The 115343-nt window shown below is 63.2% G+C and carries 95 protein-coding genes, 2 tRNA genes and 3 pseudogenes (2 of these 100 cut by a window edge); 29 read left to right on the top strand and 71 right to left on the bottom strand.

Features of this window, described 5'->3' with window-relative positions; translation table 11 throughout:
* The 4 genes from H2O75_RS08235 to H2O75_RS08250 all read left to right on the top strand — a co-directional run.
* Positions 1-388, top strand: the 3' portion of a protein-coding gene (locus H2O75_RS08235; protein ID WP_182170707.1) for a dihydrofolate reductase. Its footprint begins 161 nt before the window's first position; only the last 388 of its 549 coding nucleotides appear in the window; its start codon lies beyond the left edge, outside the window; it ends in the stop codon at positions 386-388.
* A 92-nt stretch (positions 389-480) separates the two neighbouring features.
* Complete coding sequence (locus tag H2O75_RS08240) at positions 481-1239, top strand: ABC transporter ATP-binding protein (RefSeq protein ID WP_182170710.1); 759 nt, start codon at positions 481-483, stop codon at positions 1237-1239.
* Positions 1240-1250: 11 nt separating this feature from the next.
* The gene (locus tag H2O75_RS08245; protein ID WP_182170713.1) at positions 1251-3767 is read left to right on the top strand and encodes an ABC transporter permease; all 2517 of its coding nucleotides are present in this window, start codon (positions 1251-1253) and stop codon (positions 3765-3767) included.
* Positions 3768-3852: 85 nt separating this feature from the next.
* Entirely contained in the window at positions 3853-4515 is a 663-nt protein-coding gene (locus H2O75_RS08250; protein ID WP_182170716.1) for an HD domain-containing protein, read from the top strand.
* Between the two features lie 9 nt (positions 4516-4524).
* Here the strand turns inward: H2O75_RS08250 and pflA are convergent, their stop codons facing one another.
* The 11 genes from pflA to H2O75_RS08305 all read right to left on the bottom strand — a co-directional run bounded on the left by pflA (position 4525) and on the right by H2O75_RS08305 (position 15743).
* A complete protein-coding gene (gene pflA, locus H2O75_RS08255; protein WP_182170719.1) occupies positions 4525-5394 on the bottom strand; it encodes a pyruvate formate-lyase-activating protein in 870 nt (289 codons plus the stop codon).
* Entirely contained in the window at positions 5391-7640 is a 2250-nt protein-coding gene (pflB, locus tag H2O75_RS08260) for a formate C-acetyltransferase (RefSeq protein ID WP_182170722.1), read from the bottom strand. Before pflB ends, pflA begins: the two co-directional genes overlap by 4 nt.
* A gap of 192 nt (positions 7641-7832) precedes the next feature.
* Positions 7833-8579, bottom strand: coding sequence for a lytic transglycosylase domain-containing protein (locus H2O75_RS08265; RefSeq protein WP_182170725.1), 747 nt, complete (start codon positions 8577-8579; stop codon positions 7833-7835).
* Positions 8580-8611: 32 nt separating this feature from the next.
* A complete protein-coding gene (locus H2O75_RS08270; RefSeq protein WP_182170728.1) occupies positions 8612-8881 on the bottom strand; it encodes a metal-sensitive transcriptional regulator in 270 nt (89 codons plus the stop codon).
* Positions 8874-9116 (bottom strand): hypothetical protein, encoded by a 243-nt coding sequence (locus H2O75_RS08275; RefSeq protein ID WP_182170731.1) that lies wholly within the window; start codon positions 9114-9116, stop codon positions 8874-8876. The genes H2O75_RS08270 and H2O75_RS08275 overlap by 8 nt, the downstream gene beginning before the upstream one ends.
* Positions 9109-10791, bottom strand: coding sequence for an FAD-dependent oxidoreductase (locus H2O75_RS08280; RefSeq protein WP_182170734.1), 1683 nt, complete (start codon positions 10789-10791; stop codon positions 9109-9111). Before H2O75_RS08280 ends, H2O75_RS08275 begins: the two co-directional genes overlap by 8 nt.
* Before the next feature lie 79 nt (positions 10792-10870).
* On the bottom strand, positions 10871-11671 hold the full coding sequence (locus H2O75_RS08285; protein ID WP_182170737.1) for a siderophore-interacting protein: 801 nt from the start codon (positions 11669-11671) through the stop codon (positions 10871-10873).
* A 52-nt stretch (positions 11672-11723) separates the two neighbouring features.
* Positions 11724-12479: an iron ABC transporter ATP-binding protein gene (locus tag H2O75_RS08290; protein WP_182170741.1), complete on the bottom strand. Its 756-nt coding sequence runs from the start codon at positions 12477-12479 to the stop codon at positions 11724-11726.
* Positions 12476-13621, bottom strand: a complete 1146-nt coding sequence (locus H2O75_RS08295; RefSeq protein WP_259365232.1) for an iron chelate uptake ABC transporter family permease subunit — start codon at positions 13619-13621, stop codon at positions 12476-12478. The genes H2O75_RS08290 and H2O75_RS08295 overlap by 4 nt, the downstream gene beginning before the upstream one ends.
* The gene (locus tag H2O75_RS08300; protein WP_310650316.1) at positions 13614-14633 is read right to left on the bottom strand and encodes an ABC transporter permease; all 1020 of its coding nucleotides are present in this window, start codon (positions 14631-14633) and stop codon (positions 13614-13616) included. Before H2O75_RS08300 ends, H2O75_RS08295 begins: the two co-directional genes overlap by 8 nt.
* 63 nt (positions 14634-14696) lie before the next feature.
* A complete protein-coding gene (locus tag H2O75_RS08305; protein WP_182170745.1) occupies positions 14697-15743 on the bottom strand; it encodes a siderophore ABC transporter substrate-binding protein in 1047 nt (348 codons plus the stop codon).
* Positions 15744-16188: 445 nt separating this feature from the next.
* Between H2O75_RS08305 and gltB the strand changes: the two genes are divergently transcribed.
* The 7 genes from gltB (at position 16189) to H2O75_RS08340 (ending at position 26661) form a co-directional block, all read left to right on the top strand.
* Positions 16189-20670, top strand: a complete 4482-nt coding sequence (gene gltB, locus H2O75_RS08310; protein ID WP_182170748.1) for a glutamate synthase large subunit — start codon at positions 16189-16191, stop codon at positions 20668-20670.
* Positions 20663-22120 carry a glutamate synthase subunit beta gene (locus H2O75_RS08315; RefSeq protein ID WP_182170751.1) on the top strand — a complete coding sequence of 486 codons (1458 nt, stop codon included), beginning with the start codon at positions 20663-20665 and terminating at the stop codon, positions 22118-22120. The genes gltB and H2O75_RS08315 overlap by 8 nt, the downstream gene beginning before the upstream one ends.
* 380 nt (positions 22121-22500) lie before the next feature.
* On the top strand, positions 22501-23730 hold the full coding sequence (locus H2O75_RS08320; RefSeq protein ID WP_182170754.1) for an ammonium transporter: 1230 nt from the start codon (positions 22501-22503) through the stop codon (positions 23728-23730).
* A gap of 239 nt (positions 23731-23969) precedes the next feature.
* Complete coding sequence (locus H2O75_RS08325; protein WP_182170757.1) at positions 23970-24668, top strand: fasciclin domain-containing protein; 699 nt, start codon at positions 23970-23972, stop codon at positions 24666-24668.
* A 108-nt stretch (positions 24669-24776) separates the two neighbouring features.
* Positions 24777-25394 (top strand): sigma-70 family RNA polymerase sigma factor, encoded by a 618-nt coding sequence (locus tag H2O75_RS08330; protein ID WP_182170760.1) that lies wholly within the window; start codon positions 24777-24779, stop codon positions 25392-25394.
* On the top strand, positions 25391-26185 hold the full coding sequence (locus H2O75_RS08335) for an anti-sigma factor (protein ID WP_182170763.1): 795 nt from the start codon (positions 25391-25393) through the stop codon (positions 26183-26185). Before H2O75_RS08330 ends, H2O75_RS08335 begins: the two co-directional genes overlap by 4 nt.
* Positions 26186-26229: 44 nt before the next feature.
* Positions 26230-26661, top strand: coding sequence for a DoxX family protein (locus H2O75_RS08340; protein WP_182170766.1), 432 nt, complete (start codon positions 26230-26232; stop codon positions 26659-26661).
* A gap of 143 nt (positions 26662-26804) precedes the next feature.
* Here H2O75_RS08340 and H2O75_RS08345 read toward each other — a convergent pair whose 3' ends face one another.
* From H2O75_RS08345 to H2O75_RS08370, 7 genes and pseudogenes are all read right to left on the bottom strand, one after another.
* Positions 26805-28049, bottom strand: a complete 1245-nt coding sequence (locus tag H2O75_RS08345; RefSeq protein ID WP_204736314.1) for a serine hydrolase domain-containing protein — start codon at positions 28047-28049, stop codon at positions 26805-26807.
* 492 nt (positions 28050-28541) lie between these two features.
* Entirely contained in the window at positions 28542-31856 is a 3315-nt protein-coding gene (locus tag H2O75_RS08350) for a type I restriction endonuclease subunit R (protein ID WP_182170768.1), read from the bottom strand.
* The gene (locus tag H2O75_RS08355; protein WP_182170770.1) at positions 31856-33100 is read right to left on the bottom strand and encodes a restriction endonuclease subunit S; all 1245 of its coding nucleotides are present in this window, start codon (positions 33098-33100) and stop codon (positions 31856-31858) included. Before H2O75_RS08355 ends, H2O75_RS08350 begins: the two co-directional genes overlap by 1 nt.
* On the bottom strand, positions 33097-34647 hold the full coding sequence (locus H2O75_RS08360; protein WP_182170772.1) for a class I SAM-dependent DNA methyltransferase: 1551 nt from the start codon (positions 34645-34647) through the stop codon (positions 33097-33099). The genes H2O75_RS08355 and H2O75_RS08360 overlap by 4 nt, the downstream gene beginning before the upstream one ends.
* Positions 34648-34737: 90 nt before the next feature.
* A pseudogene (locus H2O75_RS10920) lies at positions 34738-34944 on the bottom strand (IS481-like element ISAar27 family transposase); the annotation flags it as partial.
* Between the two features lie 108 nt (positions 34945-35052).
* Positions 35053-35928 (bottom strand): hypothetical protein, encoded by an 876-nt coding sequence (locus H2O75_RS08365; protein ID WP_182170774.1) that lies wholly within the window; start codon positions 35926-35928, stop codon positions 35053-35055.
* Positions 35925-37274, bottom strand: a complete 1350-nt coding sequence (locus H2O75_RS08370) for an AAA family ATPase (protein WP_220462720.1) — start codon at positions 37272-37274, stop codon at positions 35925-35927. Before H2O75_RS08370 ends, H2O75_RS08365 begins: the two co-directional genes overlap by 4 nt.
* A 231-nt stretch (positions 37275-37505) precedes the next feature.
* Here H2O75_RS08370 and H2O75_RS08375 point away from each other — a divergent pair.
* Positions 37506-37922, top strand: a pseudogene (locus H2O75_RS08375) (recombinase family protein).
* 44 nt (positions 37923-37966) lie between these two features.
* Here the strand turns inward: H2O75_RS08375 and H2O75_RS08380 are convergent.
* From H2O75_RS08380 to H2O75_RS08390, 3 genes are all read right to left on the bottom strand, one after another.
* Complete coding sequence (locus H2O75_RS08380; protein WP_182170778.1) at positions 37967-38155, bottom strand: hypothetical protein; 189 nt, start codon at positions 38153-38155, stop codon at positions 37967-37969.
* 348 nt (positions 38156-38503) lie between these two features.
* Positions 38504-38580, bottom strand: a tRNA-Met gene (locus tag H2O75_RS08385).
* A gap of 105 nt (positions 38581-38685) precedes the next feature.
* Positions 38686-41736: a UPF0182 family membrane protein gene (locus tag H2O75_RS08390; protein WP_259365233.1), complete on the bottom strand. Its 3051-nt coding sequence runs from the start codon at positions 41734-41736 to the stop codon at positions 38686-38688.
* A gap of 101 nt (positions 41737-41837) precedes the next feature.
* Between H2O75_RS08390 and H2O75_RS08395 the strand changes: the two genes are divergently transcribed.
* The gene (locus H2O75_RS08395) at positions 41838-42380 is read left to right on the top strand and encodes a PPA1309 family protein (protein WP_240161768.1); all 543 of its coding nucleotides are present in this window, start codon (positions 41838-41840) and stop codon (positions 42378-42380) included.
* A gap of 21 nt (positions 42381-42401) precedes the next feature.
* On the opposite strand, the gene H2O75_RS08400 is transcribed toward H2O75_RS08395, so the two are convergent.
* A complete protein-coding gene (locus H2O75_RS08400) occupies positions 42402-43493 on the bottom strand; it encodes a YlbL family protein (protein ID WP_182170787.1) in 1092 nt (363 codons plus the stop codon).
* Between the two features lie 122 nt (positions 43494-43615).
* Here H2O75_RS08400 and H2O75_RS08405 point away from each other — a divergent pair, with 122 nt between their 5' ends.
* Both H2O75_RS08405 and H2O75_RS08410 read left to right on the top strand, forming a co-directional pair.
* Entirely contained in the window at positions 43616-45001 is a 1386-nt protein-coding gene (locus H2O75_RS08405) for a zinc-dependent metalloprotease (RefSeq protein ID WP_182170790.1), read from the top strand.
* 70 nt (positions 45002-45071) lie between these two features.
* The gene (locus H2O75_RS08410) at positions 45072-46016 is read left to right on the top strand and encodes a hypothetical protein (RefSeq protein WP_182170793.1); all 945 of its coding nucleotides are present in this window, start codon (positions 45072-45074) and stop codon (positions 46014-46016) included.
* Between the two features lie 7 nt (positions 46017-46023).
* On the opposite strand, the gene H2O75_RS08415 is transcribed toward H2O75_RS08410, so the two are convergent.
* The 6 genes from H2O75_RS08415 to H2O75_RS08440 form a co-directional block, all read right to left on the bottom strand.
* Positions 46024-48018: an ATP-dependent DNA helicase UvrD2 gene (locus H2O75_RS08415; RefSeq protein WP_182170796.1), complete on the bottom strand. Its 1995-nt coding sequence runs from the start codon at positions 48016-48018 to the stop codon at positions 46024-46026.
* A gap of 95 nt (positions 48019-48113) precedes the next feature.
* On the bottom strand, positions 48114-49055 hold the full coding sequence (nudC, locus tag H2O75_RS08420; protein WP_182170799.1) for an NAD(+) diphosphatase: 942 nt from the start codon (positions 49053-49055) through the stop codon (positions 48114-48116).
* Positions 49052-50143 (bottom strand): tRNA 2-thiouridine(34) synthase MnmA, encoded by a 1092-nt coding sequence (gene mnmA, locus H2O75_RS08425; protein ID WP_182170802.1) that lies wholly within the window; start codon positions 50141-50143, stop codon positions 49052-49054. The genes nudC and mnmA overlap by 4 nt, the downstream gene beginning before the upstream one ends.
* Positions 50140-51252, bottom strand: a complete 1113-nt coding sequence (locus tag H2O75_RS08430) for a cysteine desulfurase family protein (protein WP_182170805.1) — start codon at positions 51250-51252, stop codon at positions 50140-50142. The genes mnmA and H2O75_RS08430 overlap by 4 nt, the downstream gene beginning before the upstream one ends.
* Entirely contained in the window at positions 51253-52212 is a 960-nt protein-coding gene (locus H2O75_RS08435) for an electron transfer flavoprotein subunit alpha/FixB family protein (RefSeq protein WP_182170808.1), read from the bottom strand.
* Positions 52209-52988 (bottom strand): electron transfer flavoprotein subunit beta/FixA family protein, encoded by a 780-nt coding sequence (locus tag H2O75_RS08440; RefSeq protein WP_182170811.1) that lies wholly within the window; start codon positions 52986-52988, stop codon positions 52209-52211. The genes H2O75_RS08435 and H2O75_RS08440 overlap by 4 nt, the downstream gene beginning before the upstream one ends.
* A gap of 119 nt (positions 52989-53107) precedes the next feature.
* On the opposite strand from H2O75_RS08440, the gene glgX reads away from it, so the two are divergent.
* The 7 genes and pseudogenes from glgX (at position 53108) to glgB (ending at position 64817) form a co-directional block, all read left to right on the top strand.
* A complete protein-coding gene (gene glgX, locus H2O75_RS08445) occupies positions 53108-55321 on the top strand; it encodes a glycogen debranching protein GlgX (RefSeq protein ID WP_259365234.1) in 2214 nt (737 codons plus the stop codon).
* A gap of 45 nt (positions 55322-55366) precedes the next feature.
* On the top strand, positions 55367-56479 hold the full coding sequence (gene trpS, locus H2O75_RS08450) for a tryptophan--tRNA ligase (RefSeq protein WP_182170818.1): 1113 nt from the start codon (positions 55367-55369) through the stop codon (positions 56477-56479).
* 231 nt (positions 56480-56710) lie between these two features.
* Entirely contained in the window at positions 56711-57070 is a 360-nt protein-coding gene (locus H2O75_RS08455; RefSeq protein ID WP_182170822.1) for a hypothetical protein, read from the top strand.
* A 255-nt stretch (positions 57071-57325) separates the two neighbouring features.
* The gene (locus tag H2O75_RS08460; protein ID WP_182170825.1) at positions 57326-59329 is read left to right on the top strand and encodes a maltotransferase domain-containing protein; all 2004 of its coding nucleotides are present in this window, start codon (positions 57326-57328) and stop codon (positions 59327-59329) included.
* Entirely contained in the window at positions 59326-61140 is a 1815-nt protein-coding gene (gene treS, locus H2O75_RS08465) for a maltose alpha-D-glucosyltransferase (protein ID WP_259365235.1), read from the top strand. Before H2O75_RS08460 ends, treS begins: the two co-directional genes overlap by 4 nt.
* Positions 61141-61142: 2 nt before the next feature.
* Positions 61143-62183 (top strand): annotated as a pseudogene (locus H2O75_RS11045) (maltokinase N-terminal cap-like domain-containing protein); the annotation flags it as partial.
* 435 nt (positions 62184-62618) lie between these two features.
* Complete coding sequence (glgB, locus tag H2O75_RS10930) at positions 62619-64817, top strand: 1,4-alpha-glucan branching protein GlgB (protein ID WP_259365338.1); 2199 nt, start codon at positions 62619-62621, stop codon at positions 64815-64817.
* A gap of 58 nt (positions 64818-64875) precedes the next feature.
* Here glgB and H2O75_RS08475 read toward each other — a convergent pair whose 3' ends face one another.
* A complete protein-coding gene (locus tag H2O75_RS08475; RefSeq protein WP_182170831.1) occupies positions 64876-68067 on the bottom strand; it encodes a DEAD/DEAH box helicase in 3192 nt (1063 codons plus the stop codon).
* A gap of 162 nt (positions 68068-68229) precedes the next feature.
* On the opposite strand from H2O75_RS08475, the gene H2O75_RS08480 reads away from it, so the two are divergent.
* Together H2O75_RS08480 and H2O75_RS08485 are read left to right on the top strand one after the other, a co-directional pair.
* Positions 68230-69222, top strand: coding sequence for a LacI family DNA-binding transcriptional regulator (locus tag H2O75_RS08480; protein WP_182170835.1), 993 nt, complete (start codon positions 68230-68232; stop codon positions 69220-69222).
* A 16-nt stretch (positions 69223-69238) separates the two neighbouring features.
* Positions 69239-70849, top strand: a complete 1611-nt coding sequence (locus H2O75_RS08485) for a glycoside hydrolase family 13 protein (protein WP_182170838.1) — start codon at positions 69239-69241, stop codon at positions 70847-70849.
* Here the strand turns inward: H2O75_RS08485 and H2O75_RS08490 are convergent.
* The 3 genes from H2O75_RS08490 to H2O75_RS08500 are packed head-to-tail and all read right to left on the bottom strand — an operon-like array spanning position 70833 to position 73925.
* Positions 70833-71765: a co-chaperone YbbN gene (locus tag H2O75_RS08490; protein WP_182170841.1), complete on the bottom strand. Its 933-nt coding sequence runs from the start codon at positions 71763-71765 to the stop codon at positions 70833-70835. The two genes, H2O75_RS08485 and H2O75_RS08490, sit on opposite strands and share 17 nt — an antisense overlap.
* Before the next feature lie 37 nt (positions 71766-71802).
* The gene (locus H2O75_RS08495) at positions 71803-72846 is read right to left on the bottom strand and encodes a DUF8094 domain-containing protein (RefSeq protein WP_182170844.1); all 1044 of its coding nucleotides are present in this window, start codon (positions 72844-72846) and stop codon (positions 71803-71805) included.
* Positions 72843-73925: a hypothetical protein gene (locus H2O75_RS08500; RefSeq protein ID WP_182170847.1), complete on the bottom strand. Its 1083-nt coding sequence runs from the start codon at positions 73923-73925 to the stop codon at positions 72843-72845. The genes H2O75_RS08495 and H2O75_RS08500 overlap by 4 nt, the downstream gene beginning before the upstream one ends.
* 131 nt (positions 73926-74056) lie before the next feature.
* On the opposite strand from H2O75_RS08500, the gene H2O75_RS08505 reads away from it, so the two are divergent.
* The gene (locus H2O75_RS08505) at positions 74057-75277 is read left to right on the top strand and encodes a coiled-coil domain-containing protein (protein WP_182170850.1); all 1221 of its coding nucleotides are present in this window, start codon (positions 74057-74059) and stop codon (positions 75275-75277) included.
* Here the strand turns inward: H2O75_RS08505 and H2O75_RS08510 are convergent.
* Complete coding sequence (locus tag H2O75_RS08510; protein ID WP_182170853.1) at positions 75274-75747, bottom strand: alpha/beta fold hydrolase; 474 nt, start codon at positions 75745-75747, stop codon at positions 75274-75276. The two genes, H2O75_RS08505 and H2O75_RS08510, sit on opposite strands and share 4 nt — an antisense overlap.
* Here H2O75_RS08510 and H2O75_RS08515 point away from each other — a divergent pair.
* Positions 75740-76027 (top strand): hypothetical protein, encoded by a 288-nt coding sequence (locus tag H2O75_RS08515; protein ID WP_182170856.1) that lies wholly within the window; start codon positions 75740-75742, stop codon positions 76025-76027. The genes H2O75_RS08510 and H2O75_RS08515 overlap by 8 nt on opposite strands.
* Positions 76028-76048: 21 nt before the next feature.
* On the opposite strand, the gene H2O75_RS11050 is transcribed toward H2O75_RS08515, so the two are convergent.
* The 23 genes from H2O75_RS11050 to argS form a co-directional block, all read right to left on the bottom strand.
* Positions 76049-76360, bottom strand: a complete 312-nt coding sequence (locus H2O75_RS11050) for an Rv1322 family protein (protein WP_502539607.1) — start codon at positions 76358-76360, stop codon at positions 76049-76051.
* Positions 76360-77055: an endonuclease NucS gene (gene nucS / locus H2O75_RS08520; protein WP_182170859.1), complete on the bottom strand. Its 696-nt coding sequence runs from the start codon at positions 77053-77055 to the stop codon at positions 76360-76362. Before nucS ends, H2O75_RS11050 begins: the two co-directional genes overlap by 1 nt.
* A gap of 10 nt (positions 77056-77065) precedes the next feature.
* A complete protein-coding gene (locus H2O75_RS08525; RefSeq protein ID WP_182170862.1) occupies positions 77066-77482 on the bottom strand; it encodes a DUF2550 family protein in 417 nt (138 codons plus the stop codon).
* Between the two features lie 12 nt (positions 77483-77494).
* Positions 77495-77770, bottom strand: a complete 276-nt coding sequence (locus tag H2O75_RS08530) for a hypothetical protein (protein WP_182170865.1) — start codon at positions 77768-77770, stop codon at positions 77495-77497.
* Positions 77770-79224 (bottom strand): F0F1 ATP synthase subunit beta, encoded by a 1455-nt coding sequence (gene atpD / locus H2O75_RS08535; protein WP_182170868.1) that lies wholly within the window; start codon positions 79222-79224, stop codon positions 77770-77772. Before atpD ends, H2O75_RS08530 begins: the two co-directional genes overlap by 1 nt.
* 34 nt (positions 79225-79258) lie before the next feature.
* Positions 79259-80155 (bottom strand): F0F1 ATP synthase subunit gamma, encoded by an 897-nt coding sequence (locus H2O75_RS08540; protein WP_182170871.1) that lies wholly within the window; start codon positions 80153-80155, stop codon positions 79259-79261.
* 2 nt (positions 80156-80157) lie between these two features.
* Positions 80158-81783 (bottom strand): F0F1 ATP synthase subunit alpha, encoded by a 1626-nt coding sequence (atpA, locus tag H2O75_RS08545; protein ID WP_182170874.1) that lies wholly within the window; start codon positions 81781-81783, stop codon positions 80158-80160.
* Positions 81784-81821: 38 nt separating this feature from the next.
* On the bottom strand, positions 81822-82631 hold the full coding sequence (locus H2O75_RS08550; protein WP_182170877.1) for a F0F1 ATP synthase subunit delta: 810 nt from the start codon (positions 82629-82631) through the stop codon (positions 81822-81824).
* Positions 82628-83176 (bottom strand): F0F1 ATP synthase subunit B, encoded by a 549-nt coding sequence (locus H2O75_RS08555; protein ID WP_182170879.1) that lies wholly within the window; start codon positions 83174-83176, stop codon positions 82628-82630. Before H2O75_RS08555 ends, H2O75_RS08550 begins: the two co-directional genes overlap by 4 nt.
* Positions 83177-83178: 2 nt before the next feature.
* Positions 83179-83391, bottom strand: coding sequence for an ATP synthase F0 subunit C (gene atpE, locus H2O75_RS08560; protein WP_182170882.1), 213 nt, complete (start codon positions 83389-83391; stop codon positions 83179-83181).
* 41 nt (positions 83392-83432) lie between these two features.
* A complete protein-coding gene (gene atpB, locus H2O75_RS08565) occupies positions 83433-84350 on the bottom strand; it encodes a F0F1 ATP synthase subunit A (protein ID WP_259365236.1) in 918 nt (305 codons plus the stop codon).
* 59 nt (positions 84351-84409) lie between these two features.
* The gene (locus H2O75_RS08570) at positions 84410-84817 is read right to left on the bottom strand and encodes a Cg1360 family ATP-synthase-associated protein (protein WP_182170885.1); all 408 of its coding nucleotides are present in this window, start codon (positions 84815-84817) and stop codon (positions 84410-84412) included.
* Complete coding sequence (locus H2O75_RS08575; RefSeq protein ID WP_182170888.1) at positions 84814-85902, bottom strand: MraY family glycosyltransferase; 1089 nt, start codon at positions 85900-85902, stop codon at positions 84814-84816. The genes H2O75_RS08570 and H2O75_RS08575 overlap by 4 nt, the downstream gene beginning before the upstream one ends.
* Positions 85899-86615 (bottom strand): L-threonylcarbamoyladenylate synthase, encoded by a 717-nt coding sequence (locus H2O75_RS08580; RefSeq protein WP_182170891.1) that lies wholly within the window; start codon positions 86613-86615, stop codon positions 85899-85901. Before H2O75_RS08580 ends, H2O75_RS08575 begins: the two co-directional genes overlap by 4 nt.
* A 13-nt stretch (positions 86616-86628) precedes the next feature.
* Positions 86629-87438: a N5-glutamine methyltransferase family protein gene (locus H2O75_RS08585; protein ID WP_182170894.1), complete on the bottom strand. Its 810-nt coding sequence runs from the start codon at positions 87436-87438 to the stop codon at positions 86629-86631.
* Entirely contained in the window at positions 87435-88529 is a 1095-nt protein-coding gene (gene prfA / locus H2O75_RS08590) for a peptide chain release factor 1 (protein WP_182170897.1), read from the bottom strand. Before prfA ends, H2O75_RS08585 begins: the two co-directional genes overlap by 4 nt.
* Before the next feature lie 76 nt (positions 88530-88605).
* Entirely contained in the window at positions 88606-88815 is a 210-nt protein-coding gene (gene rpmE / locus H2O75_RS08595; RefSeq protein WP_182170900.1) for a 50S ribosomal protein L31, read from the bottom strand.
* 148 nt (positions 88816-88963) lie between these two features.
* Complete coding sequence (gene rho, locus H2O75_RS08600; RefSeq protein ID WP_259365237.1) at positions 88964-90817, bottom strand: transcription termination factor Rho; 1854 nt, start codon at positions 90815-90817, stop codon at positions 88964-88966.
* A gap of 192 nt (positions 90818-91009) precedes the next feature.
* Positions 91010-91900 carry a homoserine kinase gene (gene thrB, locus H2O75_RS08605; RefSeq protein ID WP_182170903.1) on the bottom strand — a complete coding sequence of 297 codons (891 nt, stop codon included), beginning with the start codon at positions 91898-91900 and terminating at the stop codon, positions 91010-91012.
* Entirely contained in the window at positions 91900-93000 is a 1101-nt protein-coding gene (gene thrC, locus H2O75_RS08610) for a threonine synthase (RefSeq protein ID WP_182170906.1), read from the bottom strand. The genes thrB and thrC overlap by 1 nt, the downstream gene beginning before the upstream one ends.
* On the bottom strand, positions 93000-94274 hold the full coding sequence (locus H2O75_RS08615; RefSeq protein ID WP_182170909.1) for a homoserine dehydrogenase: 1275 nt from the start codon (positions 94272-94274) through the stop codon (positions 93000-93002). The genes thrC and H2O75_RS08615 overlap by 1 nt, the downstream gene beginning before the upstream one ends.
* Before the next feature lie 32 nt (positions 94275-94306).
* Positions 94307-95647, bottom strand: coding sequence for a diaminopimelate decarboxylase (gene lysA, locus H2O75_RS08620; protein WP_182170912.1), 1341 nt, complete (start codon positions 95645-95647; stop codon positions 94307-94309).
* Positions 95648-97324, bottom strand: coding sequence for an arginine--tRNA ligase (gene argS, locus H2O75_RS08625; RefSeq protein ID WP_182170915.1), 1677 nt, complete (start codon positions 97322-97324; stop codon positions 95648-95650).
* 178 nt (positions 97325-97502) lie between these two features.
* Here argS and H2O75_RS08630 point away from each other — a divergent pair.
* Positions 97503-97578 (top strand) — tRNA-Arg (locus tag H2O75_RS08630).
* 45 nt (positions 97579-97623) lie between these two features.
* On the opposite strand, the gene H2O75_RS08635 is transcribed toward H2O75_RS08630, so the two are convergent.
* The 4 genes from H2O75_RS08635 to H2O75_RS08650 form a co-directional block, all read right to left on the bottom strand.
* Positions 97624-98397 (bottom strand): glycerophosphodiester phosphodiesterase family protein, encoded by a 774-nt coding sequence (locus H2O75_RS08635; RefSeq protein WP_182170916.1) that lies wholly within the window; start codon positions 98395-98397, stop codon positions 97624-97626.
* A gap of 145 nt (positions 98398-98542) precedes the next feature.
* The gene (locus tag H2O75_RS08640; protein ID WP_182170918.1) at positions 98543-99445 is read right to left on the bottom strand and encodes a M23 family metallopeptidase; all 903 of its coding nucleotides are present in this window, start codon (positions 99443-99445) and stop codon (positions 98543-98545) included.
* Between the two features lie 120 nt (positions 99446-99565).
* The gene (locus H2O75_RS08645; protein WP_182170921.1) at positions 99566-100606 is read right to left on the bottom strand and encodes a hemolysin family protein; all 1041 of its coding nucleotides are present in this window, start codon (positions 100604-100606) and stop codon (positions 99566-99568) included.
* Positions 100603-101910 (bottom strand): hemolysin family protein, encoded by a 1308-nt coding sequence (locus tag H2O75_RS08650; protein WP_182170924.1) that lies wholly within the window; start codon positions 101908-101910, stop codon positions 100603-100605. The genes H2O75_RS08645 and H2O75_RS08650 overlap by 4 nt, the downstream gene beginning before the upstream one ends.
* A gap of 227 nt (positions 101911-102137) precedes the next feature.
* Between H2O75_RS08650 and H2O75_RS08655 the strand changes: the two genes are divergently transcribed.
* Positions 102138-105866 carry a multifunctional oxoglutarate decarboxylase/oxoglutarate dehydrogenase thiamine pyrophosphate-binding subunit/dihydrolipoyllysine-residue succinyltransferase subunit gene (locus H2O75_RS08655; RefSeq protein WP_182170927.1) on the top strand — a complete coding sequence of 1243 codons (3729 nt, stop codon included), beginning with the start codon at positions 102138-102140 and terminating at the stop codon, positions 105864-105866.
* Positions 105867-105956: 90 nt separating this feature from the next.
* On the top strand, positions 105957-106523 hold the full coding sequence (locus H2O75_RS08660) for a GDSL-type esterase/lipase family protein (protein ID WP_182175113.1): 567 nt from the start codon (positions 105957-105959) through the stop codon (positions 106521-106523).
* 49 nt (positions 106524-106572) lie between these two features.
* Here the strand turns inward: H2O75_RS08660 and H2O75_RS08665 are convergent, their stop codons facing one another.
* From H2O75_RS08665 to H2O75_RS08710, 11 genes are all read right to left on the bottom strand, one after another.
* Positions 106573-107133 carry a hypothetical protein gene (locus H2O75_RS08665; RefSeq protein ID WP_182170930.1) on the bottom strand — a complete coding sequence of 187 codons (561 nt, stop codon included), beginning with the start codon at positions 107131-107133 and terminating at the stop codon, positions 106573-106575.
* 92 nt (positions 107134-107225) lie between these two features.
* Positions 107226-107300, bottom strand: a complete 75-nt coding sequence (locus H2O75_RS11015; RefSeq protein ID WP_374971583.1) for a 50S ribosomal protein bL37 — start codon at positions 107298-107300, stop codon at positions 107226-107228.
* A 70-nt stretch (positions 107301-107370) separates the two neighbouring features.
* On the bottom strand, positions 107371-107643 hold the full coding sequence (rsrA, locus tag H2O75_RS08670) for a mycothiol system anti-sigma-R factor (RefSeq protein WP_182170933.1): 273 nt from the start codon (positions 107641-107643) through the stop codon (positions 107371-107373).
* On the bottom strand, positions 107640-108248 hold the full coding sequence (locus H2O75_RS08675; RefSeq protein WP_182170936.1) for a sigma-70 family RNA polymerase sigma factor: 609 nt from the start codon (positions 108246-108248) through the stop codon (positions 107640-107642). The genes rsrA and H2O75_RS08675 overlap by 4 nt, the downstream gene beginning before the upstream one ends.
* A 51-nt stretch (positions 108249-108299) precedes the next feature.
* A complete protein-coding gene (locus tag H2O75_RS08680; RefSeq protein ID WP_182170939.1) occupies positions 108300-109442 on the bottom strand; it encodes an N-acetylglucosamine-6-phosphate deacetylase in 1143 nt (380 codons plus the stop codon).
* Positions 109443-109486: 44 nt separating this feature from the next.
* Positions 109487-110239 carry a glucosamine-6-phosphate deaminase gene (locus H2O75_RS08685; protein ID WP_182170942.1) on the bottom strand — a complete coding sequence of 251 codons (753 nt, stop codon included), beginning with the start codon at positions 110237-110239 and terminating at the stop codon, positions 109487-109489.
* Positions 110240-110241: 2 nt separating this feature from the next.
* A complete protein-coding gene (locus H2O75_RS08690) occupies positions 110242-110910 on the bottom strand; it encodes an N-acetylmannosamine-6-phosphate 2-epimerase (RefSeq protein ID WP_182170945.1) in 669 nt (222 codons plus the stop codon).
* The gene (locus H2O75_RS08695) at positions 110903-111784 is read right to left on the bottom strand and encodes an ROK family protein (RefSeq protein WP_182170948.1); all 882 of its coding nucleotides are present in this window, start codon (positions 111782-111784) and stop codon (positions 110903-110905) included. The genes H2O75_RS08690 and H2O75_RS08695 overlap by 8 nt, the downstream gene beginning before the upstream one ends.
* A complete protein-coding gene (locus H2O75_RS08700; protein ID WP_182170951.1) occupies positions 111781-112707 on the bottom strand; it encodes a dihydrodipicolinate synthase family protein in 927 nt (308 codons plus the stop codon). Before H2O75_RS08700 ends, H2O75_RS08695 begins: the two co-directional genes overlap by 4 nt.
* A gap of 10 nt (positions 112708-112717) precedes the next feature.
* Positions 112718-113518 carry an ABC transporter ATP-binding protein gene (locus tag H2O75_RS08705; RefSeq protein ID WP_182170954.1) on the bottom strand — a complete coding sequence of 267 codons (801 nt, stop codon included), beginning with the start codon at positions 113516-113518 and terminating at the stop codon, positions 112718-112720.
* On the bottom strand, positions 113515-115343 hold the 3' portion of the coding sequence (locus tag H2O75_RS08710; RefSeq protein ID WP_182170957.1) for a dipeptide/oligopeptide/nickel ABC transporter permease/ATP-binding protein. 289 nt of this gene lie beyond the right edge of the window; the window shows 1829 of its 2118 coding nt (coding positions 290-2118); the start codon falls outside the window, past its right edge; its stop codon occupies positions 113515-113517. Before H2O75_RS08710 ends, H2O75_RS08705 begins: the two co-directional genes overlap by 4 nt.

Here is a 115343-nt window from a genome sequence, read left to right on the forward strand (position 1 = left end):
GTACCGTCCGCTCCCGGGCCGACGCAACATCGTCCTCACAAGGTCGAGCCTGGAGTTTCCTGGCTGTGAAACGGCCGCATCCCTCGACGATGCTCGAGCACGTGTCGAGGGCCAGTTCGCGTGGATCATCGGCGGTGCCCAGGTCTATGAAGAAGCACTCCCCTACGTGGACGGTCTTGTCGTCACCGACATTGACGTCGACGTGCCAGGGGCGGATGCTTTCGCTCCCGTCCTGCCCGACTGGTTCTCTGCGGACGCCCCCGAGTGGGAGATCGTCGGGGCGGATCCAGAACGGGGTTGGCACACGTCATCGACCGGCATCTCCTACCGTTTCACCGCGCTTCAACGTCGCGGCACCACACCCTGGGTTGAGAACCCCCTCGGGTAGACCCACTCATCGGGGAAATATCGGGGTGTTCCCCTATTCCCACCTGACGTACGAGGCTGGTTGACTGAAGCGACAGCCCATGAGGAGACACCATGTCCACAGCATTCACACGTACTCTCGCCCCGATCTCGGACCCGGTCGTGACCGTCCGTGCCCTGACGAAGACTTTCGGGAGGGGAAGCACTCTCGTGCCGGCCCTGCGCGGCATCGATCTCGATATCGGGCGGGGGGAGCTGACGGCGATCATGGGGCCCTCCGGCTCCGGCAAGTCCACCCTCATGCACTGCATCGTCGGTCTCGAGGCGGCAACGTCCGGCACTGTCACGATCGACGGCAAGGAAGTCACCTCGATGAAGGAGTCCGAGCTGACGAAGCTCAGGCGAGACCACATCGGTTTCATCTTCCAGTCCTTCAACCTCGTCCCGACCCTCAACGCCCGGGAGAACATCACCCTGCCGGCAACGATCGCGGGACGCGAGATCGACAGGGAACGCTTCGATCAGGTCGTCGAGACGGTGGGCTTGGGCGATCGCCTCGAACATCGGCCCACAGAGCTGTCCGGCGGCCAGCAGCAGCGTGTCGCATGTGCGCGGGCGATGGTGGGATCCCCCGATGTCGTCTTCGCGGACGAACCGACAGGCAACCTGGACTCGTCGGCCACCGCCGACATCCTCCAGTTCCTGCGCACTTCGGTTGACGAGCTGGGCCAGTCCGTCGTCATGGTCACGCACGAGCCCGACGCTGCGGCATGGGCGGATCGTGTCGTCGTCCTGCGCGATGGTCAGATCCTCGGGGAGCTTCGCAATCCCACGAGGGACAGCGTCCTCGACGCGCTGAGGGACGGCAAGTAACCATGTGGCACGTGACCCTGCGCGGTATCCGCGCCAATCTTGGGCGGTTCTTCCTCACCGCCCTTTCGGTGATGCTCGGCATCGCCTTCCTGTCCGGCACCCTGGCCTTCCGTGATGTTCTCGGCCAGACATTCACGAACCTGTCGGCGGGCACCTCGACAACGGACCTCACTGTTCGCGGGGCTCCTATCACCACCGACAGCCCCTTCCAGGGATCCAACTCCCCGATCAGCGAGACCGTGGCTGAGGACGTGACCGCTGTCGATGGTGTCGAGCAGGCCTTCCCCATCTACGTGGGCAACGGCGTCCTCATCGGCACCGACGGGCAGCCCGCCAATATCGCGCAGGCCCCCGCCCTTGCTTTCGGCTGGGTCGAGGAGACTGACGCCGGCTTCCTCATGGAGGGCACTGGACCACAACTCCCAACCGATGTGGTCCTCGAAGCCGGTACGGCCGAGACGGCTGGGCTCGGTGTGGGCGATACTGCGATCCTTCTCGTCAACGCGGAACCGGTCACCGTCGACGTCGTCGGCATCGTGTCCTTCGGCTCGAGCGTTGCCGGTGCCTCCATCACCATCCTCGAACCCGAGTTCGCGAGGGAGTCGTTCAGCGCCGGCGGTCTCGTCTCCGAGATCGGTATCCTCATCGAGGATGGTGCCGATCCTGCCGCTGTGGCTGAGACCATCGAGGAGACGGTGCAGGGCGACCTCGAGGTGCTGACTGCGGCCGAGGTCCAGGCCGAGACCGAGGAGGCGGTCTCCACGATCCTCGACACGATCAACACGTTCCTGCTCGTCTTCGTGGCCCTCGCACTCGGTATCGGCATCTTCATCATCACGAACACTTTCCGCATCTCGGTGCGCCAGCGCCAGAAAGAGTTCGCGCTGCTGCGCGCCATCGGCGCGGCACCCCGCCAGATCTTCACGGTCGTTTTCGTCCAGGCCATCATCATCGGCCTCGTGGGTTCCGCCATCGGCGTCCTGACCGGGCAGGGCCTCGTTCTCGCGATCCGCGCCGCACTCGAAGCATGGGGCATGTCCCTTGATGCTGAGCTCATCATGACTCCCCGGATCATCGCCACCTCCATGATCATCGGCGTGCTCGTCACCGTGATCGCGGCTCTTCTCCCGGCACGGGCCGCCGCTCTCACACCACCGATCGAGGCGATGAGAGAGACTTCCGGTGCGACCGAGAAGCCTCTCCGGCGTCGCACGGTCGCGGGCCTCGTCACCCTCGTCATCGGCCTTGCCGCTTTCATCGCCGGGTCCTTGAGGGCTCTTGATGCTGCCGGAACAGCCCTTGGACTTGGGGCGTTCCTCATCATCGCCAGCCTGATCGTCATCTTCCCCGCCCTCGTCGGCCCTGCCGTGCGCACCTTGGGGTGGCCGATGAGGAGATGGTCTCCCGTCCAGGGCAAGGTTGCGTCCGAGTCGGCCGCGGCGAGCCCCCGAAAGACAGCATCGACGGCTGCCGCCCTCATGATCGGTGTCGCTCTCGTCGCCACCGGCGCGACTCTCGCGTCATCCGTCAAAGCCTCCCTCAATGACATCATCGACTCCTCGGTGACAGCGGATCTTGTCGTCATGACGAACACCCCCGTCTCCGATGCATCGGCGGGAGTGGAACTCATGAAGTCAGTCGATGGTGTGGAGAACGTCGACGATTCGGTGCGCGTGGGGCGGGCACTCATCCCGTCCGACACTCCCGAGGCTGTCATCATCACATCGCTGTCGGTCGCTGCGGTGCAGGATCTGGGGCTCGAGTTCGTGTCCGGTGACATCGGAGCGTTCGAGGACGGCCGCATCGCGATCCACGAGTCCTACGCGGCCGAGGAGGGCCTCGGGGTGGGTGACGAAGTCTCGCTGCTCGGGGCTGATGGTCCGGCCACGCTCGAGGTCGGTGCCGTTGTCGCCTCTGAGTTCGTCACCTCGTCGGTGTACGTCTCCCCGGAGACGTTCTCATCCCTTCAAGTCGACAATTCGTTTATCGCCGTCATCATCATCGATGTCGCGGACGGAGCAGACCTGGACGTGGTGAAGGAGCGTGTCATCTCCGCGGTCGATGACCTCTACGTCTTCCAGGTTCTCGATCGCGACGACGTCAAGGGCGTCGTCGGTCAGAGCATCGATCTCGTCCTCACCATGCTCTACGCGCTGCTCGGCCTCTCGATTGTCATCGCCGCTCTCGGCATCGTCAACACACTCTCCCTGTCGGTTTCTGACAGGACGCGCGAGATCGGACTCCTGCGTGCCATCGGGCTGTCGAAGGGAGGCGTCCGGATCTCCATCCTCATCGAGTCGATCATCATCTCGATCCTCGGTGCGATCATCGGGATCCTTGTCGGAGTGCCTCTCGCTATCGGCCTCAACGAGTACCTTGCCGATGATTCTGTCGCAATCAACGTCATCCCGTGGCCTGCCCTCGGAATCATGCTGATCCTTGCGGTCGTCGTCGGCGCTCTCGCCTCGGTGCTGCCTGCCAGGAGGGCTGCGCGTCTCAACGTGCTCGACGCAATCGCGACCGACTAGCGGGGCAGGTCTGGCCGACGAGTAGAAGAGTGTTCGAGGAGGAATGGAAGTATAGGGGCGGATGATCCGCCCCTATACTTCTGCTGTGACCTCAGTATTCTTCGAGCCTGCCCGTATTGCCCTCCGCGACCATCTCCTGAGCCGAGATGTGCCGCTTTCCGAACGCATGTACCGCTATGAGCATTGCCTGCGCGTCGCCCACATCGGCCGCCTCGTAGCCGAAGCGGAGGGTCTCGACGCTGACCGTCTCGAAGTGGCCTGCCTGCTGCACGACATCGGCAAGTACGATGCGGAGGTGGCTGTTGATCACGGCCGCGTCGGTTCGCGGCTGGCGCGGGGCATTCTCGTGGAGCTGGGGATGCCGGGGGATGCTGTCGACGACATCTGCCAGGGCATCGCCATGCATGTTGACGGAAAGTGGAACGACTCCCCCGTTGATCATCCGGGGCGCGACGTGGTCGACAGCGAGCCGAGTGTTCTCGCCCGCTCTGTGGGCGACTGCGACAATGTAGACCGCTACTCCCTCCTGCGCATCCACGGGACCATGTCGTGGGTGGGTTTCTCGGAGATGACAACTCCGCAGGCGATCGCCTGGATCGCGGACTACCGGGCCAAGCTCGTGAGGGAAGCACGGTATGAGTGTGCGACGGAGACGGCAGACGCGATGTGGCGTGCCGCTCTCGCCGATCACGACAATTATTTCTCGCGTCTGGCGGAGATGATGGCACCCGCGGACAGAGACCTATAGGGGTCTGGCTCAGTAGACGATGGGGATCCCGAGGTCGCGGAACCTCTGGCGCACGGCCTCCGTTGTCTCGTTCGAGGGCGGCTCGACGTCATCGAGTTCGTAGACGGCCCCGATCGATTCCCACTTGTCCCTCCCCATCTGATGGAAGGGGAGGACTTCGAGACGTTCCACGTTGGGCCACCGGCGCACGATCGCGGCGATAGCATCAATGTTCTCGGGAGCGTCCGTATGCCCGGGGACGAGGACGAAGCGCAGCCAGACAGCCTTGCCCAGGGCCGCGAGCCGGTCTCCGAAATCAATCGTGGGCTGCAGGTCTCGCCCCGTCAGGGCACGATAGGTATCCGGTAGGCCAGACTTGACGTCGAGGAGGACAAGGTCGAGGTTGTCGAGATCGTCATCCCCGATCGCGGCCCCAAGATAACCGGAGGTGTCGATCGCGGTGTGGATGCCGCGCTTCTTCGCCTCCGCGAGAATGTTCGCGACGAAGGCGGGCTGCATGAGCGGTTCGCCGCCCGAGATCGTCAACCCTCCCCCGCTGGCCGCGAAGATCCGCTCGTACCTGAACACGCGAGCCATCACCGCCTCCAGTGTGACCGGCTCCCCGTCCTTCATCTTCATCGTGTCGGGGTTGTGGCAGTACAGGCAGCGCAGCGGGCACCCCGCCAGGAAGAGTGTCATGCGGGAGCCGGGACCATCAACAGCCGTCACGAGCTCCCACGAGTGGATGGACCCGAGCCTGCCGGCGCGCACCATCTCGAAATGCTCGCTGCGCGACATGTCGGGTGCGGGGGTGAGCCCGTCGATGCCGGAGCCGGCCACCCGAGGCACCTCGAACTCGAGTGCCTCGGGGGCGGCCAGGCCGCTGACGCCGTCGGTCATACCCGGTCGTGGAACGTGCGGGAGATGACGTCGAGCTGCTGTTCGCGCGTGAGACGGACGAAGTTCACGGCATAGCCCGAGACGCGGATCGTCAGCTGAGGATACTTCTGCGGGTTCTCCATCGCGTCGTACAGCGTGTCGCGGTTGAGGACGTTGATGTTGACGTGGAAGCCCTGGGAGACCATGTAGGAGTCGAGCAGACCCACGAGGTTCGTGACCTGCTCGGACAGGTTGCGTCCGAGGCCCGAAGGCACGACCGTGTTCGTGAGGGAGATGCCGTCCTGCGCCTCCGAGTACGGCAGTTTCGCAACCGACAGCGCCGAGGCGAGCATGCCGTGCGTGTCCCGGCCGTTCATCGGGTTTGCACCCGGTGCGAAGGGTTCGCCCTTGCGTCGACCATCCGGCGTGTTGCCGGTGTGCTTGCCGTAGACGACATTCGACGTGATGGTGAGAACCGACTGGGTGTGAACCGAGTTGCGGTATGTGGGGAGCTTGCGGATCTTGTCCATGAAGCTCCGGACCAGCATGACAGCGATCTCGTCGACACGATCGTCGTCGTTGCCGAACGTCGGGTAGTCGCCCTCGACCTCGTAGTCGGTGATGAGGCCGTCTGCGTCGCGTACGGGACGGACGGTGGCGTACTTGATGGCGGAGAGGGAGTCGGCCGCGACCGAGAGACCGGCAATACCGCAGGCCATGGTGCGGAGAATGTTCGCATCGTGCAGCGCCATCTCGATCCGCTCATAGGCGTACTTGTCGTGCATGTAGTGAATGCAGTTGAGAGCATCGACGTACGTCTGTGCCAGCCAGTCCATCATCACATCGAGCTTCTGCGCGACATCGTCATAGTCGAGGACATCGCCCTCGACCGCCGGCATCGGCGGTGCGATCTGTTCGCCCGAGTTCTCGTCCTTGCCGCCGTTGATGGCGTAGAGAAGAGTCTTGGCAAGGTTGACGCGAGCCCCGAAGAACTGCATCTGCTTGCCGATCGCCATCGCGGACACACAGCAGGCGATACCAGCGTCGTCGCCCCAGCTGTCCTTGATGAGATCGTCGGACTCGTACTGGATCGCGGACGTCTCGATCGAGGTGCGCGCACAGAACTCCTTGAAGCCCTCGGGGAGCTTGTCCGACCAGAGCACCGTCAGGTTGGGTTCGGGTGCGGGGCCGAGGTTGTGCAGGGTCTGGAGGAAGCGGAAGGAGCTCTTCGTGACGAGCGGACGACCATCGGCACCGATGCCGCCGATCGACTCGGTCACCCACGTCGGGTCGCCCGAGAACAGCTCATCATATTCGGGGGTGCGGAGGAAGCGGACGATGCGGAGCTTGATGACGAAGTCATCGATGATCTCCTGCGCTTCCTCTTCCGAGAGCACGCCTGATTCGAGATCGCGCTGGAAGTAGACGTCGAGGAAGGTCGAGACGCGCCCGAGAGACATGGCCGCGCCGTTCTGCTCCTTGACCGCAGCGAGGTAGGCGAAGTACAGCCACTGCACGGCTTCCTTCGCGTTCGAGGCGGGCTGGGAGATATCGAAGCCGTAGAACTGTGCCATCTCCTTGAGCTGGCCGAGTGCACGGATCTGTTCCGAGAGCTCCTCGCGATCGCGGATCACATCTTCGATCGAACGCTCCTCATCAAGAGCGGCCTTTTCCGCCTTCTTGCTCTCGATGAGGTAGTCGACGCCGTAGAGTGCGACGCGGCGGTAGTCGCCGATGATGCGGCCGCGGCCGTAGGCGTCCGGCAGGCCGGTCACGATGTGGGAGGAGCGTGCCTTGCGCACGGCTGCGGGGTAGACGTCGAAGACGCCCTGGTTGTGGGTCTTCCGGTAGGTCGTGAAGACCTCCTTGAGGAACGGGTCGACCTCGTAGCCGTATGTCTTGAGCGAGTTCTCGACCATGCGCCAGCCGCCGTAGGGCATGATCGCACGCTTGAGCGGGGCGTCGGTCTGAAGGCCGACGATAACCTCGTCCTCTTCGGAGATGTATCCGGGTGCATGGGCGGTGATGGTGGAGGGCGTGGTCGCGTCAACATCGTAGACGCCCTTCTCGCGCTCCTCGGGGAACATGTCGGAGAGGATGCCCCAGATCTTCAGGGTGCGTTCGGTGGGGCCGGCAAGGAAGCTGTCGTCACCGAGGTAGGGCGTGTAGTTCTTCTGGATGAAGTCCCGAACATCGACGTGCTCGATCCAGGATCCAGTCTCAAAACCATGCCACGCTTTAAGCTCGTTTGTTACGCTCATTGCCATTTCCTTCCCAGAAGGGCGGATCGCGCCCCGTTGTCTGTTATGTCGATAAGCCTATGGATTCTCGACCCGAAGCGCCTGGGCCAGGGGTCCCGAATCGCCGTTAACTCGGGAAAAACCGTGCGTGTGTTTCGTCACGAACGGGGACTTAGGCCACTGTTGGCGACACCGATGCATTGGCTATATTACGCCGTTTCAGGCGGCATCGAGGATCGCTCGGCGATAGCGATCCGTTGCCTCCGCCACCTCGTTGTTGTACACCACACTCCGGTTATAGTTGCCGATCGCTGTGATCCAGTTCTCAGCGGCCCCCACATCATTGCCCACCCGGCACAGATATCTCGCTGCCGCGAGCGCAGCATCATCAATGTTCTGCGGGTCCTTCACGCCGTCGAGATTCCCGTCGGCTCCCATGTACTCCCATGTGGAGGGGATGAACTGGAGGGGGCCGACGGCCCGATCCCATTCCTTATCCCCATCGAGCACTCCCCCGTCGGTGTCGGGGACTTCTGCCGTCGAGACGCCGTCGAGTGCGATGCCGACGATGGTCGGGACCTGCTGCCCGCTGGGGTCGATGGAGCCGCCCTGGAGGGTGCCGTGGCGTGATTCCACGTACCCGATGCCGGCAAGGGTCGTCCAGTCAAGGCGGCACCCCGGGAGGTCTTCCCGGAAGGCGATCTCGGCGCCGGCGTAGGCGCGCAGGGCGCGGTGGGGAATCCCGGTCGCGGCTGAGGCCCCGTCCAGCCAGGCCTCGTCGACGATGCCGGGCAGGCCCTCCGTGGCGAAGTCGAGACCGTTATCGCCCGCAGGCACCGCCGCAACGGTGGGCGCCACGGAGACCGGTGCGGTCTGCGTGTCGGCAGCAAGCCAGGCGAAGAAGCCCGCCAGGGCGACGACCCCTCCGATCGCGATGATGACGGCCGACAGTCTCCGAGCAGCCATAGATCTCCCTCTGGTGTCGATCAACGGGCCGTCTATGCCAGTGCGAGGAAGACCTTCTCCAACTCGTCCGTTGTCATTCCGTCCCGTTTCTCGGCTCCCTCGGGATCGACGATGCAGTTCTCCATGGCGCTGGAGATCATGAGGAAGCCGGCCCTGTTGAGGGCGTGCGTGACGGCGGCGAGCTGTGTGACGACGTCGCGGCACGACTCCCCCCGCTCCGCGGCCGCGATGACACCATCGAGCTGGCCCCGTGCTCTCTTGAGGCGGTTCAAGATCTTCTTCTGCGCTTGCGCATCATTCATCGTCGTTCCCTTCGTGCCGCATGTGCGGCGTTTGAGCACCGGTTGTGCATGGTCCCACGTTCGTACATGTGCCAGTCCAGGCGAGCCGGCCCGCGAGCAGGGCAACGACTCCCGCGCCGATCGCGGCGACAGCATTCTCTGCCGCGATGCTCACGGCGGAGGCCGCGAGGAGGACGGCGATGATGCTCGCGAGGAGGCGTTCACCGCTCCATGCCGCTCCCACCATTCTAGACATTCTGCATCTGAGGAAGAGCGGCGGCGGCACGCTCCCCGAGAACTGCTCGGAGGGTGAGAATGCCTCCCGAGAGCGAAGCTGAATCGAATCCTGCCTGGGTGAGGACACGGTGTGCGATTGCGGATCGTACGCCGGAGGCGCACATGACTCGTACCGGTCGCCCTGCAGCCGCCTCCGTCACCTCGTCGAGCCGCTCGCGCAGCTCGGTGTGGGGAATATGGAGGGCGTGGGGCAGCATGCCGGTCGCGACTTCTGCCGCATTGCGCACGTCGAGGATGAGGGCAGTCTCGGAGACTGTCTCGAGATCCTCCGCGTACCAGAGGCGCAGCGTGCCATCGAGAACGTTCGTTCCCACCATTCCCGCCAGGTTCACCGCATCCTTCGCCTGGCCGTAGGGCGGGGAGTAGGACAGGTCGAGATCGATGAGATCGCCGACGTGGGCACCATTCCGGATTGTTGTCGCGAGAACATCGATCCTCTTGTCGACTCCGTCTGCCCCGACAGCCTGAGCGCCCAGGATTCGACCATCGTTGCCGATGTGGACCGTGAGGTGGATCTGGCTGGCTCCGGGGAAGTAGCCCGCGTGCTGGGCCGGATGAAGGTGGAGGGTGTGGAATGGAATGCCTGCCGCCCCGAGTGCACGCCTGTTCACCCCCGTCATCGCGGCCGTCAGCGCGCCGACGCGGACGATCGAGGTGCCGAGAGGCTGTGGGATGGAACGGGCCGTGTCCGGTCGCATGACGTGATCGGCGACGAGGCGACCCGCACGGTTCGCGGGGCCAGCCAAGGCCACGGGACGTCGCACTCCGGTGATCGGATCGGTGCTGATCGTCGCATCGCCCACCGCGTAGACGTCTCCGAGGGAGGTGCGTCCGTGCTCGTCGATGACGATCGCGCCGCGTTCCCGCTCGATGCCGGAGGAGTCGAGGAATGCCGTATCGGGCCGGACTCCGACGGAGAGGACGATGATGTCCGCGTCGATCTCCGTCCCATCGGTCAGAATGACGGTGTCGCTGTCGGTGCCGGGCACAATGCTCGTGGCACCCGCCCCGGATCGCACTGCGATGCCGAGCCTGGTGAGTTCGTCCGTGACGAGGGATGCCTGCTCGTCGTCGAGCGGCGGGAGGACATGGGGAGCGAGTTCGACGATCGTCGTCTCCAACCCCATCATCCGCAGCGCTTCCGCGGCCTCGATGCCGATGAATCCCGCACCGAGGACGACTGCGCGCCTCATGCCGCTCTCCACTGCACTGCGGATGCCGATCGCATCGTCGACACTGCGAAGAGTGAAGACGCGAGTCGATGCATCGAGGCCATCGATGTCGGGGCGGATCGCCGCGGCGCCCGGGGAGAGAATGAGACGGTCGTAGCTCATGGTGTGCTGCACGCCGTCGTGCTCGACCGTGATCTCGTGATCATCCGGGTTGACGCCGATGACGTTGTGTCCGGTACGGACATCGAGATTGAGCGATGCTGCGAGCGAGGCGGGGGTCTGGACGAGGAGTTTCGATCGGTCCTCGATCTCACCGCCCACATAGTAGGGCAGTCCGCAGTTCGCGAACGAGACGTAGGGTCCGCGCTCGAGGACGATGATCTCGGCCGATTCGTCCAGCCGCCGCGCCCGTGCGGCAAAACTCATACCGCCGGCCACTCCCCCAACAACAACACACCGCATTGATACTCCTTACCACTCGTGGACGCGTTGCCCACACCGTCCAATATACCCCTCGGGGTATCGAGTGGCAATGTGACGTCTAGATCTTGCCGATCTCGGTGCGCTTCTCCGCCTGGAAGACATCCTCTTCGCGTCCGTAGGCCCAGTAGCCCGAGATAGAGAGCCTCTCACGGGGGATGTCGCGGAAGAGCCGACGCAGGTGTTTCATGGCCTCGCGCTCACCGTGCGCGAAAACAGACACGTCCCCCTCGGGAAGATCGAGCCTGCCGACGCGCTCGGCCAGAACAGTCGGGTCGTACTCCGCGCCCCCGCGGACGATCCACTCGACCGTCACGCCGGCGGGTGCACTCACATCGAGTGCGTGCTCCGCCGCCTCGAGGATCACGGCGCCCACAGCGTCACCCGGGAGCCGCTCGAGGCTGGCCGCAATAGCGGGAATGGCGGACTCGTCGCCGACGAAGAGATGGAAGTCAGCATCGTCGGCCGGAGACCATGCGCCGCCGGGGCCCATGAACTGGATGAGGGAGCCCGGTTCGACCGTCGCGGCCCATGGTCCCGCAATCCCGGAATCCCCGTGGATGACGAAATCGATCGAGATCGTCCGCGCCTGCCGGTCGACCGATCGCACCGTATACGTGCGTGTCTTCGGCCATGTTTCGTTCGGCGTCGACGCGCGCAGCGCCGCCACATCGACCGGTTCATCGTACGGGCGCCCCTCGTGGTCGAACACGATCTTCACGTACGAGTCGGCGAAGCCTGCATCACGGAAGGCGTCGAAGTTGGGGCCGCCGGCGGTGAGTCGAACCATGTGGGGCGTGAGCCATTGCCGATCGAGGACGGTCAGATGAGTGGTGGGGCGGGGTGGACGCTGGGGCTTCATCGTTCTCCAGTGAGTTGGGCGGGGCGGCGTCGGGGACGCGGTTCGGGCGGGCCTAGTAGTAGGAGGCCATGAGGCCGTCCTCGGTTTCGAGTATTTTGACGTTCGTGTGGAACACGCGCGAGAGGACCTCTTCCTTCATGATGTCTTCGGCGCGTCCGAACTCGGTCACCTTCCCGTCATTCATCGTGCAGATGTAGTCGGCATATTTGCCGGCGAAGTTGATGTCATGGAGAACGATGACAATGGTTCTCCCGAGCTCGTCGGCGGCTCTGCGCAGCTGCCTCATCATCTGGACCGAGTGCTGCATGTCCAAGTTGTTGAGAGGCTCGTCGAGAAGCACGAAGTCCGTGTTCTGGGCAAGCACCATCGCCACGTAGGCGCGCTGTCTCTGACCGCCCGAAAGCTGGTCGAGGTAACGGTGCTCGAGGTCGGTGAGATTCAGGAAGTCGATCGCTTCCGTGATGTAGTACTCGTCCTCCTGGGTGAGCCTGCCCTGCGAGTAGGGGTAGCGGCCGAAGCCCACGAGCTGGCGCACCGTCAGGCGGGTGATGAAGTGGTTCTCCTGGCGCAGGATCGACAGGATCTTGGCGATCTGCTGGGACGAGCCCTTGCGAACATCGTGCCCCGCGACCTCGATGGTGCCTTCATCGAGGTCGAGGAGACGGCCGATCATGGTGAGAATCGTTGACTTGCCGGCACCGTTGGGGCCGACGAGGGCGGTGATTCCGCCCTCGGGGATGTCGAGGGACACGGGGCCGATCGTGACCGTGTCGGAGTAGACCTTCGTGACGTTCCGGAGCTTGATCACAGGCGTCCCTTTCTCATGATGACGATGAGGAAGACCAGGCCGCCGACGAGTTCGATGATGACGGTGACCGCTCCCCCGGCGTAGAAGATGTTGCGAAGAATGAAGTAGGCGCCGCTGAGGACGACGAAGCCGAGCAGGAATGCCACCGGATAGATCATGCGATGGTCGTACGTGTCGGTGAGCGAATAGGCGAGAGTTGCCACGAGGAAGCCGAGGAACGTCATGGGGCCGACGAGTGAGGTTGTCATCGCCATGAGAACCGAGACGAGGAGCAGCACCGTCATCGTCTCCCTGCGATGGTTCATCCCCAGGTTCGAGCACACATCCTTGCCGAGAGCGAGCACGTTGAGCCTGCGGGCCCTCAGCCACAGGATCGTGCAGCAGACGATCACGATCGGGATCACGATCGGGAGATAGTCCGTTTCCGCATTGGACAGGTTGCCGAACAGGCGGGCCGTGAGGACATCGAACTCGTTCGGGTCGAGCAGGCGCTGCATGAAGGTCGAGAGGGCACCGAGACCGCCGCCGAGGACGACCCCGACGAGAAGCATGACATGCATGTTCCCGAACTTGCCGGACAGGAGCCAGCCGTAGAGGACGCTGGCGAAAGCGATCATGAGGAGCACCTGGAGGATAAACTGCCCCGTGCCGATCATGAGGGTGACACCGGCGGCTCCGAAGAAGAACACGACCGATGTTTGGATCACCGTGTAGAGAGACTCGAACCCCATGATCGAGGGCGTGATGATCCGATTCGCGGTGACGGTCTGGAAGCTGACTGTCGCAAAAGCCTGGCAGGCGGCGACGATGACCATGACGACAAGAGTCTCCGCTCTCATCGATGCGATCTTCCAATACCCTTCGGACCCGAACGGCATTCCGTTGCTATAGCTCAGCACCCCGAAGGCGAAGGCCACGGCCATCACCGACAGGACGGACACGATCGCGATATAGCGAACCTTCTGCTTCGTGTTGATGACGGGGCCTGAACACCCGTTCCGCCGGCACTTGCGCGGATTGCCCGTGCACGGCTCGACCGCGGTGCGAATAGTGGCCGCGTCCTCCGCTATCACGGTCTCACCCGACGTGAGGGGGCCCTGCGCCATCCGCTCCGACATTTTTTCCTGTAATGCTTCAGCCACGACGCTGCCTAACGAGAAGGAACACGAACACGACGGCGCCGACGACGCCGAGGATGAGAGAGACGGGAACTTCGAACGGCATGATGATCGTGCGCCCGATGATGTCGCAGATCGTGACGACGCAGATGCCGACGATGCAGACCCAGGGGAGGTTGGTGCGCAGGTTGTCCCCGCGGAACATCGACACGATGTTGGGCACGATCAGACCGAGGAAGGGCAGCGCGCCGATAACAACGGTGACGACACCGGTCACGGCGGCAACGATGGCGATCCCGGTGAAGATGATCGCGTTGTAGTTGAGGCCGACGTTCGTCGCCACGTCCTTGCCGAGACCCGCCACCGTGAAGCGGTCGGCGATGAAGAAGACGATGATGAGGAGGAAGAAGACGATCCACAGGAGTTCGTACCGGCCGCGCACCACCATCGTGAACGAGCCCGCGAACCAGATCCCCAGGCTCTGCAGCATATCGGTCTGAAGGGCGATAAAGGTGGAGACAGCGCCGACGACAGCGCCGAGCATGATGCCGACGATGGGAACGATGAGGGAGGACTTGAACGTCACCCTGCGCAGGAAGAGGAAGAACACGATCGTGCCGAAGAAGGCGAAGATGATCGCGCCGATCATGCGGACGACGATCGGGGATCCCGGGAAGAGGATCATGGTCGTCAGCAGGCCCAGGCCCGCCCACTCGGTCGTGCCCGTCGTCGACGGCTCCACGAACCTGTTCTGCGTCATCAGCTGCATGACGAGCCCACAGATCGACATGGCGGCCCCGGCGAAGATCAGGGCGATGGTCCGCGGCACGCGGGTGATGAAAAACATCTCCCAGCCGTCTTCGCCGCCAGCGATGTCGTACACGCCGACAAAGAGGGACAGGATGACGAGGGAGATGGTGATGATGACGCCGACGACGAGAGGGCCCGCCGAGGAGCGGGCGCTGTCAGCCCTGCTCACAACGCGCACAGCAGTGTCATCGTTGCCGGGTCTGTCTTGGTCCGTTGCTATTGCCACATCGTGTCTTTCAGGTCGGGCGCTGCCCGGGACAGCGAATACTGTTCCGGGCAGCGTCTGGGATTACTGACCTTCGAAGGCGTCTGCCATCTGGTTGAAGAGCTCCGTGTAGTGCTGGATATCTTCGGCCGTGTAGAAGTTGGGGTTGAGGTAGATGATGTTCCCCTCCTGGATCGCGGTGACGTTGGCGAGAGCCTCCGATTCCGCGATGATCTCCTGCGCGGAGCTGGCACCCTCCGTGTTCGCGCCAGCGTCGCGGTCGAGAACAAGGATCCAGTCGGGATTCGCCTCGGCGATCGCCTCGACCGAGATGTCGTCGCCCTGGTGGTTGGACGAGCCATCCCTCTCAAGAGCGGGAGTCAGGCCCAAGACGTCGTAGAGGGGGCCGATGGAGCGGCCGGTCACGGGAGCGACATAGTTGATCGAACCGCCGGAGGTGAGGAGACCGACAACCGTCTGCTCGGAATCGTAGGCGGCTGCGGCACGCTCGATCGAGGCATCGAAATCGGCGATAAGCTGCTCGGCATCGCTCTGGCGGCCGAAGACATCGCCGAGGAGTGTCGTCAGCTCGCGAAGCTTCTCATCGATACGCGCCTCTTCGGGCTCGAAGTGGGTCGAGACGAAGGGGACGTCGCCGACGAGGGACCGGATGTCCTCCTCGTACTGGGCGAAGCGCTGGCCGTTGAGGATGAGATCCGGCTCGGCGGTGATGAAGACCTCCATCGTCGGCTCGCGATGGTTGCCGATGTTCTGGACGTCTGCATTCTCCATGTACACAGACAGGATCTCTTCACCGGACGGCATGAGGTCGATCGGCGCGGCAGAGAGCTCGATGCCCCATTCGGCCAGCGTCCCGAAGATACGGTTGTCGGTCGCGATGATCGACTGCGGGTCCGCGGGAATATCGACCGTGTTGCCCGCCATGTCCGTCACCTGGGCGGCCGGAGCGTCAGCATCATCGGCACCCGCCTCATCCTCGGCAGCCTCCTCGGAAGCCTCGGTCGTGGGCTGATCGGTTGCTTCGTCGGTCTCGGCTTCGCCACAGGCGGCAAGCGTGAGCGCGGCAACTGCCGCCATCGCCACGAGACCAGAACGGGTCGCAATCTTCATTCGTCAACTACTTTCGTTCAAAAATTCTGGGGAGCGATACCCTCTCGCTCAAGGTAAGGCTAACCTAATTTATTTACGAAACAACAAGTGTTCTTAATTAGACTTTTCGGCTAGGCGGCGCCATAGTTCCTTCGTCCTAGACGAATTCCCGCGCCACTGCGCGAAAAGTGGGGACAGGCGCCCAAAAAAGGCGCCACGGGGACATGACCTTTATCACGGAATAAAGCGCCCCTATACACCCCTCACTTTGGAATGGTTCCAGAAAGTGGCTCTGTGGCGCCGTTTCACGTCAGCGCTCAAGACATGGACGAACATCAAAAAGGAGGAGACGCGGGGCCCAGGCTTTCTTCCGCCACGGTCCCGCTCCCGTCCATTTTCTGGTCCCTCTTTTCGATGACACATGACTAGGTGTAGAACTAACCCAGGACAAAGACGGAGGTTCTCCATGATTCGGTCAACATTGCCCCAACCAGAGGGGCTTTTCGACCCTCGGTTCGATAAGGACGCCTGTGGCCTCACCATGGTCGCAACCCTGCGCGGGTACGCCGGGCATGATGTCATGGAACGCGCTCTCGATGCGCTCCGTCATCTGGAGCATCGCGGCGCGGTCGGCTCTGACGCCGGCACGGGCGATGGTGCGGGGATCTTGACGCAGATGCCGGATGAGTTCTTCCGCGGTGTCTGCACATTCGACCTGCCGGACGCCGGACAGTACGCCGCCGGCCTCGTCTTCCTCCCCCACGACACGGCAGATGAGTCTCGCTCTGCGATCGAGGAGCTTGCACGCGACGAACACCTGACGGTGCTGGGCTGGCGCAATGTTCCGACACGCCCCGAGCACCTGGGGCCCAAGGCTCGGGAGACCATGCCCCATATCTGCCAGCTGTTCGTCGCGGGCGATGGCCTCGCTGGACTCGAACTCGACCGCCGCACATATCGGCTTCGCAATAGGATCGAGAACACGGTCGGGGACTATGTGCCGTCCCTGTCGAGCAGGACCATCACCTACAAGGGAATGGTCACCACTCTGCAGCTGGAGCCCTTCTATCCAGACCTGTCGGATCCGCGTTTCGCATCGGCTCTCGCGATCGTCCATTCCCGCTACTCGACGAACACGTTCCCGTCGTGGCCGCTCGCCCAGCCTCTGCGGATGATCGCCCACAACGGCGAGATCAATACGGTGCGCGGCAACAGGCAGTGGATGAAGGCGCGCGAGTCCCAGCTGTCGTCAGAGCTGCTCGGCGATATGGCGCCTCTCCTTCCCATCCTCACTGAGGGGGCCTCCGATTCCGGTTCCTTCGATGAGGCTCTCGAGCTCCTGACGCTGAGCGGCAGATCCCTCCCCCACGCCATCATGATGATGGTTCCCCAGGCGTGGGAATCCGCAACCGATCTCCCTCAAGAGCTCCGAGACTTCTACGAATACCATTCGTTGCTCATGGAGGCATGGGATGGTCCTGCGGCACTCTGCTTCACGGACGGCAGCCTTATCGGGGCAACGCTCGACCGGAACGGCCTTCGCCCCGGTCGATGGATGAAGACGACGGACGGTTTCGTCGTCTGCGCGTCGGAAACCGGCGTCCTGCCGGATATCCCGCCCCACATGATGGAGGCGCGCGGCAGGTTGAAGCCAGGCGAGCTTTTCCTCGTCGACACGGAGAAAGGCATCATTCTCGACTCGGACACCGTCAAGCACGAGGTGGCAACGCTCGAGGACTGGGGGGCCTGGCTGGAATCATCTCGGATCGAACTATCCGATCTTCCCGACCGCGAGCATATCGTCCACACGTCGGCATCTGTCGTGCGCCGGCAGCGGACCTTCGGATATACGGAGGAGGATCTCAAGATCCTCATCGGCCCCATGGCCGAGAAGGGTGTCGAGCCGATCGGTGCGATGGGATCGGACACCCCGATCGCAGTCCTCTCCTCTCGGCCGCGATTGCTCTTCGACTACTTCTCCCAGGCATTCGCCCAGGTGACGAACCCTCCCCTCGATTCGATCAGGGAAGCGATCGTCACGTCCATGAGGTCGGGGATCGGGCCGGTCCGCAACCTGTTGACCGCGACACCGCTCCATGCCAGCCAGATCATGACAGATTTCCCCGTGCTGACGAATGAGGAGCTGGCCAAGATCAAGCGCATCGACCGCTCCCCGGGATCCCGGCGGACGGTGACGTTGGCGCTGCTCTTCACGGGTTCCCTTGCAGATCGGCTCGAGGAACTGTTCGACGAGGTCGATGAGGCGATTGCCGATGGTGCGCAGTACCTGGTGCTGTCCGATCGGGACTCGGACCGGCTTCGGGTTCCCATCCCCTCTCTCCTTGCCACGTCCGCCGTGCACCAGCACCTCATCCGGACAGGCCAGCGTATGAAGGTCGGCCTCGTCGTCGAGGCGGGTGATGCTCGGGAGGTGCACCATATCGCCCTGCTGCTCGGCTACGGCGCGAGTGCCATCAACCCCTATTTGGCCATGGAGTCCGCAGAGCAGCTCGTCGCCAGCGGAGAGATCACCTCCGACGCCGCCGTCCACAACCTCATCAAGGCTCTGGGCAAGGGCGTCACGAAGATCATGTCGAAGATGGGGATCTCGACGGTCGGCTCCTACATTGCCGCCCAAACCTTCGAGGCCGTGGGACTGGCGCCCGAGGTCATCGACCGGTACTTCACGGGCACCCCGTCCCGTCTCGGCGGGATCGGCCTCGATCAGATCGAGAAGGATGCTCGCGCACGCCACGCATCCGCCTACCAGTCGGAGTTCGCACCCCACGCTCATCGTCGTCTCGACTCGGGCGGGGAGTACCACTGGCGGCGGGATGGGGAGGTGCATCTCTTCTCCCCCGAGACCGTGTTCAAGCTCCAGCACGCAACACGGGAGGGACAGTTCGACGTCTTCCGCGACTACACGCGCCTTGTCAACGATCAGGCCCGTGAGCTGAAGACGCTGCGCGGACTCTTCGCATTCAAGGCTCGCACGCCGATCGACCTGTCGGAGGTGGAGCCGATCGAGGCGATCATGGCGCGCTTCCAGACGGGAGCGATGAGCTACGGGTCGATCTCTGCCGAGGCGCACGAGACTCTCGCCATTGCGATGAACAGGATCGGGGGCCGGTCCAATACCGGGGAGGGCGGAGAACCGCTCGATCGGCTGCTCGATCCGGAACGCCGATCCAAGATCAAGCAGGTCGCCTCGGGCAGGTTCGGGGTCACCTCGATGTATCTCACGCACGCGACCGACATCCAGATCAAGATGGCGCAGGGCGCGAAGCCGGGCGAGGGCGGCCAGCTCCCGGGAACGAAGATGTATCCCTGGATCGCCAACGCTCGCGGGTCAACCCCGGGGGTCGGACTCGTGTCCCCTCCCCCTCATCACGACATCTATTCGATCGAGGATCTCAAGCAGTTGATCTTCGACCTCAAGAGGGCGAATCGCCGCGCCCGCATCCACGTCAAGCTCGTATCCCAGTCCGGCATCGGGGCCGTCGCCTCGGGTGTTGCGAAGGCGAAGGCGGACGTCATCCTCATCTCCGGCTTCGATGGTGGGACCGGGGCGGCTCCGCTCAACTCGCTCAAACATGCTGGTATTCCGTGGGAGATCGGCCTTGCGGAGGCCCAGCAGACGCTCCGCGCCAACAATCTGCGGGGCCGAGTGAGCCTGGCCGTGGACGGTTCCCTCAAGACGGGACGCGACGTCATCATTGGCGCACTGCTCGGTGCGGAGGAGTTCGGCTTCGCGACGGCGCCGCTCGTCGTGTCCGGCTGCATCATGATGCGGAAGTGCCACCTCGACACGTGCCCCGTCGGCATCGCAACCCAGAACCCGGAGCTGCGGGCCCGCTACAGCGGCAAGCCCGAGTTCGTCGAAACATTCTTCCGATACATCGCGACCGAGGTTCGCGAGCTTCTCGCCCAGCTCGGCTTCCGCTCCATCGAGGAGGCTGTTGGCCGCGCCGATGTGCTCGAACTCGATCAGGCTATCGGGGAGGTGAAGGCCGACGGACTCGATCTCACTCCCATCTTCGCCATGGTGGGCGATGGTCCGCTCCATCGCGTCGAGGAGCAGGATCACGAACTGGACGATCAGATCGATGCTCGTCTGCTCGATGAGGTGTGGGGCTCTCTCGATGAGACGGGCGACTATCGCACTCATCTGGTCGTGCAGAATACGGATCGCGCCATCGGGACGATGCTCGGGAACGAAGTGACATTGAGGTATGGCGTCGACGGACTGGAGCCGGGCTCGATCGTCTTGGACCTCGAGGGATCGGCAGGCCAGTCGCTCGGTGCCTTCCTCCCGCGCGGCATCACGCTGCGCCTGCTCGGAGATGCGAACGACTACGTGGGCAAGGGCCTTTCGGGCGGCAGGATCTCTGTGGCCCCACATCCCGACTCCCCCCTTGTCGCCCATGAGAACGTCATCGCCGGCAATGTGGTGGGCTACGGCGCAACCGGCGGCTCCCTCTTCCTCCGCGGCATCGTCGGAGAACGGTTCCTCGTCCGCAACTCCGGAGCCGAGGCCGTGTGCGAAGGGACCGGCGATCATGCACTCGAATACATGACGGGTGGCGTGGCCCTGATCCTCGGCCCCACGGGGCGGAACCTCGGCGCCGGCATGTCGGGCGGGTACGCCTACGTCCTTGACCTCGACGATCGTCTCATCAACAGGGAATCGCGCGCAGATCTCACTCTCGACGCGCTTGACGACTGCTCGATCGCCGAGCTGACGCGCCTCCTCACGGAGCACGTCAATGCAACCGGCTCCGCTGTCGCCACGGAACTGCTCATCTCCCCCGCATGGGACCGCTTCACGAAGATCGTCCCCAAGGAGTGGGCGCTGGTGACGAAGGTTCGCGCACAGGCTCATGAGCTCGGACAGGACCCTGATGGTGCAGAGACATGGAACAAGATTTTGGAGGTGACCCGTGGCTGATCCGTACGGCTTCTTGACGACCCGGGAACGGGAGCTTCCCCCGAAGCGTCCCGTCGCGGTCCGCATCGGCGACTATCGAGAGATCCAGGAACGCCGCACCGACGGCCCCCTGCTGAAGCGACAGGCCGGCCGGTGCATGGACTGCGGAGTGCCCTTCTGCATGTCGGGATGTCCGCTGGGCAATCTCATTCCCGAGTTCAACGACTATGCACGCCAGGGCCTGACCAGGCTCGCGGCGGACCGTCTCCTCGAGACGAACAACTTTCCGGAACTCACGGGCAGGCTCTGCCCGGCACCGTGCGAGTCCTCCTGCGTTCTCGGCATCAACCAGCCGCCCGTCACCATCAAGTCGATCGAGCGCGCGATCGCGGACGATATCGTGGAGAACGGCTGGATGGAGCCGCAGATTCCCGGGCGCCTGTCCGACAAGACGGTCTGCATCGTGGGTTCCGGGCCCGCCGGCCTTGCCGCAGCCCAGCAGCTCACCCGCGCCGGTCACACGGTCGTCGTCTATGAGCGGGACGACCGTATCGGCGGTCTCCTGCGCTACGGCATTCCAGATTTCAAACTCGACAAAAAGGTGCTTGACGCCCGGCTGGCGCAGATGGAGGGGGAGGGCACCCGCTTCCGCACGGGGGTGAACGTCGGAACCGACGTCTCCTGGACCGAACTCCGCGAGCGCTTCGATGCCGTCATCGTCGCGACCGGGGCCTTGAAGCCACGCGACCTGGACATTCCCGGCCGCCAGCTGGACGGAGTGCACCAGGCGATGGAGTTCCTCACGGGAGCGAACCGGGAGGTGGCCGGGGCACGTGAGGCCAGCCAGATTCGGGCAGACGGCAAGCATGTGGTCGTTCTGGGCGGCGGCGATACCGGTTCGGACTGTATCGGCGTTTCGCACCGTCAGGGGGCGGCGTCGGTTACGAACATCGCGATCGGTGTTCGCCCGCCCGACGAGAGGGGCCCGAACGAGCCGTGGCCCATCCACCCGAAGCTCTACGAGGTGCAGTCGTCCCATGAGGAGGGCGGTGACCGCGTCTACCTGACATCGACGGTCGAGTTCATCGATGACGGTCAGGGTTCCGTGTGCGCTATCCGGATCGCCGAGACGGAGATCCTGTCGAGCGGCGACCGTGTTCCGCGGGCTGGTACGGAGCGCGAGATCCCGGCTGATCTCGTTCTCCTGGCTCTCGGTTTCACGGGGACCGATGCTGAGCTCGGCGGCTTGGGGGTGCCGTTCGGCCGAGGCCAGGTTCTCTCCCGGCACGCCGACTATGCGACGGATCAGGAGGGTGTCTTCGTCGTCGGCGATGCTGGTCGGGGCGCTTCCCTCGTCGTGTGGGCGATCGCTGAGGGCCGCGCGGCGGCACGTTCTGTCGACGCCTATGTCCAGGGCGGATCAGGCTTGCCAGCGCCAGTCGCCGCAACGGATCGGGGCCTCCGCCTCTGACACCCTGCTGTCTCGTGTGGCTGGGCCTCTCATGGAGGCTCAGCCACACCCGTATCTTTACCCTAAACAGACTTTGCCGCCCACACTCTTGAGCCAATCCTTACGCATGAATATGCGAGAGAATTCAGGGAATTGGCGAAATACCGGGACTTTCGACTCAAGACTCCTCGAGTTTCATGCCATAATCCCATTATTTGGATATGTATTTACCCAGCTTTGCGTAAGGATATACGCTCTCAGCATTCATTAAGACTTCCGTTTTTGGTCAAGGTTTCGTCTTGATGGATGGTCGGTGCGATCCGCTGCCGGCCTATGGATCGGAGAATGCGGTCCGGACCTATCCGGTGACGTTCCCTTCTCCCTCATCGACAGGAGTTCTCATGGACGCTGGAAGCATCGCGTTTGGCGTTATCGCCACAGCGCTTGTGCTCTTCATGACCCCGGGCGTCGCCTTCTTCTACGGCGGCCTCGTCCGTGTCCGCAGCGTCATCTCAATGATGATGCTGTCCTTCGCCACTCTCGGCATCGTCGGCGTGCTGTGGATCCTCTACGGCTACGCCATGTCGTCCGTCAGCACCGAATTCGGCTTTGCGGGCAACCCGCTCTCCGACTTCGCACTGTCATCGACCGTAGCCTCAGAGACCGCCAACACGGATCTCGTGGGAGTGGCCTACGGGTCCACCTTCGCGATCATCACCGTCGCCCTTATCTCAGGCGCCATTGCCGACCGTGCCCGCTTCGGGCCGTGGCTCGTCTTCGTCGTCTCGTTCGCGACACTCGGATACTTCCCCATCGCAGCCTGGGTGTGGGGCGGTGGATGGGTGGATGCTCTCGGAGGCTGGCTCGGCGCCCCCGGGATCATCGACTATGCGGGTGGTCTCGCAGTCCACACGAACGCCGGCGCTGCCGCTCTCGCCCTCGCGATCGTCCTCGGCCCCCGCCTCGGCTTCGCGAAGGGCAGCCACCGCCCCCACAATGTCCCGTTCGTCATTCTCGGCGCCGCCATTCTCTGGTTCGGCTGGTTCGGCTTCAACGTCGGTGCGGAGTGGACGAACGGTCTTGGCAACGCGGGCCTCATCACCATCAACACGATCGGATGTACGGCGGCAGCGATTTGCGGCTGGCTGCTGGCCGAGAAGCTCAAGGGCGGCAAGCCGTCCGCTGTCGGGGCGGCCTCCGGCGCGATCGCCGGCCTCGTCGCCATCACCCCGGCCTGTGCGAACCTGACTCCGGGATGGGCACTGCTGCTGGGCGCGATCACCGGTGTCATCTGCTGCTACGCGATCGAGGTCAAGTACCTTCTCCAGCTCGATGACTCTCTCGATGTTGTCGGCATCCACCTCGTCGGCGGCCTCATCGGCACCGTCTACCTCGGCTTCTTCGCCATCGATACCGGCCTGTTCACCGGTGGCGGCTTCGGCCAGCTCGCAGTCCAGGTCATCGCCTGCGTCGGCGTGTTCGCCTACTCGTTCGTCCTTTCTCTCGTTCTCGGCACGATCATTTCGAAAGCGATCGGCTTCCGCGTGGACGACGCCTCGGAGCTTGCCGGGGTCGATGAGACCCTGCACGGCGAGATCGCCTACGAGCTCTCGGATCGAGTGGATTCGTAAGACTCACCTGCGGCGCGTCAGTCGAGCCGACGTTCTGGGCGCCCTCTTCGGAGGGCGCCCACTGCATTCCCGCGTGTTTGCGGGGAGAAAAAATTGCTTCGAATTCATCCAATCCAAACTGGCGGGGGGCTCCGAACCATAGATACACAGCCGGTTCGGCATAAGGCCTCGAAGGCATACCGATCAGGATGTCTTATTGGCCGTGTTGTTCATACCAATCGACTTACAAGGAGTTCCCCATGAACCGCTCACTTCGCACCCGCAGCTCAGCAGTTCTCAGCGTGGCAGCGCTGTCCGTTCTCACGCTGGCGGCTTGCTCCGACGACACTGAAGAGACCGAGGATACGACCGCAGCCGTTGAAGAGACAACGGAAGCCATGGACGAGACCACGGATGAGATGGAGACAGAGGAGGAGATGGAGGAGGAGACCACCGATGAGATGGTCTCTGCAGATGCTCCGTTCGGCCCCGGATGTGCGGCGTATGTCGAGGCCAACCCGACCGGCCCTGCCTCCGTCGAAGGAATGGCTGAAGGCACCGTTGTCGATGCCGCCATCGCCAACCCCGAGCTCCAGACCCTCAAGGCAGCCGTTGCCGGCGAGCTCAACGCCGACGTCAACCTTGTCGAGACTCTGAACGGCGGCGAGTTCACGGTACTCGCCCCCATCAACGACGCCTTCGCGGCTCTCCCCGAGGAGGACCTCAACGCTGTTGTCGCTGACGCAGACCTCCTGACCGGCGTCCTCACCTACCATGTCATCCCCGGCAAGCTCGGACCCGACGAGATCGTCGGAGAGCACGAGACCGTCAACGGCGAGATCGTGACCGTGACCGGCATGGGCGACGACATGATGTTCAACGATGCTGGCCTCGTGTGCGGCAACGTCGCAACCTCGAACGCGACCGTCTACATGATCGACGCCGTCCTTCTCCCCTAAGGCCCGTTGATCCCCTAAAACCTCTGGTGGGCGGTGCGCACGCGCCGCCCACCATTGGCTTACCCGGAAATGATGGAGATAGCCCTGTCCGCATGGCACTCTAAAGCTATGACATGTTACGACCCGGCGGAGGGAGCCCCACCCGGCTCCCCTGACCACTATCGAGGGAATGACGCAGGGCCACTCATTACCCAGATAGCGGGCGGCGACCGAGCTGCCTTCAACGAGCTGTACAGGTCCACCGGCGCCATGCTCCTCGCCGTCATCCTCCGAGTCGTCAGAGACCGAGATCTAGCAGAGGAAGTTCTCCATGAGTGCTTCACGTACGTGTGGACGAACGCCCACACGTTCGATCATGCGCGAGGCTCCGGCCATGCCTGGCTCGTCACCCTTGCCCGGCGCCGCGCCATCGACTGCGTCCGCTCGGTCGAATCGCAGCGAAACAGGGACACCTCCCAGGGGATCCGCGAAGTCAACCTCCACGAGCCGGCCCACCGCCACAGCTACGTCGAGGCCGAGGTCGAGACCCGCATCGAATCAGCCCGCGCAGCCACCGCACTGCGCACACTGCCTGAAGAGCAGGGCCGGGTGCTTGCCTTGGTCTACTACGAAGGTCTCACACAGCAGCAAGCAGCAGAAAGAACCGGGATACCGTTGGGAACCGTGAAGACAAGGATTCGGGAAGGATTGCGGAAGCTACGCGAGGACATGGAGGGAGCGCGATGAACGACAACGATCAGCTGGCAGCCGGCCTCGTCTTCGGCGGCCTCGATCCGGCTGAAGAAGCATACGCACGCGATCTCGAAGCGACTGACGCCCAGTTCGCGGCGCTCGTCTCGGATTATGCCGACACGTCCGCATTCCTCGCGATCAGCGACCTTCCGGAAGCCCCCTCTCAAGATATCTCTGAAAGGATCCTCGCGATCCCCGACGAACTCCCCCGCCTTGACACCCGCCCCCGCTTTGACCATCCCGAACCCACTCCCTCTCATCCCACAGGTTTCGTCCCCGGCGTCGTGTCACTCGACGAGGTGCGGCGGGAGACCACGAGATGGAAGCGGACCGCTTTCGCCCTTGCCGGCGTCGGCGTCGCGGCCTCGATCGGTGTCGGAGTCGTGATCGTCGGCCTCATGAACGAACAGAGCGAGCTCCGCGAACAGGTCACAGCCGTCCAGTCAGAATCTGCCGACTTGAACCGGCTCATGCTGGCCGACGACCTGTCGATCGCCGAAGCATCCCTGCCCGGCGATGAGAACGCGAAGATCACCGTCATGGCATCCGTCAACGAGGGCCTCGTGCGCGTCCAGACCTCGAACGTCGCGATCCCGGACGGCCAGGACATGCAGATGTGGCTGCTGAGCGCTGACGGGGCAGAGCCCATGGGTCTGATCGATCCGGCCAATCCCGCCGTCGATTCCCTTCCCATCCCAGACGGGGCGGAACTCGGCTTCACCATGGAACCCGAGGGTGGCTCCGAATCCCTCGAGGGACCACCGGTCGTCTCGATCAAGTTCTAGGGTGATGCTCCAACCCGAGGAGCATCACCGATGAAAGCTTCCTCATGAACTCCCGTGAACGTTCACGCTTCTACGTCGGCACCGCACTTGGCCTCTTCGTCCTCTTCGCCGGGATCGCCCACCTCACGTTCGCGCGGGAGGAATTCAACGCACAAGTCCCGGGTTGGATGCCGATCGACGACGCGTTCGTGGTCGCTGCCTCCGGAGTGGTCGAGATCCTGCTCGGTGCGGCGATGCTCCTCTTCCCACGCCACCGGAAATGGTCGAGCATCGCTCTCGCGCTCTTCTTCATCGCGATCTTCCCCGGGAATATCGCCCAATATGTCGATGGCGTCGACGCCTTCGGGCTCGACACGGACACGAAGCGTTTCGCCCGTCTCTTCTTCCAGCCCGTCCTCGTTGCCGGGGCGCTCTGGTCGGCAGGGTTTCCCCGGACACGTGGAGACGACGCAGCATCAGACGCACCGGATCGATAGAAACGGCCCGGAGGGCTGCACTGCCCAATATCGCGGCAGGCTTGCGCTCCTCGGCGTCCCTGACCCGGCGATCATCGAACAGCAGACGTCCCTGCAATCAATACTCGATTGCAGGGACGATCGCTATTGGTCGATAACTGCTATCAGTCGATAACGGCCGCGTTCGCTGCGGCGATGATGCGCAGGTTGTGGGGCAGCGCCCCATCGAAGCCCGGCGTGGTCAGGGTCAGGATCACCGTGTCGCGTTCGGGATTGTTGACGAACTTCGTGCTGAAGAAGCCCTGCCAGCTGTAGGCTCCCTTTCCTCCGAGGTAGTGGATCGATCCCTCCGGAGCGTTGACGTCGTCTTGCAGGTCCAGCTGGTAGCCCCACTTGTTCTGCGTGAGCTGCCAGTTCGTGAGGTCCCCGATCTGGTTGCTCGTCATCTGTTCGACTGCGGCACGGCTGACGATGCGGACACCGTCCAGCTCACCCTTGTTGAGGAGCATCTGGGCGAACTTGAAATAGTCCTCTGCCGTGCCGTGTAGACCGCCGGCACCGCTGAAGTACGTCTTGTGCTCGCTGAATGTGTAGTCGGGTCCGAGGTTGCCGAGGCCCAGGGGGGACGTGCCCTGCTGCTTCTCGTCTCGTCCCGCCCAGTAGACGGCTGCGATCCGATCCCACGTCTCCTGCGGCGGGAAGAACCATGTCTCGTTCATGCCGAGCGGCTCGAAGATATTCGTACGCAGGTAGGTGTCGAAGTCCATCCCCGACACCACCTCGACGAGGCGGCACAGGGTGTCGACGCTGTTGTTCGAATAGTCGAAGGCCTCACCCGGGTGGGACATAAGGGGAAGGCCCGCCAGCTTCTCGATGTTGCTTTCGAGCGTGATCGGCGGTGCGTTGAGGTCGTCCATGAGGCCCGCCTCGGCGTAAAGCTTCGGCACGACGCGGTAGTTGGGCGGGGTGAACAGGTCGTACCACCAGGTGTTCGTCATCCCGGCTGTCATGGACAGCAGGTGATGGATCGTGATCTCGCGCTTGGGCGGGACGAGCTTGACGACGCCCCAGTTATCGAGCTCGGCCACCTTGACGTCGGCAAATGCTGGAATGTATTTGGAGATGGGATCTGCCAGCGAGATCAGGCCCCGATCCCACAGCTGCATGACGGCCACAGCGGTCGGCACTTTCGACATCGACGCGAGGCGGAAGATGCTGTCCGTCTTCATGGGAACATTCTCATCTGCCTTGCCGAACGCCTTGTGGTAACAGATCTTGCCGTGCCTTGCGACGAGGACGACCATTCCCTGGTAGGCGTTCTCGCTCATGTGGCTGTCGACGAGCCTGTCGATGTTCTCCAGGTAGGCACTGGACATTCCCACGCTCTCGGGATCTACGACGTGATTCACTTTGTCTCCGTTCGCGGCACGTCATCGTGCCGATCAGTGAGCCCGTGGCACACGGCACAAACGGGCACTTGCTGAAATTGAATCAGAGAAGAAGGGAGGGGGTCAAGGCTCGCCGAAAGCCTGATAGAAACAGGCCTCTGACGTGCACTTTCCCCCGGTATTGCAAGGATTCTACGAGACGTGACCAAAGCCGCCAAAGAACGCGAACAGCGGTCGTTGCACATCCTCCAGAACCATCGCACCCAAACCTTGTGGACGCGGTCGACTCGACATGGTTACCCAGGGAAAACTAAGGCCCCTCAACTGAGTGAGGGGCCTTACTTGGTGGCGGGGGCAGTGTCTGGTTGCAGGGCACATCAGAATCTCCACCACACCCAGGACAGTTCACTGATCCGAAGCGTCTCGCTCTGACGAGATCGACCTGCACCCAGGCAGAAACGGACTGAGGCGTGCAGGTGACTTCTCGATGTGGAGCCGGCGTAATCTCGTGGGTCAGTGGTACTTCAGTTGCGCTGCGACATGCGCCGCAAAGTCAGGATCAACGTACATGCGCGCAATCACATCATCAGCGATTCTGTCGACATCGAACGGGCCGTCGTCGAAGTCAGAGGACGGTACAGTCCACGGAATGTCGATGTTTGTGCTGTACGCACTCTCACCGTTATCCCCATATGTAGTCAGCACGTGCTCAAAGACCTGCTCCACTTTGGAAGTGAAAAGCTCTGGCGTGTAGGGATCCACCGGTAGCTCTTGGTCCAGTACTTGTCGGATGGTGCTGTCGACATCATTCATCACGTCGATCTTGCGACGCCAATCTTGAACGAGTTTCTCGTGTAGTCGTTGAAGGAGCATTTTTGCGCTTGCTTTGACTGTTTCTCTTTCCTCGTCTGTCAGGACGGGATCCGGTTGAGTCAGCAGGTCGAAAACAGCTAGCTCTTCTTCGGACAGCCCCTCACGGACTGCCCGTTCCTCTTCAGCGGACAGATTCTTGGAGAGTTCGATGAGCCGGCGCAGGTACTCGTCGATGTTCAAACTGCCTGCATTGTATGCGTCAATCAGCTTCTCGATTCGCTCCACCAACTCGTAGCGGGTTGGGTTGCGAGTAGCTGAAGCAATAGCTTGCTGGCGCAATAACTGCGCCAGTCGATCCGTTTCTGCCCGCTTACGTCCAGCGAACTTGGCAGCCAAGCCTTCGAAGTCGATCTGCGACAAGTCGATCAGCGGGTCAGGCTTGGAGCCTTCAGTAGCAGCCCGGATCACGTATTCCTCAGCGCCGACAGACCGATCTAGCAGAGCGTCCACGGCATCTGCCACCGCGCTGACGTCAATTCCCGGTGGGCGGGTAACTTCTGCGATGCGTTCTGCGAGAACCCGCACAGCGGCGACACTACGTTGCTGAGCTGCCGCTTTAGGGTCTGGTAGGAGTGCTTTGAAAAGCTTCCGCACTTGCCGTGCCCGCTGCTGGAATTCCATACGTGTTTCTGCATCGACCAGGAGCGCTTCAACAGCGGCGTCACGCTTTGCGATGTGGTCGAATCCTTCGGCATCGCGCATTGCGGCCAGGTCAACGCCTACAACGGAGCAGAAAGTGAACACCTCAACCATAGCGATGTCCAGTTCGCGAGCTAACTCATCGATGATCTCAATTGGTGATGTGCCCGCCTCGACCGCTCCGTAAATCGCCAGTGCCTTTTCCAAATTGCGGAAGACACCCACGTAGTCAACGATCAGACCATTGTCCTTCTCGGGGAACACGCGGTTGGCGCGCGCGATGGTCTGCATCAGTGTGTGGTTACGCATCGGCCGATCAAGATAGACCGTCGAGACACTCGGGGCGTCAAAGCCAGTCATCCACATCGCGCAAACAAAGACTAGACGGAGTGGGACCTTGGAGTCTTTGAATTTTTCGGCAAGGTCTTCACGGTTCATCCTCTCGCGATGCGGCCTGATGTCGAGACCCAAATCATCGAGTATTTTCAGCTCATTTTGACTTTGAGAGACGACCACTGCCATGTCGGTGGACTCCATAAGCTCAATACGGGAGGCCAACCAGGGTCGTTCGAGCTCGGGAAGGGCATCGTGTTCGGCCCTGATCTCAGCCAGGTATTCAACCCAAGTTTCTTGGACAAGGTTGTACATTCGTACCGCGGCAGCCTTGTCCAAGCCGACATACATTGCTTTGCCGCTGAAGCCACGACCTACGAAGTGAGCAACCAAGTCCTTCGCAATGGTCTTCAAACGCTCAGGACGCGTCAACAACGTGTACTGCGTACCGAAGGCGCGCGCGAGCTGCCCCTCAGCTTCCTCGTCAATTTCCGCGTCTTCGAGTAGCTGGTTGAGGTCCTCAGAGAAGTTCTCGTTTATCAGTTGTAGCTCGGGAATGCGGTTCTCGTAATAAAGCGGGACTGTCGCACCGTCATCGATCGCATCCTTGAAGTTGTAGATGCTGACGTAGTCGCCGAACTGTTCTCGGGTCGCTTGCTCTTCGCCGGTGATCAGAGGTGTTCCCGTAAAGCCCATCATCGACGCGTTCGGCAGTGCCGCGCGCATATTCAACACAAGCGTGTCATATTGACTGCGGTGCGCCTCGTCGGTGATGACGATGACGTCTGATCGTGAAGACAGGACCGGCATCTGCCGCTCCCCCAGCGCTTTAGACGGCTGAAACTTCTGGATCAACGTGAACACATACCGATGATCAGCGGCGAGCAGATCACGAAGGTGCGCACCGGTTTCGGCATGAACTCTTGCTTCTGGAGAAATCGCTCCTGCGTCGGCAAACTCACCATGCAGCTGAGTATCAAGCTCGGCACGGTCGGTCACCATGACAAAGGTCCACTTGCCAGGAATTTGACGCAAGACCTTCTGCGTAAACCACAACATCGACAGCGACTTGCCCGACCCTTGAGTGTGCCAGAAGACACCCAGGCGCTTGTCTTGCTCAGCACGCGCCCGGTGCAGGTTCTCGATCGCAGCGTTGACACCAAGGTACTGGTGCGAGCGCGCAATGACCTTGACGAGGCCGCCTGGTCGCTCCATGTACGCAACGAAGTTCTCCACAAGGTCCAGCAGTACCGCTGGCTCACACGTTCCGCGAAGCGCTGTTTCTAACGCAATCGCTCCACGGGCGCCGTGAGCGTCGATGACCTTCCAGTCATTGAAGAACTCCCACGGAGAATAAGTTGACCCCACCTTGGCTTCACTGCCATTAGATAGCAGCACAAAGCAGTTAGGTACAAACAGCTGCGGAATGGTGTCGCGATAGTCGGTCAGATTGGAGTCATATGCCGTCTTAACCGATTCGTTCGGTTCTTTGAACTCCATGAGAACCAACGGAATTCCATTGACGAATAACGCGAGATCCAATCGACGATTGTGCAAATTTCCCTTGACCCACAATTGCTGAACAGCCAAGAGTTCATTGTTCAACGGATCAGTGAAGTCAACGTAGCGGAGGGTCTCAATCTGCTTCTCACCGAGGCCGTCCATCCACTCGGCCCGGTAGCCGTCACGCAGTAAGTCGTGGAACTCACGGTTAGCGCGCACCCGGTCCATGACCGAGCGGTCCTTGGCAATAACCTCGATCGCCTCGCTGATCGAGGCGTCCGGTACATGCGCTGGGTTTAACTCGCGCATCGCCACCCGAAGCCTATGAGCCAGCACCACGTCTCTCTGGGAATCACGCCCTAAACTGCCCTTTGGGCCAAGCGTCTCTTGATACGCGTCGACAGGCGTCCAACCCAACTTGGACAACAAGTCGATGCTTGGCTTCTCAACGTAAAAGTACTCTGGTCCCGTGGGTGTCATTACGTCACCTGCTCCGCAATCAACGCATCCAAGTCGAGCGATGAGACGTCGATCTGACCGGTAACCAGCTTTGGTAAAAGGAGGTCGCGTAAGTCGGACAATTTTCGGTTCTCAAACATGAGTGTCTTCGCCAGCCCCAAATGATCGCGCATCCGTTCGCTGAATTGGATAGCCAATTCTTCCGGTGGAACAGCAACGGGCCACTGTCCGAGCACTTTCCAGTCCGCTCGGGGCATCTTAGTCCCATTGGACGTTTGCGTTGCATGTGCAATGATTTCGTCACTGGATAGAACCATCACCGATTGCCCCCAATGTTCAACTTTCGGTCTGATAACGATGGCGTCCGTTGAGCTGATTCCGTCGACGGGAGCCAAACTGACTTTGTGAAAATACGGCCGGATTTTTCCAAATAGCAAGTCTCCACTCATAAAAACTGTCTTGCGACTGCCCTGCTCTGTCGCGGTGCTCCAGTCATCGAGTGTCAACCGTCTTCTAGGTATGTGCTCAAGACCCACAGCTGGCGTAGCGGGATCAATTGTGGAAGGAATGATTGTGTCCCTTACGACGCGCACAAGGTTGTCAATCACACCCACCGTCCAGCCCTCCGGAATTGGGCCGACTTCCGAGTCGACCATCGGCACGTCCTCATAGCCGGGATAACGGAACTTCACGAACCACTCACGGTAGATGGCCCGCGCCATCTCTTCCAGAATCTCAACCCGACGACGATTGTTCTCGATGAGGTCGTCCACACTGCCGACAATGTTGAGAATCTTTCCCTGGGTGTCACGTGAAGGAAGTAAAATGGGCCAGGATGGCATGTCACCAACGGAGATACGCTCGACTGTCGCGCCTGACAAGGTCTTCTGTCGAATTACTTCTTGAAACTGAGGGCCAAGGTATGCGTAAAGCAGATAACGTGGCTCGACAACTCCGAGTTTCGGCCTCAAAAGACCCATCCGTCGACCAAGCGCAGCCGGCATGTCGTACTCCCAATAAGCGGCTTCGCCCAGGCGCGTCTCGTAGGAGAACAGCGTATCCCCCGGCCTCGGAGCCACCCTCTTGGTCCATCGCGGGAGGTCCGCGTTCGAAAGGTGGGCCGACCGCGATAGGTCAAACCGCCCGCTGTTAAGCGACGAAATACTCAAGTAGTAAGGGCCGTCCTCAGTTTTTGGCGGAGTTGCATGTGGCCCGTCGAAAACGTCCGCAACCTCATGGACAGCAACCTTTGCCCACTCGCTCATGCGCCAAGAATTCCTTGAACCGCGGCATCCACCTTCGCGCGAAGCACGTCGGCCTCGTCGCTCAGTTTGGTGAACTCCTCATGTAACCTTTCGAGGTCGCCCATGAAGTCGACGTCGCTCTCGTCGACGAGAGCGGTGCCGGTGTATCGGCCGGGATTGAGGCTCCACCCCTGTGCTTCAATCTCGGTAAGAGTGGCGACCTTGCAGAGACCGCCGACATCGACATACTGCCCGTCGGGAAAATTCTCCTTCAACAGGGTCTCGCTGCCGTCCGAGGTCTCAACCTCTTCGCCGCGGTAGAGCCGCACGATGTTGGCCAAAAACTCGATCTGGTCTGCCGTGAAGTCACGATGCGCCCGATCAATCTGGCGGAAGATGTGCCGAGCGTCTAAGAATAGTACGGTATCCTCGCGCGGCGAGCCGACCTTAGCCTTGTCCAGGAACCACAGCGTCACCGGCAGTGTGACGGTGTAGAAGAAATTGGAGCTAATCGCGACCATGACGTCGACGGCCCCGGACTCGACGAGCTGTTTGCGGATCTCCTTTTCCGAGTAGCCTGCATCGCCGGCCGAGTTAGCCATGACGAAGCCAGCACGACCTTTCGGCGAAAGGGCTGCATAGAACTGCTGGATCCAAAGGAAATTGCCGTTGTCAGTCTTTGGCAGACCGAACGGGAACCGCTTATCACCGGCGAGCTGATCCTTCTTGATCTTGTCGACATTGAATGGCGGGTTTGCCATCACGTAGTCGAAAGCACCCACAGCATTGTGGGGGTCTTCGTAGTAGCTGTTTGCCTGGCGAATGTCACCTGACAGTCCATGCAGCGCAAGGTTCATTTTGGCAAGTGGGACCGTATCTTCGGTTTTCTCCTGACCGAAGACCGAGAGCTTGCGAGTAGCGGATTCGTGATGGCGCTCGACGAACTTCGCACATTGGACAAACATGCCACCCGAGCCACATGCAGGGTCAAATACGCGGCCCTGGAACGGTTCTAAGATCTCGACGATGAGTCGAACTATAGAGTACGGCGTGAAGTACTCTCCGCCACCCTTGCCTTCTTGGGCAGCGAAGTGCGACAGGAAGTCTTCGTAGATGAACCCGAACGCATCGCCTTCGAGCTGCGTTGGCAGCGGTGCAAAGAGACGAAGTAGCTCGATCAGTGTGGATCGCTCAAGCTTCTGGTAACCGCGAGGAAGAATGTCCTTCAGTTCCGGATTGGCGACCTCGATGGCTTTAATTGCTTCGTCGGTCGCCTTACCAACGTCCTGCCCCTCAGGAAGATTGACGAGGTTCGACAAGCGCGACTCATCCGGGACGTACAACACCGATTTTGCCTTGTAGTCAGATATCGTCGCGGGGTTGCGCGGCGTAGCCTTTGCTTCAACCTCGGTTCGAATGGTCTCGAACCTGTTCTCCGCATAGGCAAGAAACACCAATCCGAGCACGGGATCGCGGTACTGGCCAGGAGTTAGTTTGGAATTTGCGCGCAGCTCATCAGCAGCCGCCCAGAGTGTATTGCGCACCTTTGCGAGATCAGTCGTTTTCACACCTTCATACTATCTGCTCTACTGAATAGGTCAGTGACTCTCATCAATGCTATGAGAAACAGGGCCTGCTGCTCAGAACGTTGATTACTCATACTTGCGCGACGGTATTTTTGAGGTCCGAGACCGTGGATGTAGCGTAGCAGCGGACTCGCGTGCTGCCCGGGCACGAATCTTGTAGAACACACTGCGTGAGGCCTTCACCGACTTGCAGAATTCTGTCACTGATAGTGCGTGTGGCTGGGTGGGATCGTAATTAATGATCACGGCCCGAGCCTGGGGAGGAAGAGCGTTTGTCATCCCCAAATTTCACAGCAATGCAGCCGATGAAAGTGTCTACGATGTCATGAGATCGCGTGTCCACGATGTGGTGAGACAGGACAGTTAGCCAAGACACGCGCGGAGCGGCTATGCCGCGAATGACTGTGGTTCGCAGGTAAACCCAGTGCGTCCGTGGCTCTCGCACCACTGTTGGATGCGTTGATACCATCCGGTCTTACTCAAAGCCAGACAGGTGACTTTCAAAATGTAACTCCGCTGTAAAATATCGTCGCTGACGTGGACGTTATACTGCTTCATTACGCGGGCGAGAGCTGAGAACAAGTCGTGATCACCCACCGGGCTGTGCTGCATCTGCACGACTTCTGAGTGCGTTGAAATCGCATCAGTCACGAATTCGGCGCGGTCATCGTTTTCGTACTGCGATCGGGTCAGCACAATTTCAGCTATCTTGCCGACATCGAACTCATCGACCAAGAGACTACCGAAGCGGAATCGTTTGAAATCAAGACACAGTTCGCGCCTCGCGTCGACGATTCTGCTTGCCGCAAGCATCGAAGCAAGACCGAAAGCCTCCTGTTCGATAATTTCGGGCTCGGGAATCGTGACGGCGAGATCATCTCGCCTCCTGGTCGAATCGCAGTGGACGTCAATGACTCTTCGCAAAAGAGATGAGTCCGTATGTATCAAGTCGAGGAAGCAGTCGTGATGGTCGCTTATGAACACGTTTTTGAGGTTCGTTAATGTTGAGCCACTGAAACGGTCATAGTCCTGGTCGACGAGGAACCGGGCACGAAATAGTCCTCTGTCACTCGCGAGCTTCGCGGTAGAGAGGACTTGACTTCGTCCGCCCGTCGCAGTCATAAGGTTGAGCTGAGGAGTGCAGAACTCCCTCAGCAGTAAGTGGTCGTCTGGACCTTCTAAGACGAGTAACAGGTCCTCGCTCTCATCCAGAAACATTGCCACAGTGTTGAAGAGAGTGTTCTCGTTAAGATACTCCTTCACTCGAAGGGCACCTCCTTGGGACCCAGGCGCTTTGCACGGTCCCAATCGTCATTGATGATCTGAGGTGAATGCGTAGCAACGATAAATCTAAAGCCGACAAGCTCCGCGATCTTCCTGACATCAGGAATGAACGCTAGCTGCCAAGCAACGTGGAGCGAGATCTCGGGTTCGTCGATGAGCACCACCGCACCCTTCGGGACGTGGAATAGCAAGTCGATCATCAGGATGATCTCGTGCTGCTCTCCAGAGGACAGGGATTCGAGGTGGATCCGTCTACCTGTCTCGGAGTGTACGACAGCTAGTCCTTCTTTATCAGTGACGGCCAGGTCCTTCTTCAGGAGACGGCCATTGATGATCTGCTCAAGAAGTTCGATCTTGTCGAGTAGTTCGTTGAAGGGCTCCAGCTTCGTGTGTGCATCCTCGAGGTAGAGGTCGAGTAGGGCAAGTGCCCATGATTCGAGTTCTCCATCTGGCGGAAGGGAAAGTTCTTCATCGAGGGAAACCGACGCGACCCTTCCGAGCCTGCTGCGGAAATCATTTTGGACGTCATATCTCTCGCGAATTGCAGACGCGTCCAGGGCTCGTTCTTGCCTGGCTGCTAGAAGGACTCTGTTCGGAAACGTCCTATCCAAACGTTGCGTTATTCGAGAATGCTCCGTTTGCGCGTCATTCAGCAAAGAACTAATCTGCTGTGCCTGCTCGGAAATCCTGGAGCGAGCTTGTCGTCTTTCGCGAGATCTCGCGAACCACTGTGGCTCATCACGGCGCTTGCGTTCATCAGTTTGCAGACGCTGCGTCTCGATTAGGAAGCTTGGTACTCGTGAGACGAAAGCTTTCAACTCGGCTGGAACCGTGTTCTGGCCGGACTTCAACGTCCTGATTCGAGGTGCATACAGAGCTCGAATCTCATCGAAGTGGAGGATCTCTCCGTTGGAAGGATCCTGCCAGAGCTCCTCTGTGAGTTGCTCGTAAGGCGAATGCTTGCGAACAAACTCAACAACATCGTCGTCGATGTAATCCCAGACGAGATCGTCATTTCCCGGCCTAGCAAGCGTGAACGTTATTGAAACTTCAGACGGCTCCTCCTCATCTGTGCGCCGCTCGACAGAGAGCTGAGACCCGTCGGAATACGTCAAACAAGCCGAATCAAAGGGCAGCTTCTCAAGGCGGAAGGCCAGCAACCTACTGAGAGCGTGAATGATCTCCAGGAACTTTGTCTTTCCCACGCCGTTGGGTCCATAAAGGATCACAAACTCATCATGCGATCCAATCGAGAAGTCGTGCTCATACTCGCCCAGGATGCCTTTTGCATTGGCGTCAACCATGACCAGTGAAGAATCTTCCATGCTTGCAATGATGACATAGGGCGCGTGGCGGCGTATAGCCATCGCGTCCATCGGGGCCTACCCGAGTGGACGCTGTGAGAAACGGACCAAGGACTGTTCAGCAGCGTGCATGTCGAATGTCATTAGACGTAAGCGTCGAAGGGCCTAAAAATGAGCGTACACAAGGGACAGATCCTCGGTTACGCGCGCGTGACTGCGTCCGAGTAGAACGAGGCGCGCCAACTCGAAGCCATCGGTGACGTCGACCGGCTCTTTTCGGAGAAGGTCTCTGGGAAGAACACCGCCGACCGTGAGCAGCTCACCGAGATGTTGACCTATGTCCGCGACGGCGACACAGTACGAGTGAAGTCGCCTGATCGCCTCGCGCGCTCGACGACGGATCTACTGTTACTGGTCGAGTAGCTCCGACGGAAAGGTGTCGCCGTCGAGTTCGTGGATAACCCGGCGCTGAACACCGACGCACCGCAGGATTAGTTCATGTTGACGATCCTCGCCGCGGTCGCGCAGCTCGAACGGGCTACAATCCGCGAGCGCCAGGCGGAGGGCATCGATATCGCCAAGCGCAACGGTGTGTACGACCGCGGACCGAAACTCACCTCTGAGCAGGTCGCGGAGGCGCGCGAGCGCGTCTCTGGCGGCGTCTCATAGGCGAAGGTGGCCCGAGAAGACCTCGGGGTGAGCCGCCAGACGCTCTAAGCGGCGCTTGACGGCACGGGGAAGTACGCGGGGCTCGTAGGGGTCGAGGCGTAGACATAGAAATCCGCACTGGCGACGGCTCGGACAACGAGGACTACTGCACCCGCGATGGCTGCGGCACAAAAAACCAGCCAGAGATATCCGATGACAGCGAGGGCATCGACATCCGGGTAATGTTCAAGCACCCTGAGCATGGTCTGCACGGCGTCACACACTCTTTCGAGGGATGAGGTAGAACACGTTGCGCGCCGCTCCGCGCTGGGCTCAGCAGACTACACCGCACAGGCCTATCCGTCGCCGCGCTTCAAACAGGCCCATGAGCTACCACATCCGCATAATGATTGCGCGTACGATCCCAAACGCCGATGTTGCGATCGCGGACTCGCGTTGAGCTGGCGTGTAAGAAACTCTCATGATGTTCTCCAAACGATACGGAAAACAGTCCGAAGCCCCTCATGTCCTGTACGCCCCTAAGTCACGATGGTCACCCAAGGAAAAAACTAAGGCCCCTCACCTGAGTGAGGGGCCTTACTTGGTGGCGGGGGCAGGATTTGAACCTACGACCTCCGGGTTATGAGCCCGGCGAGCTACCGAACTGCTCCACCCCGCGGCGACTTCTCTACCTTAGGCCAACCGTCCACCAGTTCTCAAGGTGGATCCGCGTTAGCCCCCTCACATGGAAGGCGGCACCGGAATGCCGCCTTCCATGATCGGCCTAGTTGCTGCCGTCGAGCTCCTGTTGGGCCGCGACAGCGTCCTCCAGTGCTTGGGTGAGAGCGTCCTGGGCTTCGCCATACGCCGCCCAGTCGCCGTCTGCCATCGCGGCGGAGGAATCCTCCAGCGCCTGCTGTGCGCGGCTCAGGGCGTTGTCGAGACGATCCTGCGGAGATCCGATGACAGGGGCGGAGGTCGAGTCATCCGTCGGTTCCTCAGAGGGTTCCTCTGTCGGCTCCTCGGTAGCGTTATCCTTCGCGTCCTCAGCCAGCTCCTCGCGCTCCTCAGCATCGACATCGGAGTCACCGGCTTCGACACCGGAGTCCCCATCGAAGACCTGGTCGAGTGCCTGGTCGAGAGTCGGCGCGAAGCCGACCTGATCGCCGAACGCGACAAGGACGTACTGCAGGAGCGGGTAGGACGTGCCCTGCGATGCTTGGACGTAGACGGGCTGCACGTAGAGCAGACCGCCGCCCACGGGCAGCGTCAGCAGGTTGCCGGAGAGCACCGTCGAGCCGCCCTGACGGAGCAGGTTCAGCTCTGTCGACACTTCGGCATTGGCATTGAACCTGTTCTGGACCTGGCCGGGGCCCGGTACGGTCAGGTCTCGCGGCAGTTCGAGGAGTCTGAGCTTGCCGTAGTCCTCGTTTCGCTCGCCCGCCACATTGCCGGCATCCGCGTTGACCGCAAGGAAGCCGGTCAGCACGTTGCGGTCGGTGTTGCCGCCTGGGATGAACGAGGTGGAGAGGGAGAAGGTCGCCTCATCCGTTCCCGGCATCTGCAGCGTCTGGTAGTACGGCGGCTGGGCCGTTGCGGCCCCACCGTCGCCCGCTGTCGGATCCGGCGGAATGTTCCAGAAGTCGCCGCCCGAGTAGAACGACGCAGCATCCGTCACGTGGTACCGGGTGAGCAGCTGGCGCTGAACCTTGAAGAGATCCTCCGGGTAGCGGACGTGGCTCATGAGATCGCCTGACATCTCCGACATGTCTGTCAGCTGTCCGGGGAAGATCTTGTCCCACGCACTGAGGATCGGATCGTTCTCATCCCAGCGGTAGAGGGTCACGGAGCCGTCGTAGGCGTTGACGACAGCCTTGACCGAGTTCCGGATGTAGTTCACTTCCTCGGGAATGTAGCCGACGATCTGGCCCGTCGCATTCGTCGTCGTCGTCGCCTCTTCGAGCGACTCGCGTGCCGAATAAGGGTACTGGTTCGTCGTCGTGTAGCCGTCGATGATCCAGACGAGATCCTTCGTGGTCTCCTCGTCCCCATCCATGTCGACGACAGCCGGGTAGGCCTTCGAGTCGAGAGTCAGGTAGGGGGCGACCTTCTCCACACGGGTGTGCGGGTCACGGTCGTAGAGGATCTGCGATTCGTCGTTGACGCGGTCCGAGAAGAAGATCTCCTGGTCGCGGAACTTCGTCGCGTACAGCAGCTTCACCCAGAAATTGTCGATCTTCGGGCCACCATCGCCCGTGAACGTGTTGTTGACCTGGCCGTTGGGAGCATCATCGTTCGGGTAGTCCAGCTCCCACGGGTCAACGCCCTCGGGTGCACCGACGATCGAGTACGCAGGTGAGCTCTGGCCGAAGTAGATTCGCGGCTCGTACTCGCCGAGCTCTCCCGTGGAGGGAATACCCTGCTGGAAGAATGCCGGCCTACCGTCTGCCTGGGCCGTGTTGCCGAACGCGGCCACGACGCCATAGCCGTGTGTGTACACGGTGTGGTCGTTCACCCACGTGCGCTGGTCGGCGCCGAGACCATCGAGGTTGAGTTCGCGAACGGCAATGACCGTGTCGCGATCTTCGCCATCGATCTCGTACTTGTCGACTGCGAGCTGCTGGGCGAAGCCATAGTACTGGCGGTTCTGCTGCAGCTGGTTGAATGTTGGGGACACGATGCTCGGATCGAGCAGGCGGATCTGCGCCGTGGACTGGGAGTCCTCCCGCAGCTGGCCCGCCGTCGCCTCTGTCTCGGCGTTGTACGTGATCGGGTCGATATCATCGAGTCCGTACGCCGTGAGCGTCGCATCGATGTTGCGCTGGATAAAGGGCGACTCGAGCTCGACGGCGTTCGGCTGGACCTGGAACTGCTGAACCAGGGCGGGATATGCGGTGCCGACGACGATCTGTGCGACGAGGGCGACGCCGATACCGGCGGCTGCGAGCCGCACATTGCCCTTGATCGCGACGTAGACGAAGATCGCGGCAATGATGACGAAGACGCCCGTCATGATCTCTCGGGCGGGCAGTGACGCCTGAACATCCGTGTAGGAGGCGCCGGAGAAGCGATCGTTCTCGCCGATGAGGAGCTGGTATCGAGAGAGCCAGAACCATGCGGCCGCCGTCAGGGACGAGATCGCACCGAGGACGGCGAGATGGATGCGGGCCTTCGACGAGAAGTAGAGAGGCTTCTGGGAGGGATCGATTCCGCCGTACATGTAGTGCATGACGAGGGCGACGATCCACGAGGCCACGAGCAGACGGATGACGAACGAGATGATCATCATGAGCATCGGCAGCGTGAACACGAAGAAGCCGATGTCGAGGCCGAACTCGGGGTCCGTCTGTCCGAACGGCTCCCGGTTGAGGAACATGAGGATGGTGCGCCATTGGGTGCCCACACCCGCCCCGAAGACGAGGCCGAAGACGAGCGGGAGGCCGAAGAAGGCCAGCTTGCGGTAGGTGCGGATGCCATCGCGGTAGGGATCGAGGTTGCGGTTCTGGATCGCCCCCGGCTCGGGGATACCACCGGACGGGTAGGCGATCCGCATGTTCAGCCAGATCACGGCGGCCAGCAGGAGCACGGCGCCAGCGCCGACTCCGATCTGGGCACCCCACTGGGTCCAGAACACGCGGACGGCGCCGATCTGTGAGAACCACAGCACCTCGGTCCACACATTAGCGGTCGTAACGAAGAGGAAGAGGAGGACGCCCAGGACGATGACGGTGGGAATGAATGCTCCCCCGCCACCGGCACCTCCCCCGGGCCTCGTCGTCGTTCCAGAATCCCCGCCCGTGTTCCACGGGCGGTTCGGGAAAGAAGATGTGGTCACAGGATTCTCCATGGTAAGGAAGATTTACTCCCCTACCGTATCGCACCTATCTGGGAGCCTCCCAGCCCTTTCGATAACTTTCATGTGACACCATGGTCCCCATGGATATTGACCCCAGGATGGCCGCTCTGAAAGATGCGGTGACGGAGATCGAGAAGTTCGTCGCGACTGACGGATGGGACGCTCCGATCAGAATCTTTGCAATCGTGCGGGCTCTGCCCGCCCTGGAGACCGCCCCCGAACTCGCAGACGAACTGCCCGTCGACGTCGCCGTCAACGCGATCACCGACCCGAATACGCTCTTCTCCGTCGAGCAGGAGGGTTTGCCACAGGCGAACACGCTCGAGGAGCTTCTCGCCCAACTCGCGTGGCCCGAGGGCGTCGATGGCGCCGCGATCGTCGCGGAACGGATCATCGTGCCGCCCTCCGCGGAGAAGGATCTGCCCAAGGATCCGCAGCGCGCCCTTGTCGCCCTGAGCGAACATCCGGAGCGTGAAGACGTGCGCATGGCCGTGGGGTATATGAGGGAGGGGCAGAGCTGGTGCTGTGTCCGTACCCGATCCCACGACGCGGACGACATGGTGGTCGGCAGCCCGGATGCTGTCCCCGGCCTCGTCGCAGCCCTGAAGGCGACGTTCGACTGATCAGGCCCTGCGGTCGGCCTGCTACCCGCACGTGGGCAGGTCGGCCGTGTCCCCTGCCTTGATCGCGTCCAAGGCGGCAAGCGAATCATCGAGAGTATCGACAGCAATGATCTGCAGGCCCTCGACCTCGTTGCCGATCACCTCGTCGCAGTTCTCGACCGGTGCGAGGAAGTAGTCGGCTCCCGCGTTGCGGGCACCGACGAGCTTGTGTTCGATGCCGCCGATAGGGCCGATATCGCCATCCGATGAGACGGTGCCGGTGCCTGCGATCGTGTTGTCTCCCCCGATCGAGCCCTCCGTCAGCTGGTCGTAGATCTCGAGGGCGAACATCTGACCGGCACTGGGGCCGCCAATGTTCTCGAGGGCAATCTCCGCACCTGGCGCGTCGGCCGCAGGTTCGGAGATGACGGAGATGCCGAGAAGAGAGCTCCCGTCTTCCGCCGGGATCGTTGCGAACGTCGCGTCGACGGCCGCACCATCCCTGTTCACGGTCAGCGTCAGGTCGGTGCCTGCCGGTATGCCGGCAAGGTATTCGCGGAGCTCGGGGAACGTCCGAGGCTCGAACGGATCCTCTCCCGCCTCGCGGAGAGCGACGATCTCGTCATCTGCCCGCAGCGGACCATCCGCGTCTGAGCCTTCCGCGAACCCGACCACGGTCAGGGTGACCGGGATGTCGATTCCTGCCGCGCCGTAGCCTGCCAGCACCGCATCGACCTGAGACGCCGCCATCATCGCAGCGCTGGAGGAGCGGACCTCCTCCGTCGTGACGGCAGAGTCGTAGAGGGCCCTGATGGGGATGAGATTCTTGTTGTTGTCGAGGAAGGCCTGGACGGCCGCCGCTCCCAGAACAGATTCCTCAGGATTGCCGAATGTTGACACGGTCGTCAGCAGCAGGTCCGTCTCGCTGGGGAATGTCGGAGCATCCGTGTTGGTGAGCTCGATGACGGGCGCACCGTCGAGCTCCGTGACCGAGAGCGCAGGCCCCGGCTTCTGGTAGAGGTACGTGGTGGGCATGAACGTCTGCCAGAGCATGAGCGCACCGAAAGCGATGGCGACGACACCGGCCAGCAGTACTCGGGGCGGGGTGGGCACAAGATCTTCGCGGCTTCTCACTGCACCATCATGCACCGAGTTCCTGGAAAAACCACAGGAGGAAGTTTCGCCTACAGCTGGCACACTGGCCGTCGCACATGCCGCTCCATTAGCCTGGAGGTCAGCCGACCGAGGAGTGAATCGTGAACGAACCAAATCCGCGAGACGATCAGTGGAAAGACATGTTGCGTGCCGTGCTCGGTGAGGCTGCCGACGAGGTGATCGCCTCGATGGAGGCGCAGGGCTTCGATCCGTCCGCCCTGGCCCGCATGAGCCCCTCCGGGCCCGACATGTCCGTGCTCATGAACCAGCTCCGCACCATGATGTCCGGCGGCCCCGGAGGTCCCGTCAACTGGCAGATCGCTGAGCAGGTCGCACGCCAGACACTCACCCAGGAGGGCGTCGACACGCTCACGAACGAGGACGTCGCGGGGGCGAAGTCGAATCTTGAGCTGGCCAGCCTCTGGCTGAACCTGGCCACCTCCTTCGATGCATCTCGCGGCCCTGCCCAGGCCTGGACTCGCCTCGACTGGCTCGCACACGCGCAGTCGACGTTCCGCCGCATGGTCGAACCTGTCGCGAAGAACCTCACGGCCGCGTTCACGCGCGCCATGGAGGAGCAGATGGAGCAGATGCCGGAGGAGATGAAGGCCATGGTGGGCGGGCAGGCATCCACCTTCATGGAACAGATGATGTCGACGATGACGGGGATGCAGTTCGGCGCGGCCTTCGCACAGCTCGCGAAGCAGTCCTTCGGTTCGACCGATACCGGCTTGCCGTTCGTGGAAGGCCAGACCACCGCTCTCGTCCCGGCCAACATTGCCGACTTCGCGGAGGATCTCGAAATCCCGGTGGATGAAGTCTTCCTCTATGTCGCCGTCAGGGAGCAGGCACATGCGAGGCTCTTCGCATCCTCCGCCTGGCTGCGCGCCTACCTCCTCGACACGATCGAGGCGTGGGCTCGAGACATCACGATCGACATGACAGCGGTGGAGGAACAGATCCGCGGCATCGACATGTCGCAGGGCATGCCCGAGATCGACCTGACGGACGTCTTCACTCCCGTTCCGACGGAGGCCCAGCAGGCTGTCCTCACCCAGCTCGAGACGATCCTCGCGCTGATCGAGGGCTGGGTGTGCGAGGTGACGGATCTCGCCACCGTCGGGCACCTCCCCCATGCCGCCGCGCTCCGGGAGATGTTCACCCGGCGACGCGCCACGGGCGGTCCCGCAGAGATGACGTTCGGGAACCTTGTCGGCCTCGAACTGCGACCCAGGAAGCTGCGCGAGGCGGCCTCGTTCTGGAAGGCTGCCCTCGAGAAGGGCGACCAGGATTCGCGCGATTACCTGTGGTCCCACCCCGATCTCCTGCCGGATTCCGAGGATCTCGACGATCCGGAGGCGTTCTTCTCCTCCGACGAGTCAGATCTGTCGACCGAGATCGATGACCTGCTGGCCGATATCTTCGCGGAGGAGGACGCCGGTCACGATCCATCCGGCCCCGAGGAGCCCCTCCCACCGACGAGATAACAGCGCGTCCCCACCCTCTCACCTGTGGATAACGGGCGGGAGGGTGGTTTTTTGTCTCTACTCTCGTGCCATGCAGATACCTGACGGACTGGGACTCTACTGGCGCGACAGCGACTGTGTGCAGATCGGCCTGCACCCCGATCGCCGCGCCATCATCGACGGCCTCTACCCGCGCGAAGTGCCGCTCCTCAACCTGCTTCGCAATCCCTGCACCGCCGCCGATGTCGATGTCTGGGCGAAGTCTCATCAGGTTGATCGTGATCGTGCGAGGAAGATCTGGGAGACCGTGTCAGCGACGGGTCTCGCCCGTGAGGCGACCATGCCTGGACGGATGGCACGAGACGAGTATGCGGCTGCGGCACGTGCGGGAGCCGTCGATCCCGAGGCGGCGCGGAGCACTGCCGTCACCATTGAGGGCGCGGGCCTTATCGGCAGTCTCCTTGCCATCGTGCTCGACCTGTACGGCTTCGGCGCTGTCGCCGTGAACGACCCTCATCCCGTCTCCGAGTCCGGCGCTCGATGGCTTGGCCTGGCATCGTTCGGGCAACCCGTCGAGGCGGCCGTGCGCCCACGGCTGCGGCCGGGCGATCCGATCAACCGGCGGATCGTCGTCTCGGTGAGTTCGCGGGTATACCCGCTGCACATTGCCCGCGTCTGCCTCGCGGACGACATCCCCTATCTTCCCATCGTCGTCGCGGAGTCAGACATCCAGATCGGCCCGTTCGTCACGGGCTCGCCCTGTCTTGAATGCGTCGAATCGGAACGGACCCGGCAGGATTCAGCGTGGCCGCTCCTGTCGGCTCAGGCCGGCAGACTCCCCATGCTCGAGCCCGATACCGCGAGCGCATTCCTCGCCTGCGGGTTCGCGGCTGCCGAGCTGCTCCAGTTCGTCACGGACGAAGGCTACGAGCCCCGCTTGTCCTCCGCGATCATGCACATCCCACCCCCACCATCGTGGCCCACGCTTGAGACTGTTGAGAGGGCTGCCGATTGCGGGTGCGTGTTCGGTTCGTAGCGGACAGTCAGCGGTGCCCGTCGACCACGTGCAGGATCGCGGAACCATACTGGTCGAGTTTCGTCATTCCGATACCCTTGACGCGGCCCAGCTCCTGGATCGTTGCAGGCTTCGATGACGCGATCGACATGAGAACCGTATCGACGAGGATCATGTAGGGAGGCTTGCGCTCGTCGGACGCCTGGACGGTGCGCCAGGCCTTGAGGTCGTTGAGGAGCGCAACATCGTCGGGATGGTTGAGTTCGAACTCGGTCGCCATCTCCTTCGAACGCCTCCGGTTTCGGGTGGCGCGGGAGACGTTCTCCGTCTCGGGCCATATCCCGTCCAGGAAGCGGGTCCTCTTCCGGTTGCCGCGCCCAGAGGCCGCTCGCGCGCGGGCGTAGGAGATATGCAGGTGCTCCCTCGCGCGGGTGACACCCACGTAGAGGAGCCTGCGCTCCTCGTCGACCGCCGCGGGGGTCTCTGCGAAGGAGATCGGCATGAGCCCCTCGCTCATCCCCGCCAGGAACACCGCGTCCCACTCGAGGCCCTTCGCGGCATGAAGGGTTGAGATCGTGACGCCTTCGATTGTGGGAGCGTTCTGGGTGGCCGCTCGTTCTTCCAGTTCTGCCACGAAACCGGCAAGGTCTGCGCCGCGTGCCCTATCGATATCGTCGGCAAGGGTGACGAGCGCGTTGAGCGCCTCCCAGCGTTCGCGCTGAGCCCCTGCCGCCTTCGGCGCGTCCCTCGACCAACCGAGCTTGCCGACGACTTCACGCACCGTGTCCGGCATGGTCGCGTCGACGCCGCTGCGCGCGAACGACCTCATCATCACCATGGCTTCGCGCACCTCCCGCCGGGAGAAGTAGCGTTCCCCGCCGCGAATGGTGAAACCGATACCGGCGGCTGAGAGGGCGGATTCGATGGCCTGGCTCTGTGCATTGGTGCGGACAAGGATGGCGATCTCTGACAGGAGTACGTCTCGTTCGCGCAGGGCAACGATTCGCTTGGCTATGTCTTTCGCCTCAGCATCATCGTCCTCGTAGTCCTGGTAGCTGATGCTCGGGCCGGAGGGTCGCTGGGCGACGAGCTTGACGGATCCTGCGAGCCTGCCTGGTGCAATGATCTTGTTGGCCACGTCGACCACTTGGGGAGTGGAGCGGTAATCGCGGACGAGCTCGATCTCGGCCGCGTCCTTGAACCGGGCCCGGAAGTCTCGCAGATAGGCGGGGGTTGCGCCCGTGAAGGAATAGATGGTCTGGGAGACGTCACCGACGACGCACAGGTCTCGCCTGTCCCCGAGCCAGTGGTCGAGGACTCTCTGCTGGAGGGGAGACACGTCCTGGTATTCGTCGACGACGAAGTGGCGGTACTGGTGGCGGATCTGCCGGGCGATATCGTCCCGTTCTGCCATGATGCCGATGAGGATGAGGAGGATGTCTTCGAAGTCGATGACACCGCGAGCCGATTTCGCTTCCTCATAGGCGGAGATAAGCCTCTCGATCCGTTCGTGGGTGAGACCGGCCACCGCTTCCCTGCCGGTTGCCTGCGCCTTCTCCGCATAGTGTTCGGGGCCAGCAAGGGAAACCTTCGACCATTCGATCTCAGCCGCCAGGTCCCTGATCGTCGTCCGGTCGACACTGATGCCGAGATTCCCCGCCGCCTGGGCGACTAGGCCGGCCTTGTGCTCCTGCAGCTGTGGCATGGGCCCGCCTACCGCATGGGGCCAGAAGTAGGACAGTTGGCGCAGGGCGGCTGCGTGGAAGGTTTGGGCTTGGACGCCGTGCGCCCCGAGGTCGCGCAGCCTGCTTCTCATCTCCCCCGCGGCTCTGGCCGTGAAGGTGACGGCAAGGACGCTGGTCGGCTCGTAGGCGCCGACGAGCACGCCGTGCGCGATCCGATAGGTGATGGCGCGGGTCTTGCCGGTGCCGGCACCGGCCCTGACGACGACGGGCCCCCGCAGGTGTTCGGCGACTCGCCTCTGGTCAGGGTCGAGCGCTGACAGCAGTTCTTCTACATCCATGTTTCCTCCTCGCCCAGTCTGACACGATCCTCTGGCACACCTCTGCCGTGCTCGATCGATTCGGAGCAGACGGCGGCACTCCCCGAGCCGGGTACCTAGGCCGGGGGTGTGGCGGTGGGAAGTGGCCCGCCGAACCAGTCCTCGATGAGATACCTGGCAACCGATGACGCCATGGGGACGGTCAGCCGACCATCGGCGATGTCGGCGACAAGCTCCGCACGGGTGACAAAGCGGGCGGTGGTCACCTCGACACCATCCACCTCGACCTCCTCGGAGGACGTCCACGCCCTGAAGGCCGCCATGAGGGAACGCGGGAAGGGCCACGGCTGAGAGCCGACATACTCGACTCGATCGATGACGACGCCGGCCTCTTCGAAAGATTCTCGTCTGACGGCATGTTCGAGGGATTCACCGGCCTCGACGAACCCCGCCAGGCAGGAGTAGCGCGTGGGCTCCCAGTTGACGGCGTGCCCGAGAAGCAGCCTGTCATGGGGGTCTCGGATCGCCATGATGACGCTCGGGTCCGTTCGCGGGTAGGTGACGAGGCCGCAATCCGAGCAGATCCCCTCCCATCCGCCCGCGCGCGGTGCAAGCCGTCCCCCACATTCGCCGCAATACTTACGAGAGTCCCGCCATGCTCCCAGGGCCGTCGCCGTGGTCGCGAGACCCGCCTCGAGAGCGGACAGCGTGTGGCCGATCGTCCGGAGGGAGACGAAGCTGTGCTCGTGGAGGGCGGTGATGCGGCGGTCTCCGTAGGGGATCCCCTCAGCATCGAGTGCCGCCGCGGTCGGTTCGAGGTGGAGGGCCGCCCAGTGGGCCCCCTCGACGATGCCGACGTAGGACACGTGATCCCAGGAGCGCAGGCTGTCGGGAATGGTGGACGCTGGAACGGTCACGAGCCTGTCGTCCGCTACCGCTACCTGACCATCCCGGATAAGCAGGAGGCGCCCCGCACTGACCCTGTCGAGAAGGTGTGGATCGTTGCGGGATTGGGCGTCCGTCTCGTGCTCGATGCGAGACAGCGGGAGCTCGATCATTCCGTGTCCTCGACCGTCGCCTGTCCGAGCACACGCGTCCCCAGGTAGACGACGGCAGACTGCCCGGCCGCGAGGCCTCGCAGCGGCTCGTCCAGATCCATGACCAGCTGATCATCGATCACCTGCACGGTCGCGGGAATCTCTCGGCCGTGGGCGCGCACCTGGACACCTGCACGCAGCGGCGCCGTCGGATCGATGTCGGGCGCGAGCCACACGGTGCTGCCGCCGCGGATTCGATGGACGTCGAGAGCTTCGACCGGGCCGACGTGAACCCTGTTCGTCTCGATCTCGATCTTCGTCACGAATCGCGGCTGACCATCATCGGCGGGAATGCCGAGGCCCAGGCCGCGCCTCTGGCCCACCGTGTACGCGAAGGCGCCAAGGTGTGAACCGACGATGTTCCCGCTCTCATCCACGATCTCTCCGGGGTTCTCGCCGAGCTTCGACCGGAGGAAGCCGCGCGTGTCGCCGTCGGCGATGAAGCAGATATCGTAGGAGTCTGGTTTGAGGGAGACGCCGAGACCGCGGGCGGCGGCCTCGACCCGCACAGCATCCTTGGTGGGGACGCTTCCGAGGGGGAAGAGGACGTTGCCGAGGACCTGCTTGCCCATGACGGCAAGGACATAGGACTGGTCTTTCGGATGATTCGCTGCGCGATGGAGCTCGTGCCGCACACCGGTGTCCGTTTCGACCGTCCGCAGATCCGCGTAATGCCCCGTACACACGGCATCGAATCCCATCGCCAGTCCGCGCTCGAGGAGAGCCGCGAACTTCACATGCTCATTGCATCGCACGCACGGGTTGGGCGTGCGGCCGGCCGAGTACTCCGACAGGAAGTCGGAGACGACGGTGTCCTCGAAATCGTCGGACAGGTCCCACACGTAGTAGGGGATGCCGAGCTTGTCGGCGGCACGTCGAGCATCGTGACCGTCCTCGACAGAGCAGCACCCTCGGTTGCCCGTGCGGTGTTCCGCGCGGGACTTCGAGAGCGCCATGTGCACCCCGACGACGTCGTGACCAGCATCGACCGCTCGGGCCGCCGCAACGGCGGAATCGACCCCTCCGGACATGGCTGCTAGGACTCTCATACTCGCACTGCCTTCCGTGCCATCTCGATCGCACCCGGCAGGGCATCCGTCACTGCGCGAATGTCACTCTCCGCGGTGCCCTCTCCCATGGAGAATCGCAGGGCTGTGTAGTGATCCTCTGCCACTCCCATCGCCTCTAGGACCGCGGACGGCCGGTAGACTCCCGCCGAGCAGGCGGACCCTGTCGAGCAGGCGATCCCCGCCATGTCCATTCCGACCAGCAGAGCTTCAGGGTCGGTGCCCGGGAAGATGATGTGCACGATGTGGGGGAGGCGCGGAACATCCCCGCCGCTCCGATAACCGCCCACCTCACGAGCAGCGTCGAGGATTGCGGCTCCGAAACGCTCGAGACGCTCATGGCGTTCCCTGCGGGCGGTGACGGCCTCGTTGAGGGCCGCCGCGAGTGCGGCCGCACCGGCAACGTTGAGGGTTCCCGATCGCACCTTGCGTTCCTGCCCGCCCCCGCCCTCGAGCGGGATCAGCGGGTAGTCTCGGGGTGCGATGAGTGCACCGATGCCGACGGGGGCACCGAGCTTGTGGCCGGACAGGGACAGGGCGTAGCCCTGAGGGATGTCGATGCTCCCCACCGCCTGGACAGCATCCGTGTGGAGGTGAGCACGAGGAGCGTACTCGCCCACCATGTCCCTGATCTCTTCGAGGGGCTGGATGATGCCGGTCTCGTTGTTGGCCGCCATGACCGAGACCAGTGAGACGTTCTCATCGAGCAGGCTTGCAAGCTCCGAACGATCGATGACGCCATCGCGTCCGACGGGGATGACGGTGTGGGTACCGCCGGTCCGTGCAGCGATCTGTGCCGCTTCCCGGACTGCCGGATGTTCGATCGCAGAGGTGAGCACACGGCCACGAGTCGCGGGACCCGCGATCGCCAGATTGTCGGCTTCCGTCCCGCCCGACGTGAAGATCACCTCGACGCTGTCCACGCCGAACACGGAGGCGATGGTCTCGCGGGCGTCCTCCAAGACTGATCGGGCCGTCCTGCCTGCGCTGTGGATGGCGGAGGCGTTACCCGCAACCGCTGCCGCATCCAGCCACGCCGTCCTCGCGGTCTCCGTCAGGGGTGCGGTTGCCGCGTAATCCAGATAGACCACTTACAGGCCTGCCTTGAGCGCAGCCATGGCCTGCGGAAGAACCGTCGTGACATCGCCGACGATGCCGAAATCGGCGATCTCGAAGATAGGGGCTTCGGAATCATCGCAGATCGCGACGATGTGCTCGGACGCGAGCATGCCGGAGGCGTGATGGACGGCGCCTGACACTCCGAGCCCGATGTAGAGCTTCGGGGCGATGGTCTCGCCCGTCTGTCCGATCTGGGCCGAACGGTCGATCCACCCCTCGTCACATGCGACGCGCGTCGCACCGACAGCGCCGCCGAGCAGTTCCGCGAGTTCGCGTGCGGGGCCGAAATCGCCGTCCACTCCGCGCCCGCCGACGACGACGACCTGCGATTCTGTCAGGCTCGGGCCGTCTTGTTCACGCTTCGTCCGGGACACGAGACGGGTGCGCTTCGCGCGCTCGGGAACGGAGATCTCGAGGGGGCGGACCGTCGCCTCGGTGCGGTCCGTTGCTTCCGCCTCGACCGCGGTGGGGCGCAGCGCGACGACGGCGATGCCGCGAATGATCTCGTCGTGGGTGGCCCACGTTCCGGAGAAGACTGCCTTCGTGATGGCAAGCTGACCCTCTGTCACGGACACTGCGTCAGCATCGACGACGACACCGGAATCGAACTGGACTGCGGCCTGGGCCGCGATTTCCTTCCCCAGGTAGGAGGAGGCCATGAGGACGGCCCTCGGATTCACCTGTTCTGCCGCCGCGACCGCGAGCGCCGCCCACACGGCGGGATGGTTGGGATCAGCAGGCACTGTGCCCGGGTCGACGACAAGGATCTCATCGGCACCGTAGCGGGCCAGTTCTTCGACGGGAGGGGTGCCGAATGTTGCGGACACGACGCGATCAGCGATCGAGCGGGCTGCCGTCAAGATCTCTCGCGACGAGTCGGAGAGCACAGAGCCGTCGTGGCGGGACAGGACGAGGACGGTATCGAGTTTCACTTCATCACTCCAAGAATGTAGTCGGCCAGGCGGGTACCACCATCACCGGAGTCGGTGATGATCTCACCGGCCGCTCGCGGGGGCCTTTCCACGGCGTTGGTGACGCGCGTGCCTGCACCGGCGGCGCCGACCAGGTCCCCGCCGAGGCCCAGGTCATCGAGGTCGATCTGGGTGACGGGCTTCTTCTTCGCGGCCATGATCGCCTTGAAGTTCGGGTAGGTGACAGCATTCGCCTGGTCCGTGACGGAGAGAATGGCGGGAAGATCGGCTTCGATGACTTCGTCGTTCACTCCCATCGTGCGCGTGATCCGAATGGTGGTGCCGTCGCGTTCGACCGTCTTCGCGAGCGTGAGGGCGGGAAGATCGAGGTGGGCTGCGAGAGCGGAGGGGATGGTGGCTGTCATGCCGTCCAGGGCTGCCATGCCCGTGACGACGAGATCGACGGGAGTCTCGCCATCGAGCTGCCTGATCGCTGCCGCGAGCACTCGTGCGGTTCCGAGAACATCGGATCCGGCGGCCCTGTCGTCGCAGACGTGGATGGCACGATGTGCTCCGAGCGCGAGTGCACGCCGCAGACCATCCGCAGCATCCTCGGGGCCCATGGTGAGGGCAATCACCTCACCGTCGTCACCGGCGAGATTCACGGCTTCCTGGACCGCGTTCTCATCGAGCTCGTTCAAGACGTCATCGTCGCCGCGGACGAGGAATCCTCGTTCCCCGAAGACTCGCTCCGCTTGAACGTCGGGCACGTGTTTGACACAGACAACAATCCTCATGCGTACAAGCGTGCCACCTCCCGTCCAGATATCCCAAGAGGTCTTTGCCACGGGTGGAACAGAGGGTCGGATATGGCACCTTCGAACGGAGCACCCGCCAAAGGTGAGACAATATGCGCGTGACTCGAACAACCCGACACCGTATCGCGCCATCCCGCTACGTCGCGAGAGCTCCCGAACCCACACTCCGGGGGTCGACCCACCCGAGTGATCTCGGTGTGACCGTGCGCCCGGGAGGGGTGGATGTTGCGATCATTGCGACGCATGCCTCGCTCGTCGAGTTCTGCGCCGTCGACCGTGATCCCGATGGGACGATCCACGAACGTCGGTTTGCTCTCAACGGACCCCGGCTCGGGGTGTGGACCGGTTTCGTTCCCGGTATCAAGCCCGGCCAGCACTATGGTTTCCGTGTTCATGGGCGGTGGGATCCGGACGCTGGGATGAGACACAACCCTGCCAAGCTGCTTCTCGACCCCTACGGGCGCGGTGTGGCAGGCGGCTACGATCTGGGGCCGGCCTGTTTCTCCCACGAGGTTGACGATGATCTCGCTCCTGTTCCTGGCCCGCGTGTCATCAACAATCTTGACTCCGCGCCCCACGTGCCCCATTCGGTCGTCGTCGATGAGGCCTTCGACGGTCATGTCACGCATCTCGACACCCCGTGGGATTCCACGGTCCTCTATGAGGCTCACGTGCGCGGATTGACGATGACGATGCCGGGGGTTCCGCAGCACCTGCGCGGCACCTATGCGGGGGTTGCGCACCCCGCTACGATCCGTCATCTCCAGCGCCTCGGCGTCACCGCGATCGAGCTCCTTCCCATCCAGGCCAAGCTCTCGGAACCGTTCCTCGTGGAGAAGGGCTTCGAGAACTACTGGGGCTATAACACGCTCGGCTTCTTCTCCCCCGAACCGTCCTATGCGACAGCCGCAGCCCAGGCGGAGGGCCCCTCCGCTGTCCTGCGCGAAGTCAAGGGCATGGTTTCCCTCCTCCACGAGGCAGGCATCGAGGTCATCCTCGATGTCGTCTACAACCACACGTGCGAGGCCGGTATCGATGGGCCAACCCTGTCCTGGCGAGGATTGGGCGAGTCCACCTATTATCTCCAGACGTCGACGACGCCCGTCGATTTCATCGACGTGACCGGCACGGGCAACTCTCTCGACTTCCGCCTGCGACGGGTGATCCAGATGTCGCTCGATTCCCTCCGCTACTGGGTGGAGAAGGTCGGGGTGGACGGGTTCCGTTTCGACCTGGCCGTGACTCTCGGACGCCAGGGACGGGAGTTCAACTCCCATCATCCGTTCTTCGTCGCCATGACGACCGACCCGGTTCTCCGTTCGCGCAAGCTCATCAACGAACCGTGGGATATCGGTCCGAATGGTTGGCGGACAGGCCAGTTCCCGGCTCCCACGGCGGACTGGAACGATCGGTTCCGCAACGCGGTCCGCTCCTTCTGGCTGACGGATCAGCACCATCAGGCGCAGGGCCACCGCCCCCACGACTCCCGTGAGCTCGTCACCCGCCTCTCGGGGTCAGCCGATCTCTTCTCGCGCGGCCGCATTCCAGGAGGGCGCGGCACCTTCGCCTCCATCAACTTCATTACCGCTCATGACGGTTTCACGCTGCGTGATCTCGTCACGTACAACGACAAGCACAACGAGGCGAACGATGAGGGTAACAGGGACGGGTCGAATGACAATCGTTCCTGGAATCACGGCACGGAGGGCCCGGATCCGGAGCTGCGGGCGGCGCGCCTCAAGTCAATGAGGAACCTCATGGCCACGCTCGTCCTCTCGGCGGGAACACCGATGCTGACCGCCGGGGACGAGATCGCACGCACCCAGCACGGCAACAACAATGCCTACTGCCAAGACAGCTCCCTGTCGTGGATCGACTGGCAGACAGAGGAGTGGCAGGACGACTTCTTGGCCACCGTCGCCTACCTCCTGCGCCTGCGCCGCGAACACACAGTCTTCCGGCCCACCGGTTTCTTCACGGGCACGCCCCGAGCGGAGGATTCGATCCCCGACGTCACGTGGATCGACAGGGACGGGCGGGAGATGCCGGCCTGGAAATGGTTCGAACCGACGTCACGATCCTTCCAGATGCTGCGGTCGGGAGGCGGGCACGATGTGGACGCACTCGTCGTCATCAACGGTCTGAACGAAGACACCGAGTTCACCCTCCCGATCGGTCGCGGGCGTCCCTTCGACCTCGTGTGGGATTCAGCGTCCGCACGGCCAGAGATCTTCAACGATCTGCAGGACCCGGGATCGCGTATCCTCCTCGAGGCGCAGTCGATTCGTCTTTACCTCTCCAACCCTGCCTAAACTGGACTCGTTCATCGACCGGTAGTCTGCCGGAAAGGATTTTTCATGCACAGTGACGAGATTGCGAATCTCGAGTCGACAGTCGACGAGGCCTCGCTCCGCAGGTCCGAGAGGCTCAGCGATGAGCTGAAGGCCAAGATCCAGGAAGATGCGTCGCCGTTCAGGATGCTGACCGGGGATCGCCCCACTGGGCGCCTCCATCTCGGACACTACTTCGGCTCCCTCAAGAACCGCGTCGAGCTCCAGAAGCAGGGCGTGGACAGCTGGTTCATCGTTGCCGACTACCAGGTCATCACGGACCGCGATGCTGTCGGTGAGATCAAGGACCGCGTCTTCGGGCTCGTCACCGACTATCTCGCGGTCGGCATCGATCCGGCCAAGGCCGTGATCTTCCCCCATTCGCAGATCCCCGCGCTCAACGAGCTCGTCCTGCCCTTCCTGTCGATCGTCACGGACTCCGAGCTGCGGCGCAATCCCACCGTGAAGGCAGAGCTCGACGCATCCGGCAACCGTCCCATGTCCGGCCTGCTCCTCACCTACCCCGTCCATCAGGCCGCCGACATCCTGTTCTGCAAGGCCAATGTTGTTCCGGTCGGCAAGGATCAGCTTCCCCACCTCGAGCAGGCCCGGGTGATCGCACAGCGCTTCGACAAGCGGTACGGCCGTCCCGCGGGTGCGACGCATCCGATCTTCCCGCGCCCCCAGGCGCTCCTCTCCGAGGCGCCCTCGGTGCTCGGATTGGACGGGCAGAAGATGTCCAAGTCTCGCGGCAACACGATCGAGCTGGGGATGAGCGCGGACGAGACGGCGAAGCTGCTGAAGAAGGCCGTGACCGACTCCGAGCGTCGAATCACCTACGACCCGGTCAACCGCCCCGAGGTGTCCAACCTTGTCCAGCTGACAGCTCTCGCAACCAACCGGGATCCGCACGAGGTCGCGGACGAGATCGGTGATGGTGGGGCGGGCACCCTCAAGCGCGTCACGACGGAGGCGATCAACGAGATGATGGCGCCGATCCGTGCGCGGCGTCTCGAGATCGAGAACGATCAGGCCATTGTCGAGCAGGTGCTTCGCGATGGCATCGCTCGAGCAACAGAGCAGGCGGAGGAGACTCTCCGCGAAGTGCACGAAGCGCTGCACATGATCTACCTGTCCTGAGCGGACTGTCGTCGGGCCGGTGGGGTGTTCTCCCCACCGGCCCGATCCATACCCACCACCATCAGACTTTTCCCAGGATCTGCTGACGATGAGGCGTGTCGCCCTGGAACGCTCGTGAAGGGCTGGGAGCATCCTCTTCCCCGTCCGGTACCGCATCGACCCGTGCTCGACCTGTAAAGTCGTGGACGTTCATATTTTTTTGTGTGCCCCCGCGGCACTTAGGAGCTAGACATGCGCACCACGCGTTCCCTCACTGCCATCGGCCTCGCACTTGCCCTCCCGTTCGGACTCGCGGCATGTGGCGGCGATGACAAGCCCTCCAAGTCGGAGGTCCTCGCGGGCGTCGACACGATGATGCAGAAACAGTTCGAGACACTCGGCGTCACGATCGAAGACTTCGAGAGCGTCGGCGTCACCCAGGAAGACCTCGATTCCTTCTACTCCTGCATCGTCGACGAGGTCTACGACAATGTCTCGAACGAGACGCTCAACAAGATCGTGGACGGCGATCCGGAGACCGAACTGACCGGCGACGACCTCACGACCATCGAAACCGCTTCCACCACGTGTGGAGAGGATCTCGGCCTCTAGGCTCGCGGGATCACCCTCCGAGAGACCGGCCCTGAGCACACTCGTCGTGCCCCGGGCCGGTTTCGTGCGCTCGGGGCCCTTACGGGACCGGCGGCGTCTGAGGCGAGACATTTCTTAGTCGGCTCAATAGTGGACTTTTCGGCTACCTCGCGATCGCTCTTTGGATAGTGTTGGACTGTGACTACTTCAAGCAATTCCCGGCCGAGCCGGAAGCCTGCAGCCCAGGATCGTAAGCCTGCCACCTCGACTGCATCAGTGTCGCAGCGCCCCCAGCGGGCACCCTTCGCCGCTGTCGGGCGCATCCCCATCGTCGACGTGTCCCCCGTGATCGAAGACGGCAGGTGGCCTGCCAAGGCGACCGTGGGAGAAGCGTTCCCCGTCCGGGCAACCGTGTTCCGGGAGGGGCACGATGCGTGGTCGGTCGAGGCGGTTCTCACGCGCCCCGATGGCACCGAAGCCCAGCGTGTCCGGATGGTCGATACGAGGCCGGGCCTGGACCGGTACGAGGGCTGGCTCGTTCCTGACGCGATGGGCCGGTGGTCCTTCCACATCGAATCCTGGTCCGATCCCTACCGCACGTGGGAGCACGATGCCACGATCAAGATCGCGGCGGGTGTCGACGAGCAGCTCATGATCGATGAGGGAATCACCGTCCTCGAGCGGGCCCTCGTGGGGATGCCGGAGGGATCTGCCGAAGCGACGACGATCGACGCTGCCGTTCAGGCCTTGAAGGGTGAGGGTGCACCCTCGGAGCTCCTCCCCCACGGCACATCCGATGCTGTCAGGGCAGCGCTCGAGCGCTACCCGCTGCGGGACATGCTGACACTGTCTGCCGAGTATGAGGTGAAGGTCGACCGGGAGGCGGCACTCTACGGCTCCTGGTATGAGTTCTTCCCCCGTTCCACGGGAGCCTTCCAGAACACTGACGGCACGTGGGTGTCGGGGACGCTGAAGACGGCCGCTGACGAGCTCGACCGGATCAAGGACATGGGTTTCACGGTCGCCTATCTCACGCCGATCCACCCCATCGGTTCGACGAACCGCAAGGGTCGCAACAATACTCTGACCGCATATCCCGGCGATCCGGGATCCCCGTACGGCATCGGCTCAGCCGAAGGCGGCCACGACGCGATTCACCCGGATCTCGGCACGTTCGACGATTTCGACGCATTTGTCGCAAAGGCTCGTTCCCTCGATCTTGAGGTTGCTCTCGACATCGCCCTCCAGGCCTCTCCCGATCATCCCTGGGTGAGCGAGCATCCCGAATGGTTCACGACTCGCGCGGACGGCACCATCGCCTACGCCGAGAATCCGCCGAAGAAATATCAAGACATCTACCCTCTGAACTTCGACAATGATCCCGAGGGCATCTACATCGCCATCCGCGACATGCTCGAGGTGTGGGTGGATCACGGCGTGACGATCTTCCGGATCGACAACCCCCACACGAAGCCTCTCGTCTTCTGGCATCGCCTTCTCCTCGAGTTCGAGGAGAAGCACCCGGAGGTGATCTTCCTTGCGGAGGCCTTCACGAAGCCTCCCATGCTTCAAACCCTCGGTGCGATCGGCTTCCATCAGTCCTACAACTATTTCGCGTGGCGTAACGAGCGGGAAGAGATCGAGGAGTACCTGACGGAGCTCGCGTACGAGACGGACCATCTCGTCCGGCCCGCGTTCTGGCCGACCACACACGATATTCTGACGCCGTATATGCAGCGCGGGGGTGTGCCAGCATTCGCGATCCGGGCGATCCTGGCCGCGACGGGTGCCCCCACGTGGGGAATCTACTCCGGCTACGAGTTGGCGGAGAACATTGCCCGTCCCGGGGCCGAGGAGCAGATCGACAACGAGAAGTATCAGTTCAAGGCGCGTGACTATGCCCTCGGCGAGTCGACGGGACTCACGCCCTTGTTGACGAAGCTCAATGCGATCCGTGCCGCACACCCCGCGCTCCAACGCCTGCGCAACGTGACGATCCATCCGACCACGTCGGACAAGATCATCTGCTTCTCGAAGAAGACCCGCCCCGGGGAGGGCCCGCAGGATACCGTCATCGTTGTTCTCAACATCGACCCGTTCATCACCCACGACGCTCTCATCGACCTGGACCTGTCGGCCTTGGTCGATGGCTATGATGGTGGGTCCATCACCGTTGATGACGAGCTGTCGGGCGAGACATACACGTGGGGCCATCGTCCGTTCGTTCGTCTCGATCCGCATGGTTCAGCCGCCCACATCCTGTCAGTGAGGGTTTCGTGACTTCATCTCATCTCTCAACCCATTCTCTCCCCTACGGCGACCTCGGGCGTCCGGGGCTCAGCGCCGACGACAGGTGGTATGAGACTGCCGTCTTCTATGAGGCGCTCCTGCGCGCCATGGAGGACTCGAACGGTTCCGGGATCGGCGACCTGCAGGGTCTCATCAACCGCCTCGACTACCTGCAGTGGCTCGGCGTGGACTGCATCTGGATCCCGCCGTTCTATCCGTCCCCGATGAGGGACGGCGGATATGACATCGCGGACTATACGGCCGTCAAATCCGAATACGGCACGATGGATGACTTCACGGAGCTCATGGATGAGGCGCATGCTCGCGGCATCCGCGTCATCATCGACCTCGTCATCAACCACACCTCCGACCAGCATCCGTGGTTCCAGGCCTCCCGCTCCCATCCCGACGGCCCCTACGGCGATTTCTACGTGTGGTCGGATACGGACGAGAAATACCAGGACGCTCGCATCATCTTCATTGACACGGAGTCATCGAACTGGACGTTCGATCCCGTGCGGCGGCAGTATTTCTGGCACCGTTTCTTCTCCCATCAGCCGGACCTCAACTTCGAGAACCCCGCAGTGCAGGAAGCGATCTTCGATGTTGTCCGGTACTGGTGCCGAACAGGTGTCGACGGGTTCAGGCTCGACGCGATCCCCTACCTCTTCGAAGAGGAGGGCACGAACTGCGAGAACCTTCCGAAGACGCATGAGTTCATTGCCGAACTGAGGGCGATGATGGATGCGGAGTTCCCGGGCCGCATCCTCCTCGCGGAAGCCAACCAGTGGCCCGAGGACGTGGTCGCCTACTACGGCACCGAAGACGCTCCCGAATGCCACATGTGCTTCCACTTCCCCGTCATGCCCCGCATCTACTACTCCCTGCGGGAGCAGCGCGCCACCTCCATCAAGGACATCCTGGCGGCAACTCCCGAAATTCCGGCTGGTGCGCAGTGGGGCACGTTCCTGCGGAACCACGACGAGCTCACTCTCGAAATGGTGTCGACGGAGGAACGCGCCGCCATGTACGGCTGGTATGCGGAAGATCCGCGTATGAGAGCGAATGTCGGGATCAGGCGGCGTCTCGCGCCGCTGCTCGGCAACTCTCGTCCTGAGATCGAACTCGCCAACGCCCTCCTGCTGTCGCTGCCAGGATCACCGTGCCTCTATTACGGGGACGAGATCGGGATGGGAGACAACATCTGGCTTCCGGACCGTGACAGCGTCCGCACGCCTATGCAGTGGACACCTGATCGAAATGCGGGGTTCTCGACCGCCGATCCCGGCAAGCTCTACCTTCCCCCGATCCAATCCCTCGTCCATCACTATCAGTCAGTCAACGTGGAGTCGCAGATGGTGCAGCCCTCGTCGCTCCTGCACTGGGTGAGGGGAATGCTCGATATTCGCCGACAGCATCCTGTTCTCGGATCGGGAGCCTTCGAGATCCTTCCCACCGACAACGAAGCGGTCCTTGCCTACATCCGCTACGACGATGACGAGACCATTCTGTGCGTCATGAACATGGCGAACACGCCGCGCGCGGCAACGATCACGCTTCCGGCACGATATCGCCGCTGGCACGTGACAGATGTGTTCGGCGGGGCCGGGTTCCCTGCGATCGACGAGGATGGTCAGTTCCTGTCCACGCTCGGTTCGCGTGACTTCTTCTGGTTGACTGTGTCCTCTCCCGATCGCGTCGTGCAGGCACCGGTCGACGGGATGCCAGCATCGGTCGAACCGAAACAGGACCGGCCCGCACCATCAGCCGTCAACTCTCCGACCCACACCACGAAGGATTAACAGTGCTAGAGAACGATCTCGTCGAATGGCTCCCCAAGCAGCGCTGGTTCGCGTCAGCTGACGGCTCCGACTCCGTCACGATCCGCGGGCGGTGGGTGCTGACGGATGGGGATCCGCGAGTCGAGATCCTCCTCATCGAGTCTGGATCATCAACATACGTCGTGCCTCTGGTCTTCTCCACGACCAGCTTCACCCACGACCTCGTGGGCAGGGATCGCAACCAGCTTGTCTACGACGCAACCGATCTGCGGTACGGACAGAGGGTGCTCCTCGAGACGGCGACCTCGACATGGGTGGAAGGGCACGGGGATTGCGGCTCGCTCACCGGCAGCGCGGAGGGCCCCGTCGGCACCATAGCGTCGTCGAAGAAGTTCACCGGGGAGCAGTCGAACACGTCCATCATGTTCGACATGACAGACGGTTCCTCGATCATTCTCAAGATCTTCCGCGTGCTCAATGACGGGCTCAACCCTGACGTGATCCTCACGCGGGCGCTTGCCGAGGCCGGATCCCCTCATGTTGCGGCACCGCGGGGCTCCACGCTGGGCACCTGGCGCGAGGATGGTCGTGAGGTCACAGGCCATCTCTGTGTCGCCCAGGAGTTCCTCCCCGGGGCCCGTGACGCGTGGGTCGTCATGGTGGACCAGGGCCAGCAGGGCATCGTCGACCGCGACTCGATCGCGAAGCTGGGCGAAGCGACGCGTGCTGTTCACGCGACTCTTGCCGATGTCATGCCCACCGTGGACGTGACGGAGGAGGAGCGCCGCTCCCTCGTCGACGCGTGGCGGCGCAGAGCAGGCGAGGCCATCACACAGGTCCCCTCCCTGATCTCGCGTGCCGCCGAGATCGGTGCCGTCTTCGACGCCGCACTGACCTGCCAGTGGCCTGCCCTTCAGCGCATCCACGGCGACTACCACCTCGGCCAGGTGCTGGAGGTGCCGGACCGGGGGTGGGTTGTCCTCGACTTCGAGGGTGAGCCGCTGCGCCCCCTGGCGGAGCGGGCGGCACCCGATCTTGCGCTCCGCGACGTGGCTGGCATGCTCCGTTCGTTCGACTATGTCGGCGGTCATCTCATCCGTAACGGAATCGAGCCCGACAGTGCGCGGGAGTGGGTCGATGAGGCTCAGGCCGCGTTCCTGTCCGGCTACGGGAGGCTGCCCGCGGGTTCGGGCGATCTGCTGCGCGCCCTCGAACTCGACAAAGCACTGTACGAGGTGTCGTACGAGGTGGCGCACAGGCCCGACTGGCTTGATGTGCCGCTCGCCGGAATCGACACGATTCTCGGCCCCGAGGATGTCACATCGGACGGACACCCCGCCCACGCGGAGGCAGCCCACGTACCCGCGGAGGTCCCCGGCCCACTGCCCGCCGCGGGGCACGAACAGCCAGAGCCTGCCCCGCCGTCTGCACCCACGCCATTCGGCGCCGGAGCAGACGTAGACGGACTAGCATCGAATCAACAGGGGAAAGAGGTCATCATGAAGCATGTTCCAGGAGAAGTTTCGCCGGACGTTCTCGCGTCCGTGGCATATGGCGACTACCACGCCCCGCACGATATTCTCGGCCCACATCTTGTCGACGGCACGCTGACCATTCGAGTCATCCGTCATCTCGCCGTGTCCGTCACGATCATCACGGAGTCCGGAGAGTTCGAAGCGGAACACGAATACAACGGCGTGTGGGTTGCGGCGTTCGGCGCCGACAAGGTCCCGGACTACCGTGTCCGAGCGACATACTCGGAGCAGCTCGTCACGACAACAGACGATCCGTACAGGTTCCTGCCCACGATCGGCGAACTCGACCTCTACCTCTATGGGGAGGGCCGCCACGAGCAGCTGTGGCGTGTCCTCGGCTCTCACGTGAGGGAATACGACTCCCCGCTCGGGGTCACGAGAGGCGCCTCGTTCGCAGTGTGGGCGCCCAATGCTCGAGCGATACGGGTTGTCGGCGACTTCAACCATTGGAGCGGGAAAGCGCACGCTATGCGCAGCCTGGGTTCCTCGGGCGTGTGGGAGCTCTTCATCCCGGGCGCTGAAGCAGGCCAGGGCTACAAGTACGAGATCCAATACCAGGACGGCTCCTGGCATCAGAAGGCGGACCCGATGGCACGTCGGACGGAGCTGCCTCCGCTCACCGCGTCTGTCATCACGAAGGCGGAGTTCGAGTGGGACGATGATGAGTGGTTGGATCGCCGCACGGCGACCAACCCCCTGACCGGCCCCGTCTCCATCTACGAAGTCCATCTCGGCTCGTGGCGTCTCGATCTCGACTTCAGGGAGCTCGCGGAACAGCTCGTCGGACATGTCACCTACCTGGGATTCACCCACGTGGAGTTCATGCCTGTCGCAGAACACCCGTACGGTCCGTCCTGGGGCTACCAGGTGACGTCCTATTATGCTCCGACGGCACGGTTCGGGACGCCCGATGAGTTCCGCTATCTCGTCAACGCCCTCCACAAGGCCGGCATCGGTGTCATCATGGACTGGGTTCCGGCCCACTTCCCGAAAGACGCATGGGCGCTGGCACGCTTCGACGGCACTCCCCTCTACGAGGATCCGGATCCGTCCCGCGGGGAGCACCCCGACTGGGGAACTCTCATCTTCAACTACGGTCGCCACGAGGTGCGCAACTTCCTCGTCGCCAACGCCCTGTACTGGCTGGAAGAGTTCCACATCGATGGCATCCGTGTCGATGCTGTCGCCTCTCTCATCTACCTCGACTATTCCCGCAAGGAAGGCCAGTGGCGTCCCAACATCTATGGCGGGCGCGAGAACCTGGAGGCGATCGCCTTCCTTCAGGAGACGAACGCGACCGCCTACCGGAACCATCCCGGCATCATGATGATCGCTGAAGAATCCACGTCGTGGCCGGGCGTGACGGCCATGACCGATGGTGGTGGACTCGGCTTCGGACTGAAATGGAACATGGGGTGGATGAACGACACTCTCAGGTACCTGGCTGAGGAACCCATCAACCGGCGATACCACCACGGAGAGATCACGTTCTCGCTCGTCTACGCGTTCTCGGAGCAGTTCCTCCTGCCGATCTCACACGATGAGGTCGTCCACGGCAAGGGCTCCCTGTATTCGAAGATGCCGGGCGATGATTGGCAGAAGCGCGCAGGCGTTCGCTCACTCCTCGCCTACCAGTGGGCACATCCCGGCAAGCAGCTCCTCTTCATGGGTCAAGAGTTCGCTCAGATCAGCGAATGGAGCGAGTCGAAGGGCCTCGACTGGTGGCTGACAGACAACGCCAACCACGATCAGGTGATGGCGATGGTCGCCGATCTCAACAAGGTTTATGTCGAGCATCCCGCGCTCTGGTCGGATGACTTCAGCAACCATGGCTTCGAATGGATCGACGTCTCCGACGGTGACCACAACACCCTGACGTTCCTGCGCAAGTCTGCCGATGAGCAGGACTGGCTCGTCGCGATCGTCAACTTCGCGGGAACACCACACGAGAACTATCGTGTGGGACTTCCCTTCCCGGGCGAATGGGACGAGGTGCTCAACACCGACGATCTCAAGTACGGCGGTTCCGGTGTCACCAACGGCATCGTTAACGCCGAGCCGATCGGCTGGAACGGACGCGCCCACTCGGCGGCCCTGCGGGTTCCCCCGCTCGGCGTGGTCTACCTCAGCCCGAAGGATGCTCGGAAGCCCCAGCTGCCGTAAACGGAGGTGCCCCGCTGGGGGCACCTCCTCCGGCTCATAGCCGCAGAATAGCCTGCTGTCAGGCGGCTACCCTCGCGACGTTGAAGAGCTCCGCCGGCATCGCCCTCTCGAGCTTCCACGTGATGTGCATGGGCTGTGAGCCCTCGTGGTCCATGTAGGAGACGGGGCCGAGGAAGACGTAGGGCTCGATTCCATCTGGGATCTCCTGGCTGGTCTTCGTCCTGCGCACGAAGAGGAGCGGGGTGCGCGCGTCCTCCCCCAGACCCCGATACATGAGCCCCTTCCTGCTGTCCGGAGTTGTCGAGTTCTGCGAGTCCCACGCGAATTCCCGATCGGTCAGTGCGTAGTCCTTGTACATCGTCTGAGGCGAATAGTGCTTCTCGTTCTTCTCGAGAGTCACGAGGAGAGCGACAGCATCCACTGTCGCAGACTCGAGGACGCCCTCGACGAACGACGAGGGGATGCGGGACGTTTCGTGAGCGGCGAGACCGGCGAAGAGTTCTTCGCGCGAGTAGACGCCGTGCGTCATCAGCGGCGATTTCCCTTCGAGTAGACGTTCGGGGCGGATCACCCGCCGCTCGGTTTCCTCGACGATCCGCCATACCTGCTCGAGTTCATCCGCGACAGCCGGATAGCGTCGCAGCCTCTCAAGCGCCTCATCAAGGGTGAACCTTTCGGATGATGGAGTGAACCTTCCCGTCATCCACACCGAGAACACGAGCATCCATGCAAGGCGCCGTTCCACCTCCCCCATGCCCCGTTCGCTCTGTGTTCCGCGGAGAAGACGCAGATAGCCCGTCTGGCGCACGGGGTCGTTGACGTGGGTCAAGGCGTGGACTCGGTTGTTGATGTCGATGAACGCGTCGTCTGCGAAGAGGTCGGCCAGACTGTCCTCGACGCCGGACTGTGAGAGCGCATAGTTCCAGGTGCATCGAATGGCTTTTCCGCCTCGGGATCTCGACTGCTTCCCCCGATAGATCGTCGCGAAGCTGTGACCATAGGCTAAGAGGAAATCGGGGAGGAACTCGACGGGCCGCCTCGTACCGTCGGACACCACAAGCTCTCGGACCTGCTCGAACAGTTTCGGGCGGGAGATCGACAGGGACTGCTTGATGTTCGCAATCACGTGCTGCTGTGTGATCTCGTCGAGCTCGACGCTGCACCCGGCCGGGAGGTCCGGGAAGCCGCCCGTGACGGCATGTGCGGTCAATCGCCCGCCCCTCACAAAAGCCTTATATTTTTTCTCGAACCTGTACAGCCCTGAATGGTTGCCGACGAAGTCGAGAACGGTGAGCACGCTCTTTCGCGGTGCTCGGCGCAGGCCGCGTCCCAGCTGCTGCTGGAACAGTGTCGGCGATTCGGTCGGCCGGAGCATGAGGAGCGTGTCGACGTCGGGGATATCCACGCCTTCGTTGAAGATGTCGACGGTGAAGATCACGGCTAGCGGATCATCGTCGGATCGGAGCCTCTCGATCGCATCGATTCGGTCCGCCTCCGGGTCTTCGCCGACGAGCGACACGGCCGCTATTCCGAGCCGGTTGAAGGCCTCCGCCATGAAGCGCGCGTGAACCTTGGAGGCGCAGAAGCCGAGCGCCTTCATGCGCTTCGGGTCCGCCACCTTGAGATCGAGCTCTTCGGCAATGATGCGGAGGCGCGTCTTGCCCTGGGAGCCTTCCTCATCGTCGACATAGATCTGGTTGAGCGCTTCCGTCTCGTATGCTCCGCGGGTGACCTTGAGCCGTGACAGGTCGGTGCCATCATCGATCCCGAAATAGTGGAAGGGCACGAGCAGGTCCGCGTCGAGAGCATCCCACAGTCTGAGCTCTGTCGCGATCCTGCCGTCGAAGAACTCCTCGGCAACGTCAACACCGTCACCGCGCTCGGGGGTGGCAGTGAGACCGATGAGCTCCTTCGGTTCCAGATAGTCGAGGACCGCGCGATAAGTTGCCGCATCGGCGTGGTGGAACTCGTCGATGATGACGATATCGAAGTGATCGCGCGGGAGGGACGTGAGCCAGCCGCGACTCAGGGACTGTATCGATGCGAAGACATGGTTCGTGTCCCTCGGGCGTGCACCGCCGACCAGCATGTCGCCGAAGGACCGCTTCCTCATGACGGCCTGGAACGCCTGCCTGGCCTGGGTGAGGATCTTCTCCCGGTGGGCGACGAAAAGGAGGGTCGGACTGTGGAGCGTCTCTGAGAGCGCACGGAAGTCAAGAGCTGACAGGATCGTCTTCCCTGTACCGGTCGCCGCGACGACGAGGTTCCTGTGATGACCTCTGCTTCGCTCTGCCGCGAGGTGGTCGAGCATGAGGGCCTGGTGCGGACGCGGGTAGACGTCGAGGAATGTCATATCCAGCGCGGCGAGTGTGCGCTTGTCACCGTCCGTCGCCCGTCGCAGTGCTCTGTCGAGTTCGTCTCGCTGATCTGGCTCGTACGTGACGAACTCGGGGTTGCTCCAGTAGCTGTCGAACGTCGCGCGAAACTGCGACAGGACCCCTGGGGTCAATGCGTTCGAGAGGCGTACGTTCCACTCCAACCCGTCAGTCATCGCCGCCGCGGACAGGTTGGACGATCCGACATATCCCGTGCTGAACCCCGAATCCCTCTCGAAGAGCCAGGCTTTGGCGTGAAGACGCGTCGTCGTGGTCAAGTAGCTGACCTTTACCTCCGCCCCCATGTCATGGAGGATGTGAACCGCTTTCGCGTCTGTCGCACCCATGTACGTTGTCGTGATGACCCTCAATGGCACGCCCCGCGCACGAAGCTCCGCCAACGCCTTCCATAGGACGTTGATGCCGCTGACCTTGAGGAAGGAGCAGAGCAGATCGACTCTATCGGCGCTCGCCATCTCCCTCACGATCTCTCGGCTGAGTGACGGCTGCTGCGGCCCATTCGTCAAGAGAGCAGCATCCGATAGCGGTGTCTCGGGACGTAGGATCCGGCGTGACTGAGAGGGCCGGAGCGCGACAAGCTGCCTCAGCTCTCCCTTCGCACCCCAACGGATCGCATCGTCAGGCTGAATACCCGCGAGGGCCTGGTTCACGATGTCAACGCGATCCTTTTTATCCGCTAGCTTCAGCCGTTGCTCCAGCTGCGCCGCAACGTAGCGGGACAGAACAGATATTCTTTCGGCCTCATCGACCTCGGCCCAATCTGCCTGTGCCTGCGGAGGAAAACGGTGAGTGGGCAGCGCTGCCGACTCGACGAGCTCGTATAGTCCGAAGGGAAGCGCATCATCGTCGTTCATAAGCGCAGCCTAGCAATGAGAGCTGCAGGTTTCCGCTCCGATCGCCGCTCGTTTCATCGCGACCACGCGTGGCAAACAGCGGTATTCCTCCGGTCTATCATCCCCGCCGTTCCATTCCGTTGCAGTCCGTTACACTGGGCACAACTGAATGGTGAGGGGATAATGGCGAACCGGATCCGTCTTGCGGATGTTGCGGTCAGGGCTGGTGTCTCGACCGCAACCGTCTCTCGCGTGCTCAACGGGAAGTCGAGTGTCGCAGCCAGCACGCGGCAGACCGTGCTCGATGCTCTCGATGCTGTGGGTTTCGATCGCCCGCATCAGGCGAAGGAACGGCCACAGCTCGTCGGTGTGGTAGCCCCTGAGCTCACCAATCCGATTGCCCCACATTTCGTCCAGGAATTGGAGAGTCAGCTGTCTGCGGCGGGCTGCGCGCCCGTCCTGAGCACGCATGCGATCGGCAAGGACGACGCCTACCTCCGTCTCCTTCTCGACACTGGGGTATCGGGAATCATCTTCCTTGCGGGACGGAGCGCCGGGCCGGGTTCCGACAGCGATCGACAGCTCATCGATGTTCCGTATGTGACGATCAATGGCTGGAATCCGACTATTGGTGTTCCGGACTTCTCTTCAGACGACGTCGAGGCGATCAAAGACTCTGTCCGTCATCTGCACCATGCTGGCCACCGTCACATCGGGCTCATGACCGGTCCTGAAAGGTTCCGGAATGTGCAGGACATGGCGATCGGCTACCGCCAGGCGATGCTGGAGCTCTGCCCCGACGTCGATCAGCATGTCATCCACAGCCTGTTCTCGATCGAGGGCGGCCAGCTTGCCGCCGACCAGCTGCTCGATCATGACATCACGGGCATCATCTGCGGGTCGGACGTCATGGCCCTGGGTGCTATCCGACAGATCCGTCAGCGGGGCCTTGCAGTGCCCGAGGACGTGTCGATCATCGGCTACGACGATTCCCCCCTCATGGCCTTCACAGATCCTCCACTGACAAGCAACAGGCAGCCAGTGCGGCAGATCGTGTCCGGGGCAGTCGAAACGCTGATTGAGCTCATGTCGGGAAGCAACCCGCCGCGAGTGCCCGTGTCGTACCGAACCGAGCTCATTACTCGTGGATCATCCGGCTCCGCGCCAAAACGCTAGCCGGTACGATGAGGGAATGACAACAAATCAATGGTGGCGATCGGCTGTCATCTACCAGGTATACCCCCGTTCCTTTAAGTCGAGCGGCGGCCCCGTCGGAGACCTTCGCGGCATCACCGAGAAGCTCGACTACATTGCGTCCGTCGGCGTCGACGCCGTCTGGCTGTCGCCCTTCTTCCGGTCTCCGCAGAACGATCACGGCTACGATGTGAGCGATTACAGGGATGTTGATCCACTGTTCGGCACACTCGCCGATGCTGAGGCGATGATTGCGCGAGCCAACGAGCTCGGCCTGAAGATCATCGTCGATCTGGTGCCCAACCACACGTCGAATGAGCATCCGTGGTTCCAGGAGGCCCTTCACGCAGCCCCTGGTTCACCTGCCCGCGAGCGCTACTGGTTCAGGGATGGGAGGGGCGAGTCGGGCGAGCTGCCTCCCACGGACTGGGAGAGCGTGTTCGGGGGCCCGGCATGGACGAGGGTGGATGATGGTCAGTGGTATCTGCACCTGTTCGATACGAGCCAGCCTGACCTGAACTGGGAGAATCCCGAGGTGCGGGAGGAGTTCGAGTCGATCCTCCGGTTCTGGCTCGATCGGGGCGTTGCGGGCTTCCGTGTCGATGTGGCGCACGGTCTCATGAAGGATCCGGCCCTCCCGGATTGGCGTCATCAGTGGGCGATGGTGACGGGGCAGGAGGAGAACGATATCCCGCCCGCCCCGATGTGGGACCGGGATGCCGTCCACGAGATCTATCGTTCGTGGCGTCCCATTCTCGATGAGTACGGCGCGATGATGTGTGCGGAGGCGTGGGTCATTGACGATGCTCGACGCTCTCTCTACGTCCGGGGCGATGAGTTCCATCAGTGCTTCAACTTCTCCTTCCTCGCATCGCCGTGGACTGCTGAAGATCTGAGGTCGACGATCCGCCGCTCGTACGAGGTGAACCGTAAGGTGGGCGCACCGACAACGTGGGTGCTGTCCAATCATGATGTTGTCCGCATCGCGTCGCGCCTCGGCCTTGAGCAGACTGGCAAGGGCCCGAACGGGATCTATGCCCACGATCCCCAGCCCGACCTGGAGCTCGGGGTGAAGCGTGCGCGTGCCGCCCACCTTCTCATGCTCGCCCTGCCCGGCTCGGCGTACCTGTACAACGGCGAAGAGCTCGGCCTGCCCGAACACACGGCTCTCCCCGATAGTGCGCGCCAGGATCCGACGTTCTTCCGCACGACGGGATTGGAGGCGGGACGGGATGGATGCCGGATTCCGCTGCCCTGGGCCTCGACAGAACCGGGTGCGGGATTCTCCCCCGATGGTCAGACCTGGCTGCCTCAGCCTGAGGGCTGGGCCGAGTATGCGGTGGATCGCCAAGACGACGATCCCGAGTCCTACCTGAACTTCATGCGTGCCGCTCTCGCGAACCGTTCCCGGTTCGCCATGGCGGAGGCCACGATCCACGATGAGTCGTCTGAAGGCGTTCTGGACTACCGCGTGGGCGACGTCCGTGTCATCACCTGCTTCGACGACGAAGCACCCGTCCCTCAGGGGTGGCGGGTGCTCCTGTCGTCGTCTCCCGTGACGGACACGATTGGTCCGGACACGACGGTGTGGCTCACATCAGGGCGTTAGCGAGCTGCTTGCGCGCCTCGGTGACGAGCGGTTCGTGGATGCCGATGATGCTGAAGAGCTCGATGAGCCTCAGTCGGACACGATCTCGCTCGTCACCAGTCACGTGACGGATGACGCCCAGCAGGCGCGTGAGCGCCGCCTCGGGCCGCTGGATGGCGATCTCCATGTCGGCCGCCAGCAGGTGCGTCTCGATGTCCGTCTGCTCTGCGGTCGCCGCGACCGCGAGGACGTTCTGCGGGTCTCGGCCTGAGATGCGCTGGAAGAGCTCGACCTGGATGAGGCCCACCTTCGATGCTTCATCGCCGGGGTTGTCCTTGATGGCCAGGGTGTAGGCTTCGTGCGCCGCGTCGAGGTCTCCCCTGTCGAGTGCTGCCCGTGCCTCTTTGACATGTGGGGGCAGATCGGGCTCCGGAAGCGTGCCGTTCTCATCGCCGTCGAGCACGCCGCTCACGCCGAGCTGCTGTGATGCCTGCAGGACGCTGTCGAGTGCCTTCGTGACATCCTCTGGTCCCGCCGTGCCCTGGAACAGCGGCACGGGGTTGCCTCCGAGGACTGCCACGGTCGAGGGCACTGCCTGGATCTGGAAGGCTTGTGCGATCTGGCGTTCCGTATCGGCGTCGACCGTCCCGAGGCCGATCGCACCGTTCCTTCTCACGATCTCGGAGCTCAGGAGCTTCGCAAGCGTTTGGGATCCCTCGGAGCGTGCCGAGTGGAAGACGATGACGAGCGGCACGTGGAGGGACAGCTCGAGGAAGGACTGGAAGTTCTCCATCGTCAGCTCGCGAACGAACGGGCCGGGAACGACCTCGATGCCGTCCTTCGTCATCAGCTGTTCCTTCACCCTCTCCTGCTCTTTGGCGGGCGCGAGCGCGGACAGATCGACTGCCCCTCGAATGTTCAGCGGTGATTGGGTCATCCGTATCGTTTATCCTCTTCTATCTGCCGGGCGGATCTCAGTCCGGGCTGTTGTCGGCATTGTCGGTGACGTTGGTCAGTTCTGGGGTGGACGCCGCGATGATCTGGACGTTCCCTCCGCCCTTCGGCGGAATATAGAACGCGACTGTCACGAAGTACGTCGACGTCAGGGTTCCCTGGACATCGTATGTCGAATCGGCTTCACCGGTCATCCACTGCGCAAGCTCGTCACCCACCGTAATGGTCGAACCGGCTGTCGTCCGGTTGATGGTGACATCGTATTCGAACGCTCCCATCGTCACAGCGCCCCCGTCTTCCGTCGCCATCGACAGCGGGCCGTGGTTGAGTGCACGGCCGGCGAGTGCAACGTCTCCCGTGCCGCCGAGGGATTCGGTGATGGAGTCGCGCTGGGCGTACAGGGACGTCGTCAGCGGGTCCTCTTCGAACGTCACGTCGGTCTCCCCGCCCTGCAGCCTCATCGCGAACTCCGTGACGGCCTGCTCGGGGCTCGTCGCGATCGTCTCCGCGAACGTCTTGGCGATGGCATCCGTGTCGGTCGCGAACGTGATATCGACATCGGCTGGCACCAGATCGGCCGCGCCCCACAGTTTGTAGTTCTGGCGTCCGTTGGACTGGGAGAGGACCAGCAGCTGGTCGTTCGCGCCCGTCTCCGCGTTCGCTGTGAACACCATGGCGACACGGGGGAAGTCCGTTGATGTGCTCCACGTCGAGTCCGCATCGGTCGTCGAGATCGATTCGAGCCCCTCATCGCCGAAGCGCGCAGCATTGGCGAACATGGAGTCGAGCATGAGCTTCGCGGGTCCGCCCACACGGTCGAGGACGTTCGCGGTCGAGCGCTCGGTGTATGCGGTCTCCAGCGCCAGCGAGATCCCCTCGAGGACCTGATCGGCCCGTTGCGATTGGCTCGCTCCGTTGTCGCTGACTGTCTCGTCAGTCGCCTCCTCCGACCCGGAGGGGGTCTGGACGATGGGGGTGGGGAGTTCGTCGGGCGCTGTCGAGCATGCCGACAGGACGAGGCCTACCGACAGGGCAAGCGCCCACTGCTTCCTCTGTGTCTTCATCTGTCCTCCTTCGGGCCGAAGCCCCACAGAGAGCGCCATTCCGAAGATGTTGGCCCGTCTGCTCTGTCGTCCTGTGCGTCTGCCGCGGACTCCGAGTCTGGCTCGCCCACGTCCGCTACCGTTGTCCATTCTTCCACCTGGTCGACGTTTTCCCCTTCCCCGGCACTGGTCGCGCCCAGGGAATCTTCAGCACCAGTATTATCCGGATCGTCTTCCGCGGCATCGCCCTCGGAATCGCCGGCGAGATCATGGTCGTCGGAGACGTCGTGATCGGGACCGTGGCCTGACCGAGGCGGAAATATGCCGGCCCCGAATGCGCCGCCCGTCTCGCCCCGGATGTCGTCGCGCGGAACGGACTCGGATCCCGTTGGCTCTCCCTCGTCGAGGGTGATGGCCGCCATGACAGATGTCTCCGTCGCATCAGCCTCCCTGCGGCGTTCAGTCCGCTCGCGCAGCTCCCTGCGCCGCTCCACAACGGCACGCTCCTGGGCATGGTGCACGAAGAGCGCGCTGCCCGCGGCGAGGAGGACGATCCCTGCGATCATGAGCGGGATCGCCCACGGTGTCGACACGTCTCGCTCCCACGTCATGGTCAGCTCTGGAGTGGTGCCGTCCTGACCGACCGCGATCACGGACCAATCGCCGTCCGGGACGACGAAGTACAGTTCGACCGAGTCCTCAGCTGCAATGAGATTCCTGGGGTCGAAAAGATCGGAGCCCTGGAGGGATAGCGGCTCCTCGGGGGCGGTGCTGTCTGCCGGCTCCTCCACCGAGAGCGCTGTCCAGCTGGACAGACCGGTGATCGACGCGTGCGGTTCGTCTCCGAGCCAGATGGTCGCGATATCGCTGCTCGCCACCGCCATCTCAACCACCGTCCCCGGCGCCCGCGCCGTGACTCGGACTGTGTCGTTGACGAGCTCGAGCACTCCTGGGTCCGTGGCGATGATGCCTGACTGGGATGTGGTGGCCGATGTGGCCTCTACGGTGGGGCTCGGCTTCCACCACGTGACAGAGCCGACGCCGACAACCATCAGCGCCATACCAACGACCAGCATGATAGCTGCAATGAGTCGTCTCACGTCGTTCCTCCTCGGTCTATAATCAGTGCCCCAGCTTAGTTGTATAACGATTTCATAAAGTAGTCTTTTGCGAAGAGCGTACTCAGTTTCACATACAGCAAGGCTACCGCCCGCGCCTGCACAGTAGGCTGGTGGGAGAATACGAAAGGATCGCCATGGAGGAATCTCCGCAGTTCCCGATTGTCATGCGCGGATATGATCGCGCGCAGGTCGATCAGAAACTCCACTCTCTGAGCTCATCTCTCACGGAGACGAGAAGCCAGGTCGCGAGGCTCGACGGGGAGGTCTTGAAGCTGTCCGGAGAGCTCGCCGAAGCTCGACGGGAACTGGCTGAGAACGACCGCCCGTCCTACTCCGGTCTCGGTGCACGGGTCGAGCGCCTCCTCCGATCGACCGAGGAGCAGTCCCTCGACATCGTGACCCGGGCGAATGCCGACGCGGAACGAACCCTCAACCGGGCAGGCGAACAGGCCGCCGCCATGACCGACAGTGCTGAACGTCAGGCGGCAGAGCTCCTCGCGAAGGCGCGTCGCGACGCGGAAGACGAGACCGCGTCCGCTTCGGCGGCGGCCGCCGCCGAGCTCGACAATGCTCGGATCAAGGCCGAAGAGCTCGTGTCGTCCGCTGAGAGGGAAGCCCACAGGCTTCGGACCGAGGCGCAGGCCTACATCGCCGAGATCCGTTCGAAGGCCGAGTCCGAGACTCGTTCCCTTCGCACCGCGACAGAAGACGACCTGGCACGTGCACGCTCCGAACAGGAGCGGACGCTTGCGGATGAGCTCGCAGCGCATCGGACGAGGATTGCCGAGGAATCATCGGCACACAATGCCCGCCTGGCCGAGGAGGTGACGGAGCAGCGTGACCGTCTCGCTCGAGAGCAGGCTGAACACGACCGTCGCCTTGCCGCGGAGACCGCGGACCATCGAGAGCGTCTCACCGGGGAGGCGAAGAGATCTGCCGACACGCTCGCGCAGGAGGAGGCGAACCAGCGGCAGCTGATCGCCGACATGGTGTCGGAGGCCGAGGCCAAAGCATCGGATGCTGAACGTCGACTCTCGGAGGCGGTCGCTCGCGCCGAGAACCTTCGCACCACGTCCCAGGCCGATGCGTCGACAAGGATCGCGCACGCGACGGCCGAGGCCGAGGAGGTCCTGGCCGATGCTCGGACGCAGGCTGGCGCAATTCTCGCGGAAGCGAGGGAATCTGCCCGCCTTGAACGTGAATCCGTGGCCGAACACGTCGCCCATCTCACGGCGCAGCGAGACTCCCTCACCTCCTACCTGGAGGATATTCGGGCACTGCTCCACTCCGACCAGGAGAAGATGCTGACGGACCTGACGGAGGAGAGCTAGAGCAGGTCTGCGAGTTCTCGAGGCTTCTCGAGCGCGGTGAAATGCCCGGCACCGGGGATGGTGTGGACCGATGCGGCGCCCCGGTAACGGTTGGCGAGATCTGACATCATGTCCGCCGTGCACGCCGCATCCTCTAAACCTCTGATGAGGGTGAGGGGGCCGTCGAAGGAATCGATGAGGGGGCGCCTGTCCGGGCGCCCCGCCATCGCCCTCTGGATCCACGCGAGAGAGTCGGGCCGGACCTCCGCGAGGCGCCGTTTCACATCCTCATAGACGTCCGCCCGGTCTTGCCGGGTCTCCCTCGACGTCATCGTCTCCGCCATCCCCAGCACGGTCGATGTGTCTCCCGAATCAGCTCGAATAGCCGCGTCGAGACGCTTCTGTCGTGCGGCCTCCGTGTCCGCACCGATGTTGGTGTCCATGAGGATGAGCCCTGCAACGAGGCTCGGTGCCTGCTCGAGGATGCTCATCGCCACCGCCCCTCCCATCGACAAAACCGCCGATGGTGCAGCGGTCGATGCCGAGCTCGCGAAGGTCGGAGATCACTGCCGCGGCATACGTGTCAAGGCTCGGCTGCTCCGCTCCGAGCGCGTCATCGATGGTCGAGGCGGGCGGGGACTGGCCGAAGCCCGGCGCATCGACCGTCAAGACCGCCTCCAGATGGGTTCTCAGCCGATCGAACATGGTCGAGTCGAGCGGCATAGCGTGCAGGAGCAGGAGGGGATCTCCGGTCCCTGTCTGGCGATATGAGAGGTAGGTCATAGCCCTACTCTAGTCAGAAAAAGTATCCCCGAGTATCTCGCGCCCGCCAGCAGGCACTATGCCAATGCCGTCTGTTCTCGATGCCGACCTCGGGGCCCCACAGGGGGTGTCCTCGGTCCAGGCGACGACGTGCGGTGTGCCGATCCTGATGATCTGCTGGCAGCCCGGACACCGATATTCCTTCGCACCGGAGGGGATGGAGCGGACCTGGAAGATTCTGCCCCCTGGCCCTGTCTCCCGGCGCACTCCCCCGGTCGCACGGTCGATGTTGAGCGGTATGTGCCCGTCGCCGTATGGCCGCTTCCGAGATCTCTTCCCCATCAGAACAGTCGATCCTCGACGTCGTCAGTCCCCTTCATTGCACCGTAGTCGAGCAGAAGGCAACGGATTCCCCGGTCCTCCGCCAATACTCGTGCCTGCGGCTTGATCTCCTGCGCGGCGAAGATCCCGGTGACGGGTGCGAGCAGGGGGTCTCTGTTCAGGAGCTCCAGGTACCGGGTGAGCTGCTCGACGCCGTCGATCTCTCCCCGCCTCTTGACCTCGATCGCCACGTGGGCGCCGTCCGCGTCTTTCACCATGAGATCGACAGGGCCGATCGCGGTGGGAAACTCCCTGCGGACGAGGCGCGTGCCGGGGCCGACAAGATCCACCTGCTCTGCGAGCAGCTCCTGCAGGTGTGCTTCCACGCCGTCTTTGACGAGGCCGGGATCCTGGCCAAGCTGGCAGTCCATCTCGTCGAGGATGGTGAAGATGCGGATGTGCAGAGCATCGTTCGTCTTCGCGTTCGCAACAAGCCAGATCTGGGAGACGCCGGCGTCACGCTCCTCCTCCGTGACGTCGAGGATCGTCAACGTACACGGGGCGCTCATCCAGTTGAGCGGCTTGTACGATCCCCCATCGGAGTGGATGAGGACGGATCCATCCGCCTTCATCATGATGAGGCGGGGAGCCTTGGGGAGATAGGCGTCGAGACGGCCTGAATAGTCAACGGAGCATTCTGCAAAGACAACACGCACGCCCCCCAGTCTACATAGCGGTCGGTTCCTCCGTGGGACGGGCCCCGTCCATCCACCCCACGAGGCCTGCCATCGACGACGTGGACATGGCCCACAGGAGGTCCTGGCCGTTGCAGGTGAGGTGGACGACGATCGTCCCGGCGCTCTCGTCGCGCTGATGGTAGTCGACGATAGAGAGGCGGTGCCGGGAGAAAGAGAGGGCGGGCTTGCGGGACAGGGAGCCTGCCCGGTACCAGGTGATGTATTCCGCTCCGAAAACGGCGATGCCCGAGCGCCACACGCCAGTTCCCATCTCGCTCACGGCGGTCTGGAATGAGCCCACGCGGCGGTAGAGCGCCCTCGTGCGCAATGCGGCCCAGAAAAGAATAACCCCGGCCACGATGAGCATGGCGATGACGACGCCAAACACAACAGCCGGGGTATTCATAGGTTTTCCGATCTAGTCGTCTAACTCCTCTAGATCAAGATAGTTATCTCCCGCGTCGTCGACAACAATTGTCACGACGTCGGTGTCAACGACCACGAATCCGAGAGGAATGTCGAAGGACTTCTCCGTTGACCCTGATCCTACTCGAACTGTGCCCGGTCGGAGGACGGCAAGCAACGGTTCGCGACCATCGAGAATGCCGAGCTCGCCATCGAAAGCAGGGACGACGACGGAGTCGGCTTCGCCGCTCCAACTGTCCCCGCTACGTGCGACGATATCGACCTTCATCAGTTCTCGTCCTCGATCTCACGGGCGCGACGCTCGAGGTCCTCGATGCCGCCGATGTTGAAGAACGCCTGCTCGGGAACATGATCGTAGTCGCCTTCGCAGATGCGGCGGAAGGCTTCCACCGTCTCCTCCACGGGAACCGTGGAGCCTTCGACGCCCGTGAACTTCACGGCCGTGTAGGTATTCTGCGACAGGTACTGCTCGATTCGGCGGGCACGTGCAACCGTGACCTTGTCCTCTTCGCCGAGCTCGTCGACGCCGAGGATCGCGATGATGTCCTGCAGCTCCTTGTTCTTCTGGAGGATCGACTTCACCCTCGTCGCCACATCGTAGTGCGCCTGGCCCACGTACTGGGGGTCGAGGATGCGGGAGGTGGACGCAAGCGGATCGACGGCCGGGTACAGGCCGCGCGACGCGATGTCCCGAGACAGCTCGGTCGTCGCATCCAGGTGCGCGAACGTCGTGGCGGGAGCCGGGTCCGTGTAGTCATCGGCGGGGACGTAGATCGCCTGCAGGGAGGTGATCGAATGTCCGCGGACGGAGGTGATGCGCTCCTGGAGCTGACCCATCTCGTCCGCAAGCGTCGGCTGGTAGCCCACGGCGGACGGCATGCGGCCGAGAAGCGTCGATACCTCGGAGCCTGCCTGCGTGAAGCGGAAGATGTTGTCGATGAAGAGCAGCACCTCCTGGTTCTGGACGTCACGGAAGTACTCCGCCATCGTCAGCGCCGACAGCGCGACACGCAGACGCGTGCCCGGCGGCTCGTCCATCTGGCCGAACACGAGTGCCGTCTTGTCGAAGACGCCCGCCTCTTCCATTTCGACGATGAGGTCGTTGCCCTCACGGGTGCGCTCGCCGACACCGGCGAACACCGAGACACCGCCGTGGTCCTGCGCAACGCGCTGGATCATTTCCTGGATAAGAACCGTCTTGCCGACGCCGGCGCCGCCGAAGAGGCCGATCTTGCCGCCGAGGACGTACGGGGTCAAGAGGTCGATGACCTTGATGCCGGTCTCGAACATCTCGGTCTTCGATTCGAGCTCATCGAAGCCCGGGGGATTGCGGTGGATCGGCCAGCGCTCCGTCACCTCGAGGGTCTCACCCTCAGCAAGGTTGAGGCATTCGCCGGTCACGTTGAACACGCGTCCGAGGGTGATGTCGCCGACGGGCACGGAGATCGGGGCACCCGTGTCCGTCACTGTCGCGCCGCGGACGAGACCGTCCGTGGGCTTGAGGGCGATGGCGCGGATGATGTTGTCGCCGAGGTGCTGGGCAACCTCGAGCGTCAGCGTCGTCGAGCCAGAGCCCTCGCCCTGTGCGGACAGGTCAAGGGTGGTGGTGAGCGCGTTGTTGAGCGCCGGGAGCTGGTCAGCTGCAAACTCGACGTCGACGATGGCGCCGATGACGCGGACGATCCGGCCGACGCCCGTCGAGGTCTCGGTAGTGGCAGTCATTGTTTCTTCCTTCACTTGGCCAAGGGCCGGGGTTCTAGCTGGCGTTCTCGAGCGCGTCAGCACCCGAGATAAGCTCAGTGATTTCTGTCGTGATCTCGGCCTGGCGAGCGTTGTTGGCCAGTCGCGTGTAGTCCTCGATGAGGTCCCGTGCGTTTTCGGTCGCGGAGTGCATGGCCTGCTGGCGAGCGGCAAGCTCGGAAGCGGCGGCCATGAGGAGAACAGCCTGGATGCGCTGCGAGACGTACATCGGAAGCAGCGCGTCGAAGACTTCTTCGGCTGATGGTTCGAACTCGTAGAGCGGAAGCTCCTGCGTCTCCTCGTCACTGCCCTCGACAACCTCGAGGGGAAGCATGCGGCGCACCTGCACCGTCTGCTTCACCATGTTGATGAAGCGCGTGAACACGACGTGGATCTCGGCAACTCCCCCGTCCTCAGCATCGGCGAGGAAGCGGTGCAGCATCTCCTCGGCAATCTCGTGCGCCACCTCGGGCGACGGATTGTCCGAGGATCCCGTCCACACCCGCTCCATGTGCACCTTGCGGAACTTGAAGAAGGATTCTCCTCGACGTCCGTAGACGTAGAGAACGGGTTCCTTCCCCTCCTCCTTCAGGGACTGGATGCGGGACTCGGCTTCGCGGAGCACGGAGGACGAGTAGGCGCCTGCCATGCCGCGGTCCGATGTGACGACAAGAATCGCGACGCGGTTCGTGTCGGTCCGGTGGGTGATGAGGGGATGCTGGAGATCGGTGACGCTGCTGGCAACGGTCGCGATCGAACGGATCAGGGCACGAGTGTACGGATCCTGCCCCTGCGCCTTATCGCGTGCTTTGCCGATACGCGAGGATGCAATGAGCTCCATGGCGCGGAAGACCTTTTCGAGAGTCTTCGTCGCCCGGATCTTCTGCTTATAAACTCGCTGCGAGCCTGCCACGGTCAGCCCCTCTTCGAGCGGACGATCTGCTCGGTTTCTTCTTCGGCTTCCGGCTCGGGCAGGTCTTCGGTGTCGACGTCCTTCGACGCGATGAATTCCTTCTGGAACTCTTCGACGCCCTTGCGGAGCTCCGCCTCGGTCTCGTCGTCGAGCTTCCCGGTCTCCCGGATCGCTGATAGAGCCGTCGTATTGTGGCGCAGGTAGTCGAGCAGTCCGGACTCGAAGGCATGCACCTTGTCGACCGGGATGACATCCAGGTAGCCGTTGGTGCCGGCCCACACGGACGCGACCTGGTCCTCCACCGCGTACGGGGTGTACTGGGGCTGCTTGAGGAGCTCCATGAGACGCTCACCGCGAGTCAGCTGGCGGCGTGTCGCAGCATCGAGATCGGAGGCGAACATGGCGAACGCTTCCTGCGCACGGTACTGGGCCAGCGTGATCTTCAGAGTGCCCGAGACCTTCTTCATCGCCTTGATCTGCGCGTCGCCGCCCACGCGGGACACGGAGATGCCGACGTCCACGGCGGGACGCTGGTTGGCGTTGAACAGGTCCGACTGGAGGAAGATCTGACCATCCGTGATCGAGATGACGTTCGTCGGAATGTAGGCCGACACGTCGTTCGCCTTCGTCTCGATGATCGGCAGACCCGTCATCGAACCGCCGCCCAGCTCATCCGAGAGCTTGGCGCACCTCTCGAGGAGGCGGGAGTGTAAGTAGAAGACGTCGCCCGGGTAGGCTTCGCGGCCCGGCGGGCGGCGCAGCAGGAGGGAGACGGAACGGTAGGCCTCAGCCTGCTTCGACAGATCATCGAAGATGATGAGGACGTGCTTGCCGCTGTACATCCAGTGCTGCCCGATGGCGGAACCGGTGTAGGGGGCAAGGTACTTGAAGCCGGCCGGATCGGAGGCCGGTGACGCAACGATCGTCGTGTACTCGAGGGCGCCTGCCCGTTCGAGAGTACCGCGGACGGATGCTATGGTGGAGCCCTTCTGACCGACCGCGACGTAGATGCAGCGCACCTGCTTGTTCGGGTCGCCCGACTCCCAGTTCTCCTTCTGGTTGAGGATGGCGTCGATAGCGAGAGCGGTCTTGCCGGTCTGGCGGTCGCCGATGAGAAGCTGGCGCTGGCCGCGACCGATCGGGATCATGGCGTCGATGGCCTTGATGCCGGTCTGGAGGGGCTCGTGGACCGACTTCCTCATCATGACGCCGGGGGCCTGAAGCTCGAGGGCGCGACGTCCGTCGATGCCGTCGATCTCGCCCTGGCCGTCGATCGGCTGACCCAGCGGGTCGACGACGCGACCCAGGTAGCCGTCGCCTACGGGGACGGAGAGGACTTCGCCGGTACGGCGAACTTCCTGTCCCTCTTCGATACCCGAGAAGTCGCCGAGGACGACGCAACCGATCTCTCGGTCCTCCAGGTTCATGGCCAGGCCCTCGGTACCATCCTCAAAGCGGAGAAGCTCGTTCGCCATGGCGCCGGGAAGGCCTTCTACGCGGGCAATCCCGTCCGCCGTCATGGTGACGTGACCGACCTCTTCCGTGAGCGCCGCTGCAGGCTCGTACGAATTGACGAAACTGTCGAGCGCTGCCCGGATGTCCTCGGGCTGGATTGTCAGCTCAGCCATTGATATTCCTTTTCTCTGCGGGTTACCGCAAGTGTCTTTCAGTCCGTGAAAACGGACTTCACGTTATTGATGCGGGAGGCGAGCGAGCCGTCGATGACGTCCGCCCCGATGACGATGCGAAGACCGCCGATGATCTCGGGATCCACGCCCACGTGGATCTCGACGGGCTTGTCGTAGCGCTGCGACAGGAGGGCCGTGAGGCGCGCTTCCTGATCGGATTCGAGCGGCTGGGCCGCTGTCACGATAGCGACAAGGTGCTCGCTTCTCCGCCCCGCATCAGACACCCAATGGCGCAGCTGCGGGATGATCGACGAATCTGTCGACACTGCGTGCTTGATCAGGGCAACCGTCTCGGGAGTCCAGCCGCCGAAGATTCGGCCAGCCAGCTCGTGACGGCGTCCCAGGCTGGACCCGCGCTCCTCGAGGGAACGGCGGAGGGTACGTTCAGTCCCTAACACCTGGGAAGCCCTGTACAGCTCCTCCTCGACGGCGTCGAGACGGTTCTGGTACTGCGCCGACATGAGCAGAGTCTCCACTCCGGTCAGCGTGATCGCTTCGATGATGTCTTTCGCGGCAGAGACGCGTTCCCGCGATAGTCCCGCGACGTAGTCGGTGACTTCGCCGGAGACTTTCCCTGACAAGACACTCCGGGCCAGCTCGGCACGAGCATCTCCCGACCGTGCTGGGTCGGTGATGGCCCGGACGAGAGCTGAGGAGCCCGTGAGAACGTCGCTGACGGCGAAGAACTCATCGGCCCACCGGATCGCTTCGGAGGGCTGATGTGCGACAACCCCTTCCCACGACCGGAGCATACGCTCCAATGCCTGTTCGCTGGCCTGTCGCATCATGCCTCCGTGTTCGCGGGGGTCGATGCCTCAAGCTCGTCGAGGAAACGGTCGACGACCTGGCGAGAGATCTCGCGGTCGGCGACATTGGCCTGGACGATACGTCCGGCAAGAGTCGTGGCGAGAGAGCCGACGTCGGTGCGGAGGGAGCCCTCCGCGGCAGCGCGGTCGGCTTCGATCTGGCGATGAGCCTGATCGAGGATCCGCTGTGCCTCGGCGTTAGCCTTCGATCGAGCATCCGCGACGATCGACTTGGCGTTCTCCTGTGCGTCCTCGCGGATGCGGGCCGCGTCCTTACGGGCGGAGGTCACCTCGTCTGCGAGTTGCTCGCGCTCTGACTTGATTTCTTCTCGTGCTCGTTCGGCCGCCAGAAGACCTTCTTCGATCTTGTCGTGACGCTCATCGAGCGTTGCGATAAAGGTCGGCCATGCCTTCTTGTAGACGACCCACGCGACAGCGACGAACGCAACCGTTCCCCACAGAAGATCGTAGGAGGCTGGAACGAGCAGCGAGGGGTCCCAGTTGAACCACTCGGAGCTGGAGTTCATGATCAGAATACGAAGCCAGCTGCGAAGCCGATGAGGCCGAGAGCCTCAACGAATGCCATGCCAAGGAACATGTTGACGCGCAGGAACGACTTGATTTCGGGCTGCCGTGCGGAGGCTTCCTGCGTCTTTGCGACGAGCATGCCGATGCCGATAGCAGGGCCGGTTGCGGCGATGCCGTAACCGATGGTTGCGATGTTACCGAAGACAGAATCCATTGTTGCGATTTTCCTTTATTGTTGGGTGGTTGACCGGAAGCTCAGTGTTCCTCGATCGACAGCGAGATGTACACCGCGGCGAGGAGAGCGAAGATGTAGGCCTGGAGCCCTGCGACGAGGATCTCGAACACGACGACTGCGATACCGCCGAGGAGGGTGACTGTGCCGGCAAGGACGCCGGTCACCCCTCCCATCGAGAAGTAGAGTGCGTGCGTTGCGCCGAAGCAGAGGACGAGGAGAAGGTGGCCTGCCACCATGTTGGCGAGCAGACGGATGACGAGCGTGGCGGGGCGGACGATGAAGTTCGAGAGGAACTCAATCGGTGTCATGAGGATGTAGACGGGTCCCGGCACGCCGGCTGGCATGAGCTGCGACTTGAAGTATCCTCCGACGCCGTGCACGCGAATACCTGCGGCGATGAAGAGGACATAGGCGAAGATCGCGTAGATGATCGGCATGCCGATCAGAGACGTGGAGGCGATATGCAGGCCGGGGATGACACCGGTGATATTCATGAAGAAGATCCCGAGGAACATCGTGGCCAGGGCCGGCAGGTAGCGGCCGGCCTTCTCTTCGCCGATGACTTCGTAGCCGATCGACTTGCGGATGAAGTCGAAGATGTATTCCACTGCGGACTGCGCACGGCCAGGGACGAGCTTGGCGCGCTTCGCGTACAGGAGGCAGATGATGACGATGACGGCAACCGAGATGAGGCGCGCCATGATGATGCGGTTGATCGCGAAGGGAGTTCCCGCGAAGAGGAACGGCTCAGGGAAGAACTCGTCCATCGTCGGTGCGTGGAAGCCGGAATCCTCCGCGGCGGCAGTGAGGCGCCCGTACTGGGCAGCGAGCTCAAACGAGGCGTTTGCGAACAGGATGGCCCCCAGAAGAACGTGTATGGAGTGGGCGACGAGCGGTGTTCGGCATAGAACATGCGTCGCCCGAGCGGACGGTCCCAATAGTAACTGATTTAGCCCTGGTGTGGTGAGCGTTCCGCCACGTGTTCGGGACCTCAGTCCTAGGCGCGCGTTCGCGCTATCGTCACCGTGTCGACGATGAGAGAGACGATGACGGCACTGGCGAAACCTAGTAAAACCGCCGATTTATCGAAAAAAGTGGAGTCGGAGATGGCGACAAAGACGACAAAGAGGACAACCATTTTCAGGAGATAACTACCGAGCATGATCGCCATATCGTTCACCCCTCCCACCTTCTCTGTGACCATCATCACGAGCAGGGTGAGACCCATGGCACCCCCCGCTAAACCGATCCCGAGAAGAACGCCCCAGACGGCCCCGCTGCCAGCGACGATGGCGGCAGCGCCGGCACCGACGACGGCGAGGACGAGGTAGGCGAGGAGGGTCCGTCTCGCGATGCTCGTGAACATCTCGAGGGTCGTCGGAACGTAACCGGGTTCGCGCTTCACGCCGCCACTCCCCTCATCTCGTACCGCGTATATCCGAGGGCGACGACGAGCCCCGCCGCCCCGAGCGCGAGCACCGGGACGGGCTCGAAGACCGCGATTCCGACCGCGACGAAGGTGAGCAGGGCAGACCACACGTAGATGACGATGACGGCGCCCCGGTGAGAGTTGCCCGCACGGAGAAGACGGTGATGGAGGTGGCCCGAGTCCGCCGCGAACGGCGACTGGCCCTTCGACAGTCGCCGGATGACTGCGAAGACGAAGTCGAGGAGCGGGATGCCGAGTATGGCGATGGGCAAGATGATCGGCATGAGGGCAGGAATGCTCTCGGTCGTCGTAATGCCCGGATCGATCTGGCCCGTGACGACGATACCGGCGGCCGCACAGACCAGTCCGAGCATGAGGGCGCCGGAGTCGCCCATGAAGATCGCGGCCGGGTTGAAGTTGTGCGGCAGGAATCCGAGACATATTCCCACGAGGACGGCAACGACGACGCATGCGACGGATGCATAGTCACCGGGGGATGTCTCTCGCGTCAGCATGTACGTGTAGACGAAGTATCCGAGGGCGGCGATGCCGACGACACCCGCCGCGAGACCATCCAGGCCATCGATGAAGTTAATGGCATTCGCGACGATAATGACGATGATGATCGTCAGGAAGAGCGTCAGCCGTGTCGAACCGACAGTCAGTCCGCCGATCGGCAGGGACACGAACTGCACGCCCTGCCACGCCATGACTCCCGCCGCGAGCACTTCACCGGCTAGCTTCGCGTACCAATCGAGATCCCACACGTCATCGATGACGCCGATGAGGCACATGAGTGCGGCGCCCATGAGGATCGCCCAGGCTGGAGAGTCTGCGGCGAATTCTTTCTCGAGGTAGGGAATCTGGCTTGCCACCGCGAAAGACACGGCGAGTCCGATGAGCATGGCGACACCGCCGAGCCGAGGAATAGGGACCGTGTGGACGTCTCGATCACGTACCTGTGTGATCGCTCCCGTCGCCAGTGCGAGTCGACGGACAACCGGCACCATGAGGTAGGTGACGGCCGCCGCGATCAGCATGACGAGGAGATAGACTCTCACGCTTGGTCCGGATCCTTCGCGCCGGCTTCGAGCGTCGATCCGCCGGCGGCGGGCAGCTCTGCCTGCTCGACAGCCTCCGCTTCTTCGACGGCCTCGAGCTCGATGAGGGCGGCGATTCTCTCCCGCTCGATGGCGCCCTGCCGGACAATACGGTACGGCTCTGACGTGAGATCGACGATCGTCGAGGCGACTCCCCCGCCGGCTCTTCCGCCGTCGAGATAGAGGCCGATGCTGTCGCCGAGCATGTCGCTCGCCTCCCCGACTGTCATCGCCGCCGGCATGCCCGTCTTGTTGGCCGACGAGACCGCGAGCGGACCGGTGCGCTGGAGAAGGTTGAGGGCGGGCTCCGAGTCCGGCATGCGCAATGCCACGGTCCCTGCCGTCTCGCCCAAGTCCCAGGACAGAGATGGCTGAGCAGTGACGATGATGGTCAGAGCTCCCGGCCAGAAGGCGTCGATGAGGGTTCTGGCCGCCTCGGGCAGGTTGTCTGCCAGCGCGTCCGCTGTCTCCTTCGTGCCGACGAGGACCGGTGGCGGCATCTGTCGGCCCCGCCCTTTCGCCGCGAGAAGATTGGCAACGGCGGCCGGGTTGAACGCGTCAGCGCCGACCCCATAGACGGTGTCCGTTGGGAGGACGATGAGTTTCCCGTTGGAGATGGCGACCGATGCCGCGTCCAGAGCCCCACTGTCGGTTGTGCAGTCTCGAATATCCACGGATCCTAGCTTCTCACATCGCGTGCAGAAACCGGGGTCTCCCGGCCAGGTCCACGCCTGTTCGTGCGGTCATGCCCAATGACTGCGCACGTTCAACCAGCGCCGGGCCCTGATGCTCGTCGTGTTCCATGATGAGGACGCCGCCCGGCTTCAGCAGAACTGCTGCGCGGTCGACGAGCGCGAACGGGATCTCGAGTCCGTCGTCTCCCCCGCCCCAGAGGGCGATCTGCGGGTCGACCATCGCTTCCGCGGTGACGGTGGACGGCGGCACGTAGGGCGGGTTGCTGACGACCACGTCGACACGGCCGAGGAGATCATCGCAGGCCGTGCGAGCATCACCATGCCTCACCTCGACGCCGTAGGGCTCCGCGTTGCGGCGTGCCGACACGATCGCACGATCGTCGAGCTCGACAGCGACCACGCGGGCACCGGGGACCTCGTCCGCAACTGCCATGGCAATAGCGCCGGATCCGGTGCAGAGATCCACGACGAGGGGGTTCGGTCCCATGCGCAGGGCCGCCTCGATCGCCTCGCCCGCAACGATCTCGGTCTCGGGGCGGACGATGAACACGCCGGGCTCGGCTGGGAGCTCGAGGTTGCGGAAGTACATGACTCCAGTCAGGTGCTGCAGCGGAATACGCCGTGCCCGACGGAAGACGAGAGAACGATAGGCCTCGGCCTGCTCAGCCGTCGGAGTCGGCGCGAGGGCGAGATGTGTTCCCGCCACATGCTCCGCGAGCAGTCGCGCGTCGACCACAGGGGTTTCGATACCGGCGGAGCCGAGGACAGTGCCTGCCCACCCCTGGAGTTCCCGCCAGGTCACTCCCCCGCGCGCTCCATGCGCTCCCGCTCATCGAGCTCGCGTGCGGAGTCGATGACGGGACCCAGTTCGCCCCCGAGCACTGTCTCGAGGTTGTAGGCCTTGTAGCCGGTCCTGTGGTCGGAGATACGGTTCTCCGGATAGTTGTAGGTGCGGATGCGCTCCGAACGGTCGACGGTCCGAACCTGGCTGCGTCGATGTGCGGCCTCCTCAGCGGCGGCCTCCTCCTGCTTGGCGGCAAGAAGTCGCGCGCGCAGCACTCGCATCGCCGCATCCCTGTTCTTGTGCTGGGACTTCTCGTCCTGCATGGAGACGACGATGCCGGTGGGCACGTGGGTGATGCGGACGGCGGAGTCGGTCGTGTTGACGGACTGTCCGCCCGGCCCGGACGATCGGTAGACGTCGATGCGGAGATCGTTGGGGTCGAGTTCGACCTCGCCCGGATCGTCCACTTCGGGGAACACGAGCACACCGGCTGCGGAGGTGTGGATCCTGCCCTGGGATTCGGTCACGGGCACGCGCTGAACGCGGTGCACGCCCGCCTCATACTTGAGGTGTGCCCACACACCATCGGCGGGGTCTTCGGGCGGGTGGGGGCTCTTGATCGCCAGCTGGACCACCTTGTAGCCGCCAAGATCTGATTCGTTGGCGGACAGCATCTGAGTCTGCCAGCCCTTGTTCTCCGCGAATCGCTGGTACATGCGGAGCAGATCGCCCGCGAAGAGTGCGGACTCGTCACCGCCCTCCCCTGCCTTCACCTCGAGGATGACGTCGCGCGAGTCATCGGGGTCGCGCGGGATCAGCACATTCTTCAGCTCCTCGGAAAGCTCCGCGAAGCGCTTCTCGAGGCCGGGGAGCTCATCCGCGAACAGGGCCCCGTCTTCACCGCCGAGATCGACGATCTCTTTCGCCTCGGACAGATCGTCACGCGCCTCGACCCATGCGAGATAGACGCGGACGACGCGGCCGAGCTCGGAGTAGCGCCGCCCCAGAGCACGAAGCTTATCGGGGCTCGACAGCACCTCCGGGGTGCCCATCTGCTCTTCGATCTGGTGGAATTCGGCGAGCATCTGCTCGGGAACTGTCTGACTCATGTGGATCCTAACCTGGGCTTCTTCTCAAGAATACGGAAAGCGCCGGCGAGATACTCGCCGGCGCTTCATCGCAAAGCTACTTCCGCTTGCCGTAGCGTGCCTCGAAGCGTGCAACACGGCCACCGGTGTCCAGAATCTTCTGCTTGCCGGTGTAGAACGGGTGGCATGCCGAGCAGACGTCGGCACGAACTTCGCCGGACTTCACGGTCGAGCGGGTGGTGAACTTATTGCCACAGGTACAGGTGACCTCGGTGACAAAGTATTCAGGGTGAATTCCCTGCTTCATGAGTTTTCTCCTTGGATCGTTGCCGCCCCGGGTCCAGCCCGAACCAGCGGCGTAGGGCCGCTGATCGCGTGATAGGCCGGTGAACCGAAAGCCGTCAGGTAATTATCGGTGTGAGATGGCCCGCCCCGCAAGGGGCGGGCCTGTGAGACTACTCTCCGGCGTTCTGCATCGACTTGGCGATCGTCATGAGGAACTCCCCATTCGATTCGCTCTTGCGAAGCCTGCCGAGCATGAAGTCAGATGCTTCCCCGACCTCGAGGGTGCCCAGAGCGCGGCGCAGCTGCCACACGATCTTGAGCTCTTCGGGGCTGAAGAGGAGCTCTTCGCGGCGCGTTCCGGACGCGTTGATGTCGACCGCGGGGAAGATGCGGCGATCGGCGAGCTGGCGGGACAGACGCAGCTCCATGTTGCCGGTGCCCTTGAACTCTTCGAAGATCACCTCGTCCATCTTCGAACCCGTCTCGACGAGAGCAGACGCGAGGATCGTCAAGGATCCGCCGTTCTCGACATTGCGGGCGGCACCGAAGAAACGCTTGGGCGGGTAGAGCGCACCAGCATCGACACCGCCGGACAGGATACGTCCAGAGGCGGGAGCCGCGAGGTTGTAGGCGCGGCTGAGGCGCGTGATCGAATCGAGCAGCACGACAACGTCCTGGCCGAGCTCGACGAGGCGCTTCGCGCGCTCGATGGCGAGTTCCGCAACGACCGTGTGCTCGGAGGCGGGACGGTCGAAGGTGGAGGCGATGACCTCACCCTTGACCATGCGCTGCATGTCCGTCACTTCTTCCGGACGTTCATCGACCAGGACCACCATGAGGTGCACGTCGGGGTTGTTGACGGCGATCGCGTTGGCGATCTGCTGCATGATCATCGTCTTGCCCGCCTTGGGCGGGGACACGATGAGGCCGCGCTGGCCCTTGCCGATGGGGGCGACAAGGTCGATCACTCGGGGAGTGATGGCCTTCGGCGACGTCTCCATCCGAAGCATCTCGTTCGGGTAGAGCGGCGTCAGCTTGCCGAACTCGGGGCGCTGGGCCAGGTCTTCGAGCGACAGTCCGTTGACGGAATCGATCTGCACGAGCGGGTTGAACTTGTGGCGCTGACGCGAGTTGCCCCGGCCCTGCCCCTGGCCGGATGAGTCTCCGAGATCACGGACGGCTCCCACAATCGCATCGCCGCGGCGAAGCTTGTTGCGCTTGATCAATGCCTGCGACACGTAGGCGTCATTCGAGCCCGCGAGGTAACCCGCGGTGCGCAGGTAGGCATTGTTGCCGTCGATGTCGAGGATGCCGGCAACCTTGAGCAGGACATCGCCGTCGCGCACCTGGTCGCTGCCGTCCGAGTCCGAGTCGTTGTTGCGCTGCTGGTTGCGGCTGCCGCGATCGTTACGGTCGTTCCGGTCGTTGCGATCACTACGGTCGTTGCGACGGTTGGGGCGTTCGCGACGGCGATCGTTGCGCCTGCGGCGACCATCGCCCTCGTCCTCCCCGTCACGGTCGCTGTTCTCGGTGCGATCGTCCTGGTCGCTGCGGGCCTGACGGTCGTTGTCGCCGCGGCGGGGACGCTCACGGCGATGCGATTCCTCGGCCTTGCGGGAGGCGGCTTCACCGAGAGCTTCGAGTGCGGCCAGCTTCTCGTCGGGCAGCTCTTTCTCCTCGGCGGGCTCTTCAGCCTTCGCGGGGATCGGCAGATCGAGTGCGGGAAGCTTCGACTGGCGCGTCGTTTCGCGGCGCCGGCCCGATTGCTGCTGGGCGGGCGCGTCCTGCTTCGCGGGAGCAGCCTCCCGAGCCTCAGGCTCCTCGGCAGTGTCGCGAGACTCCGGCTTTTCGGTGTTGTCGCGAGCCGGGGCGTCCGACGACCGGGAGTTACGAATGGCTGAAATGTAGTCGTTACGACGGGCCTTGGCGTCGAGTGCGAGGCCCATGTCGGAAGCAAGCTCTTGAAGCTCGCTTAGTCGCATTGCAGAGAGTGCCTTGCGAGGAGCGGAGGAGTTTTCGCTCACTAGGTTCCTTCCTCAATTCCCGCAAAAGAAGCGGGCGGAATGTTTGGTTGACCAGCGCTGACAGGGAGAGAAAAAAGTGATCTGTTGCCCAAGCTGAAGCGCTTCGAGTTACACCGTGCAACGGCAAAGCCAAGGTGCACTTAAAACTGGTGATGCCGATAGCGTACCAGGTAAGCCGCCAATGTGGCATGTTCAGTCGATAATGTGGGCGCCGCGACCGATTCCGGGGGTTGTGACCGCGAAGCCGCGCGATTCGAGGATGCGACAGGTTTGGGGATCCAGCTCGTCCAAGACGAGGATCGCCGGGCCCGCCCCTGAGACGACCGCCGGCCATCCCGCCGATCGGAGGGCGTCCAAAACCTCCGCCGTTGCCGGCATCGCACTCGACCGGTATTCCTGGTGGAGGCGATCGCGTGTCGCCTCGTGCAACAGGTCGAGATCCTTGGCGAGGGCATGGACGAGCAGTGCCGTCCGTGCAGCGTTGAAGGCGGCATCGACGTGCGGAACGGATACCGGCAACGCGGCGCGCGCCGTCGACGTTGCCAGGATCTCGTGCGGCACGAGCAGTGTCGTCCGGAGATCCTTATGGAGGTCAAGACTGGCGGCATGTGCTTGACCGGACTCCGCCCAGGACACGACCGCTCCCCCGTATACTGCAGGGGCGGCGTTGTCTGGATGGCCCTCGAACTCGGTTGCCAGGGTCAGGACTTCTGCCTTGCCGAAGACATCGGGACGCCCGGCGAAGCCCGCGGCGAGAGTGAGGCCTGCGACGACGGCGGCGGCCGATGATCCCAGGCCGCGGGACTGCGAGATGCTGTTCCGGCACGTCATCTTGACGCCGGCCTGCGGCATGCCGACGAACTCGAAGCCGCGCTGCATGGCGCGCACGATGAGATGGGAATCGTCCGTCGGCAGCTCACCCTGACCTTCACCGAGAATCTCGACGGTGGACGGGCCCGCGATAAGAGTCGCCTCGACTTCGTCGTAGATGCCGTGGGCCAGGCCCAGGCTGTCGAAGCCTGGGCCGAGGTTGCCGGACGTTGCGGGTACGCGGACGCGAAGCGTTTCGACAACCTGGCGCATTACAGGCCCAACACTTTCACGGCAGCGTCCAGGGAAGGCTCGATCACGGCGGGATCGATGTCGCGTCCGGCAAGAGCGGTCGCGGTGTCCTTGAGTCCGTTGCCGGTCACCGTGCACACGATCGTCGCACCCTCCGGCACTCCCCCGGCGGCACCCGTCTTGATGAGACCTGCCACGGAGGCGGCGGAGGCGGGCTCGACGAAGACTCCCACCTCGGCGGCGAGAATAGCCTGCGCTTCGAGGATCTCCTCATCGGTGACGCGGTCGATCAGGCCGCCGGACGAGTCACGTGCCTCTTCCGCATACTTCCAGGAGGCAGGATTGCCGATCCGGATCGCGGTGGCGACGGTCTCAGGGTCCGGAACGGGGCGGCCGAGGACGAGGGGCGCTGCGCCCCATGCCTGGAATCCCCACATCTGCGGTACCCGGTCCGTCACGGCTGGCATATGCAAGGCCGCATCGTCGAACGACGCGAGTGTCGTACGGCCAGCATATTCGCTGTATCCCATCCAGTACGCCGTGATGTTGCCGGCATTGCCGACCGGCAGGACATGGATGTCTGGTGCTGTTCCGAGCGCGTCGACGATCTCGAACGCGGCCGTCTTCTGGCCCTGGAGACGGTAGGGGTTGACGGAGTTGACGAGCGCAACGGGGTACATGTCGGTCAGCTCGCGCGTCAGACGCAGGCAGTCGTCGAAGTTCCCGTCGACGGCGACGAGCTGGGCGCCGTGGACGATCGCTTGCGCTAGCTTGCCCGCGGCGATCTTCCCGGCAGGCAGGATCACAGCACATCCGAGCCCAGCCGCGACGGCATAGGCCGCGGCGGATGCGGAGGTGTTGCCGGTCGAGGCGCACGCAATGATCTCCATGCCTTCGCCCTTGACCTTCGATACCGCGGTTGTCATCCCGCGGTCCTTGAACGATCCTGTCGGGTTCATGCCCTCGACTTTGACGTGAACGTTCGCGCCGACCCTGTCGGATAGCTTCGGGGCGGCGACGAGGGGCGTCCCTCCCTCATAGAGCGTGACGACGGGATCGCTGTCGTCAAAGGGAAGCCTGTCGCGGTACTCCGCGATGAGTCCCTGCCACTGGTGTGCCATCAGTTACCCTCAACCCTCATGACGTGCAGAACGTCCACGACGTAATCTGCGGATGTGATGTCCTCGAGTGCCGCATTGACATCGGCGGTACGCGCCGCATGTGTCGTCACCGTCAAGCGGGCACTGTTGTTGTCTTCCCTGATCTGGCTCATGGCGGCGATCGAGACCCCGCGCTCCGCGAGCGCACCCGCGAGGCGCGTGAGCACACCCGTGCGGTCTTCGATGGAGAAGTCGATCCGGTAGGACGAGATTGATTCCTCGGGAGCGAGGATCGGCAGGTCCGCGTAGGTGAGCTCGCGCGGCGCACGGCCCCCGTACACGCGGTGGGACGCGCCTGCGACCACGTCGGAGAGGACGGCCGATGCTGTGGGGGCTCCGCCTGCGCCTCGACCGTAGAACATGAGACGCCCGGCTCCCGCCGCCTCGATGACGACCGAGTTGAAGGAGCCCCGTACGGAGGCGAGAGGGTGGTCGCGGGGAACCAGTGTCGGTTCGACAGAGAGCTCGATACCGGCCTCTTGGCGGCGCGCTATGGCGAGGAGCTTGATCGCGTACCCGTCCTTCGCTGCGGCCGCGATGTCGTCGGAGGTGATGGCGCGGATGCCGGTCATGGGGACATCGTCGATCGATACTCGGGTGTGGAATGCGAGAGACGCGAGGATGGCGATCTTCGCGGCGGCGTCGTGGCCGTCGACGTCGGCGGTCGGGTCTGCTTCGGCGAAGCCCAGCTCCTGAGCTTTCGCAAGCGCCTCATCGAATGACAGTCCTGCCGTTTCCATCTCGTCGAGGATGAAGTTCGTCGTGCCGTTGACGATGCCGAGGACGCTCTCGACCCTGTCGCCCGCCAGGGATTCGCGCAGGCCGTACACGACGGGTACGGCGCCCGCGACGGCCGCCTCATAGTAGACGTCGACGTTGGCCTGCGCCGCCGCCTCGTAGATCTCGGGGCCGTGTGCGGCAAGGAGAGCCTTGTTGCCGGTGACGACGGTCGACCCGCCGGCGATGGCATGGAGGACGTATGTGCGGGCTGGCTCGATCCCGCCGATCAGTTCGATCACGATGTCTGCACCGTTCATGAGCCCATCGATGTCGTCCGTCAGGAGCGCGCGATCGATTGCGGGGTCACGGGGTGCCGCGAGGTCGCGGACTCCGATGCCGATGAGTTCGAGCGTGTCACCGGCACGCTGGGCAAAGTCCTTGCCCTGCTCTTGAAGCATGGTCGCGACGGCGGTGCCGACTGTCCCACATCCGAGCAGGGCGATCTTGACTGACATAGTTCCTCCAGTAGTGGCGTGGTCGCCGGAGCTTACAGGTCCGGGAAGAGTCCGAGGACATCCTCCCAGGTTTCTGGTTTCACGAGCCAGGCTGTCCCCGTGTCGGACACGGCGAGTACGCCGGGCCTGCGAACCATGTTGTAGTTCGATGCCATCGACCGGCCGTAGGCGCCGGTTGCGGCGACCAGGATGAGGTCTCCCCGTGTGACGTCGGCTGGCAGCGCGACATCTTTGACGACGATGTCTCCGGACTCGCAGTGCATGCCGACCACGCGGGTCGGTACGAGCTCTGCCTCCGAGTCCCTCCCGAGGAGGGCCGTATAGTCTGCACCGTAGAGGGCGGGACGGACGTTGTCGCTCATTCCGCCGTCAACCGACACGTACCTGCGCACTCCATCGTCCGTCATGACGTCCTTCGTCGCGCCGACGCGGTAGAGCGTCATGCCCGCAGGTCCCGAAATAGACCTGCCGGGTTCGATCGACAGCCTGGGCGCCGGAATCCCCGCCTCCTGGCAGGAGGCTTCGATGGCGGAGCGGATGCCGGCGATCATGTCCTTCTCGCTGAGAGGCTTCGGATCGAGGCCCGTGTACTGGATGCCGTACCCGCCGCCGAGATCGACCTCGGGAACGGAGATGCCCCGGGACGATAGTTCCCCGGCGAACTCCATGACGGCGCGGGCGGCCGCGGCGAAGCCCTCCGCGTCGAGGATCTGGCTGCCGATGTGTGAGTGCAGGCCGAGAAACTCCAGGTGGGGGCTCGCGGTGATCGCCGCGACGACGTCCATGGCCGCTCCCGTTGCGAGAGACAGTCCGAACTTCTGGTCCTCGTGGGCGGTCGCGATGAACTCATGTCCTCCGGCATGGACGCCGGTTGTCACCCGCACGAAGCAGGGAGCGACAGTTCCGAGCTCGGCCGCGAGAGCCGCGATCTGGTCGACTTCACCGGGTGAGTCGACAACGATCCTGCCGATTCCGGCCTCGAGTGCGAGGCGCAGAGTCGCGTCAGACTTCGAGTTCCCGTGCAGGCCGATCCGGTTTCCCGGAACCCCTCCCGCCAGGGCGATGCGAAGCTCCCCCTCTGAGGCTGTATCGATGCAGAGACCAGCCTCGAGCATCCAGGACGCGACGGCGGGGGTGAGGAAAGACTTGCCTGCGTAGTAGACATCGCCGTCTCCCATCGCATCCACCCAGGCGCGCGCACGGGCCTTCATGTCCTCCTCGTCCACGAGATAGACGGGGGTGCCGGCGTCCGCGAGATCGCTCAGCGCGTGGCCTGCCAGAACAAGTTCGCCCTTGTCGCGGCGGAGGTTCGCCGACCATGGCCCGGATCCGGGTTCGGGAGCGGGAACGTGTGCGAGCTGTGCGAAAGCCATCTACATCTTCTCCGGGGCAGAGACGCCGAGCAGGTTCAGACCGTTGGCAAGGACCTGTGTCGTGGCATCGTTGAGCCAGAGGCGGGCCTGGTGGCCCTCGGTCACATCGTCGCCGATGCGGGGGGTGACACGCGTCTGGCCGTACCACGTGTGGTAGGCGGCCGCGAGCTCTTCGAGGTAGCGTGCGACGCGGTGCGGCTCCCTCAGCTCGGCGGCCTGGGCGACGACCTCGGGGAACTGGGCGAGAATGCCGAGCAGGGATGAGTCGGCGCGGTGATCGAGGGCTGCCGGGTTGAAACCATCCCGTGTCACGCCGTGCTCAGCGGCGTTGTTGGCCACCGAACGCGTACGAGCATGCGCATACTGCACGTAGTAGACCGGGTTCTCGTTCGTGTGCGACGCGAGAAGATCCAGGTCCAGTTCGAGAGTTGTATCGACGGAGGAGCGGACGAGCGAGTAGCGGGCAGCATCGACGCCGACAGCGTCGACGAGGTCTTCGAGAGTGATGATGTTGCCTGCCCTCTTCGACATCTTGACCGGCTCACCGTCACGCACGAGGTTGACCATCTGGCCGATGAGGATCTCCATGTTCTCGCGCTTGCCGGCCGTGTCGCCGAAGGCGCGTGCCATGGCATACATGCGGCCGATGTAGCCATGATGATCCGCTCCCAGCATGATGATGACGTGATCGGCTCCGCGCTCGCGCTTATTGAGGTAGTACGCGATGTCGCCCGCGAAGTAGGCGGCGTCCCCGTCGGACTTGAAGATCACCCTGTCCTTGTCGTCGCCGAAATCTGTCGTACGCAGCCAGGTCGCCCCGTCCTGCTCGAAGACGTGACCGCGTTCGCGCAAGATATCGACCGACCGCGTGACGGCACCGGAGCCGTGCAGCTCGTCTTCGTGGAAATAGACATCGAACTCGACACCGAAATCTGCCAGCGCCTGCTTGATCTCCCCGAACATGATCTCCACGCCGCGAGCGCGGAACACTTCCTGCGCTTCGCTATCGGGCAGGGACAGCGGATCCGGTTCTCCGGCCGCCTTGCAGTCCGCCATCACCTTTTCGGCGACGTCGGTGATGTAGGCGCCGCCGTAGCCGTTCTCGGGTGCGGGTTCGCCTTTCGCACGGGCGAGAAGCGATTCGGAGAATCGGTCGATCTGGGCACCAGCATCGTTGAAGTAGTACTCGCGGGTGACTGTCGATCCTGCGGCCTCGAGGAGACGCGCCAGGGAGTCTCCTACGGCGGCCCATCGGACGCCCCCGAGGTGAATCGGGCCCGTGGGGTTGGCGGACACGAACTCCAGGTTGACCGTTCCTGCTTCCGTCTTGCTGCGACCATAGGATGCTCCGGCGGCAAGGATGGTCCGTGCGAGTTCGCCGGCCGCACCTGCCGCCAGCTTGATGTTGACGAAGCCGGGGCCGGCAACAGTCGCGTTCTCGATGCCGTCTTTCTCAGCGAGCCGCTCCGCGAGGATTGCGCCGAGATCGCGGGGGTTGGCACCGGCCTTCTTCGCGAGCTGCATGGCAACGTTCGTCGCCCAATCGCCGTGGTCACGGTTTCGCGGCCGCTCCACTTTCACTGTCGGAAGGTCGTCGACGGACAGTGCAACAGCACCGTCGGACACTGCTTCTGCGAGGACGGAATCAATGAGCGCGCCAAGTTCTTCTGGAGTCATGACAGTAGTCTAGCGATCCGGCGGCGAAGCGTTCGCTTTCACCCTCACATTGTGGGACAGGACGCCCCGGTATCGGCGCTGTGCACCGTTGCGCCCCCTCGAAGATCGAGGATGCTTTGAGGCTCACAGCCCGCCGATTGTCTCGTTGCCGCCCAACCCTGCTAAAGTTACCTATTGCGCCCCGGTAGCTCAGGGGATAGAGCGTCTGCCTCCGGAGCAGAAGGTCGTAGGTTCGAATCCTATCCGGGGCACCAGCCCCATGTAGGCCCGACTCATGTCGGGCCTACAGCGCATTCTGATCAAGCTCGCGTTGCACCGATGACTTCACGCGCGAGGGTCGGCCTGTCCGTGACGAGCCCGTCGACTCCCATGCCGATCAGCCTCTCCATATCCATCGCCTCGTTGATCGTCCACACGTGGACGGCGATGCCGCGGCGGTGGAGCATGTCGATGAGTGTGTCGTCGAGGATGCGGCGGCCGCGGAACCTCTCCGGCATCTGCACGCAGACCGCACCGTCCTCCGGTCCGGGAAAGAAGTCGAGGAGACGGTCGCGGCAGGGCCCGGGTATCCGCGATGTGAGGACGTATTGGGCGATCGCGGATGTTCCCATGCTCGTGGCGACGCCGGGGACGGCGCGGCGGACACGGCGAAGCCGGGCCTCCGAGAAGGAGGCGAGGAGTATCCTGTCCCGATACTCCGAGGCCGTGAGGAGTTCGATCATCGGCTCGACCGTCGAATCGACCTTGAGGTCAACATTGAAGTCAACCGTCGGGAACATCTCAAGGGCCTCCGTGAGGAGCATGGGCCGCCTGCCGGAACCGTCCCTCAGCGTGGAGACATACTCCCATGTCGCATCGCTGATCGGGCCCGAACCCGTCGTCGTACGGTCCAGGTCCGGGTCGTGCATGAGCACGAGCCGTCCGTCCGCCGTGGCGTGCACGTCGGTCTCGATGTAGGTGAATCCACGATCGACCATCGCGCTGAAGGCCTCGACGGAGTTCTCCGGATATTCGTCGGCTCCGCCCCTGTGCGCGATGACAACAGGCGTCCCCGTTCGTTCCCATGACTTCATCGCACTATCGTCTCACCCGAAGCCGCGAAAACTGTCCGATTTCCCGAAAATGCGACGCTTGCGGGAACGCGGTCGGGGCGGCTGGGCGACGGGGGTCTTGGCCTTCCCTGTCGTGGGACGCGACGCCGGTGATCGGCGGACATGCCTACGAGCAGAGGGTGGATACGTCCTGTGCGCCGAGATCCGCGAGGAACGTCAGCGGGTTCACCGTCGTGCCGCTCTCGTCGGTATGGATCTCGAGGTGAAGGTGGGGGCCGGTCGAATTCCCGTTGTTGCCGATATCGGCGATGTGCTGCCCTGCGGCGACGACATCGCCTTCGCTCACGTGGATACCATCGTCGAACATGTGGACGTACCACGACCAGAAGACTGTGCCGTCGACCTCGTGCTTGATGATGACCAGGTTGTTCGATCGCCCGTCCTTGCCGGCCCCGACGTATTCGACCGTGCCGTCGGCCACGGCATAGATCGGTGTGCCGAGAGCACCCGCGAAGTCGCTGCCGAGGTGCGTGTGGTAGCCGCCGCTGATGGGATTCCACCGGACGCCATACCCGGATGACAGACGATACGTGCCTTCTTTGGCGGGCATGACCACGACATTGTCGGAGGTCTGCATGACAGCGGAGACGAGACCATTAGCCGGCTCTGTCGAGCACACTGCCGGCTCAGCTGCGGTCTCTGCGAGTTCTTGGGCGGTGCGAAGGAGTGCGATGTCGGCAGCTTCATCACTGCTCGCGAAAGAGTCCGGCACGGTTGCGCCGACGACCGGCAGATCGCCCAGCGACGTCGTGACGGGAACGCTCGGCGTCACCGCCGCCGCGGCCTGCCCCGTGCCCGAGATGACGCTGGCGGCCCCGAATCCTGCGACGAGGGAGGATGCGGCCACCATGGTGGCGCGGGCTCGCAGCCGCCTCGCGGAGGCTTTCGAGGACATTCGGCGGTCTCTCCGGGACGGTGCCGCGGGGATGGCGGCGAGGCGCTCGGTCGGCGCGTCGTCAGCGAGCACAGACGTGCTCACCGGCACCTTGACGGCGGAGTGTCTACCCACGGGACCACTTTCACATTGATAACGATGTGTAACAAAAAGATAACGTTACCGTTTGATGATAGCGATTTTCCCGCGGAAGCGCACCCCCGTTCTCGTTACCTAGGTTGCACTTCGCGTGTGTTACGCGTCACGCTGCATGGAGTCGCGGACTTCACCGACGAGCTCTTCGAGAATGTCCTCGAGGAAGAGGACGCCGACGGCGGCGCCCTCACCGTCGCTCACTTCGACGAGGTGGATCCCATCGCGCTTCATGACCGCGAGCGCCGACTCGACCTCATCGCCTCCCGGGACGGACGCCATGGCCCGGATCTTGAAGGCGGGGAGGGGACGGTCGCGGGCCTCTCCGACGGCCCCGATCACGTCCTTCAGGTGCAGGTATCCGACGAAGTCTCCGTGATCATCGGCGACGACGAAACGCGAGAAACCGGTCTTGGCGACGCGCTCCTCGAGCTCCGCAGGGGTGACGCCCAGGGGGACGGTTGCCACATCTTCCCGGGGCACCATGACTTCAGCGACAGTGAGGTCGGAGAACTCGAGGGCCCCGGCGAGGAGGCCGATCTCGTCATCGAGGACGCCGGCACGCTGAGACGTCTCGACGATCGAGGCGACCTCGTCCGCGGTGAAGGCAGACGCAACCTCATCCTTCGGCTCGAAGCCGCTGAGCCGCACAAACTGGTTGGCGATCTTGTTGAGCGTGACGACGATGGGCTTGAAGATCTTCGCGACGATGACGAGAGGCGGAGCAAGGATGAGCGCCGCCTGCTCCGGCACTGTCACCGCGAGATTCTTCGGCACCATCTCGCCGATCACCACGTGCAGGTAGACGACGACGAAGAGGGCGATCGCGAAGGCGACGGCATGGGCCGCGGCAGAGGGCAGGCCCAGCTGCGTGAAGGGACCTGTCAGCAGGTTGGCGATCGCGGGCTCTGCGACGGCACCGAGCGATGTCGAGCAGAGCGTGATGCCGAGCTGGCATGCCGCGAGCATGAGCGTCACGTTCTCGAGTGCCCACAGGACGGTCTTGGCCGACTTCGATCCACCATCAGCCAGTGGTTCGATCCGGGATCTCCGCGCGGACATGATGGCGAATTCGGCGCCGACGAAGAAGGCGTTGCAGGCGAGCAGGATGAGCCCGATGATCAGGGCGACAGAGGTGCTCATTCCGTGCCCTCCGGATCGATGGCACGCGCTCTGACAGAGACAACCCTGCGCCCGTCCAGCTTCTCGACCGTCAGGACCACGTCCTCTCCGACGACTTCGTCGCCCACGGCGGGCAGGCGGCCGAGCTCGGTCATGATGAAACCTGCAAGCGTCTCGAACGGCCCATCATCGGGGACCCGCAGACCAGCCTCCCTGGCAAGTTCGTCGGGGCGCATGTCCCCCGGGATCACCCAGCCGTCGGCCGAGAAGCGCGCCCGCAGGCGGCGCGGATCGTGTTCGTCAGCGACCTCTCCGACCACTTCTTCCACGCAGTCCTCGAGGGTGACGATGCCGGAGGTGCCGCCATACTCATCGAGGACGATGGCGATCTGCCCGCTATCGCGCAGCTGTACGAGCAGCGGTGCGAGGGCCACAGTCTCGGGAACCCTCTCGATGGGTTTCATGATGGAGGAGGAGGTGACCGGGACGTCCCCGCGCCTCTCGTACGGGACGTTGATGGCGCTCCGCAGATTGACGAAACCTCGAATGTCGTCAAGGTCGTCACCCACGACCGGGAAACGGGAGTGGCCGGTCGTGCGGGCGAGGGAGATGACATCGGCCGCGGTCGCAGTGTGGTCGATCCAGTTGACCCGGCCCCTGTCTGTCATGACATCGACGGCAGTGAGCCGGCCGATGCCGATGGAGCGGGTCAACAGGCGCGCTGTTGAGATATCGAGCGTGCCCAGGCTCGCGCTGCGGCGCACCAGGGCGACGAGCTCGGTGGCCGAGCGGGCTCCCGACAGCTCCTCGGCGGGCTCGATGCCGAACTTTCGAATGATCCAGTTGGCCGATGAGTTCAAGCCGACGATGACGGGCTTGAGGAGAGTGGTGAAGATGCCCTGGACGGGTGCGACCACACCGGCTGTCGCGAGCGGTTCTGCCAATGCGAAGTTCTTGGGAACAAGCTCCCCGAACAGCATCGAGAACAGGTTGATGAGGATAAGGGAGATGAGAACGGCCAGGCCGGTTGCCGCCGCCTGCGCCATGCCTGCCGATTGGAGCGGACCCTCCAGAATGTTCGCAAGCGCCTTCTGTGACGTGTAGCCGAGAAGGATCGTCGTCAGCGTGATGCCGACCTGGGCCGATGACAGCTCGAGGGAGAGCTTCTTCAGGCCTTTGAGCGCTGCGATGGCTCGCGTGTCGCCGTCTTGGGCCTTCCGTTCGATCGTGCCCGGGTCGAGGGCGACAAGGGAGAATTCAGCGGCCACGAATATAGCTGTGCCGACGGTGAGAACGACGCCGAACAGGATGAGGAGGATATCCATAGTGATTGCGATGCTACATCGAACGGCGCGAAACAGGGCAGAATGTGGCGGATGTGGGGATGTGGTGTGACGCAATCGTGACTGCTTCTTGACAGACGCCCCGAAACCGATTCCTCGGGGGCCCAGTTCGTGTCCAGTTTGACGAAATAGGAGGGTGTCTGTCGCCCGGGTCACCTAAACTGGACCTGTTCTTCAATTCACACACCCCGAAAGTAGGGCGACCGCAAGTGTCCGACACATCACAACGTTCCAGCGAGGATTTCGGTGCCAACCAGTGGTTCATCGACGAGCTATATGCGAAATACCTTGAGGATCGTGGAGCCGTCCAGCCGCAGTGGCGCGAGCTGTTCACACGATGGGAATCGGAGGGCCGCACGGCCAAGACCGACGTTCCACCACCCTCGGAGAACCAGAGTCCGTCCGCACGCCGTGCACAGCAGGAACCAGACAACAGGCAGTCCGCATCCGACCAGTCGCAAGTCCGCTCCGATCTGCCGCCTGCACCACCCGTCGTCGCAGTCCCTGCCAGCACGCCTTACGCCGAGAAGTACGATCTCGCGCCGTCGGACGATGCCGGATCAGCATCGACCACGAAGCTCCGCGGCGCTGCGGCACGCACCGTGACCAATATGGAGAGCTCGCTCGAGATCCCGGTCGCCACATCGGTTCGCGCCGTTCCCGCGAAGGTGCTCTTCGAGAACCGTGCGGTGATCAACAACCATCTCAAGCACACTCGCGGAGGGAAGGTGTCGTTCACCCACCTCATCGGCTACGCCATGGTGGAAGCTCTCGTCGCGGTTCCGGATATGAACAAGGCCTACGCGAAGACGGAAGACGGGAAGCCAGCCGTTTTCGAGCCAGCGCACGTGAACTTCGGGCTCGCCATCGACCTGCCCAAGCCGGACGGCTCGCGCAACCTCGTGGTCCCGTCCGTCAAGGCGGCGGACACGATGGACTTCGTCGAGTTCTGGGGCGCCTACGAGGAGCTTGTCTCGAAGGCCCGCGATAACAAGCTGAGCGTGGAGGACTTCCAGGGCACGACGGCAACGCTGACGAACCCCGGCGGCATCGGCACCGTCCACTCGATCCCCCGGCTCATGAACGGGCAGGGCACCATTGTCGGCGTCGGCGCCATGACGTACCCGGCCGAGTTCGCCGGCACGTCGGATAAGGCGCTCGCCCGCATCGGCGTCTCCCGCGTCGTCACGCTGACCTCGACCTACGATCACCGCATTATCCAGGGTGCCGCATCGGGCGAGTTCCTGCGTGCACTCGAGGAGAAGCTGACGGGCCGCGATGGCTTCTACGATCGCGTCTTCACGGCGCTCCACGTCCCGTACGAGCCGGTGCGCTGGCAGAAGGACATCGAGTACGACGTCGAGCGAGAGCTGGGCAAACCCGCTCGCATTGCTGAGCTGATCCACGCCTACCGGTCCCGCGGCCACCTGATCGCGGACACGGACCCCCTGGCATTCCGCAACCGTCGTCATCCCGACCTCGATATCACTCGGTACGGGCTCACCCTGTGGGATCTCGACCGGTCGTTCCCGACGGGCGGTTTCGCGGGAACATCCCACCTCCTGCTGCGCGAGATCATCGAGCAGCTGCGCGAATCGTACTGCCGCAACATCGGCCTCGAGTACATGCATATCCAGGATCCGGCTCAGCGCGAGTGGTTCCAGGCCAGGCTCGAACGCCCACACACGGAGCTGACGGCGGAGGACCGCCTGCAGATCCTCCGCAAGCTCAACGAGGCCGAGGCTTTCGAAACCTTCCTCCAGACGAAGTATGTGGGCCAGAAGCGGTTCTCCCTCGAGGGCGGAGAGTCGCTGATCCCGCTGCTCGATGCGATCCTCGACTCCGCGGCCGATAACGGCCTCGAAGAGGTCGCGATCGCCATGGCGCACCGCGGCCGCCTCAACGTTCTCACGAACATTGCCGGCAAGTCGTACAAGCAGGTGTTCACCGAGTTCGACGGCACGCAGGATCCGCGCTCCGTCCAGGGCACGGGAGATGTCAAATACCACCTGGGGACAGAGGGCACGTATGAGGCTCGATCCGGGTCGACGACGTCTGTCTACCTGGCCGCCAACCCCTCGCACCTCGAGGCTGCCGATGGCGTTCTCGAGGGCGTCGTGCGAGCCAAGCAGGACCGTATCGACCTGGGCGATGAAGGATACTCGGTCCTTCCCGTCCTCATCCACGGTGATGCGGCGTTCGCGGGTCAGGGTGTGGTGACCGAGACCCTCAACTATTCCCAGCTGCGCGGCTACCGCACGGGCGGCACAGTCCACATCATCGTCAACAACCAGATCGGATTCACGACCTCCCCGTCCTCCGCACGTTCGTCGTACTACCCGACTGACATCGCGAAGGGCCTGCAGCTTCCGATCTTCCACGTGAACGGGGACGATCCGGAGTCCGTCACCGAGGTGGCTCGTCTCGCGTTCGAGTACCGGGAGACGTTCCACAAGGATGTCATCATCGATATGGTGTGTTACCGCAAGCGCGGCCACAACGAGGGTGACGATCCGTCGATGACGCAGCCCGTCATGTACGGCCTTATCGAATCCAAGCGCACGCCGCGTCAGCTGTACACGGAGTCGTTGCTGGGCAGGGGCGCCCTGACCGACGCCCAGGTCGAGGAGCTGGAGACAGAATTCCACAACATCCTGTCGAACGCGTTCGATGAGGTGCGGGAGTCGGAGAAGGAGACCGGATACGGCTATCCCCACGTCGACACTGTCGCAGGCCTCGAACTGCCCCAGGCTCAGCAGGAAGATGCTGGCACGATCGTGGGATGGACGTCGGCGACGACGCCCGAAGTCATATCCCGCATCGGCGAAGCACACGTGCGCGCACCCGAAGGGTTCCATGTCCACACGAAGATCGGGCAGCTGTTCGAACGCCGCAACAAGATGGCACGAGAGGGCGGGATCGACTGGGGCTTCGCTGAGCTCATCGCCTTCGGTTCGCTCCTGATCGAACAGACCCCTGTCCGCATGTCGGGCCAGGACTCGCGGCGCGGCACGTTCGTCCAACGGCACGCAACCGCCCACGATGTGTCGACCGGAGCGGAGTGGACGCCCCTGCGCCACCTCACGGAGGACCAGGCGAAGCTGTGGATCTACGACTCGTCGCTGTCCGAGTATGCTGTTCTCGGCTTCGAATACGGCTACTCCGTCGAGCGTCCCGATGCTCTCGTCCTCTGGGAGGCCCAGTTCGGAGACTTCGCCAACGGAGCCCAGACAATCATCGATGAGTTCATCTCCTCAGCGGAGCAGAAGTGGAACCAGCGTTCCGCCCTCGTCATGCTCCTCCCCCACGGCTACGAAGGCCAGGGCCCGGATCACTCGTCTGCCCGGATCGAACGGTTCCTCCAGCTGTGCGCGGAAGACAACATGATCGTCATCCAGCCGTCCACTCCCGCGAACTACTTCCACGCCCTGCGCACCCAGGCGTACAGGCGGCCCCGCAAGCCCCTCATCGTCGCCACCCCCAAGCAGCTCCTGCGCCGCAGGGCGGCCCAGTCCCCGCTCGAGGACTTCACGGGAGGCACGTTCAAGGAAGTCATCGGGGAGGTCGAACAGAACCTCGACCCGGCGTCGATCACTCGCGTCATCATGTGTTCCGGCCGCGTCTACTATGACCTGGCCGAGGCGCGTGAGAAGCGCGGCGACACCACCACCGCGATCGTCCGCGTCGAACAGTTCTACCCGGCTCCCGTCGACCAGCTCAAGGAGGCCCTCGCCCCCTACAGCGGCGCCGAGCTGGTGTGGCTCCAGGACGAACCCGCCAACCAGGGAGGGTGGCCGTTCCTCGCGCTCAACGTGTTCCCCGAGATCGGACAGGTCAAGCTGATCTCCCGTCCGGCCGCGGCGTCTCCCGCCACCGGCCTGTCGACACGTCACGCGGCCGAGAACAAGGAACTCATGCAGAAGGCCTTCACCCGCTGAACCGTCAGTTGACACACCGCCGGCGACCCGTGGGTCGCCGGCGGTTCCTTATGAGAGACTACACAGGTGAGCACAGACGAATTTCGGATCATGGTGGTCGGCGACGAGCTCGTCGCCGGGCGCGGGGACGCGCGGGCGATGGGATGGACGGGGCGGGTTTTCGCGCGCACCGACTCACCGATCCCCCTCACCTCGATGGTCCTGCCCGTTCCTGGAGAGGATTCGGCGCGACTCGCCGACCGGTGGGAGGGTGAGGTGGTCCCCCGGATGGGGCACGATGCAGACAACCGTCTCGTCATCGGTCTCGGTTCTCACGACATCGACCATCAGGTCTCGCTCGTCCGTGCCCGCCTCAACCTGGCGAATATCCTCGACCAGGCGACCCGCAGCCACATGTTAACGTTCGTGGTCGGCCCTCCCCCGCGTAACGACGTCCCGGCCAATCAGCTGAGCGACCTGTCGAACGCCTACCAGGATGTCGCACAGCGACGAGGAGTGCCCTACGTCGACACCTACCATCCCCTGGCGCAGCATGACCAGTGGCAGACCGATATGTCAGACCCGGGAGCCTACACGCCGCAGCAGGCCGGCTACGGGCTTCTCGCGTGGCTCGTCCTCCACAACGGCTGGCATCACTGGTTGGGTCTCACGGCATAAGGATGTGGGGGACAGGCTTTAGCTCCTGTCCCCCACACCTATCGGACCGTTACCTCTGGTTGAGCGCCGACTGGTGACCGGTCTCGGTCGCGAGGAACACGAGGAAGATCCGCGATAGCGTCCGCCACACGTGGGACTTCGCCGTGTCGATATTCGCCGTCAGAAGCTCGACGAGGTTCTGTTCCAGTCCGCCGTCGAGGTGGAGGAACTCCTGCTTGCGAGCATCTCTCCCCGCGTTGAGATCACCGGCGGCCCAGGCCTGCGACTCAGCGCGGCAGAGGGTCATCATCGTCTCGATGTCTGATCGGTAGGGCTGGTCTCCGACGAGCAGGTCCCGGTCGGCAAGGAAGGCTTCCCGATCCGCTTCGAACGTGCGTCTGCGCGAGCCGCGGGAGTAGACATCGAGGCTCATGAGGGAGCCGTGCGCGAGAGATTCCTGGCCGATGTCCTGGAAGTGTTCCCGCATGGCCTCCCCGAAGTCGCCGTCGCGCACGGAGAGGATGAAGCTGTCTGTTCCCTCCCAGAGTTCCAACATCAAGCCCCACACCTTCGAGCGGCGTTGTGCCATGCGGGAAATGCGCGCCGCATATTCGGGAACAGCTGTTGACAAGTTGATCTCCTTGGCTGGCCGGGAGGCCTGAGGTTTGGTGGTACAAGCATGGCCGCACCCGGACGGGAGCGGCCATACCAGACGTCTACTGATTAGGCGTTGGGGCGCTTGCCATGGTTGGCAGCCTTCTTCTTGCGCGAGTTGCGCTTACGACCACGACGGGACATGGTACCTCCTCATTTCAACAACATCAGACATAGTAGCACGCCCGGGAGGGGTGCCAGCGCCGGAGCCGCGTCAGTGGCGAGTTAGATCCGTGACAACCTTCGCACGGAGGGAGTCCGGTGCGGGCTCTGAGCAGGATCGGCGGATGATCTCCCTCATGTGGGTCTCCGCCTCGGTCGCCTCCGTGCAGTCGGGGCACGTCTCCGCGTGGGCGCGCAGGCGGCCCATGTCCTCGTCCGCGAGCTCCCTGTCGAGGAGCTCGAAGAGATGGTCGCGCACTTCCGCACACGTACATTCGGGAATCTCGGCGCCCAACTCGCGGGCTACATCGTCAATGTTCGTCATACCTTCGCCTCCGTGGCATATCCTCGGTCCGCAGCATACTGGGCCAAGAGCTCGCGAAGCTGTGATCTCCCCCTGTGCAGGCGGGACATCACCGTGCCGAGCGGTATCTCGAGAATCGCGGCGATCTCCTTGTACGCGAAACCCTCGACGTCAGCCAGGTAGACCGCCATGCGCCGGTCTTCCGGCAGGGCCGCCATGGCTTCTCGGATTTCCTCGTCCGGGAGCGCACTCATCGCTTCCGCCTCGGCACTCCGCATCCCCTTCGAATCGTGGGTGGATGCGGCGTACTCCTGCCAGTCCTCGAGCTCACCAGCATCGTACTTCAGCGGCTCTCGCTGCTTCTTGCGGTAGGAGGAGATGAACGTGTTGTTGAGGATGCGATACATCCACGCTTTGAGGTTGGTGCCCACCTTGAACTGGTGGAACGATCCATACGCTTTCGCGTACGTCTCCTGGACGAGATCCTCAGCATCTGCCGGGTTCCTCGTCAGCCTCATCGCGGCCCCGTACAGCTGATCGAGGAACGGGAGAGCCTCCCGTTCGAAGCGCTCTCGGCGCTCCTCCTCGCTTTCACCTGCCGGTGCCCGGCTCAGATCCTCTGTCATTGTCCCTACACTACCGTTTAATGCTGTCAGCGGGGGAACGACGACGGACGGTCAAACATTCCCGACAGGGTTCCCATCACGCCATACGCGAAGCTGCTTGCCGTCAACGAGGACGGCGGTCAGCGGCTGTCCCACAGTCGGGGACGCCGGGGGGTCGATAGCGATCGCACGTGCGGGTGCGAGACAGGCGGCGCGAGCGACAACCGAGGGGTCGATGCCGCGGCTGAGGAGCAGCGCCACCTGCATGCCGATCGTCGACGTGCCACCGGCGATCGTGTCAGTGCCCGTGAGGTAGGCGGTGCCTCCGGTGATGGTGACGTCGAGACCGCCGAGGACGTACTCCCCGTCCGGCATGCCGGCACCGGCAATCGCGTCGGTCACGAGTGCTCCACCGGGCGCGACCTCGTCGTCCACGTACGTGAGAACGTCGATGACGAGGTCCGTGTCGACGTGGACGCCATCGCCGACGAGCTCGACGACTGCGTCGCCGCGCTTAGCTGCCGCGATGAGTTCCCGGACGGGGCCTGGGTAGCGGTGGTGCAGGGGCGGCATCGCGTTGAACAGATGCGTAGCTGTCTGTGCGGGATGCCGCCCCGCGGCCCTCTCGGAGGCCATGGCAAGAACGTTCTTCGTTTCCTCTCCCGAGGCGTTGGTGTGCCCCCAGGAGGGGACAGCACCGTAGTCGAGCAGCATCTCGGCCGCTTCGACGGAGTTGTCGCATTCAGGCGCGAGCGTCATCGTCTTGATCCAGCCCTGGCCCTCCTCGAGCCACGATCGCAGCTCGTCCAGATCGATGGGGCGGATCGCTGCGGGATCCTGGGCGCCGGCCTTGTGGGGGCTGATGAAGGGGCCCTCGAGGTGGATGCCGACGAGGGTGCCGCGTACGCAGGCCTCTCGCAGTGCCGTGATAGCGGGGAGCGGGTTGCCGGAGGAGACGAGCGATGCGACGAGATGCGTCGTACCGGCGTTGTGGTGGACGGCTGCCGCCTGGTCGATCAGGTCTTGATCCTGATCGTCGGGGAAGGAGGCTCCCCCGCCGCCGTGGCAGTGGATGTCGACGAAACCGGGAAACAGGAAGGGTGCACCGCTGTCCGCGTTGGGCGGCAGGATCTCGCTCACCGTGCCATGATCGAGAACGATCCCGGAACCGATGATGTTGCCCGCCGCGTCGAGGACGGTTGCGTCAATGTGCATTGCTCTTCCTGATTTCCCGGGGGCGGACATGCCGCCCGCCTTTTCTAGTTGAGTGTCTTGTAGTAGTCGGCGAGATCGAGGCGCGATGCTGCGGCCTCATCGATGTAGACGGTGACGTTCTCATGATGCTGGAGGATGGACCCGGGCCAGCGCTGTGCGACCCCGCCCTCGACGATCTGTGCGATCGCTTCGGCCTTGCCCTCGCCGAAGGCGAGCAGGACGATCTCTCGCGCGGACATGATCGTCGCGAGGCCCTGGGTGATGCAGAGGGAGGGCACTGCGTCGATGTCGTTCCCGAAGAAGCGAGCATTGTCGCTGCGCGTGGTCGGAGTCAGGTGCCCGACATGGGTGCGTGAGCTGAGCGAACCGGCGGGCTCGTTGAAGCCGATGTGTCCGTTGCTGCCCAGGCCGAGAATCTGTACGTCCACTCCTGGAGCGATCTGGCTCTCGTAGTCCCGTGCCGCCTGTTCCGGATCCTCTGCCGCACCATCGGGTGTGTGGAGGTCGTCCGCCGCGAGTCCGGTACCGCCGTTCTCGACGAGTTCGTTGAGGAGGACGTTGCGGTAGCGCTCGGGATGATCCTCGGGGATCTGGACGTATTCGTCGAGCGCCCACGCACTGCAGCCCTCGAGGGTGAACTCCCCGGCCGCGTGAGCTTCTCGCAGGAAGCCGTACAGTGCGAGAGGGGTGGAACCCGTGGCAACGCCGAGTCGACCGTTCGTGGGAAGACTGGTGATGATCTGGGAAGCTGCGAGGCGCGAGGCCTCCTGCGCGGTGTCGCGAATGATGATCCGCATCGTTATTCCTTGCCTTCGATCGCCCGGGTGAACCAGGACGTGATTGTCGTGGGGTGTGTGATGGCTGTGCCGACGACAACGGACCACGCTCCCGCATCGAGAGCGGCCCGAGCCTGCTCGGGGGTGTGGACGCGGCCTTCGCAGAGCACGGGTCTATCGAACTCGGCAACCATCTGTTCAAGCAACTCTAGATCAGGGCCGTCAGATTTCTCACGCTCTCCCGTATAGCCGGATAGCGTGGTGGAGAGAATATCGGATCCGGCTTCCGCCGCCATCCGAGCATCGCCGATGGAACCGCAGTCGGCCATGACGACGACGCCTTCGCTGTGCAGGGCTGCGACAGTCTCGGCATAGGTGAGGCCGTCTGGCCGGGGGCGACGAGTCGCATCCAGGGCGACGATATCGGCGCCCGCGAGCGAGCAGGCGCGCGCGTGGCGCAGGGTCGGGGTGATGTAGACGCCCTCGTGACCTTCCTTCCACAGGCCGATCACGGGAACATCGACCTTGCCCTTGATCGCGGAGATATCGGCGAGACCCTGGCAGCGGATCGCGGCCGCCCCGCCCTGCTCGGCGGCTGCGGCGATCAGCGCCATCGTGCGCGGGTCTCTCATCGGTTCCCCAGGGTAGGCCTGGACAGAGACGACGAGACGGCCTTTGAGTGAATCAAGCATGGAACACCTTTGCGTAGGAAGCGGCGCCGAGCAGCGGCGCATCATCACCCAGCTCGCCGCGGACGAGCGGGGTTGCCGAAACCGGATCCATCGCTGATGATCGATATCCGGCTATCAGGCTCGGCCACCAGAAGGCAGCCGATCTGCTGACAGACCCCGAGATGACGATAATCCCGGGATCGAGTGTGTTGGCGAGGGAACCGAGAACGTCACCGAGGGCGAAACCGCCGCCGCTGAGAACCGAGATCGCTGACTGGTCGCCGTTCTCGGCGCGCTGGTCGAGTTCCCGCCCGGAGACGAGTTCCCCCGTCAGCCGTTCATAGGCCTCGACCATCCCCGTCCCTGAGGACAGTGGTTCGATGTGGCCGGTCCGGCCGCACGAGCAGGTCAGATCCCGAGCATCTGCGTGGGACACGTGGCCGATATGGCCGGCAACCCCGTGCGCTCCGACCATGGGCCCGTCGTGGCTCACGTAGGCGCCGCCGATGCCGGTGCCGACGCCGACCGTGAGCGAAGAATGGTGGCCCCGGGCCGCACCGTAGACCGCTTCGCCCAGTCCGTGGGCATGAACATCCCCCAGGACTGAGACGGGAACTCCCGTGACGGCGAGCTCGCCTGCGATGTCGGTGCCAGCCCAGTGCGGGATCAGGTCCGTGGCCGACACGACTCGGCCCTCCGAGATGACTCCGGCGGATGCGACGGCGATCGATGAATATCCCGAGTATTCCCCGACGAGTCGGAGGATGCTCGGCATGATCGACGTCTCGCCCGGCCCGGGAGCGGTCGCGATCGTGCGCACCAGGCTCGTGGAATTCTCGTCCACGAGCCCGGCACGAACCTTCGTACCGCCGATATCGATCGCCAGGATGGTCATGCTACCGGCAGGCCGTTCCGTTCGAGGATGGCGGCGATCGTGTCGACCTCGGCACCAGCAAGGGCGCGCACGGGTGCCGGCATCTCGTTCGTCGCGATGACTCCGAGGAGCGCGAGGGCTGTCTTGAAGGCGCCCACGCCCGCACCGAACCCGGTGAGTCCCTGAGCGGCTGTCACGATCGTCATGAGGTCGGCGAGACGATCCTGCTCTGCACGGACTGTCTCCCAATCTCCCGCCCGGTAGGCGTTCCACTGGCGCACGTATGCGGCCGGATCGATGTTCCCAAGCCCGGGGACTGCGCCATCGGCACCGGACATGTAGGCGCCGTCGACGACGACCTCGTGGCCGGTCAGCAGGGCGAGCTTCTTCTCTGCCGTGCGGTTGGCGAGCGTGAGGAAACGGAACGACACGTCGTCACCGGAGGAGTCCTTGACCCCTTGGATGACGCCGTCTGCTGCGAGACGGAGGAGCATGGCGGGCTGGAGCTTGACACCGTTCACGCAGACCGGGATGTCGTAGGCGTAGATCGGCAGATCGGTGGCGCGGCGGATCGCACGGAAGTGCTCCTCGACCTGATCGACGCCGCCGAGGGCATAGAACGGGGCGGTGGCGACGATGCCGTCGGCGCCGAGGCGCTCGGCGGCGGCAACATGCTCGAGGACGCGCGGCGTCTGCGTGTCGATGACGCCCGCGAGGACGGGGAGGCGCCCTGCCGCGATGCTGACGGCCGAGGCGAGGATCCGTTCGCGGTCCGCGTCCGTCGTGAAGGCCACTTCGCCGGATGATCCGAGGACGAACAGGCCGTGCACGCCGGCGTCGATCATCCTCGTGATGTTGCGTTCATTCGATTCTTCGTCGAAGCGGCGCTCCGAGGTGAGCGGGGTGATGACGGGAGGGACGACTCCGTAAATGGGGGACGACATTGATCTTTCCTTAGAAGGTCGGATGCAACAGGGAAGGTGCTGCGCCGAGGAGTGTTTTGGTGTAGGGATCTTGGGGATTTTCGAGGATCTGGCTGGCAGGGCCCTCTTCGACGACCTTGCCCGCGTTCATGACCGCGATCCGGTCAGACACATAGCGGACCGTCTGGATGTCGTGAGAGATGAAGACCATGCCGAGGCCGAGTTCCGACTTGAGGTCGGCGAGCAGGTTGAGGATCTGTGCGCGGACGGACACGTCGAGGGCTGACGTCGGCTCGTCGGCGATGATCGCATCGGGCTTGATCGCGAGAGCGCGAGCGATGGCGACGCGCTGGCGCTGTCCGCCCGAGAGCTGGCCTGGCAGCGCCTCCATCACCGAGTCGGGCAGGCCCACCATGGAGATGAGGTCGCGGACACGATCTTCGCGCGAGTCCTTGTTCCCCACCTTGTGCACCCGGAGCGGGTCGATGAGCTGTTCCTTGACCGGCATGCGGGCGTTGAGGGCCGTGGCCGGGTCCTGGAAGACGACGGAGACGACGCGTCCGATCAGTCGGCGCTGCGCAGCGGATCTCTTCGTGACCTCTTGGCCCTTGAAGAAGACCTTGCCGTCTGTCGGCAGCTGGAGGCCGCACATGACGTTCGCGGTTGTCGACTTCCCGCATCCGGATTCCCCGACGATCCCGAGGGTTTGGCCCGCGAGCACTGGGAGGGACACGCCTGCGACGGCATGGACCTTGTTCGGGTTGAACAGGGACCCGGTGCGTGTCTTGAACGTGACATGCACGTCCTGCAGGTCGATGATGGGAGTGGTCATTTCTCCTCCTCCTTGCCGAGCTCGGAGCGAAGCTCATCGTCAGTTCCAAGGGCGGCTGGGCGCATGGCCTGCTCCGCCAACATTGACTCATCCACGGGTTCGTGGACGTCGTCCCGGTCGAGGACCGCGACAAACGCCGATTCTGGCAGCGCCGCGTAATAGTGGTCCGTTCCCGGGACCTGCCTGCGCTCCGGTTTCGTCGTCAGACCGATCGTGGGATGGGAGGACCTGGGCGCGAACCTGTCGCCGGACGGGAAGTCCTTCGGTGAGGGAACCGTGCCGGGCACCTGGTGGAGGCGTCCCTTGCCTGCCTCGATCGAGAGCACCGAGCCGAGGAGGCCGCGAGTGTACTCGTGGATCGGGTTGGTGAGGAGCTCACGAGTGGAGGCCTGTTCGACGACCTGTCCGGCGTACATGACGGTGATCGAGTGGGCGACCTCGGCGACCAGCGCAAGGTCGTGGGAGACGAACACCATCGCGAAGCCCAGCTTCTCGCGCAGCTCGTTGAGCAGCTCGATGACCTGCTTCTGGACGGTGACATCCAGTGCCGTTGTCGGTTCGTCGGCGATGATGAGCTTGGGATCCCTGGTGAGTGCCATGGCGATGAGGACGCGCTGGCGCTGACCTCCGGACAGCTCGTGCGGGTAGGACTCGAGGGTCCTCTTCGGGTCGAGGCCCACGAGGGTCAGGAGATCCTCAGCCGTACGAGTGCCGCCGCGCTTGGTCATCTGCTTCATCTGGGAGGAGATGAGCATGGCGGGGTTGAGGGACGAGAGCGCATCCTGGTAGATCATGGCCAGTTCGTGGCCGAGCAGGCTCTGTCGCTCCCGCGCCGGCATCGTCAACAGGTCTTGGCCTTCGTAGAGGACCTCCCCCGACAGTTCGGCACGCGGGTCGAGAAGACCCATGATCGCGAGCGCGGTGATCGACTTGCCGCAGCCAGATTCGCCCACGAGACCCATGGTCTCGCCGGGGAAGACTGTGAAGCTGACGTTGTCGACGACGTTGACATCGCCGTGTCGCGGGAACTTGATCGAGAGATTGCGAACCTCGAGGAGCGGAGTCCCGGTTCCCTGCTTGATGAACCTGTCGGTCCGGGCGAGTTCGATCTCCCGCAGGGCGTCCAGGCGGGCCTGGAGGGATTCGCGCTGTGCCTCGTAGGCGACGACCGGGTCGATGAGGAGGCGGTCTGCTTCGCGCTCGACGTCGTCGCGCGGCTTGTCCGCGACTGTGCTCTTCGGGGCTGCGACCATGGCGTCGGTGATTCCCTCGGAGAGGATGTTGAGGCAGAGGACGGTCAGCATGATGGCGATGCCGGGGAAGAGCGCCTGCCACCATTCTCCGCGGAGAACACCGGGCTGGGCGGCCGAGAGGACGTTGCCCCACGTGGGCACCATCGTCTCCTGCAGGCCGGCGCCGATGAAGGTGAGGGATGCTTCGAGGATGATCGCGTCTGCGACGAGGACGGTCGCGAACACGAGGACCGGGGCAGCGGTGTTGCGGAGCACGTGCCGGATAAGGATCCAGGGGGCGCGAGCGCCGGACACGACGACCGCGTTGACGTAGTCCTCACCGTAGGCGCTCATGACATTGGCGCGCACGATACGGGTGAGCTGGGGCGTGTAGACGAATGCGATCGCCAGGATGATGACGGTGATGAGGCGTTCGGGGCGCGACGGATCCTGGAAGACGACGACCGTCGTGGCAACGAGGGCGATGCCGGGGATCGACATGATGACGTCCATGACACGCATGATCACTTCGGAGAGCGAACGGCGGACCACGGCGGCGATGGAGCCGATGATGGCGCCGGCGACGAGTGCGA

Source organism: Flaviflexus equikiangi, from assembly GCF_014069875.1.
Classification (GTDB): Bacteria; Actinomycetota; Actinomycetes; order Actinomycetales; family Actinomycetaceae; genus Flaviflexus; species Flaviflexus equikiangi.

What these genes read in the sequence shown, in the direction of transcription:
- H2O75_RS08240 (WP_182170710.1), top strand. Translation starts at nt 481, where the DNA reads ATGTCCACAGCATTCACACGTACTCTCGCCCCGATCTCGGACCCGGTC.
- pflA (WP_182170719.1), bottom strand. Translation starts at nt 5,394, where the DNA reads ATGACCGACGGCGTCAGCGGCCTGGCCGCCCCCGAGGCACTCGAGTTC.
- pflB (WP_182170722.1), bottom strand. Translation starts at nt 7,640, where the DNA reads ATGGCAATGAGCGTAACAAACGAGCTTAAAGCGTGGCATGGTTTTGAG.
- H2O75_RS08265 (WP_182170725.1), bottom strand. Translation starts at nt 8,579, where the DNA reads ATGGCTGCTCGGAGACTGTCGGCCGTCATCATCGCGATCGGAGGGGTC.
- H2O75_RS08270 (WP_182170728.1), bottom strand. Translation starts at nt 8,881, where the DNA reads ATGAATGATGCGCAAGCGCAGAAGAAGATCTTGAACCGCCTCAAGAGA.
- H2O75_RS08275 (WP_182170731.1), bottom strand. Translation starts at nt 9,116, where the DNA reads ATGTCTAGAATGGTGGGAGCGGCATGGAGCGGTGAACGCCTCCTCGCG.
- H2O75_RS08280 (WP_182170734.1), bottom strand. Translation starts at nt 10,791, where the DNA reads ATGCGGTGTGTTGTTGTTGGGGGAGTGGCCGGCGGTATGAGTTTTGCC.
- H2O75_RS08285 (WP_182170737.1), bottom strand. Translation starts at nt 11,671, where the DNA reads ATGAAGCCCCAGCGTCCACCCCGCCCCACCACTCATCTGACCGTCCTC.
- H2O75_RS08305 (WP_182170745.1), bottom strand. Translation starts at nt 15,743, where the DNA reads ATGAAGATTGCGACCCGTTCTGGTCTCGTGGCGATGGCGGCAGTTGCC.
- gltB (WP_182170748.1), top strand. Translation starts at nt 16,189, where the DNA reads ATGATTCGGTCAACATTGCCCCAACCAGAGGGGCTTTTCGACCCTCGG.
- H2O75_RS08320 (WP_182170754.1), top strand. Translation starts at nt 22,501, where the DNA reads ATGGACGCTGGAAGCATCGCGTTTGGCGTTATCGCCACAGCGCTTGTG.
- H2O75_RS08325 (WP_182170757.1), top strand. Translation starts at nt 23,970, where the DNA reads ATGAACCGCTCACTTCGCACCCGCAGCTCAGCAGTTCTCAGCGTGGCA.
- H2O75_RS08330 (WP_182170760.1), top strand. Translation starts at nt 24,777, where the DNA reads ATGACATGTTACGACCCGGCGGAGGGAGCCCCACCCGGCTCCCCTGAC.
- H2O75_RS08335 (WP_182170763.1), top strand. Translation starts at nt 25,391, where the DNA reads ATGAACGACAACGATCAGCTGGCAGCCGGCCTCGTCTTCGGCGGCCTC.
- H2O75_RS08340 (WP_182170766.1), top strand. Translation starts at nt 26,230, where the DNA reads ATGAACTCCCGTGAACGTTCACGCTTCTACGTCGGCACCGCACTTGGC.
- H2O75_RS08350 (WP_182170768.1), bottom strand. Translation starts at nt 31,856, where the DNA reads ATGACACCCACGGGACCAGAGTACTTTTACGTTGAGAAGCCAAGCATC.
- H2O75_RS08355 (WP_182170770.1), bottom strand. Translation starts at nt 33,100, where the DNA reads ATGAGCGAGTGGGCAAAGGTTGCTGTCCATGAGGTTGCGGACGTTTTC.
- H2O75_RS08370 (WP_220462720.1), bottom strand. Translation starts at nt 37,274, where the DNA reads ATGGAAGATTCTTCACTGGTCATGGTTGACGCCAATGCAAAAGGCATC.
- H2O75_RS08395 (WP_240161768.1), top strand. Translation starts at nt 41,838, where the DNA reads ATGGATATTGACCCCAGGATGGCCGCTCTGAAAGATGCGGTGACGGAG.
- H2O75_RS08410 (WP_182170793.1), top strand. Translation starts at nt 45,072, where the DNA reads ATGCAGATACCTGACGGACTGGGACTCTACTGGCGCGACAGCGACTGT.
- H2O75_RS08415 (WP_182170796.1), bottom strand. Translation starts at nt 48,018, where the DNA reads ATGGATGTAGAAGAACTGCTGTCAGCGCTCGACCCTGACCAGAGGCGA.
- nudC (WP_182170799.1), bottom strand. Translation starts at nt 49,055, where the DNA reads ATGATCGAGCTCCCGCTGTCTCGCATCGAGCACGAGACGGACGCCCAA.
- mnmA (WP_182170802.1), bottom strand. Translation starts at nt 50,143, where the DNA reads ATGAGAGTCCTAGCAGCCATGTCCGGAGGGGTCGATTCCGCCGTTGCG.
- H2O75_RS08440 (WP_182170811.1), bottom strand. Translation starts at nt 52,988, where the DNA reads ATGAGGATTGTTGTCTGTGTCAAACACGTGCCCGACGTTCAAGCGGAG.
- trpS (WP_182170818.1), top strand. Translation starts at nt 55,367, where the DNA reads ATGCACAGTGACGAGATTGCGAATCTCGAGTCGACAGTCGACGAGGCC.
- H2O75_RS08455 (WP_182170822.1), top strand. Translation starts at nt 56,711, where the DNA reads ATGCGCACCACGCGTTCCCTCACTGCCATCGGCCTCGCACTTGCCCTC.
- glgB (WP_259365338.1), top strand. Translation starts at nt 62,619, where the DNA reads ATGAAGCATGTTCCAGGAGAAGTTTCGCCGGACGTTCTCGCGTCCGTG.
- H2O75_RS08475 (WP_182170831.1), bottom strand. Translation starts at nt 68,067, where the DNA reads ATGAACGACGATGATGCGCTTCCCTTCGGACTATACGAGCTCGTCGAG.
- H2O75_RS08480 (WP_182170835.1), top strand. Translation starts at nt 68,230, where the DNA reads ATGGCGAACCGGATCCGTCTTGCGGATGTTGCGGTCAGGGCTGGTGTC.
- H2O75_RS08485 (WP_182170838.1), top strand. Translation starts at nt 69,239, where the DNA reads ATGACAACAAATCAATGGTGGCGATCGGCTGTCATCTACCAGGTATAC.
- H2O75_RS08490 (WP_182170841.1), bottom strand. Translation starts at nt 71,765, where the DNA reads ATGACCCAATCACCGCTGAACATTCGAGGGGCAGTCGATCTGTCCGCG.
- H2O75_RS08495 (WP_182170844.1), bottom strand. Translation starts at nt 72,846, where the DNA reads ATGAAGACACAGAGGAAGCAGTGGGCGCTTGCCCTGTCGGTAGGCCTC.
- H2O75_RS08515 (WP_182170856.1), top strand. Translation starts at nt 75,740, where the DNA reads ATGCTCATCGCCACCGCCCCTCCCATCGACAAAACCGCCGATGGTGCA.
- H2O75_RS08510 (WP_182170853.1), bottom strand. Translation starts at nt 75,747, where the DNA reads ATGAGCATCCTCGAGCAGGCACCGAGCCTCGTTGCAGGGCTCATCCTC.
- H2O75_RS11050 (WP_502539607.1), bottom strand. Translation starts at nt 76,360, where the DNA reads ATGGGGAAGAGATCTCGGAAGCGGCCATACGGCGACGGGCACATACCG.
- H2O75_RS08525 (WP_182170862.1), bottom strand. Translation starts at nt 77,482, where the DNA reads ATGAATACCCCGGCTGTTGTGTTTGGCGTCGTCATCGCCATGCTCATC.
- H2O75_RS08530 (WP_182170865.1), bottom strand. Translation starts at nt 77,770, where the DNA reads ATGAAGGTCGATATCGTCGCACGTAGCGGGGACAGTTGGAGCGGCGAA.
- atpD (WP_182170868.1), bottom strand. Translation starts at nt 79,224, where the DNA reads ATGACTGCCACTACCGAGACCTCGACGGGCGTCGGCCGGATCGTCCGC.
- atpA (WP_182170874.1), bottom strand. Translation starts at nt 81,783, where the DNA reads ATGGCTGAGCTGACAATCCAGCCCGAGGACATCCGGGCAGCGCTCGAC.
- H2O75_RS08550 (WP_182170877.1), bottom strand. Translation starts at nt 82,631, where the DNA reads ATGATGCGACAGGCCAGCGAACAGGCATTGGAGCGTATGCTCCGGTCG.
- H2O75_RS08555 (WP_182170879.1), bottom strand. Translation starts at nt 83,176, where the DNA reads ATGAACTCCAGCTCCGAGTGGTTCAACTGGGACCCCTCGCTGCTCGTT.
- atpE (WP_182170882.1), bottom strand. Translation starts at nt 83,391, where the DNA reads ATGGATTCTGTCTTCGGTAACATCGCAACCATCGGTTACGGCATCGCC.
- prfA (WP_182170897.1), bottom strand. Translation starts at nt 88,529, where the DNA reads ATGAGTCAGACAGTTCCCGAGCAGATGCTCGCCGAATTCCACCAGATC.
- rpmE (WP_182170900.1), bottom strand. Translation starts at nt 88,815, where the DNA reads ATGAAGCAGGGAATTCACCCTGAATACTTTGTCACCGAGGTCACCTGT.
- thrB (WP_182170903.1), bottom strand. Translation starts at nt 91,900, where the DNA reads ATGCGCCAGGTTGTCGAAACGCTTCGCGTCCGCGTACCCGCAACGTCC.
- thrC (WP_182170906.1), bottom strand. Translation starts at nt 93,000, where the DNA reads ATGGCACACCAGTGGCAGGGACTCATCGCGGAGTACCGCGACAGGCTT.
- H2O75_RS08615 (WP_182170909.1), bottom strand. Translation starts at nt 94,274, where the DNA reads ATGTCAGTCAAGATCGCCCTGCTCGGATGTGGGACAGTCGGCACCGCC.
- lysA (WP_182170912.1), bottom strand. Translation starts at nt 95,647, where the DNA reads ATGGCTTTCGCACAGCTCGCACACGTTCCCGCTCCCGAACCCGGATCC.
- argS (WP_182170915.1), bottom strand. Translation starts at nt 97,324, where the DNA reads ATGACTCCAGAAGAACTTGGCGCGCTCATTGATTCCGTCCTCGCAGAA.
- H2O75_RS08635 (WP_182170916.1), bottom strand. Translation starts at nt 98,397, where the DNA reads ATGAAGTCATGGGAACGAACGGGGACGCCTGTTGTCATCGCGCACAGG.
- H2O75_RS08645 (WP_182170921.1), bottom strand. Translation starts at nt 100,606, where the DNA reads ATGAGCACCTCTGTCGCCCTGATCATCGGGCTCATCCTGCTCGCCTGC.
- H2O75_RS08650 (WP_182170924.1), bottom strand. Translation starts at nt 101,910, where the DNA reads ATGGATATCCTCCTCATCCTGTTCGGCGTCGTTCTCACCGTCGGCACA.
- H2O75_RS08660 (WP_182175113.1), top strand. Translation starts at nt 105,957, where the DNA reads ATGGTGGTCGGCGACGAGCTCGTCGCCGGGCGCGGGGACGCGCGGGCG.
- rsrA (WP_182170933.1), bottom strand. Translation starts at nt 107,643, where the DNA reads ATGACGAACATTGACGATGTAGCCCGCGAGTTGGGCGCCGAGATTCCC.
- H2O75_RS08675 (WP_182170936.1), bottom strand. Translation starts at nt 108,248, where the DNA reads ATGACAGAGGATCTGAGCCGGGCACCGGCAGGTGAAAGCGAGGAGGAG.
- H2O75_RS08680 (WP_182170939.1), bottom strand. Translation starts at nt 109,442, where the DNA reads ATGCACATTGACGCAACCGTCCTCGACGCGGCGGGCAACATCATCGGT.
- H2O75_RS08685 (WP_182170942.1), bottom strand. Translation starts at nt 110,239, where the DNA reads ATGCGGATCATCATTCGCGACACCGCGCAGGAGGCCTCGCGCCTCGCA.
- H2O75_RS08690 (WP_182170945.1), bottom strand. Translation starts at nt 110,910, where the DNA reads ATGCTTGATTCACTCAAAGGCCGTCTCGTCGTCTCTGTCCAGGCCTAC.
- H2O75_RS08695 (WP_182170948.1), bottom strand. Translation starts at nt 111,784, where the DNA reads ATGACCATCCTGGCGATCGATATCGGCGGTACGAAGGTTCGTGCCGGG.
- H2O75_RS08700 (WP_182170951.1), bottom strand. Translation starts at nt 112,707, where the DNA reads ATGTCGTCCCCCATTTACGGAGTCGTCCCTCCCGTCATCACCCCGCTC.
- H2O75_RS08705 (WP_182170954.1), bottom strand. Translation starts at nt 113,518, where the DNA reads ATGACCACTCCCATCATCGACCTGCAGGACGTGCATGTCACGTTCAAG.